Here is a 110,660-nt window from a genome sequence, read left to right as displayed (position 1 = left end):
AACATCACCCATCTGTCTCAGACAGGTTGACAACTTCCGAATTGCCGACGCGAATGACGAACTGTGTAGCCGATAGCAGACCGCTCACCTGCGCAGTTCGTACCGGACCTGAGGCCGGCCGGCGCGGCCGTACTCGGTGATGCGGGTCGCGGCTCCGTCGTCGGCGAGCCGTTCGAGGTAACGCCACGCCGTCACGCGTGAGACCCCCACGGCCGATCCGACTTCCGCAGCGGTTCGCGGCCCGTCGGCGTGATGAAGGAAATCGGTGATCTTCGACAGCGTGTCGGGGGAGATGCCCTTGGGTGTGGACGGACGGGAACTGCTCGTGCGCAGAGCCGACATGGCGCGATCGATATCGTGCTGGCCCGCCGCGGTCTCGGCGTCGCGCAACGCCGAGCGGTAGGCCACGTACTGTTCGAGCTTGTCCTGCAGTGCCGCGAAGGTGAACGGCTTGAGCAGATACAGCACCACACCCCGCGCGACCGCCGTCCGCACGACCTCCAGATCGCGGTTCGACGTGACGGCGATGATGTCGGGACTCGGACGACCGGCGCTCAGGCGTGCAGCCACTTCGAGGCCGCTCGTGTCGGGGAGCCCGATGTCGAGCAGCACCAGATCCACCGGTGTGCCCACCCGCGCAGCCGACGCGACCGCCCGCACGGCGTCGCTACCCGTGTGCGCGACACCTACCACCTCGAATCCGTCCACCCTCCCGACGTATTCGCGGTGGGCCTCGGCGATGAGCGGTTCGTCCTCGACGACGAGCACCCGGATCACGACCGGCTCTCCAAGGGGATCACGGCGACGATCATCGAACCCAGCGACGGTTCGGTGCGCAGAGTTCCCCCGTGACGCGCCACGACCTGGGCGACGAGTGCGAGTCCGAGGCCGCGCTGCTCGGACTTGGTGGAGTAGCCGCGCTGCATGGCCTGGGCCAGCACCTCCGGCGACATCCCCGGCCCGCTGTCGGCGACCTCGACGATCATCGACGAATCGTCCCGACGCACAGTCACCTCCACCCATGGGTCGTCCGACGCATGGGAGGCGTCGATGGCGTTGTCGATGAGATTCCCGACGAGGGTGACGATATCGCGCGCCGGGATGGACGGAACCGGGCCCAGTTCCGTGTCGTCGGTGACGGTCAGTTCCACACCTCGCTCGGCCGCCTCGTCGATCTTGCCGAGCAGCAACGCCGACAGCGCCGGCTCGTGGATGGCACTTGTCAACCTGTCGATCAGGTGCTGGGAGACCGCCAGTTCCTGCGTCGCGAACGCGACCGCGTCCTCCGTCCGGCCGAGTTCGACCATCGTGACGATGGTGTGCAGACGGTTCGCCGACTCGTGGGCCTGCGCCCGCAGCGACTCGGCGAATCCGCGGACCGAGTCGAGTTCACCGAGGACACCGCGCAACTCGGTGTGGTCGCGGAGGGTGACGACGGTGCCGATGCGGCGCTCGTTCCAGTTCACCGCGTCGCTGTTGACGACGAGGGTGCGGTCGCGCGTCAGGTGCACCTCGTCGCGTGCCTCGCCGGTGGTTGCGAGTTCGCGCAGTGTCTCGGGCAGGGCGTCGAAGGGGACCGGCCCGGTCGGGGGAAGGCCGAGCAGGCGGCGTGCCTCGTCGTTGACGACGTCGACCTGCGGTGAGGCGCCGGGTGCTCCACCGAACACCAGCAGCCCTTCACCGATCGAGTGCAGGACGGCGTCGTGGTGTTCGTACATGCGCCGCAGCTGGTCGGGATCGAGCCCGAGGGTCTGACGGCGCAGGCGCCGCGCGATCAGGTATCCGCCCGCCGCGGTGACCACGAGCCCGGCCGCCACCAGGCCGACGATGCCCGGAAGGCTCCGCACGAAGTTCTCGGCGATCCTCTCCCGTGTCACCCCGACCGACACGAATCCGACGAGCGTGCCGTCGTCGTAGACCGGCGCGATGGTGCGGATCGACGATCCGAGGCTGCCCGTGTACGTCTCGGTGAACGGCGTGCCCGAACGGGCCTCATCGGTGTGGCCCGTGTACGGCAACCCGATCTGCTCCGGCACCGGATGTGTCACGCGGATGCCCTCGGGGTCCACGACGACGACGAAGTCCACCCCTGTCGCCTCGCGGATCTGCTCGGCGCGGGGCTGGAGCGCTGCGGTCGGATCGGGGGAGAGCAACCCGTCCGCGACCTCCGGGAAGAGCGCGGCTGTCACTGCGATATCCGTCACGGTGCGGCGCGTGGCCTCGTCGGCGTCGCGGCGTTCGTCGACGACGATGAGCGCACCCGCCACGATCGCTATCACCGTGAACACCACCAGCTGGAGGATGAGCAGTTGGCCCGCCACGCTCATCGGCGGTCTCGCCTGGCGACGGTTCACCGTTCACCTCCCGTGAACACTATGTACACAAACTTCTCCCGCGGCGACCCGGCCACCACCATGTCCTTATGTGGACGTGATGCCGGTCACCACCCGGGCGCGGAGCGGCCCCTACCAGGGTCCCGTAGTACCCGACCGAACCACGGTCGATTCCCGAGTCCTCGCCGGTGCGTCACCGCATCCCGTTATCCGTGAACATCGCGCGACGAGCCCGCGCATGATCGAAGGGCACTCCATGAGCACCACAACCGTGCGGGGCGAGAAACGCCGCGACCGTACCCACTGGCTGTACATCGGCGTCATCATCGCCGTCGTCGCCGGTATCGCCGTCGGATGGCTGGCCCCCGAGACGGGCAAGTCGCTCGGTGTCCTCGGCACCATGTTCGTCGACCTGATCAAGATGATGATCAGCCCGGTGATCTTCTGCACCATCGTGCTCGGCATCGGGTCGGTCCGGGCAGCGGCGAGCGTCGGCCGGATCGGTGGACTCGCGCTGATCTACTTCGTGGGCATGTCGACCGTGGCCCTCGCAATCGGCCTGGGTGTGGGCAACCTGCTCGACCCGGGCTCGGGGCTCACCCTCGATCCGGCCAACGCCGGCTCGGGTGCCGAACTCGCCGAGAAGGCGCATGCCGCCGGTGGCACCGTCGACTTCATCGCGTCGATCATCCCCACCTCCCTGTTGTCCGCACTGACCGAGGGCAGCGTCCTGCAGACCCTGTTCGTGGCGCTGCTCGTCGGCTTCGCCATCCAGGGCATCGGCAAGTCGGGTGAACCGATCCTGCGGGGCATCGGCCACCTGCAGAAGCTGGTCTTCCGCATCCTGACGATGATCCTGTGGCTCGCCCCGATCGGTGCCTTCGGTGCCATCGCCAACGTCGTCGGCCAGACCGGTCTGAGCGCGGTCCTGCAGCTCGGTGTTCTGATGATCGCCTTCTACCTCACGTGCGTCGTGTTCGTCTTCGGTGTTCTCGGATCGTTGCTGCGAGCGGTCTCCGGTGTCTCGGTGTTCAAGCTCGTGAAGTACCTCGCCCGCGAGTACCTCCTCATCTTCGCGACGTCGTCGTCGGAGTCCGCGCTGCCGCGTCTGATCGCCAAGATGGAGCACCTCGGTGTCCAGCGCACCACCGTCGGCGTGGTCGTGCCCACCGGTTACTCGTTCAACCTGGACGGCACCGCGATCTACCTGACGATGGCCGCCCTGTTCGTGTCCGACGCGATGGGCAGTCCCCTGAACATGGGTGAGCAGATCTCGCTCCTGCTGTTCATGATCGTCGCCTCGAAGGGTGCGGCCGGGGTCACCGGTGCCGGTCTGGCCACTCTGGCCGGTGGGCTGCAGAGCCACCGTCCCGACCTGCTCGACGGTGTCGGCCTGATCGTCGGTGTCGACCGGTTCATGTCCGAGGCGCGTGCCGTCACCAACTTCTCCGGCAACGCCATCGCGACCCTGCTCATCGGCACGTGGACCAAGTCGGTGGACCGTGACCGCGTCGACGAGGTGCTCAGCGGACGGCTGCCGTTCGACGAAAGCATGATGGTCGACGATCACGAGCCCGCTCCCGAGCGCGAACCGGCGAACCTGGAGAAGGTGTCCGTCTGATCCGGCATCCGCTACGACAATGGCTGTCCGCTACGGAAATTTTCCGTAGCGGACAGCTATTTCTGTAGCGACTACGCGCCGGCGGCGTTATCACGACACCCGCCGGCTCGAGGACCTCGACGAGGAGAAGGTCCGGAAGTGGGTGAGACAGGCCGCCGCGCTGCCGGGGGAGAAGATGTAGCACGCCGATGTTCGGGGGAGTGATCGGGCACACGATAGTTTGGATGCATGACCACGCCTCTCCAGGACATCCCGATCAACACCCTCTCGGGTGAACCCACGAATCTCGGCTCGTACGAGGGCCACGCGGTACTCGTCGTGAACGTCGCGTCCAAGTGCGGCCTGACCCCGCAGTACACGGCACTCGAGAAGCTCGCGCAGGAATACCGCGACCGCGGACTGTTCGTCGTGGGCGTGCCGTGCAATCAGTTCATGGGTCAGGAGCCCGGAACGCCGGAGGAGATCCAGGAGTTCTGCTCCGCCACCTACGGCGTGACCTTCCCGCTGCTCGAGAAAATCGAGGTCAACGGCGAGAACCGGCATCCTCTCTACGCCGAGCTCACCAAGCACCCGGATGCCTCCGGCGAGGCCGGCGACATCCAGTGGAACTTCGAGAAGTTCCTCATCGCTCCCGACGGCACGGTCGCCGCGCGCTTCCGTCCCCGCACGGAACCGGATGCGCCCGAGATCCTCGACGCCCTCGAAGAGATCCTGCCGGCCTGACATGTTCGGCACAGAAGCGCGGGACGCGCTGTACGACATCATCCGCATGCGTCGCGACGTCCGTGCAGAATTCAGCGGGGAACGGCTCGACGAGGACACGCTGATGCGCATCCTGCGGGCCGCCCATCACGCACCCAGTGTCGGCAACACCCAGCCCTGGGACTTCGTCGTCGTACAGGACGAACAGCGGCTGAAGGAGTTCGCCGAGCACGTCGCCGGTTGCCGGCAGGCGTTCGCCGACTCGCTCCCCGAGGACCGGAAGAGCACCTTCGACCCCATCAAGATCGAAGGCATCGTCGAATCGGGGACCGGCGTCGTCGTCACCTACGACCCCGAACGCGGCGGCAAGCACATCCTCGGCCGTCACACCATCGACGAATCCGGCCTGTTCTCGGCCGTGCTGGCGATCCAGAACCTGTGGCTCGCCGCGACCGCCGAGGGTCTCGGCGTGGGATGGGTGTCGTTCTACGAGGAGGACTTCCTCGCCGACTTCGTCGGAGTGAGCGCACCCGTGCGTCCCATCGCGTGGCTGTGTGTCGGGCCGGTCACGCGGCTCCAGGAGATACCCGACCTCGAACGGTTCGGCTGGCGCAAGGGGCGCCAGCTCGAGGAGGCCGTGCACCGCGACAGGTTCGCGGCGCCGGGTGACCGGGAAGCCTGATCCGACGGGTGGCGACCGGTTCGTGAGTGCGCGAGCCGGCCGCCACCCGCTGTTTCACAGATCGGTCGCCACCTGCCTGTTTTCAGAGTTCGGTCGCGACCTTCCAGGCACTGTGGATGGCGCCCTCGATGTAGTCGACCCGACCCGCGTCCCCGACGACGCGGACATCGATGTCCGAGCCGGCCAGTTCGTCGGCGAGCGGTGCTGCCGCCGACACACCGGACGCGACCACGACCATGCGGGCGCGTACCGATTTCGTCTCGCCACCCACGGTGAACTCCACCGTCTTCGGGGTGATGCGCTGAACCGTCGCACCACGATGCACCTCGAGGCCGACCTCGCGCGCGTGCTTGACGGCGGTCCACCGGCGCGGCATCGCCATCGGCACCCCGAGCTGCTTCCCCTCGGCGAGCAGCGTCACCCGGCTTCCCCGCTCGGCCATGAACTCCGCGAGTTCGAGCCCGACGAGCGACCCGCCGATCACGACGACGTCCTTCGCCATCGGCAGGAAACGCAGGAACCACCGGCTCAGATCACGGATCCTCCGAGGGCTCGTGGTGATACCGGCGAGCCTGCCCACCCGGCCCATCACCCGCAGCACCGGGGACTGATCGGAGACGTCGCCCGCACCCGTCATGAGCACACGCATGCTGTCGCCGGTGTGCACGTGCGGCAAGTCCCCGCCCGGCACGGTGGGACGTTCCCGCACGGCGCCCGTCGCGACGACCACCACGTCCGGCTCCAGGGCGCGGATCGATGCGGAGGTGGCCTCGGCGCCGAGCCGCACGTCGATGCCGAGGCGGGTGACCTCGGCCGTCAGCCATTTCAGCAGCCGCTCGTTGTCGGGGGTGGTGAGGGTCGAGAACCACAGGGTCCCGCCCAGCCGGTCGGTCTTGTCCAGGACGGTGACGCGGTGCCCGCGCTCGGTGGCGACCCGCGCAGTCTCGAGGCCGCCCGGCCCGGCACCCACCACGACGACGTGCTTCGGCGCCGCAGTGCGGACGAACGGCACGAGTGTCTCGTTGCCCAGCGCCGGATTGACCGCACAGATGGGCGTGGCATCCCAGAAGTTCTCCTGCACGCACACATAGCAGTTGATGCACGGGCGGATCTGCTCGCTGCGGCCCTGCTCGAGCTTGGCGACGAGCGCGGGATCGGCCAGCAACTGACGTCCCATCGCGACGAAGTCGGTGACGCCCTCGGCGATCATTCGCTCGCTGACCTCCGGCAGCATGCGGCCGACGGTGATGACGGGGATCGACACCGCACGCTTGATGACCGCCGCGTTGTGGGTGTAGTAGCCGACCTTGTCCGGCAACGGGCCGTCGGTGAAATTCGCGAACGCGTTCAGCGCGGTGCCAGTGACGTGGAGTGCATCGGCACCGGCCTGCTCGAACAGCACTGCGGCAGCAGCGGATTCCTCGACGGTCAGGCCGTCCGTCTCACCGTATTCCTGCCCTGCCAGCCGCACGATGACGGCGAGGCGGTCGCCGATCTCGGCCTTGACCGCGCGGATCACCTCGCAGGTCAGCCGGGCCCGGTTCTCCAGCGACCCGCCGTATCCGTCGGTGCGCTGGTTCGTGTAGCGGCTGAGGAAGGCGCCGAGCACGTAGTTGTGGGCGGCGTGGATCTCGACGGCGTCCGCTCCGGCGGCGGCGACCCGGCCCGCGGCCTCGGCGAACATCCGGATCAACCATTCGATGTCGCTCTCGGAGGCCTCGTTGTAGGTGGCCTGCGCGCCACCCTGGATCGATGCCATGCGCTGCAGTTCCGCGGGCGTGCAGTCGGCCATGGCGCTCATGTCGCTCGGCGGCTTCGGGATGCTCGGCACGAGCTGCGGCCGGCCCTGCAGGGTGTCGATACGGGCGACCTTGCCGTGGTGCACCATCTGCACGCACAGTTTGCTGCCGGCCTCGTGGACGGCGTCGGTCAGTGCGCGGAGGCCGGGGATGAACCGGTCCTCGGACAGGCCGGGTTCCTTCGTGCTGGTGCATCCCGCCGGATAGGCGACCGCGCAGCATCCGGTGACGATCAGCCCGGTGCCTCCGGCCGCGCGGGCGACGAAATGATCGATGTCGCCCTGCTCGATCTCCCCGTCCTCGCAGAGGTTCATGTCCATGGCGGGCATCACCACGTGGTTGTCCAGGGTGATCGGCCCGATGGTGCCGGGGGAGAGAAGGCGCGTATAGGTCTGGTTCGGGACTGCCACGCCCGGACGGTATGCCCGGCTCCGTGTGGCCGTCGACACTGTCCCGATGAACGGGATGCGGATCGCCGGCCCGAGTCTTCATCCGGACTTCCCGGTCGGGCAGGACGCCGTTCACCCGAGTGCAGCAGGCTCGGGGGCATGAGCGGACGGATGATCGTGTCGGTGTCGGGGATCCGGGACGTCACGCGCGACCTCGTGGACGCCTTCGCCCGTGAGACGGACGCGCGTGGAGTGCCGTTGTCGCTGTTCGTCGCACCCCGCCTGAAAGACCACTACCGCCTCGTGCGGGATCCGGCGACGCAGGAGTGGCTGCTCGAGCGACGCGAGGGCGGCGACGCGATCGTGCTGCACGGTTACGACCAGGCGGCGACGAAGCGACGTCGCGCCGAGTTCGCGACGCTGCCCGAGCACGAAGCACGGTTGCGCCTGCTCGCCGCCGACCGTGTGCTCGAGGAGACCGGACTGCGCACCCGGCTGTTCGCACCACCGCGATGGCGCGCGTCGCCGGGCGCAGTGACAGCACTTCCGCAGGTCGGTTTCCGGATGATGGCGGACAACGCGGGGATCCACGATCTGGTGGCGGGCACCGTGACGAAGACGCGGCTGTACGCGCTCGGTGACGGTGCGGGGTCGGACGTGTGGCGCTGCCGCGCGATGGTGATGGGCGCGTCGCGGACGGCGTGGCGCGGGGAGCTGCTGCGTCTGGCGATCGCCGCTCCCCGGCTCGCCGAGTCCGGACCCCGGCAGGCGATCCTCGACGCCGTCGACCTCGCGCTGCACCACGGTGCCGAACCGACCGTCCACGCCTGGCGGCCGCGTCCGTCGAACAGCCGCGTGGCGTGATCCCGCCTGGCCCGCCGGTGCTCCCGGTCGCCGCATCCGCTCGGTAATGTTGGCGGCCATGGATGCTGACGTGATCGTGGTGGGGGCGGGACTCGCGGGGCTCGTGGCGGTCGGTGAACTGATCGACGCCGGTCGCAAGGTTCTGCTGGTCGATCAGGAGAACTCGAACAACATTGGTGGGCAGGCCTTCTGGTCGTTCGGTGGGTTGTTCTTCGTCGACAGTCCCGAACAGCGACGACTCGGGATCAAGGATTCCTACGAACTCGCCTTGCAGGACTGGATGGGGACCGCCGGCTTCGACCGCGAGATCGAGGACCGCTGGCCGCGGCGCTGGGCCCAGGCCTACGTCGAGTTCGCCGCGGGGGAGAAGCACGCCTGGCTCGAGCAGCGCGGGCTGAAGATCTTCCCGATGGTCAACTGGGCCGAACGCGGCGGATACGACGCTGCAGGGCACGGCAACTCGGTCCCGCGATTCCACATCACCTGGGGTACCGGTCCGGGCCTCGTCGAAATCTTCGAGCGCAAGCTCTGCGAAGGCGTCGAACGCGGTCTCGTCACGCTGAAGCACCGCCACCGGGTCGACGAACTCGTCGTCACCGACGGCGCCGCCACCGGTGTGCGCGGAGCGATCCTCGAGCCCACCGACGCGGCGCGCGGCGTGGCGTCCTCCCGCACCGTCGTCGGGGACTTCGAGTTCTCCGCCGGAGCCGTGATCGTCACCTCCGGCGGGATCGGCGGCAACTACGACCTCGTGAAGAAGAACTGGCCGAAGCGGATGGGGGAGCCGCCGAAGCATATGCTCAGCGGTGTGCCCGCGCACGTCGACGGCCGGATGCTCGAGATCACCGAGAAGGCCGGCGGGAACATCGTCAACCGCGACCGCATGTGGCACTACACCGAGGGCATCACCAACTACGACCCGGTGTGGCCCGATCACGGCATCCGCATCCTGCCCGGCCCGTCGTCGCTGTGGCTCGACGCCACCGGCAAGCGGTTGCCGGTGCCGTTGTTCCCCGGCTTCGACACGCTCGGCACCCTCGAGTACATCGTGAGCACGGGTTACGACCACACCTGGTTCGTGCTCGACCAGAAGATCATCGAGAAGGAGTTCGGGCTCTCTGGCTCCGAGCAGAATCCCGACCTCACCGGGCGCAGCCTCCGCCTGCTGCTGCAGCGGGTCAGGTCGGGTGCCCCCGGACCGGTCGAGGCCTTCAAGGAGCGCGGTGTCGACTTCGTCGTCCGCGACACGCTCGCCGATCTCGTGGCGGGCATGAACGAACTCACCCCCGAGGCGCCGCTCGACTACGAGCAGGTGCGTTCGGTGGTCGAGGCCCGGGACCGCGAGATGGACAACAAGTACACCAAAGACCTGCAGGTCGCGGCGGTGCGCTCGGCGCGGGCCTACGTACCCGACCGCGTCGTCCGCATCGCGGCGCCGCACCGGATCCTCGACCCCAAGGCCGGACCGCTCATCGCGGTCAAGTTGCACCTGCTCACCCGCAAGACGCTCGGCGGGCTCGAGACCGACCTGTCGTCGCGCGTCCTGCGGTCGGACGGGTCGGTCTTCGACGGCCTCTTCGCCGCCGGTGAGGTCGCCGGCTTCGGTGGTGGCGGCGTCCACGGCTACCGGTCGCTCGAGGGCACCTTCCTCGGCGGATGCATCTTCTCGGGCCGGGCGGCGGGTCGCGCCGCCGCCCGCTGAACCTCCCGTTGGCGTCGACTGGGACAGCAGAGCGCAAAACGGTCGTAGGAGCGCGAAACATCCCGCGCCGACGACCGTTTCGCGCTCCGCAGCGTCAGACCTCGACGCCGTCTTCGTGCGGCAGCACGCGGAATTCGGTGCCCTCCGGCGCCATCTCGCTGTACCGGCCGTAGAAGATGCCGCGACCGTTGTCGTTGACGATGCCCTGGTGGATCGGCACGGCGACCCGCGGATTCACCGCGCGCAGGTAGTCGATCGCCTCCCAGATCTTGAGCCACGGCGCGGTCGACGGCAGGGCCAGCACGTCGACGCGCTCGTGCGGGATGTACAGCGAGTCGCCGGGGTGCAGCAGCCGCGACGGATTCTCGTCGTCGCCCACGAGGAAGGCCGTGTTGTCGATGACGGGCATGTCGGGGTGGATCACCGCGTGCCGTCCGCCGGTGCCGCGTACGGTCAGCGAACCCACCGAGAAGGAGTCGCCGGGACGCACCGCGGTCCAGTCGCCGTCGAGCAGGTTCGCCGACTGCGGGTCGGAGAACAACTGCGCTCCGGGGTTGGCCTCGAGGAGCGCGGGCAGCCGGGTGGTATCGGCGTGGTCGGGATGCTGGTGGGTCACGAGGATCGCGTCGAGTCCGGTGATGCCCTCGAACCCGTGGGAGAAATTTCCGGGGTCGAAAAGGAGCTTCGCGCCGAGGTGTTCGACGAGGATGCAGGAATGGCCGAAATGGGTCAGTTGCATGTCGTCGAGTATGCCGTCGGGAGGAGCCCGATGACCGACTCACGGACAGGAACTCCGCTTCGGAATCTTCCTCACGCCGTCCGCTGCCGATCCGGTGGGCGTCGTCGACCTCGCCGTGGTGTCGGAGAGCGCCTGGACCGCATCGCATCCCCGGCGAAGCGGTCGACGCACTGATCGAGGCGATCGGGGTGATCCGTGCTCTGTGGTCGGACGAGAAGGGCGCGGCCGGGATCGACGGCACGTACTACCGGCTGACCGGCGCGAAGCGGGGCCCGTTCCCCGCGCACGCTCTCGGCATCTGGCTCGGCGCCTACGGCAAGCGGATGCTCGACGTCACCGGCCGCTTCGCCGGCGGATGGCTGCCGAGTTCGTTCGCCGCCGGGCCCGAGAAGCTGGGGGAGATGAGCGCTCGCGTCGACGAGGGCGCGCACCGTGCCGGGCGTGATCCCGCCGCGATCCGCCGGCTCTACAACATCTCCGGCACCTTCGCGGAGACCGCGGACGGGTCGCGGTCCGACCTCGAACGTTTCGCCGGTGAGGTCGCGCCCCGCGTGCGCGAACTCGTTGCTGCCGAGCGGCGTTGAACGGGGGTGACGGGTCTCGCACGAGGAGGACCTCGGCCGATGCCCTTCCCGGTGGCCACGGCCGGTAAACTGCTGGATGTCCGGTGTCCGTCCCCGGGCGCCAGCACTACTACCGAGGAGCAGCACGTGGCGCGTGTCGTCGTCGAAGTCATGCCCAAAGCCGAGATTCTCGACCCCCAGGGTCAGGCCATCACCGGGGCGCTGTCGCGGCTGGGCTTCGCGGGCGTGACCGACGTCCGTCAGGGTAAGCGTTTCGAGCTCGAAGTCGACGGCAGCGTCGGCGACGAGGAGCTCGAGAAGATCGCCGAGTCGTTGCTCGCCAACACGGTGATCGAGGACTGGGCCATCCGGCGGATCGACGGTGACGCATGAGCGCACGCATCGGAGTCATCACCTTCCCGGGCACGCTCGACGACGTCGACGCCTCCCGCGCGGTGAAGCTCGCCGGTGGTGAGGCCGTGAGCCTGTGGCACGGGGACGCCGATCTCAAGGGGGTCGACGCGGTGATCGTGCCCGGCGGCTTCTCCTACGGCGACTACCTGCGCTGCGGTGCCATCGCACGGTTCGCACCGGTGATGGGCAAGGTCGTCGAGGCCGCGCAGAAGGGCATGCCCGTCCTCGGCATCTGCAACGGCTTCCAGGTGCTGTGCGAGGCGGGTCTGCTGCCCGGCGCGCTCACCCGCAACGCCGGTCTGCACTTCGTCTGCCGCGACGAGTGGCTGAAGGTCGAGTCGAACACCACCGCGTGGACCTCGCGCTACGAGGCCGGCGCCGAGATCCTCATCCCGCTCAAGTCGGGTGAGGGCCGCTACCAGGCATCGGAGAAGGTGCTCGACGAGCTCGAGGGTGAAGGTCGCGTGGTGTTCCGCTTCGCGGGCGACAACCCGAACGGTTCGCAGCGCGGCATCGCCGGCATCTCGTCGGCGAACGGCCGGGTCGTCGGTCTCATGCCGCACCCCGAGCACGCCACCGAGGCGCTCACCGGCCCCAGCGATGACGGACTCGGCATGTTCTACAGCGTGCTGGACGCGGTCGTCAACGCGTGACCGCCTGACCGGAATTTTCCGGCGAAGCCCCCATCGACCCTCCCGGGTCGTGGGGGCGTCGCTCGTTCCGGCGGGCTCGAGGAATCCTTCGAACCGAAGTTCCGGAACAGGAGAGACGGAACGAGGGACCCCGCCACCGTCCCGATCGGCTGCGGAATCCCTCGTCCCTACAACCCGGAGCTCGACCCCCCGATCAAGTCCCGGGCGCGATGTCGTCGTCATCCCCCATGCGCGACATCGCGGATCAGTCTGCCGGAGCCGAATCGTCCTGTCCTGAGTAGGACTACCCAAATCGGGCCTGTCCGTCGACGGGCGTTGCGTGTCGGTCCCCGGCGGTACCGTCGCGCCATGACAGCGACCATTGCGATGATCACCTTCGACACGACCGATCCGGCTCCGATCGCGAGATGGTGGGCCGGGCGTACGGGCGGCCGCATCGAGCAGGAGAACGACGGCTGGTTCTTCATCGTCGCCCTGCCACAGGGCATCAGGCTGGGCTTCCAGAAGGTGTCCGATCCGACACCCGGGAAGAACCGCGTGCACCTCGATCTCGCCGCCCCCGACCTCGACGCCGAGGTCGAGCGCTTCGTGCAGGCCGGCGCGAAGGAGGTCCACCGCGAGGACATGGGCGACGACTTCCGCTGGGTGACGCTCGCCGACCCCGAGGGCAACCTGTTCTGCGTCGCCGAGGGGCACTGACACTCGGTACGAGGAGAGCGGGCCGGCGCTTTCGGTCGGCGCTCCCGCTGTCCGTGATGCGAAGATGCAGTCATGTCTTCCACGCGTGCCGATGCTCGGGGTCTCTGTAATTTCGTCGACCTGTCGCCGTCGCCGTTCCACGTCTGCGCCACCGTCGCCGCGGCGCTGACCGAGGCGGGCTTCGTCGAACTGCACGAGCAGCAGGCCTGGCCCTCCGAACCGGGACGCTTCTTCCTGATACGCGGCGGGTCGCTGATCGCATGGAGCACCGAGGGTGTCGCCGACGATCCGGCCGCACCCTTCCGCATCGTCGGCGGGCACACCGACAGCCCCAACCTGCGCGTCAAGCAGCATCCCGACCTCACATCGGCGGGCTGGCGGATGGTGGGACTCGAACCGTACGGCGGTGCGTGGCTCAACTCGTGGCTCGACCGCGACCTCGGCATCTCCGGCCGCTTCACCGTGCGCGCGGCGGAGACGACCGAGGACGTCCTCGTCCGAGTCGACGCGCCGGTCCTGCGTGTCCCGCAGCTCGCCATCCACCTGTCCGAGGACCGCAAGGGCGTCCAGCTCGATCCGCAGCGCCACGTCAACGGCGTCTGGGGAGTCGGCACCGAACCGCGCTCGTTCATCGCGTGGGTCGCCGAGCAGCACGGAATCGACCCGGGCGCGGTGCTCGGCTGGGAACTGATGACCCACGACCTCGCACCGAGCGCGGTCGTCGGGCCGGGCCGCGACCTGGTCAGCGCACCGCGTCTCGACAACCAGGGCACCTGCTACGCCGGACTGCACGCCCTTCTCGCCGCCGCGGAACACGTCGCAGCGCACGGTGGCCCGATGCCGCTCCTCGCCCTGTTCGACCATGAGGAGGTCGGCAGCATGTCCGACCGCGGCGCCTTCTCGGAACTGCTCGACACCGTCCTCGAACGGATCGTCCTGCTCCGGGGTGGCGGCCGGGAGGAGTTCCTCCGCGCCCGCGCCGGCTCGATCGTCGCGTCCGGCGACATGGCGCACGCCACGCACCCCAACTACCCCGAGCGGCACGAACCCGCCCACCGCATCGCGGTCAACGGCGGACCGGTCCTGAAGGTGAACCAGAACCTGCGCTACGCGAGCGACGCGACCGGCGCCGGAGCCTTCGTGCTGGCCTGCGAGCAGGCGGGGGTCCCGCTGCAGCGGTACGTGCACCGCGCCGACCTGCCGTGCGGCTCGACGATCGGCCCGATCACCGCGTCGAGGACCGGCATCACGACCGTCGACGTCGGCGCCCCGCAGCTCGCCATGCACTCGGCGCGCGAGTTCATGGGCGCGGACGACGTGGCGAGCTATGCGCAGGCCCTGACCGCTTTCCTGACCCCGGCATCGTGACCGCGTTCGCCCGCCCCGAAGCACCCGCCGGTGACACACTGAAGACGGTCGTGTCCGGTCGGAGAGAACGGGGGAATGCAGTGGACGTCCCGTCCTACCCCGATCATCTGCTGTCCCTCGACGAGTGGGCGGCCCTGCCCGAATCCGACGGGCACCATGTGGAGGTGTGCGAGGGCGTGCTCCTCGCCGCGCCCGCGCCGGGGGCGGCGCACGATCATGCCGCGGTGACCCTGGCGTTGCTCCTCGACGAGAAGCTGCCCGACGAATGGTGCGCGCTCGGAGGCGTCGAGGTGCTGGTCGCGGAGAAGCCGCTGACGGTGCGGTGCCCCGACGTGATCGTCGTGGGACGCTCCCTCGTCGACGCCGATCCCGATCGGGCGCCGATCTCCGAGGTGAAGCTGGTCGTGGAGGTCACCGTCGACGGCACGGCCCGCACCGACCGCGTCACGAAGTTCTCCGAATACGCGGAGGCCGGCGTCCCGCAGTACTGGATCGTCGATCTCGGCGGACCGCCGGTGATCGCGACCTTCACGCTCGTCGACGGGTGGTACCGATTCGACGGGGAGCACTCGGGCACCGTCACCCTCGATGCGCTGGGCACCGAGGTGGCCGTCACACCGTCGGGGTTCGTGCCCGCACCGGTGAACCCCGTCGCGCCTGCACAACGATAGACTGATCCGCGGCAGTTCCCGCCCGGCCTGCCGTTTTCGATCCCAGAGTGAAGGGACCCGACGCCCAGTGTCACCGCACGTGGATACCGTCTCCCACGCCGCCGAAACCCCCGACGCCGCTCAGCCCTATCGGGAGCTGGGTCTGAAGGAAGACGAGTACACCCGGATCAAGGAGATCCTGGGCCGTCGCCCCACCGACGCCGAACTCGCCATGTACTCGGTGATGTGGTCCGAGCACTGCTCGTACAAGTCGTCGAAGGTGCACCTGCGCTATTTCGGCGAGACCACCACCGACGAGATGCGTGAGTCGATGCTCGCGGGCATCGGTGAGAACGCCGGCGTCGTCGACATCGGCGACGGCTGGGCCGTCACCTTCAAGGTCGAGTCGCACAACCACCCGTCCTACATCGAGCCGTACCAGGGCGCCGCGACCGGCGTGGGCGGCATCGTCCGCGACATCATGGCCATGGGCGCCCGCCCGATCGCCGTGATGGACCAGCTCCGCTTCGGCGCCGCCGATCACCCCGACACCCGTCGCGTCGTCGACGGTGTCGTGCGCGGTGTCGGCGGCTACGGCAACTCCCTGGGCCTGCCCAACGTCGGTGGCGAGACCGTCTTCGACGCCTCCTACCAGGGCAACCCGCTCGTGAACGCGCTGTGCGCGGGTGCGATGCGCGTGGAGGACCTGCACCTCGCCCACGCTTCCGGCACGGGCAACAAGGTCATCCTGTTCGGCGCCCGCACCGGCCTCGACGGCATCGGCGGCGTATCCGTCCTCGCCTCCGAGACCTTCGACGACAGCGCCGGCGGCCGCCCCAAGAAGCTCCCGAGCGTGCAGGTGGGCGACCCCTTCACCGAGAAGGTGCTCATCGAGTGCTGCCTCGACCTCTACCGCGAGAAGCTCGTCGTCGGCATCCAGGACCTCGGCGGTGCCGGTCTGTCCTGCGCGACCTCCGAGCTCGCCGCCGCCGGCGACGGTGGCATGCACATCAACCTCGAGCGTGTCCCGACGCGCGCGAAGGGCATGACCCCGGCCGAGGTGCTGTCCTCGGAGTCGCAGGAACGCATGTGCGCGGTCGTCACGCCCGACAACGTCGATGCCTTCATGGACGTCTGCAAGAAGTGGGACGTCCTGGCCACCGTCATCGGTGAGGTCACCGACGGCGACCGCCTCGTCATCGACTGGCACGGCGAGACCGTCGTCGACGTGCCGCCGCGCACGGTCGCGCACGAGGGCCCGGTCTACGAGCGCCCCGTCGAGCGCCCGGCCTCGCAGGACGAGCTGATCGCGAACACCACCGCCGGCCTGAAGCGTCCGGAGACCGCCGACGAGCTGCGCGAGACGCTGCTGAAGATGCTCGCGTCGCCGGCGCTGTGCAGCCGCAAGTGGATCACCGAGCAGTACGACCGCTACGTGCGCGGCAACACGGTGCTCGCCGAGAACGCCGACGCCGGTGTGGTCCGTATCGACGAGGAGACCGGCCGCGGCATCGCGCTCGCGACCGACGCTTCGGGCCGCTACACGCAGCTCGATCCGTACACGGGCGCCCAGCTCGCCCTCGCCGAGGCCTACCGCAACGTCGCCGTCACCGGTTCGACGCCGAAGGCCGTCTCGAACTGCCTGAACTTCGGTTCGCCCGAGGACCCCGGCGTGATGTGGCAGTTCCAGCAGGCCGTGCGCGGCCTCGCGGACGGCTGCGCGAAGCTCGGCATCCCCGTCACCGGTGGCAACGTCAGCTTCTACAACCAGACCGGCGCCACCGCGATCCTGCCGACCCCGGTCGTCGCGGTGCTCGGTGTAATCGACGATGTGCACCGTCGCATCCCCACCGGCGTCGGCCTCGAGCCGGGCGAGACGCTGATCCTGCTCGGCGAGACCCGCGACGAGTTCGACGGCTCCATCTGGGCGCAGGTCGAACACGACCACCTCGGTGGTGTCCCGCCGAAGGTCGATCTCGACCGTGAGCGGCTGCTGTCGGAGATCCTCACCGCCGGTTCGCGCGACGGCCTGATCTCCGCCGCACACGACCTGTCCGAGGGTGGTCTCGCGCAGGCCGTCGTCGAGGCCGCACTCGCGGGCGAGACCGGCTGCCGCGTGCTGCTCCCCGAGGGCGCCGATCCGTTCGTGACGTTGTTCTCCGAATCTGCCGGCCGCGTGCTCGTGGCCGTGCCGCGCACCGAGGAATCGCGCTTCACGGGCATGTGCACCGCACGCAACATGCCGTGGGTGCGCATCGGCGTCGTCGACGAGGGATCCGACTCCGTCGAGATCCAGGGCCTGTTCTCGATCCCCATGACCGAGCTGCGCGAGGTGTGGGAAGGGACCCTGCCTGCCCTGTTCGGGTAACCGTGCCGGCCACCCAGGTCGATCGACTGGCGGCGTTCGAGGCCCGGCAGGGCCGGATCATCGCCGCGGTCACCGACTTCGGTGAGCGCCACCCCCTCACCGCGCGGGTGTGGGGGTGGCTCGGCCTGGACTTCACGGGCGTCGCCTTCGCCGCGCTGTTCTTCTGCTGGTCGCTGACGCCGTCGCTGCTTCCGCGCGACTGGCTCTTCCAGGGCCTGATCGGCGGCATCAACGCCACGATCGGGTACGGCGTCGGATGCGTCGTCGGCTGGCCCGTGGCCCGCTTCCTGCTCCCCGCGTGGCGATGGTGGCCGCCGCCGCTGCCTGTGCTGCGTGCCATCAAGGTCGCGGTTCCGGTCGCGGCCGTTCTCGCGTCGCTCGTCGCGCTCGTGCTCTCCGCCGGCGAGCAACGCCAGCTCGCCGCCCTGATGGGTGTCGAGGGCACCACGACCTCGGGATATCTGCGCACCATCGTGCTGAGCGTCGCGGTCGCTGCCGCCCTCATCGCTCTGTGGCGCGGGTTGCGCGACATCGTCCGCTGGGTGTCGATGCTGCTCATGCGCCGCACCCGGATGCCGCTCGGTCTCGCCCGCACGCTCGGCGTTCTCGTCGTCGTGCTGGCGACCTTCATGCTCATCGACGGCGTGCTCGTCCGAGGCTCCTACGCGATCGTCAATCAGGCGTTCGGCCTGGAGGACGACACCACTCGTCCCGGGGCGATCCAACCGGTCGACCCCGCAAAGTCCGGCAGTCCCGAGTCCCTCGCGGCCTGGGAGACGCTCGGATTCGAGGGTCGCAACTTCGTCTCGCGAGGACTCGACGCCGAGGAACTGACCGCCGTCAACGGCAGTCCCGCACCGGAACCGATCCGCGTGTACGTCGGTCTCGACACCGCACCCACCCCGGAAGAACGCATCGACCTCGTCCTCGCGGAACTCGAGCGGACCGGTGCCTTCGACCGCTCGACGCTCGTCCTGATCCCCACCACCGGCACCGGCTGGGTCAATCCCACCGCGGCCCGCGCGATGGAGCTCGTGCACAACGGCGACCTGGCGATGGTGGCCTGGCAGTACTCCTACCTCCCGAGCTGGATCTCCTTCCTCGCCGACCGTGAGAAGGCTGCGGCCGCAGGCAAGATGCTGATCGAGCGGGTACACGAACGCTGGTCGCAGCTGCCCGAGGACGACCGCCCCGATCTGTTCCTCTACGGCGAGAGCCTCGGCACGCAGTCGGGGGAGGGTGCCTTCGACAGCCTTGCCGAGATCCGTGCCCAGATGGACGGGGTGTTGTGGGTGGGCCCGCCCAACTCCAACCGTCTGTGGCGGCAGCTCGTCGAGCGCCGCGATCCCGGCACGACCGAGGTGCAACCGGTGTACGCGGACGGTCTCGTCGTGCGCTTCGCAGACAGCCGGGAGGCGATCCACGAGCCCGACACACCGTGGCTGTCGCCGCGCGTGCTCTACATCCAGCACGCCTCGGATCCCGTCGTCTGGTGGTCGCCGGACCTGTTGTTCTCCCGCCCCGACTGGCTGTCGGAGCCGCCCGGACGCGACCGGCTGCCGCAGATGCGGTGGTTCCCCTTCGTCACCTTCTGGCAGGTCTCCGCAGACCTCACCAACGCTGCCGGCGTCCCCGACGGACACGGCCACAACTACGGGTCGGCGGTGCTCGAGGGATGGATCGAGATCACCCAGCCCGAGGGCTGGACCGAGAACGACACCGAGCGGGTGCGCATCGCCCTCGAGGCGTTCGCGGAGGACGACGGGCCCGAGAAATGACATCGCGAGTCGCTGCAGTGACCGGCACCGCCGTGAGCTGCACCGCTGCGGGATGTGCCGCCGCGCTGGTCGCGTGGAACAACCTCGTCCTCCCGGCGATGGATCTCGGTCCGCGCGGCCGGGCCGCAGCGAACGCCGGATTCGGTGTCGCGCTCGCCGCGGCGACCCGCGCGGCCGGGGTCTCCGCAACCGAGCTCGGCTGGCGCGGGGCAGGGAAGGGCCTGCGGTGGGGGACCGCGTCGGTGGTCCTGCCCGTCGCGGCCTACACGGTGATGCTCGCCGTCTCACCCGTACGACGGCGGATGGCCGCCGGAGCGCGACGCGCCGACCACACCGAGTGGGTCTTCGTGCACATCCCCTTCGGGACGGTCCTGGCCGAGGAGCTGCTGTTCCGATCGGTTCTGTACGCCCTGACCCGCCGCGAGTCACGGAGGTGGCACCGGGTGCTGACCTCGGTAGCCTTCGGGCTCTGGCACGTCGCCCCCGCCCGGCACGCCGGGGACTCGGTGCCCGGAACCGTCGCGCTCACCGCCCTGAGCGGGGTGGTGTTCGACGAACTGCGACGACGGACCGGCAGCGTCGTCGCGCCGATGCTCCTGCACCTGGCGATCAACGCCGGCGGGGCCGTCGCCGTGGGCATCGCGACGAGGCTGCGTACTTCCGAGCGCGACGCGCGTCGCTAGGGTGTGCTGCCATGGCACCCCGGAGACCCGTCGACCCCGCCGAACTGCGCGCAGCTCTCGAACGGGTGGGTCCGTGGATGAGGGGGGAGAGCGACGAGAAACCGCCGCGCTCCGATCTCGCCGCCGCTGTGCGGCTCAGTGCCCGCAGCCTCGAGCAGATAGCCCCTGGGTCGAGTGTGGAGGTTAGGGTGCCGCCTTTCGTGGCCGTCCAGTGCATCGAAGGCCCGCGTCACACGCGGGGGACACCACCGAACGTCGTCGAGACCGATCCGCGGACGTGGCTGCGTCTGGTGGTCGGCAGCATCGATTTCGCCGGGGCCGTGGACTCGGGTGCGGTGGAGGCGTCGGGTGGGCGCGCAGCGGAGATCGGACGGCTGCTCCCGATCGCCCGACTCTGACGTTTGCCGGGGTTCACGCCGGGCGTCCGGGAAGAAGCACCCCGCGCTGCCCGTAGAATGGGGGGAGCCCCGCTTGTCCAGCCTCAGGGAGCACGTCCGTGACCAGTGCCGATCTGTCGGTCCACACACGTAATCTTCTCGCCTCCACCGAACCCGAGAACGAACCCCGCGAAGAGTGCGGAGTGTTCGGAGTGTGGGCTCCCGGCGAGGACGTGTCGAAGCTCACTTACTACGGTCTCTATGCGCTGCAGCACCGAGGGCAGGAAGCTGCGGGCATCGCCGTGGCCGACGGTTCGCAGGTGCTCGTGTTCAAGGATCTCGGTCTCGTCAGCCAGGTCTTCGACGAGCAGACGCTCGCCGCGATGACCGGCCACATCGCCATCGGCCACTGCCGTTATTCCACAACCGGGTCGACGACCTGGGAGAACGCGCAGCCGATCTTCCGCACCACCGCCGCCGGCTCGGGCGTCGCGCTCGGCCACAACGGCAACCTCGTCAACACCGCCGAACTCGCCGAACGCGGACGTCGTCTCGGCGTGCTCGATCCCACACGGCCCGGTGCGGCGAACTCCGACTCCGACACCGTCGGTGCGTTGCTCGCTCACGGCGCGAAGGACAGCACGATCGAAGAGGCCGCGATGAAGCTGCTCCCGCAGCTGCGCGGCGCGTTCTGCCTGACCTTCATGGACGAGCACACCCTCTACGCGGCCCGCGACCCCTGGGGTATCCGCCCGCTGTGCCTCGGACGCCTCGACCGCGGCTGGGTCGTCGCCAGCGAGACCGCCGCCCTCGACATCGTCGGTGCCTCCTTCGTTCGCGACATCGAGCCCGGCGAACTGCTCGCGATCGACGCGGACGGTGTGCGCTCGTCGCGCTTCGCGAACCCCGAACCCAAGGGCTGCGTCTTCGAGTACGTCTACCTCGCGCGCCCCGACTCGACCATCGCCGGTCGCTCCGTCCACGCGACCCGCGTGGAGATCGGCCGCCGGCTCGCGAAGGAACACCCGATCGACGGCGATCTGGTCATCCCGGTACCCGAGTCGGGCACCCCGGCCGCCGTCGGTTACGCGCAGGGCTCGGGGATCCCGTACGGCCAGGGCCTGATGAAGAACGCCTACGTCGGCCGCACCTTCATCCAGCCCAGCCAGACCATCCGCCAGCTCGGTATCCGGCTCAAGCTCAACCCGCTGCGCGAGGTGATCCGCGGTAAGCGCCTCGTCGTCGTCGACGACTCGATCGTGCGTGGCAACACCCAGCGCGCCCTGATCCGCATGCTGCGCGAGGCCGGTGCTCTCGAGATCCACGTGCGCATCGCCTCGCCGCCGGTCAAGTGGCCCTGCTTCTACGGCATCGACTTCGCGTCGCCGGCCGAGCTGATCGCCAACGGTGCAGGTACCCGCGACACCGTCGAGGAGGGGCACGACTACGACGAGATGGTCGAGATGGTGCGCAGGTCGATCGGTGCCGACTCGCTCGGCTACATCTCGATCGACGGCATGATCGGCGCCACCGAGCAGCCCGCATCCCGTTTGTGCGCTGCATGTTTCGACGGCCACTACCCGATCGCCCTCCCCAGCGAACATCAGGCGGGCAAGGACGTCCTCGCCGGCGTCGTCGACACCGATTCGGCCACCCCGACCGTGTTGGACAACGACAACGCGGACGTTCTCAGTCGGCCGTAGAAGCTGGTCGGGTACCGTAAGTGCCGCGGTCGGCACGGTTCGGCGTGCGTTTCGCATGCCCGGACGCAGGTGTGCCTGCCCGCATGTAGCCAGATATTTCACGACAAGACACAACTCGAGGCTGGAGCCGACAACTCATGACCGAGGACGCAACCCCCGGAGCTTCCTACGCCGCGGCGGGCGTGGACATCGAGGCCGGTGACCGAGCCGTCGAACTGTTCGCCCCGCACGCGAAGAGGGCCACCCGCCCGGAGGTCATGGGCGGCCTGGGTGGTTTCGCCGGTCTGTTCGCGCTCAAGGACGGATACAAGGAGCCGCTGCTCGCGGCGTCCACCGACGGTGTCGGCACCAAGCTCGCGGTGGCGCAGGCACTCGACAAGCACGACACGGTCGGTCTCGACCTCGTCGCCATGGTCGTCGACGACCTTGTGGTCTGCGGCGCCGAGCCGCTCTTCCTGCAGGACTACATCGCCGTCGGCCGCGTCGTGCCCGAGCGGGTCGCGGAGATCGTCGCCGGCATCGCCGAGGGCTGCGTCCAGGCCGGCTGCGCGCTGCTCGGTGGCGAGACCGCCGAGCACCCGGGCGTCATGGCGGCCGACGACTACGACCTGTCCGCGACCGGCGTGGGTGTCGTCGAGGCCCAGAAGCTGCTCGGACCCGACCGCGTGCGCCCCGGCGACGTCGTCATCGCGATGGGCGCCTCGGGTCTGCACTCGAACGGCTACTCGCTCGCCCGCAAGGTGCTGCTCGACATCGGCAAGATGAGCCTGACGGCGCACGTCGACGAGTTCGGTCGCACCCTCGGCGAGGAGCTGCTCGAGCCCACCCGTATCTACGCCAAGGACTGCCTCGCGCTCGCCGCCGAGACCGAGGTGCGTACCTTCTGCCACGTCACCGGTGGTGGTCTCGCCGCGAACCTCGCGCGCGTGATGCCCAAGGGGCTCGTCGCAGAGCTCGACCGCACCACCTGGAGCCCGGCTCCGGTCTTCGGCCTCATCGCGCAGCGCGGACGGGTCGAGCGGGTCGAGATGGAGAAGACCTTCAACATGGGCGTCGGCATGGTGGCCATCGTGGCCCCCGAGGACGTCGACCGGGCTCTGGCGGTGCTCACCGCCCGGCACATCGACTGCTGGACGCTCGGCACGGTCCGCAAGGCGCAGGACGGCGCCGACGAGCGCGCGGTGCTGCTCGGAGACCACCCGCGCTTCTGACGGGCGCGCGTCGCCCGACGCGAACACGACGAAAGGCCGGTTCCCCCAGGATGAATGGGGGAACCGGCCTTTCGGCTACTGCCGTGTTGTGAACTCGGAAGTCACAGGCTCGAAGGCTGCGGACGGTGACGAGCGCCGTCCGGCCTCGCGTCGAACGCCGACCACACCACCGACGGAGGGGGAGCCGAAAGTCGGCCTCCCCCTCCGTCAGAGAGTGATATCAGGTCAGCGACGCCAGTCGTCGTCGTAGTCGTCGTCCCAACCGGAACGTTGCTCGGCGAAGACTTCGTCCCGCTGCGAGTTGGTTGCTCCGCCAGACAGCTCTCGCTGGAGGCTCTCGAAGTCGGTGGACGGCGAGCTGTACTTGAGTTGCCGTGCAACCTTGGTCTGCTTTGCCTTAGCCCGGCCGCGGCCCATGGCCAACCCCCTCGCGCTTTGACGGGGCGGCCTGGGGAAAAGTGGCGGCCCCGGTGTGTTGAGTATTTTCCTGACGCCCACTTTAGCGTGGAAACTTCGGTTGCGCCTCCACACACCCGGCTGGGCCGGTGTCCGTTACGCCTCATAACGACCCGACCTGCATGAATGCTGTTGAAATGTGATAGAGATGCCCTTCAGAACACCCCCGGGACGGCCCGGACGGTGCCGACGCGCACGCCACCACCGAAGACCGGTGCCGACGAGAGCACCGCCAGCCGTTCGGAATCGAAGGTCGCGGCGTTCGTGGCGGCACCCGCTCCGAGGCGGTGGAGCAGGGCCGCGGTGAGCGGGAGGCGTGCCCGCTCGTGCCCGTCGTCGATCTTGAAGGCGAAGGATGTGCCGTCCGGCAGCGCGCCGGCGTGGATCCCGTCGGCGCCCGCCTTGCACAGCAGACCGCCCACCGCGCGCATGAGCTTCAGATCGTCCTTGCCGGTGCCGGAGATCAGGAACGGATGCTCGCGCACCGCGTCGGCGACGGCGCGCTCGGGCGTGCCGACCTCCGCCGTCGCGAGCCGCGAGTAGGCGCGGGCGAGATTGAACAGGGGGACGGGCACGATCGGCAGACCACAGCCGTCGATTCCGAGATCGGTGTCCTCGATGTCGCCGGTCAGTTCGAGGATCGTCTCGGTCACCAGCTGCTGCAGCGGGTGGCCGGCGTCGGTGTAGCCGTCGGTGTCCCAGCCGTTCGCCGCGCACGCCGCGAGCATCGCCGCGTGCTTGCCCGAGCAGTTCATGTAGATCGACCGCGGCGTGCGTCCGGCGGCGAGCACCTCGGCGCGGGTGAGTTCGTTGCCGGGCAGATCCGTCGGGCAGCGCAGGTCCTTCTCGGTGAAACCGGCACCGGACAGGATCCGCTCGACGGCCTCCACGTGGTCGGCCTCACCTTCGTGCGACGCCGTGGCGATCGCGAGTTCGGCGGAGTCGCGGGGGACGAAGCCGGCGCGCAGCAGCGCGACCGCCTGCATCGGCTTGTTCGACGACCGCGGATAGATCGGCGTGTGCACCTCGCCCAGCGAGACGAGGACCTCGCCGTCCGGGTCCAGAACGATCAGCGAGCCGCGGTGGATGCACTCCCGGAAGCCCGAGCGCACCACCTCGACCAGTTCGACGCTCAACGACTCTCTCCCTTCCGTGCCCGCCCCTCCTGTGGTCGTCCGGCGAGGCGGCGAGCCTTGTCGGCGACGCTGGGAGCGATGTCGGCCTGCTGCTCGAGCATCGCGGCGACCCGCTCGTGGCCCTGCCCGGTGAACAGATCGCGCACCGTGGCCGCGTGGGAGGGGACGTGCTCGACGACGATGCGGTCGCCCGCGGCCACCGGTCCCTCGGAGATCACCTTCAGGTACGCGCCGCAATCGCCGCGAGCGACGAACCGGGTGGCCCAGTCGACTTCCTCCGAACGGATCGCGAAGGTGCGGCAAGGGGTACGGGGGCCGGTCACCTCGAGGAGCAGACCGCCGTCGCCGACGCGCCACCGCTCGCCGATGACGGCGTCGGTGGGGGAGAACCCGGCGACGTGCAGATTCTCGCCGAACCAGCCGATGGGCAGTTCCCGGTCGAGTTCGGTGCCCCAGCGGCGCGACTCGTCCTGCGAGAAGGCGTAGACGGCCTTGTGGACGCCGCCGTGGTTGGCGGTGTCGCACTGGCGGTCGCCGGTCAAGCCGAGCTCGCCGACGTGCACCGGCCCGTCGACGGGACGCTTGTCGATCGCGGTGACGGGATTACGCCGCAGTCCGGTCTCGTGCAGCGTGTGCACGACGCAGACCGCTGCGACGGTCCCCGAGGTCGCCGGCCGCGTGCCGGCCGTCTCGGCGGTCACCGGCCGCGCAATCGGTCGACCGCCGCCCTTCCTGCCTGGATGCCGTCGTCGGGAGGGATGGAGTCGGGGTCGATGGACGCCGCGCACGGTCCTGCGACGAGGGCCGTGTCGGGCGTGATGGTGCGCTTGACGAGCGCGAGCGCGATCGGCCCGAGTTCGTGATGGTCGACGATCGTGCCGATGCGTCCGACCGCGCGACCTCCGGCGGTGATGTCGTCGCCCGTCTCGGGTCGTCCGTCGGCCGAGCCGTCGAGATGGAGAAGGACGAGATGTCGCGGGGGCTTGCCGAGGTTGTGGACCCGCGCGACGGTCTCCTGACCGCGGTAGCAGCCCTTGTCGAGGTGGACGGCGCCGTACTGCTCGGGTCCGCCGACCCAGCGGGCCTCGTGGGGGATGGTGCGCTCGTCGGTGTCGACACCGATCCGGGGACGGACCGCTTCGACGCGCAGGGCCTCGAACGCCCAGCTGCCGGCCGGACGCGCGCCGGCGTCCCGCAGGGCGGTGAAGATCGCGGTGAGCGACTCGCGTGGCACCAGGAGGTCGAAGGAGTGCTCGGTGGGCCACGGCATGCGGCGGACGAAGCCACCGGCGGGCAGGGCGACGGCGGCATAGGGTTCGGCCGGCAGCGCGTCGATCCCGAGCACGGCGAGCACGGCGGGGCTGCCGGCGTCCGGCCCGAGGAGGCTCAGGACCGCGAGTTCGTTGCCGTCGCGGGGTTCTGCCTTCGCCCAGAACACCATCTTCTTCAGGAAGGCCAGCAGGTCGGGTCCGCGGTCGGCTTCGGTGTCGATCCACGTCACGCCGTCGAGGTCGGTCTGCACGAAGTGGTGTTCGACGCGGCCGTTCGCGTCGAGGCTCAGGTTCTCGGCGGAGGTGCCGTTCGGGAGCGACGCGATGTGCTGGCTGGAAATGGTGTGCAGCCAGCTCAGGCGTTCGTCGCCCGGAACAGCGAGGACGAAGCGGGTGGAACGGTCGACCACGGCGGCGGACGTGGCGGCGGCACGTTGCTCGCCGAGCGGGTCGCCGTAATGCCAGGGAAGTCCGGCATCGGGCCCGCCGGAAGGCGAGGCGACTGCGCCGGGAAGTGCGAGAAGGGCGCTTTCGGACACGATCGGAGACTCGGTCACGACACCAGTCTATGGGGAACCGGCCGACAGGTCTGCCAGTGGCTAGGCTGAGCGCCATGGCTGAGCGGGTGCTGGTGACGCTGGACGGCGAGGTGAGGGATGCGGACGCACCCCTTCTGCACGCCGACGATTTCGGTGTTCTTCGTGGCGACGGGGTGTTCGAGACGTTGCTCGTGCGAGGCGGCCGGGCGCGTGCGCTCGAACTGCATCTCGCCCGGCTCGCGGCGTCCGCGGCCGCCGCACAGTTGCCCGAACCCGATCGCGACGACTGGCGGCTCGCCGTCGACGTGGCACTCGAACAGTGGGGCGCCGAGCAGGAGGGCGTGCTGCGCCTGGTCTACACGCGTGGTCGTGAGGGCGCCGACACGCCGACGGCCTTCCTGCTCGTGACGCCGGTGGCCGAGCGTGTCGGCATCGCACGGCGCGACGGCGTGTCCGTGGTGACCCTCGAACGGGGTTTTTCGACCGATCTGGCGCAGAAGGCGCCGTGGCAGCTCCTCGGTGCCAAGACGCTGTCGTACGCGACGAACATGGCGGCACTGCGTCACGCCGAGTCGGTCGGCGCCGACGACGTGATCTTCGTCAGTGCCGAGGGCTACGTGCTCGAGGGTCCGCGGTCGACGGTGCTCGTCGCGCGTGGCCGGACATTGCTCACTCCGCCGCCGGAGCAGGGGATCCTCCCCGGCACCACGCAGCAGGCACTGTTCGACCTGGCGGGGGAGCGGGACTTCACGGTCCGGTACGAGCCGCTGCGCCCGGCGGATCTCGTCGTCGCCGACGGTCTCTGGCTGATCTCCAGCGTGGCGCTCGCGGTGCGGGTGCACACCCTCAACGGGCACGCGCTGGTCTCGCGGGTCCAGGAGGGCGAGATCGAAGGCCTCGTCGACGAGGCGGTCGACGCCGCTTCGTGAGCGAATCGGTCGATGCAGCTTCCTGAGTGGCGGCGGGTGTGCCCCCGCGGGTGATCCGTATCCGATGTGACGTGAGTCCGATGTGTCGGGCGACACGAACCTGTCCCACTTCGCGCAATCGCTACTACATTCGGTAGTAGCAAGGCCGGAGCAGTACTACCGGCGTGTCTTCGCGAACGAGAACCGCAGCGTCGGCCCCGCTCTGGATCTCCGTATCGACCGGGCCTCACTCGGAGTGGCAATGGACGTCTTGGATCTGTCCCGGTGGCAGTTCGGGATCACGACGGTGTATCACTTCATCCTCGTGCCGTTGACGATCGGCCTCGCGCCGCTCGTCGCGATCATGCAGACGATGTGGGTGGTCACCGGCAAGGATCACTGGTACCGCCTCACGAAGTTCTTCGGGAAGATGTTCCTGATCAACTTCGCGCTCGGTGTCGCGACCGGCATCGTGCAGGAATTCCAATTCGGCATGAACTGGAGCGAGTACTCCCGCTTCGTCGGCGACGTCTTCGGCGCACCCCTCGCCCTCGAAGGTCTCGTCGCCTTCTTCATGGAGTCGACCTTCCTCGGCCTGTGGATCTTCGGCTGGACGCGCCTGCCGAAACTCGTGCACCTCGCGACCATCTGGCTCGTCGCGATCGGCGTGAACGCCTCTGCCTTCTTCATCATCGCGGCGAACTCGTTCATGCAGCATCCCGTCGGGGCCACCTACAACCCCGAGACCGGCCGCGCCGAGCTGACGAGCATCTGGGAACTGCTCACCAACAACACCGCGCTCGCAGCCTTCCCCCACGCGGTCGCCGGCGGATTCCTCACCGCCGCAACCTTCGTCGCCGGCATCGGTGGCTGGTGGATGGTCCGCAACATGCGACGCGCCGCCGAGATCCGCACCTCGGAACCCGAGGAGGCCCAGCGCCTCGAGAACGACGCCCGCAGACTGTTCCGCCCCGCGACCCGCCTCGGCCTGATGGTCATGATCATCTCGGGCATCGGGTTGTTCGTCACCGGTGACGTCCAGGCCAAGCTCATGTTCGAGCAGCAACCGATGAAGATGGCCTCGGCCGAGTCGCTGTGCCACACCGAGACCGACCCCAACTTCTCGATCCTCACGATCGGCACGCACAACGACTGCGACGGCGTGATCCACGTCCTCGACGTGCCCTACGTGCTGTCCTTCCTCGCGCAGGGCGAGTTCAGCGGCGTGACCCTCCAGGGCGTCGAGGACCTGCAGGCGCAGTACGAACAGCAATTCGGCCCCGGCAACTACAAGCCCAACCTGTTCGTCACCTACTGGTCGTTCCGCGCGATGATCGGCCTCGCCGCCGGTTCCGCGGCCCTGGCCCTGGCCGGGCTGTGGGTCACCCGCGGCGGCCGGGTGCCCGACCAGAGGTGGTTCTCGACGCTGTCGCTCGTCGCGATCCCCACGCCCTTCCTCGCCAACAGTGCGGGCTGGATCTTCACCGAGATGGGCCGGCAGCCCTGGGTGGTGCATCCGAATCCCACGGGCGTGGACATGATCCGGCTCACCGTCGACCAGGGTGTCTCCGATCATGCGGCAGGAACGGTGCTCACCTCGCTGATCGCCTTCACCCTCGTCTACGCAGCGCTCGGCGTGGTGTGGTTCTGGCTCATCCGCAAGTACGCGATGGAAGGCCCGCAGGAGCACGACGCGCAACCGCCGGGCTCCGACGACGACACCGACGACACGCAGCCGAAACAGCTGTCCTTCGCGTACTAGGAGTGGGCGGACATGGGACTTCAGGAAATCTGGTTCATTCTCATCGCAGTATTGTTCACCGGCTACTTCGTCCTCGAGGGGTTCGACTTCGGTGTGGGCATGCACTTCCCGGTGCTCGGCCGCGGTAGGACCGTCGAGGCGGACACCCGGCGCCGGGTGCTGCTCAACACGATCGGTCCGGTCTGGGACGGCAACGAGGTCTGGCTCATCACCGCGGGTGGTGCGCTGTTCGCGGCGTTCCCCGAGTGGTACGCGACCCTCTTCTCGGGCTTCTATCTCCCGCTGCTGCTGATCCTGCTCGCCCTGATCGTGAGGGTGTGCGCCATCGAGTGGCGCGGCAAGGTCGACGATCCGACCTGGCGTCGCCGCTGCGACTGGGGGATCATCTTCGGCTCGTGGGTGCCCGCCGTGCTGTGGGGTGTGGCGTTCGCGAACATCGTGCGCGGCGTGGCGATCGACGCCGACAAGCAGTACGTCGGCGGATTCTTCGACCTGCTGAACCCGTACGCCCTGCTCGGCGGTGCGACGACGGCGCTGGTCTTCGCGCTGCACGGCGCGGTGTTCATCGCGCTCAAGACCGAGGGACAGGTCCGGACGGATGCCGTGGCGATGTCGCGGAAGCTGGCCGTGCCCGCCGTCCTCGTGGCCGGTGCGTTCGTGGTGTGGACCCAACTCGCCTACGGCAAGGGCTGGACGATCGCGCTCGTCGCCGTGGCGGCGATCTCCCTGCTCGCGGTGGTCGCGCTGACCATCGTCGCGCGTGAGGGCTGGGCGTTCGTGTTCACCACCGTCGCGATCGCCGCGACCTCGGTGTTGCTGTTCGCGTCGCTGTTCCCGAACGTCATGCCGTCGACCCTCGACCCGTCCTGGTCGCTGACGATCGAGAACGCGTCGTCGAGCCCGTACACACTGAAGGTCATGACGTGGGCCGCAGCGTTCATGACCCCGGTCGTCCTCGCCTACCAGGGCTGGACGTACTGGGTGTTCCGTCAGCGTCTGTCGACCGACCACATCCCGCACTCGATCGGTCTGAAGATCGGCTCGAAGTGAGCATGANGACCGTGGTCACCTCGGTGGTCGATGTCGTGATGGTCGTCGTCACCGCACTCATGATCGGACGGGTCCTCGCGGGCGTCATCACCACCGACGCCCGGTCCGTCGGCGACTGGACGACCGAACTGGCGATCCTCGCGGTGGCGATCGTCGTGCGGGTCGCGGTGACGTGGCTGCAGTCGCGGTACGCGCACCGGTCCGCGACCCGCGTGGTCGCCGAACTCGAACACGAGGTCCTCGATTCCGCGGCGAATCTGCCCCCGCGCGAACTCGACCCGCGACGCGACGAGATCGCGGTGGTTCTCACCCGCGGACTCGACGGGCTGAAGGAATATCTCACCGGCTATCTGCCGGCGCTGCTGCTGGCCGTGATCCTCACCCCGGTGACGATCGTCGTGATCGCCCTGCACGACCTCACCTCGGCGGTCATCGTCGTGATCACGCTGCCGCTCATCCCGATCTTCATGATCCTCATCGGCCTGCTCACCAAAGGCAAGGCCGACCGCACCCTGCGCGCGATGACGACACTGTCGTCACAACTGCTCGACCTCCTCGCGGGTCTTCCCACACTGCGCGCCCTCGGTCGTGAGAAGGGGCCCGCCGATCGCGTGCGCGAACTCGGCGACGAGCATCGCGCGACTACGATGTCGGCCCTGCGCGTGGCCTTCCTGTCCGGCACGGTCCTCGAATTCCTCGCGACGCTGTCCGTCGCCCTCGTCGCCGTGAGCATCGGTATGCGCCTCGTCTACGGATCCATGCCCCTCGAAGCCGGCATCATCGCGTTGATCCTCGCGCCGGAGGCCTACCTCCCGCTGCGCACCGTCGGCAGCAAGTTCCACGCCGCCGAGGACGGGATGGCGGCGGCCGACAAGGCATTCGCCGTGCTCGACTCGGTGCCGGACGCCGCCTCCTCTCGCCGCGCCTCCTCTCGCCGCGCCTCCTCGCGTCGCACCTCCACGGACACGATCGGCACCGACCGGGTCGCGAACTGCGAGATCGTCTTCGACGGCGTCTCCGTGCCCGGCCGCGACGGTTGCGCCCCGCACCGGCTCGACGCGATCTGCCGTCCCGGCCGGATCACCGCGTTCACCGGCGCCAACGGGGCCGGCAAGTCCACCGCCCTCCTGGCGCTGCTCGGGCTCGCCGAGCCGAGCGAGGGGACCGTCACCGTCGACGGACGTCCCGTCGCGGGCGACGAGAACTGGTGGTCGCAGATGGCGTGGCTTCCGCAGCGGCCGGTGCTGCTGCCCGGCACGCTCGCCGACAATCTGCGACTCACCGGTGTCGACCCGGAGGCCACCGAACTCGACGACGTCTGCGCCGCCACCGGCTTCGACAGCGTGCTCGCCGAACTCCCGGACGGCTGGCGGACCGTCGTGGGGGCCGGCGGCACGGGCCTGTCGCTCGGCCAACGTCAGCGACTGGCGCTCACCCGCACCCTCGCCTCCCCGCGCCCGGTCCTGCTGCTCGACGAACCCACGGCCCACCTCGACGAGGACACCGAGGCCACCGTCCTGTCCACGCTGCGCGGGCTCGCCGCGGCCGGCCGCACCGTGGTGGTCGTGGCGCATCGCCCCACCCTGCTCGCCATCGCGGACGAGGTCGTCACCGTCCACGCAGCACCGACGGAGGTGTCCCGGTGAAGGATCTGCGCCGGGCGATGGCCCTGCTCGAGCTCGAGCCGCGCCGAGTGCTGCTCGCCGTCCTCGCCGGTGTCGCGACCCTCGGCAGTGCCCTGCTGCTCGCCGGTCTCTCGGCGTGGCTGATCGTGCGGGCATGGGAGATGCCGCCCGTCCTGGACCTGACCGTCGCGGTCGTCGCGGTGCGGGCGCTGGGAATCTCCCGCGGGTTGTTCCGCTACTTCGAACGACTCGCAACGCACGAGACCGCGCTGCGCGGCACCACCTCGGCCCGCGCGAATCTCTACCGGCGACTCGCGGACGGCGACCCGGCCGCCGCCCTGGGCGTGGGACGCGGCGACCTGCTCGCGCGCACCGGTGCCGACGTCGACGCTCTCGGCGACGTCGTGGTGCGCGCACTCGTGCCCATCGCGGTCGCCGCGGTGCTCTCCCTCGCGGCGGTCGTCACCGTCACCGTCATCGCTCCCGCCGCCGGCGTGGTGCTCGCAGTGGCGCTGCTCGTCGCCGGCGTGCTCGCGCCGTGGCTGTCGGCTCGCGCCGCCGCCCGCGCGGACGCGGATGCGAACGCCACGCGGACCCGCTTCACCGAGGACGCGGTCACGGTGCTGGACCACGCGGCGGAACTGCGGGTCGCGGGACGGCTCGACCCGCTCGCGCGACGGGCCCGCGCCGCGAACATCGCCTCCGTCCGGGCCACCGACCGCTCGGCGGTCCCCGCGGCGTTCGCCGACGCGGCCGCGCCCCTCGCGGTCGGCGTGAGTGTGCTCGGTGCCCTCCTCGTCGGTATCGCCGTCTTCGGCTCCGGTCCGGCGGCCATGAGCCCGACGACACTCGGCATCCTCGTCCTGCTGCCGCTGTCGGCGTTCGAGGCCACCGCCGTCCTCCCGGCAGCCGCGCAGACCCTCAACCGCGCACGCCTGGCGGCCGGTCGCATCACGGAGATGCTCGACCGTGCCGACAGGACGGTTCCGCGCGGCACCGAGCCGGCCGACGGACCCGGCCGGCTCCGTACGGTGGGCGTGCAAGGCGGATGGCCCGGCGGACCGTCCACCGAACCGGTCGACCTCGACCTGCGGCCGGGTGCTCGCGTCGCGATCGTGGGCGGCAGCGGCAGCGGCAAGACCACCGTGCTCATGACGCTCGCGGGTCTGCTCGCCCCACGCGGGGGTGAGGTGACACTCGACGGTGTCGACCTCGCGGACGTCGACCCCGCGGCCCTGCGCCGGAAGATCGGTTTCTTCGCGGAGGACGCCCACCTGTTCGACACGTCGATCCTCGAGAACCTGCGTGTCGCGCGGGGCGACGTGGACGAGGACGAGGCACTGGCCGCCCTTTGGGCCGTGGGGCTGGGGGAGTGGGTGGACGGACTGTCACAAGGCGTCCACACCGTCCTGGGAGCCGGGGCCCGCACCGTCTCCGGTGGGCAGCGCCGACGCCTCCTGCTGGCCCGGGCACTGCTGTCGCCCGCACAGGTCCTGCTGCTCGACGAACCCACGGAGCATCTCGACGACGAGAGCGCCGACCTGCTGCAGCGACTCCTCCTGGACCGCGACGCACACCTGGTCGGCCCCGAGCGCACCGTCGTGGTGGTCACCCACCGCCTGCCCGCGGATACCACCGCCGATCTGGTCGTTCGCGTCGAGAAAAATGCGTTGCCCGCCTCGTGAACGAAGCGTAGTTTCGCTGGTACACGAGGAAGGAGGTGGTCTGGAAGTGATTGATATTCGGACGCGTGAGGTGGCTACCCGCTAGCTGCTCGAGACGACGGAATTCACCGACCGCGCGCGGCTGGCGAATCCCAGGTAGTCACCCGGCCCCCGAGCTCCCGATCCGTCCGATCGGGACCGCCGACCCACGGAGCGATCCGTCCGGCGGTGCGGCTCGGGGGCTGTTCGCATTTCGGGCAAGATCGGCGTTTCGGGTGTTCAAGTTCGTCCGTTTTGGGTACACCGGTTTGGTGCCGATACTTCAAAAAGCTCACGATTCGTTAAGATTGCGCACGTCACCGGGGGTTTTCTTCTCTTCTGCGATCATCGCGCTGCTCTTCGTCGTACTCACGATCCTGTTCACCGACGGGGTCGATTCGATCTTCAGTACCGCGTCGAACTGGATCATGACGAACCTCGGATGGTTCTACGTCCTCGGCGTCACGACCTTCCTGCTCTTCCTCGTCGGAATCGCCTTCACTCATTACGGCCGGGTCCGGCTCGGCGGTGACGACGAGCGGCCCGAACACTCGACCCTGGCGTGGTTCGCCATGTTGTTCGCTGCCGGTATCGGCACGATCCTCATGTTCTGGGGTGTCGCCGAGCCGATCTCCCACTTCGCGAGCCCGCCCATGCAGGACGTCGAGCCGCAGTCGGTGGAGGCGGCGGAGGAGGCCATGGGCTTCGCGCTCTACCACTTCGGACTGCACACCTGGACGATCTTCGCCCTGCCCGGCCTGGGTTTCGGCTACTTCATCTACAAGCGGCACCTGCCGCCGCGCGTCAGCTCGATCTTCGCGCCCCTGCTCGGGGGCCGCATCTACGGCCCGATCGGCAAGACCATCGACGTCGTCGCGATCATCGGCACGGTCTTCGGTGTCGCGACCTCGGTCGGCCTGGGCACCCTGCAGATCAACGCCGGTCTCGCGCAGCTGTTCGACATCCAGGAATCCGGGGTCGTCCAGATCGCCCTCATCGCGATCGTGACGGTGATGGCCGGCATCTCGGTCGCCCTCGGTCTCGACAAGGGCATCAAACGCCTGTCGAACATCAACATCGGCATGGCCGTCATGCTGCTGGTCTTCGTGGTCGTCACCGGCCCGAGCCTGTTCCTGCTCAAGGGCATGATCGAGTCGGCCGGGATCTACGCCGAGGCGCTGCCGCGTCTGGCGTTCTGGAACGACACCTTCGCCGACTCCGGCTGGCAGAACACCTGGACGGTCTTCTACTGGGCGTGGACCATCACGTGGTCGCCCTTCGTCGGTATCTTCATCGCCCGCATCTCGCGAGGCCGGACCATCCGTGAGTTCGTCGGCGGTGTCCTCGGCCTGCCCGTGCTGTTCTCGGTGATCTGGTTCAGCATCTTCGGGATGGGCTCGTTCCACATCGAACTCGAGGGCGAGGGTGGACTCGTCGAACGTGTCGTGGACGCCGGCGACATCCCGGGTGCCCTGTTCGAGTTCCTCGGCAACTTCCCGCTCACCGGCCTGGTGTCCGGCATCGCGATCATCCTGGTGGTGATCTTCTTCGTCACCTCGGTGGACTCCACGTCGATGGTGCTCGACATGATGGCCTCCGGGCACGAGGAGAAGGCGCCCATCCACCAGCGCTTGTTCTGGGCGGTGCTCATGGGCCTGGTCGCAGCGACCATGCTCGTCGCGACCGGTAAGGACGGGCTCGACGCCCTGCAACAGGTCATCACCGTCGTGGGTCTGCCGTTCTTCGTGATGGGCTTCATCATGATGTACAGCCTGGTGCGCGGTATCCGCGAGGACCTGGGCGAGCGGCCGGAGCCGATCACCCGGCAGTGGCCCGAGGTGCGATCGGCCGAGGAACTCGAGGCTGCCCAGGAACTACCGGCACCCGAGGTCGTCATCCACACGAGGGCCATCCCCGACGAGTGCGAGGACGGCGAGAACGCAGCCGAGGATGCCGAGGACGCCGGAGTCCACCGGGTCCATGCCGGCGAACCCGAGGCGCTCGGTGCACGAGGCAACGGCGCGCATGCCGAGAACAAGGACTCCACCGGTACGACGGTCGTCGAGGAGAACCGATAAAAAAGCGGTCCGGGCCTGTTCCCTCATTGGGAACAGGCCCGGACCGTTCGGGTCGGAAGAAAGGGGCCCGATCAGCCGATATGGCGCGACAGGCGGGCGGACATCCGGGGCTTCAGCTCGCCGTCGGCGGTGACGCGCTCCTCGACGTAGGCGAGGTCGCCACCGTCGACGATGCCGTAGAGCCGCTTGGCGCCGCCGACGACCTCACCGGACTTGGTGCGGATCACGACGTCGGTCGCGAGTTCCCAGGAGGACTGGGTGAGCGCGGTGCCGTAGTACAGCTCGACGACGCCGGAGCTGTGCGTCAGCAGTAGTTCGAGCGTCTCGGGATCATCGCTGTCGGGCGCACCCGTTCCGGACACGCGCCAGAAACCGCTCTCGCGCCGATCCTCACCCACGTAGGCACCCGCGTCGTCGAGACGCCACGTGCGCGACTCCCATATCAGATACGGGCCGCCGTTGTGCGCGACGGTGATCTGCTGACCGAACGGATAGTCGCCGGTCTCGGGATCGTTGGCCTCGCCCTCACCGCGCCACACGCCGACCATCGGGAGGACGGCGAGCAGGGCAGGGCTCAGGTCGGGGCCGAGCCGCAGGTTCGCGGTGTCCTCGGCGCCCGGCAGCCCGGCCAGGACGGGGATGTTCAGCTCGGCGGTGACGCGAGCGCGCTCGGCGGCCCGGGCGATCGCCTCGTCGCCGCTACGCCGCGGGGCGTCCGATCCGTCGTTCGTCACGATCCGTCGGAGACCACGCGGTAGATGGTGTACAGCGCGAACCAGGTGATGAGGAGCGCCGCGGCGACCAGCAGGATTTCGAAGAAGATGACCACGCGGTCATTCTAGACAACCCCTTTTCCGGTACGACGAAGGGCTCCGCTCCTGGTGGAGCAGAGCCCTTCGACGAGGTGTTCCGGCCGGATTACTTCGCGACCGTCACGTCCACGTTGTGCACACCGGGAGCGGTGGGGCTCACGGTGGAAGTGCCGTTGCCGGAGCTGGACAGAGCGCGGATCTTCCAGTCGCCGGGGGCGGCGAAGAAACGGAAGTCGCCGGTCGCCGAGGCGACGACCTCGGCGGTGAACTCGTCGGTGCCGTCGAGCAGGCGCACGAACGCACCGCCCACGGGCTCGCCGTCGGCGTTCAGGACACGGCCGGTGATGACCGTCTCCTTCTCGGTGTCCACGCCGGCGGGCAGGGTCTGGGTTTGGACAGGGGCGCCGCACATGATCAGTTGACCTCCAGTTCGATGGGTGCACCGACGAGCGAGCCGTATTCGACCCAGCTGCCGTCGTAGTTCTTGACGTTCTTCTTGCCGAGGATCTCCTGGAGCACGAACCAGGTGTGGCTCGAGCGCTCACCGATACGGCAGTAGGCGATGGTCTCCTTGCTGTCGTCGAAGCCCTTCTCGGCGTACAGCTTCTCGAGGTCCTCGTCGGACTTGAAGGTGCCGTCCTCGTTGGCGGTGGTGCTCCACGGGATGTTGATGGCGCCGGGGACGTGGCCGCGCTGCTGCGCCTGCTCCTGCGGCAGGTGCGCCGGGGCGAGGATCTTGCCGGAGAACTCGTCGGGCGAACGCACGTCGACGATGTTCTTGGTGCCGATCGAGTCGATGACCTCGTCGCGGAAGGCGCGGATGGAGTAGTCGGGCTCGGCGGCCTTGTACTCGGTGGCCGGGCGGGTGACCTCGTCCTTCGACAGCGGACGGCCGTCGAGCTCCCACTTCTTGCGGCCGCCGTCGATGAGCTTGACGTCCTGGTGGCCGTAGAGCTTGAAGTACCAGTAGGCGTAGGCGGCGAACCAGTTGTTGTTGCCGCCGTAGAGCACGACCGTGTCGTCGTTGGCGATGCCCTTGCGTGAGAGGAGCTCGGAGAACTGCTCACGGTTCAGGAAGTCGCGACGGACGGCGTCCTGCAGGTCCTTGCGCCAGTCGAGCTTGACGGCACCTTCGACGTGGCCGCCGTCGTAGGCGGAGGTGTCCTCGTCGACCTCGACGAAGACGGTCTTCGGCGCAGTGAGGTTCTGCTCTGCCCAGTCGGCGGAGACCAGGACGTCGGAGCGAGCCATGGGTGTTCCTTTCGGTGAGGGAATCCTGGAGGTTTCCGTGACCGGAACCCGTGCGAGGGTCCGTGCCAGGGTGAGGTGTGGGATGTCGAGTTCGGTGACCGCCGGTCAGGCGGGCACGCGACGCATTCGAGCGACCAGCGGGTGGATCCGGCAGCCGAGACACACGCCGAAGGCGGCGTTGAGCAGCGCCGCGAACAGCGCGAAGCCTGCGGCCACCGAGCCCACGACGATGGCGCCGGCGAAGAACGCGACCGTTCCGACGAGGGCGAAGACGAATCCGACGAGCTGCGCGAACCGCAGCGGCTCCACCGGCTCGGTCTCGATCGGAGCACCGAGGCGGGGAGCGACGAGCCTCGCGAACAGCGCACCGTACGGGCTGCGTCGCGGGCCGAGTGCCGCTCCGAGAGCGAACACGATCGTCTGCAGGGCCAGGATCACGGCCGCTGCGACGGGAGAGAAGGTGGCGACGACCAGGGCGAGGACGAGGACGCCGGTGGTGATCCACGCCGCGAAACGCGGGCCACGGACGTCGACCTGCCTACCGGACGTGCGGGGAGTGGATACGGGCATGGGGAATCTCCTGCTGGATTCTGATTCGCTGGGCGGAGGGTATTCATACGACCGCGGGGCGACGCATCGGTTCGGCGGCATCGGTGCCGCAAGGATCGGGGCCAGCCCGTCGATGCGTTCAGCAGGGACAACAACAGCCACCGAGGCGGCACAGATCGACTGCGCGGCGTCGGGTGAGCATCAGCTCGTGGCGGTTCTGCACGCGAGGGAGTTTAACGCACGTCCCCTCGGGGGTGGACCCCCGGGATCACAACGACGACAGGGCTGTGCGCAGGTCGTCGACGGACGGAACGCCGGACGCGCGGAACCGTTCGCGCCCCTCGCCGTCGAAGACGAAGGTAGTGGGCAGCGACAGCACCCCGAGTTTCCGTGCCAGGACCGGATTTTCGTCGAGATCCAGCTCGACCTCGCGTGCCCGACCGGGATCGCGGTCGAGAACCTGCACGACGACCCGTCGCACGGCCGCGCACGGTCCGCACCACGGCGCGGAGAAATGCAGGATCACCGGTACGCCGTCACCGACACCCGCTGTGGCCAGCGCGGGATGGAGTTCGTGGGTGCCCGCCGAGGCGCCGGTGGTGCGGAGCTTGCCGGAACGGGTGCGCAGGGCCGTTCCCACCGCCAGTGTGGCGACTATCACGACCACGAGGACGATTACTGCGATCATGCGGGCGTCTGCACTTCCTGCAGATCGATGACGACGTCGCGGGCCTCGCCCTCGATGACGATCCGGGAGCCCCGCGCCTCGACGAAGGTGGGCCGCACGCCGAACGGCAGATTCTGCGGCTCGATCGTCGTCGTGAACAGTCCGAGCACCGCCGGCTTCAGGACGTCGGGAACCGAGAAGTCGGCGCGTCCCTCGGGGCCGAAGTAGAGATCCGACGCGACGATGTGGACGCGGTCGCCGTCGAGCACCAGATCGGCCTGGACACTCACCGTCGCATCCACCGGTCCGACCGGCACCGTCCCCGTGAGGACGACCCCGCCGGCGGTCGTCGGACCGGACCCGCCGGATCCGCCCGTCCCGTCGGACTTGCTCGCCGGGGGAGCGGAAACCTGCAGGTCGGGGATGCCGTAGAGCTGTCCGAGCTCGGTGGCGTCGAGCATGACGCGGCCGTACAGCAGGTCGACGGGCACCGACCGGATCGACCCGTCGAGCAGCTCACCGGCCTCGGCGTGCGCACCGATCAGATTGGCCTCGACCGTGATGTCCCCGAGCAGATCGGTGTGGACGTTGTCGGCCACGATCTCGACGTTCTCGTAGTGACCGTCGCGGGCCTGGATGAGGAAGGGGAAGCCGTGGATGGTCACCGCCGGATCGGATTCGAGAACGCCACCCTCCCGCAGCGCACGCGAGACGCGGTATTCCGACCACGCCGCCGCGCCGAAGTCGGCGAGGACTGCGAGTCCGAGCAGGACTACGAGACCGAAGATCAGTTTGCGCACGCCCACCATTGTGTCGGACGCGCCGTCGGTCGGGCCGCGCCCGTCCGTTCCGAGGCCGTCCACGGAATTCTCGTGCTTACATAGCGGTAACAATCGGGGCGTTAGTCTGTTGCACGACGTTTACGACACCTATCCGCGCTGGTCGCGCGAAGAACTGGAGGCCCGGTGGAGCTGCTCCTTCTGACCTCCGACCCGAATCCGGATGCGGTCCTGCCGTCCTTGGCGCTGCTCCCGCATTCGGTCAGGCCGGCTCCTACAGAAGTTTCGTCGCTGCTCGAGGCGGGTTCGGCGGATATCGCCATCGTCGATGCCCGCTCCGATCTCGCGGCCGCGCGAGGACTGTGCCGACTGCTCGGCAGCACCGGGTCGGCATTGCCCGTCGTCGCCGTGCTCACCGAAGGCGGACTCGTGGCCGTCAACCCCGAATGGGGACTCGACGACATCCTGCTGTCCAGCACCGGACCGGCCGAGCTCGACGCGCGCCTGCGCCTGCTCATGGGCCGCTCGGGTGTCGCGGTGGGACCGGAGAACACCGGCAAGATCACTCTCGGGGAACTCACGATCGACGAGGGCACCTACACCGCCCGCCTGCGCGGACGTCCCCTCGACCTCACCTACAAGGAGTTCGAACTCCTCAAGTACCTCGCCCAGCACGCGGGTCGGGTGTTCACCCGCGCCCAGCTGCTGCAGGAGGTCTGGGGTTACGACTTCTTCGGTGGTACCCGCACCGTCGACGTCCACGTCCGACGTCTGCGAGCGAAACTCGGCCCCGAGCACGAAGCGCTGATCGGAACGGTCCGCAACGTCGGCTACAAGGCGGTGCGTCCCTCCAACCGCGTGGGCAAGGGTGGCAATGCCACTCCCGATGTCGACGACGACGATGTGGACGACACGCTTCTCGACGACCCCCGTGCGGAGGAATCCGGCGCGGGTGACTCGGGCGCAGGGGAGTCCGGGGCACAATTCGTTCCGTGAGCACCGATACGGAATTCGTCGACCACCCGTCCACCGACCACGCCGAAGCCGTACGCGCCGTGGTGTCGCGGGCGACGCAGACCGACGGCACCGCGCCGATCTCCGAACAGGCGGTGCACTCCCTCGGACGGGAGGGCGCGGCCCGGCATCTCGTCGCGTTCGGAGAGGACGGTGAGGTCGCGGGCTACGCGAACGTCGTGCCTGCTCAGGACGGTCATCCGGCGATGGCAGAGGTGGTCGTCGACCCGCCGCAGCGCGGGCACGGACTCGGCCGCGAACTCGTCGACCGTGCACTCACCGAGGGCGGCGACGGCACCCGCGTGTGGGCACACGGCGACCTGCCCGCCGCGCAGGCGGTGGCGCGCCGTCTCGGTCTGACCGGTGTCCGCGAACTCCTGCAGTTGCGTCGATCCCTCGAGCAGGACGATCTTCCCGCCCTCGAGGTGCCCGACTCGGTGCTGCTGCGCACCTACGGCGGCCCGCAGGACGACGCCGAACTGCTCCGCGTCAACGCGGCGGCCTTCGAGTGGCATCCCGAGCAGGGGCGTTGGACGGCCGCCGACGTGGAGGAACGCCGACGCGAGTCGTGGTTCGATCCCGAAGGCCTGTTCCTCGCGTTCGATCCCGCCGAGCCCGACAAGCTGCTCGGATTCCACTGGACCAAGGTGCACCCGGCCACGGCGTCCGACCCGCAGCTCGGCGAGGTCTACGTCGTGGGTATCGACTCGTCCGCGCAGGGCAGAGGGCTCGGTCGCCTGCTCACCCTCGCGGGTCTGCACTATCTGCGCGATCGGGGTCTGCCCGGTGTCCTGCTCTACGTCGAGGGCGACAACACCGCGGCGTTGAACACCTACGGCAAACTCGGCTTCGAGCGGTTCCACGTGGACGTCGCCTACGCCCGGGCGTGACCCTCTCCGATCGGGTGGACGAACGGCGTGAAGGGTGGACTCTGCCACCCGACACGCCGATCGCGGTCAGGATTCGAGTGATGGTCGTAACACCATCGCCAGGTGTATCCGGCGTGTTCATCCGGCGTTAACCTTCGGTAGTCCGAGTGTCCACCGTCTCCTCCTAACTTCACTAGCGGGTCGAGTGCCGCAGACCCGGCGCCGGCGTCGCCCGCGCCTCGATGCCGCCGCCGCTCGGCGCCGCGGTCGTGTGAAGTTACTTCCGGAGGAGAACAGGTGAACCTCAAGCGCAATGGCGCCCTGCTCGGTGTTGTGGCCGCTGGAGCCCTCACGCTCGCCGCGTGCGGTACCGACAACAATGCCGGGTCGGTCGACGTCGATGCGTCCGCGTCCGCTGCAGCCTGCGACGGCAAGTCCAACCTCTCGGGTGCCGGCTCGTCGGCCCAGAAGAACGCGATGGACCAGTTCGTCTCCACCTACATCGCGGTGTGCTCCGAGAAGGGCACGAACGTCAACGTCGCGTACAACCCCACCGGTTCCGGTGACGGCCGCACGCAGTTCATCGCGAACCAGATCGATTTCGCCGGCTCGGACTCGGCCATCAAGGACGAGCAGGCGGCACAGGCCGCCGAGCGTTGCGCCGGCAATCCCGCATGGAACCTGCCGCTGGTCTTCGGCCCGGTCGCACTGGCCTACAACGTCGAGGGTGTCGACGAGCTCGTGCTGAACGCCGAGACGGCCGCGAAGATCTTCAACGGCTCGATCACCACGTGGAACGATCCGGCCATCGCCGCTCTCAACGAGGGCGCTGAGCTGCCCGACGCGAACATCACCCCGATCGTGCGCTCGGACTCGTCGGGTACCACCGACAACTTCCAGCAGTACCTCGAGACCGCGTCGAACGGCGCATGGACCTCCGGTGCCGGTTCGGACTTCACCGGCGGTGTCGGTGAGGGCGCGAAGGGTTCTGCGGGTGTCGCGCAGGCCGTCTCCGGCTCGCCGAACTCCATCACCTACGTCGAGAAGTCCTTCGCCGACCAGAACGGTTTGAGCATCGCGCAGATCGACAACGGCTCCGGACCCGTCGAACTGACCGAGGAGACCGCCGGCAAGGCCATCGAGGGCGCCGAGTTCGTCCCGGCCTCCGAGGGGGATCTCACGCTCGACCTGTCGTCGATCTTCGGCAGCTCCGAAGAGGGTGCCTACCCGCTGGTGCTGGCCACCTACGAGATCGTGTGCTCGGCCGGCTACGACGCCGACACCGCCGCGGCCGTCAAGTCGTTCCTGATCTCCGCCGCCAACGAGGGCCAGGAAGGCCTGTCCGAGCAGGGCTACGTCCCGCTGCCCGACGCCTTCAAGACCCGCCTCACCGAGTCGATCGACGCCATCGCCGCCGGATGACCCGCCGATCCCTCGGTCCGGTGAGTAACCGAGGGATCATCGACCCGCCCGTTCCTGAGGAATACGCTGAGAAGGATTGCGAGCGCACATGAGTGACGCGCACAACACGTCGGTCTCTATCGCGACCGATGAACCGACCCGCTCAGGAACGGGCGGTGCAACCGGCATCACGGAGGACACGATCAGCACCCCACCCCCATCCCCGGACAGGGCACGCAAGACAGTCGTGCGGCCGGGAGACAGAATCTTCGGCTCGCTCGCCTCCGGCTCCGCCGTCCTGATCTCCGTGATCATCGGCGCGATCGCAGTCTTCCTCGTCTGGCGTGCCGTCCCGGCGCTGCAGCGCAACCAGGTCAACTTCCTCACCAGCCGTGACTGGATCACGCAGGACATCACCGACATGGCGTTCGGTGTCCTCGACCTGTTCCAGGTGACGGTGCTCGTCTCCTTCTTCGCGCTGTTCCTCGCCATGCCGGTCGCGCTGGGCATCGCGATCTTCCTCACCTCGTACTGCCCCGACCGGCTCCGGAAACCGCTGGCGTATGTCATCGACCTGCTCGCCGCGGTCCCGTCGATCGTCTACGGCCTGTGGGGCATGCTCGTCCTCGCCCCGTTCCTGCGCCCCGTCGCGGAATGGCTCAATACCACCCTCGCCTGGTTCCCGCTCTTCGCCACCGGCAGCGGGTCCATCGTGGGCGGCGGAACGATCTTCACCGCCGGCATCGTCCTCGCCGTGATGATCCTGCCGACCATCGCCGCGGTGAGCCGCGAGGTGTTCGTGCAGACCCCGACGGCCCACATCGAGGGCGCGCTCGCACTCGGCGCGACCCGCTGGGAGGTCGTGCGGACCACCGTCATCCCGTTCGGCAAGTCCGGCTACATCAGCGGTTCGATGCTCGGTCTCGGCCGCGCGCTCGGCGAGACGATGGCGCTGTACCTCATCCTGCGCACCACCTCGCAGGCGTTCTCCTGGTCGCTGTTCGACGGCGGCGCGACCATCGCGTCCAAGATTGCGCTGGGATACGCCGAATTCAACAACGACATCCAGGCGGGCGCCTACATCGCCGCCGGTCTCGTGCTCTTCGTGCTCACCTTCGTGGTCAACGCCGCCGCGCGCATGATCGTCGCAGGAAAGAAGGACTGATCCATGTCGACCACCACCACGTCGACCACCGCGCTCTCCTCGCCGGTCAAGCCCCCGGCCTTCCAGCGGGTCAGCGGGCGTCGCCGCATCAAGGACACCGCAGCCACCGTGCTCGTCACGCTGTCGGTCGTCGTCGCGCTGATTCCCCTGGCCTGGGTGCTGTTCACCGTAGTCGCCAAGGGCCTGCCGGCCCTGACCTCGCCGACCTGGTTCACGCACTCGCTGAGCGGACTGACGTCCTCGTCGATGAGCGGCGGCATCTACCACGCCCTCGTCGGCACCCTCCTGCAGGGACTCGTCTGCGCGATCATCTCCATCCCGCTCGGCGTCTTCGTTGCGATCTACCTCGTCGAGTACGCCGGCCGGTCGCGGCTCGGCCGGATCACGACGTTCATGGTCGACATCCTCAGCGGTGTCCCATCGATCGTCGCGGCACTGTTCATCTACGCACTGTGGGTGTCGACCTTCGGGATGCCCAAGTCGGGCTTCGCGGTGTCGCTCGCGCTCGTTCTGCTCATGGTGCCGGTGGTCGTGCGCAGCACCGAGGAGATGCTGCGCATCGTCCCGCAGGACCTGCGCGAAGCGTCCTACGCCCTCGGTGTCCCCAAGTGGAAGACCATCGCGCGCATCGTGCTGCCCACCTCGCTCGCCGGCATCATCACCGGCATCATGCTCGCCCTGGCCCGCGTCATGGGCGAGACGGCGCCGCTGCTGATCCTCGTCGGCTACGCGCCCTTCATCAATCTCGACCTGTTCGGCGGTGAGCAAGGCACCCTCCCGGGCGTCATGGTCGCCGAGATGAACAACCCGACCGACGCCGGTTCGCAGCGCATCTGGGGCGCCGCGCTCACCCTGATCCTGGTCATCGCGGTCCTCAACATCGCGGCCAAGTTGATCAGCCGGTACTCGCAGGTCGGCAAGAAGTAACCCACAGACCTCTTCTCACATCGATACACCAGTAGGGAGCCGGTAATGGCTAAGCGTCTGGATCTCAAGGACGTCAACATCTACTACGGCAAGTTCCACGCCGTGGCCGACGTGACGCTGTCCGTGCCGCCGCGGAACGTCACCGCCTTCATCGGCCCGTCCGGTTGCGGCAAGTCCACCGTGCTCCGGTCGATCAACCGCATGCACGAGGTGACGCCCGGCGCCCGTGTCGAGGGATCCATCCTCCTCGACGGCGAGGACATCTACGATCAGAACGTCGACCCGGTCGGTGTGCGCAAGACGATCGGCATGGTCTTCCAGCGTCCCAACCCGTTCCCCACGATGTCGATCCGCGACAACGTCGTCGCCGGCCTCAAGCTGCAGGGTGTGCGCGACCGGAAGACCCTCGACGAGATCGCCGAGAAGTCGCTGCGCGGCGCCAACCTGTGGAACGAGGTCAAGGACCGTCTCGACAAGCCGGGCGGTGGCCTCTCCGGTGGTCAGCAGCAGCGTCTGTGCATCGCCCGCGCCATCGCGGTCCAGCCCGATGTGCTGCTCATGGACGAGCCGTGCTCGGCCCTCGACCCCATCTCGACGCTGGCCATCGAGGACCTGATCGGTGAGCTGAAGAAGGACTTCACCATCGTCATCGTCACGCACAACATGCAGCAGGCCGCGCGCGTGAGCGACCAGACGGCCTTCTTCAACCTCGAGGCGACCGGCCGCCCGGGTGGTCTGGTGGAGATCGACGACACCGAGAAGATCTTCTCGAACCCGAGCAAGAAGGCCACCGAGGACTACATCTCCGGCCGCTTCGGCTGAGCCGCCACTACCTACACGAGACCCCGACCGGATCCGTCCGGTCGGGGTCTCGTCGTTCGTGTGCTTACTGCACTCGACAGTCGTGGGCTCAGGGGTTCTGCGCTCGGTGGTGCTCCGGGTAGACGGTCAGACTGTCCACCTTCTCCACGAGCTGACGGATCTCCTCCTCGGTGGGGAGCTTGCCGGTCACGAGGAAGATGACGCGGCGGCCCACCTCGACGGCGTGATCGGCGAACCGCTCGTAGAAGCGGCCGAGCAGGGCGACGTCGACGGCGGCTGCGACGCCGTGCGCCCATTCGCGGTCCATGAGCACGGTGAAAAGGTGTCGGTGCAGATCGTCCATCGCCTCGTCCTCGTGGTGGAGGCGGGCGGCCCGGGCGGGATCACGGGTCTCGAGAATCTCCCGTGTGGCGGCACCGAGGGCGACCGCGATCCGTCCCATCTCGGCGAAGTAGCCCTTCACCTCGTCGGGGAGCACGTGCTTGGGATGACGTCGGCGGGTCGCCTTCGCGATGTGCAGTGCGAGCGCACCCATGCGGTCGATGTCGGCCACGATCTGGATGCCGCTGACGACGGCACGCAGATCGCCGGCGACCGGACCCTGCAGGGCGAGCAGCTGGAACGCCTTCTCCTCGCAGATCGTGACGAGTTCGGTGATCTTCTCGTGCTCGTCGATCACCTGCTCGGCGAGAGCGAGATCGGCTTCGAGAAGAGCTCTGGTGGACCGCTCCATCGCGGTCCCGGCGAGCCCGGCCATCTCCCCGAGGAGATCGCCGAGTTCGCCCATCTGTTCGTTGTAGACGACGCGCATAGTGGCACAGCCTACGACCTCGAGCGGTCCGAACGGCGAGCATCGGATGAACCAGAGGTGAACGTCGACGGCCGAACAGTGGTGTCTACGTGCACAGATCGTCGGCGGCGTTGGTGATCGCGAGATCGGCGGGGAGCTCGACCGACGACTCCGACCGGGTCCGGATCTGCATCGGGGCGAGCGGCGTGCCCGCGGGGGTGGGAGCGACGACGGTGCCGTCGAAGCTGGTACCCAGGACGATCTCCACGATGCTGCCCAGCTGGGCCGAGGGCGGAGCCTCCTGCAGCACCGCACCGGGGAAGGCCGAGGCCACCGTCGCAGCGTCGGTCTCCTGTCCTTCGCTGAAGCGGATCACGGTCTGCTTGCTCGTCCCGGAGGCATAGTTGCCGATCGAGTAGACCGGAAAGCCGTAGGCGGCGACCTCCTCGGCGGTGCCGGCCGCCAGCCCGGACAGACCCGACGCGTTCGAGACCTGCACCGACACCGTCGACGGATCGACAGCGAGCTGCGCGGGCAGCGGTTCGGCCGGGGGAGCGGACGCGACCTCCGTCGGGTCCTCCCCCCGCTTCTCACCCGGCAGAGGGAGATCGTCGATGATCGCGGTGAAGATCGCCTTGATGTCGTCCGTGCGCGGGATCTCGTTGCCCCAGTCGTTGGTACCGGCCGTGGGGATGGTCAGGAAGGACACCGCACCCGCCTCGACGTTCTGCATCGAACGCCCGAGTTTGACGAGCGACTCGGCGTTGACGTTCTCGACGAAGGTCGCGCGGGTGAAGGCGCTGATGAAGCCGTTGAGCTTCACGGGATCGAACAGCACCTTGTTCGACAACGTCGAGCGCAGCAGCGACGACAGGAACTTCTGCTGCCGGCTGATCCGGCCGTAGTCGCTGTTGCCCTCCTGGTCGATCTTGCGGGCGCGGACGTAGTCGAGTGCCCGCTTGCCGTCGAGTGTGTGGGTGCCGGGAGTCTCGATCAGGGGACCGAGTTCGTTGTCGTACAACGGTATGGAGGTGCACACCTCGACGCCGCCGATCTCGTCGACCATCGATTCGAAGCCGGCGAAGTCGATGCCCACGAAATGGCCGATCCTCAATCCGGACATCTTCTGGATCACCTTGACCAGGCACTTCGGTCCGCCGAGGGCGTAGGTCGCGTTGAGCTTGTCGCCTTCGGCGGCCGGATAGAGCTCGGAATCGTATTCGCCGGTCGTACTGTCCCATCCGCGACAGACCGGTCGATCGACGTCCAGATCGCGGGGGAACGACACCGCGACCACGCGGCTGCGATCGGCGGGGATGTTGACGAGGATGACGGTGTCGGCACGAGCGCCCTCGGCGTCGTCGGCCGTCCCGGCGCCGATCTCACCGCTCGCACCGGCGCGGGTGTCGGTGCCGATGATCAGATAGGTCTCGTCGCCGGTCTGACCGACCGGGTCGACGATGTCCTCCGACTCGGTGTCCAGCGCGGCGATCTGGGAGAAGCCGGCCTCCGTGGACCGGACGTATCCCCACACCGCACCGTTACAGAGGAGCGCGAGGACCGAGACGAACGCCACCGCCGCTCTCGCCGCGAACCTCAGACGCTTCCGCTTGCGCTGTTTGCTCTGCGCGAGCCGGCCGAGAGTCGCGTTGCCCACCGTGCGGGGCCGAGCGGAGCCGTGCGCCTTCTCGTCCGTCGTCCGGTCGTCGTTCTCGTTCTCGGCGGGCGACGCAGCGCCCTCGGGGGACACCGCATCGATCTTGACGGTCGGCTGTTCGTCCGCGATCGGCGGTTGCTGTCGAGGAGGCGTCTGCGGCGGTCTGACGGTCTGCGGCGACCCGGCGGGAGGCACCGGGCGCGAGTCCGCGGGAGGCACCGGGCGCGAGTCCGCGGGAGGCACTGCTCGAGGGGGCTGCGCCGAGGTCGGGGGAGTCGGTACCGGGGGCGGAACGGACGGGAGGCCCGCCATCCGATCGGGAGCCTGGATGTGCGGCGGGGCGGGCTTCTCCGGCGGCCGGGGCCGGGACGGTCCCGGGGGCACCCGGGGAGCACCGGGCTGCACCGGGGGGGCGACCGTGGTCGGCGGTCCCGAAGAAGCCGGCGGCACCGGAGGGCTGGGAGGTCCCGACGGAGTCGGCGGCGCAGCCGGAGGCGGCGTCCTGCGCGGGAGTTCCGCTCGACCGGCATCGTCCTCGGTCGCGACGTGCCGGGCGGATTCCGGGTCGCGGGGACGGGCCGGGGGCAACGACGAGGTGGACGTGTGCGGCGGATCGGCCGGGGGCGGATCCGACCGGGGGGACGGATCGGATCGTCGTCCCATCTTGTCGAGCAGTTCGGCGACCGTGAGCTGCTCCGGATCGTCCGAGTCCGCGGCCCGGCGGTTGCGTGCACTCTCGTGGCGACGCGAATCGGGATCGGTGTCGTCGGAGCGGTGCACCCCACCCGAGCGGCTGCGGCGGGACGAGCGGGATTCGCGGTAGCTGCTGTCGGCGATCGGCCGTTCCCAGGGAGCGCGAGGATCCGGGGATCCTGTCTCGTGCTCCTCGCCCACCGATACCTGCTCTTTCCGCGGTCGCACCGCCTCGGATCCGTCGTCGTCCACGTGATCGCTCACCGGCGACCGTCGCGAGGACTCCGCAATGATACTGATCGTCTGTTTCATGTGACGGTGACGCGGCTGTGTCGCACGACATCCACCGGTCGATCCGTCTATCGTCCGGGACTACATGCCGGGACGGGTTACCCGCCCGAGTGCATCATGTCGGCGCCCTCGGGCACGCAGGTGTCCTCGGGATCGTCGAGCCAGCCGTCGGGCAGAGCGACGCTGCTCGGGGAGCCCTGACGTCCCCGCGGGCCTTCGGCATCGGCGGGGAAGGGTACGTCGTGGTCGAGTTTGCCCAGCAGGTCGTCGAGTTCGGCGAGCGTCGACACGCGGGCGAGGCCGTTGCGGATCTCCGAACCCGCAGGGAAACCACGCAGATACCAGGCGATGTGCTTGCGCATGTCGCGCAGACCGCGATCCTCGCCGTGGTGATCGGCGAGCAGTTCGGCGTGCCGCCGCATGATCTGCGTCACCTCACCGAGATTCGGCGGGGTGGGGATCGGGCGACCGCCGAGCGCGGCGCTCAGTTCGGCGAACAACCACGGACGTCCGAGGCAACCGCGACCGACGACGACGCCGTCGCAACCGGTCTGCGCCATCATCTTCTCGGCGTCGGAGGCGTCGAAGATGTCGCCGTTGCCGAGCACGGGCACGTCGGTGACGTGCTCCTTCAGCCGCGCGATTTCGTCCCAGTCGGCCGCTCCGGAGTACCGCTGCGCAGCGGTCCGGGCGTGGAGGGCAACGGCCGCGGCACCCTCGGCGGCCGCGATGCGACCGGCGTCGAGATGTGTGTGGTGCTCGTCGTCGATCCCGATGCGGAACTTGACCGTGACCGGGATGTCGGTGCCCTCGGTCGCGCGGACGGCGGCCGCGACGATCTGCCCGAACAACCGGCGTTTGTAAGGGAGGGCCGACCCTCCGCCCTTGCGGGTCACCTTCGGGACCGGGCATCCGAAGTTCATGTCGATGTGGTCGGCGAGGTTCTCGTCGACGATCATCTTCGCCGCCGCGTAGGTCGTGCCGGGATCGACGGTGTAGAGCTGCAGCGACCGCGGCGTCTCGGTGGGGCCGAAGGTCGTCATGTGCATGGTGACCGGGTGCCGCTCGACGAGGGCGCGGGCGGTGACCATCTCGCAGACGTACAGGCCCGACGTGCTGCCGGCCCGTTCGAGTTCGAGTTCGCGGCACAGCGTGCGGAATGCGACATTCGTCACTCCCGCCATCGGCGCCAGCACGACCGGGCTGTTCAGTTCGAGCGGGCCGATACGGAGGGAAGACATGGGTACCTCTGGAAAACGTTGTGTGACAAAGAAATAGCGTGCCCGTCAGTGATGGGCCGCGGAAACGACTGTGCCCGGCACCGAAAACGGCACCGGGCTACAGGATAACCTCCGCCGGACTCGGGCGGCTGTGTGCATCCGGACTCGGGCGGCTGTGTGCATCCGGACTCAGGCGTGCGCGCCCACCTTCTCGCGCTTGGCAGCCTCGCGGGCGAGGGAGCGATCGCGCATCTCCTCGAACCGCCCCGCCTGACGTTCCAGTTCGTCGAGGAAGTTGCCGAGCTTGTCGAGATCCTGCTGCGCCTCGCTGCCGAGATCTCGCTCGAAGATCCTCCACTTGCGCAGCACCGGCATCACGACGTCGTCGAGGTGCTGACGCAGGTCGTAGATGCCGTGCTTGGCCATCAACACACCGTTGCGACGGAAGTTCGGCATGCCGGCACCCGGCATCTGGAAGTTCTCGAGCACCTCGACGATCGCGGCGAGCGTCTGGGCCGGAGCGATGTCGATCGCCGCGTCGCAGATGTTCCGGTAGAAGATCATGTGCAGGTTCTCGTCGGCGGCGATGCGCTGGAGCATCTTGTCGGCGATCGAGTCGTCGCAGGCACGACCGGTGTTGCGGTGCGACACGCGGGTCGCGAGCTCCTGGAAGGTCACGTAGGCGACGGAGTGGAGCATGCCAGTCGAGTTGGGGGACGCGAAGCCGTTCGTCATGTGCTCCATGCGGGCGTTCTCGAGTGCGACGGGATCGACACCGCGCGTGACGACCAGGTAGTCGCGCATGACGATGCCGTGGCGGTTCTCCTCCGCGGTCCACCGGCCGACCCAGGTGCCCCAGGCGCCGTCGCGCGAGAAGCTCTCGGCGATCTCCCGGTGGTAGGAGGGCAGGTTGTCCTCGGTGAGGAGGTTGGTGATCATGGCAGCCTTGGCGACCTCGTCGAGCTTCGACTGCTCGGGTTCCCAGTCGACACCGCCCATCGCGGCGAAGTTCCGGCCCTCGTCCCACGGCACGTAGTCGTGGGGGTGCCAGTCCTTCGCCATCGAGAGATGCCGGTTGAGGTTCGCCTCGGCCACAGGCTCCAACTCTCGCAGCAGCTCCAGTTGAGTCAGGACTCGCGTCATACTCTTCTACCCCTCACATCGTGTCCGTGTATTCCGCCGGCCTACGGAGGAGGGGAGCCCGGCCGTTCGTCGCCGCGGCACGCGGTGCACCGGTGGCCCCCCACATTCGCCCGGATCACGGTACAGGTCCGAGCGGCTCGAGGACAGTACCGTCCCGCTCGTGCCGTATCACACGGACGAGCGGAACGTGCGGTTCCGGAGGGTTTCAGCGCTTGCCTCCACCGAGAAGTCCCCCGAGGAGACCGCCGAGTCCACCACCCGAACTGCCGCCGAGCACGCTGCCGAGGACGTCGCCGATCCCACCGCCGGAGCCGACCGATCCACCACCGGCGTTCTTCAGCAGACCCCCGAGGAGATCGGCGAGACCTCCGCCCTGCGGAGCGCTCGCGGTGTTCGTTCCCGCACCGCCACCGATCTGCTTGGCGAGATAGGACAGCACGATGGGGGCGATGATCGGCAGGACCTTGGCGATCAGATCGTTCCCACCGGCGCCGTTCACGGAACCGAGGGTCGAGATCACCTGATCCTTCTTGTCGCCGAAGACATTGGAGACGATCCTGTCGCCGTCCTCGGTGTCGATCCCGTCGACGTCGACCTGACCTTCGGCCAGGTTCGACTCGGAGTGCTTGCCCAGCGCGGAGAGCAGCGAGGCCGCCCCGGTCGGATTCTGGGCGTTGGCGTCGAGACCACCGACGAGGGTGGGGAGTGCGGCGCGGACGGCCGTCTCCGCCGTCGCGTTGTCGACACCGAGTCGCTGCGCCACCTGGTCGACGGGAATGCGGGACATCAGATCGTCGAGACTTGCCATCGTTCCTGCCTTGGCTCGTGGGTGCCCCGAAGTGGCCACCCGGTGCCGAGAGGGTATCGGGACGAAGCCCGTTGCAGCGGGAGGCGTCAGTCGAGCGAGGCGGCGCTCGTCGGCGAACGGCGCAACGCGATCAGGCAACACAGCAGTGCGACGAGCGTGCCGCTGAGCAGGAGCACTGTCCCGTTCTGATTGGTCAGGGTCGTACTGCGGTTGAGTTCGACGTACTCGCCGTGGGTCTGGAACAGACGCGTCCAGAACACCGCGGCCGTCGCGACACCGATCAGCGTCCCGGCCCAGCCGACGGCCACCGAGTCGAACAGTGCGGCAGCGAGGAGCAGGATCGCGGCCACGACCAGCGGTACCGCGAGGGACTCGTACAGCGGTAGACCCGGGACCGCGACACCGGCGAGATCGCCCTCGGGGAAACCGTCGCGCAGCGCCGACAGGGGAATCTCGGTGGGTCGTATTCCGCCGACCACCGGCAACACCGACCCGATTCCCAGAGCGACGGCGGCCAGGAACAGGCCCAGGTCCACGAAACTGCGCATGTTCCTCCCCGGACGATGAACATTCGATTACCCCTGCGGCTCACCGTATACAAAGACGGGCAACCGCACCGGGTGAAATTCGCAGTGCGAAGAGACCTGCCCGAATGCACTGCTCCGAATGCGGTGGTCCGTAGGGTGAGATGCGCACGGCAGGTGCACATGGACCGATCGGCCAGGAAGGTTCGAAATGACGGACATGAATGTCGACGAGACCGGTTCGCGGAAAGGCTTGCCGCCGTGGGCGAAGAAGACCATCGCCGTGGTCGTGGCGCTGATCGTGCTCGTCATCGCCTACTACACCCTGGCGGCGTTCGTTCCTCGCTGGTGGGCGCAGCGGATCGCAAACCTCGCCGAGGGCGGCTTCGCGCGCGGAGTGCTGTGGGGTCTGCTCTTCGGCATCCTGTGCACGGCGATCCCCATCGCGCTGCTCGCGTGGATCTGGCAGGTCCGCAACTGGCGGTACAGCCGCGGGCTGCAGATCACCTTCGGCGTGCTCGCGCTGGTGGTCGCCCTGCCGAACCTCATGACCCTGGCGGTCGTGCTGGGTACGGGGAACGGTGCGCACGCGGGGGAGCGGATCCTCGACGTGGACGCGCCCGGCTTCCGCGGCGCCACGCTGATCGGCGCGATCGTCGGAGCTCTGTTCGCGGTGATCTTCGTCGTCGCGCTCACCCGCTACCGCAAGCGCGGACGTGATCTGAAGCAGGCCCGCACGGATCTCGAGCAGCGCCGGATCGAGCAGGAGCGCCTCGAGGCGCGCCGTGAGGCGGAGAAGGAACTCGGCCGGAACACCGACGACGTCCCGCCCGGCTCCCACCGTCTCTGACGAAGGACCCGGACTCCGACGAAGGACCGTGGGACGTTCCGGAACGACGAACGCCGGCGTCGTGTACGACGCCGGCGTTGCCGGTGCCCCCAGTAGGGCTCGAACCTACGACCTGCGGATTAAAAGTCCGTAGCTCTACCAACTGAGCTATAGGGGCATGGGCGCACAGTGTAACCACACCGCAGTGATCAGACCGCATGGTCCGGTGACCACATCACAGGGTGAGCCACGCTGCGCGATCGATGATATCGGACATCCGGCGGTGCGGACGCCACCCGTGACGAATGGAAAGAGGCTCGGGTGCCCACCCCCTGCTCCGCACCCGAGCCGGACAAAGCGTACCACTCGGTGTGTTCTGTGGAAACCCGGGTGTCGGGGGTGGAGTTTCACATTTCACCCGGTGGAACACGGCCTGGAAGCGGGGTTGTGAGGGGGCAGACTAGAGTTGTCTCGTGGGGGAACACAGGAACGTGGAAGGCCGAATTTCCCCATGCCTCGTCAACAGGAGCGTGCGCGTCGTACGCGGGCTGCGATCGTCCGATCGGCAGCCACCGAATTCGCGCGGCGAGGTTTCGCCGCAGCATCGATCAACGCCATCCTCGAGCAGTCGAACGCCACCAAGGGTGCGATGTACTTTCACTTCGCGTCCAAGGAGGATCTGGCCCGGGCGGTGCTCGACGAAGGACTCGAGCACTACCGTGCCATCGTCGGCAGGTGGATGGACGTCCCCGATCTCGACCCCTTCGAGCGGCTGCACGGTCTCGTCGGTGATCTCGGTGCGGCTCTGCACGACGACGTGGTCATCGCCGCGGAGTTCCGTCTGGTCACCGAACCCGAGTTCGCGGAGGAGGTCAGGCTGCGCGGCAGCGTCCTGTGGGGGCGGGCCGGCTACCAGCTGGCGCGCGAAGCGCAGGAGAAGGGCCTGTTCCGGCCCGATGTCGACCTCCAGCGTTTCGTCGAGGCCATCGCGTCGTCACTCGCCGGTCAACGCTATCTCGCCGACCTCACGTCGCCGGAGACCGACGTCCGCGCCCGTTTCGAGGCCTGCGTGGAGGTGCCGCTCGAGGCGATGGCATCGGAGCAGTGGCTCGCGCAGTGGCGGGAGAAGGGCTGGCCGAGCAGGCCCAACAACGACGAATCAGCCACTTGACCTGCTGATTTGTGATTCGCGAATGCCGTGGCATAAGCTGTCCAAGCTCCCAACGGAACGCCAAACCCGTTGAGGGTGCGGTTCGGAGAAATCCGATCGGGCCCCCTTCGTCTAGCGGCCTAGGACGCCGCCCTTTCAAGGCGGTAGCGCGGGTTCGAATCCCGTAGGGGGTACGCTTCGACCTCGTCGAAGTGTGCAGTATCTTGGTGTGAGAAGTGAATATATATGGCCCTGTGGCGCAGTTGGTTAGCGCGCCGCCCTGTCACGGCGGAGGTCGCGGGTTCGAGTCCCGTCAGGGTCGCTCCAGAGTTTCGATCGGCATTCGGTTCGGGTGCCGTCCGGCCAGGTAGCTCAGTTGGTACGAGCGTCCGCCTGAAAAGCGGAAGGTCGCCGGTTCGATCCCGGCCCTGGCCACCACGGTTGTCCGGCGAACAACCATCAATTTCATATCTTCGACCCACCGGTTGCGGTGGGTCGAGCTGTGGGAACTCCGGTTCCTCATGGCCCTGTGGCGCAGTTGGTTAGCGCGCCGCCCTGTCACGGCGGAGGTCGCGGGTTCGAGTCCCGTCAGGGTCGCTCCAGGCGAAGCCCCGGCATCACATCGATACCGGGGCTTCGTCGTCGTCACCTGTTCGCGGTCCGGTGTCTGCGTCGTGGTCCCACTCGTACCGCCGATCCGCACCGGGTGCGGTCCGGCTCGCTATCGTGAGGACACAAAACATGTTCTAGTGTGTGCCCTACACAACTAGTGGACATCTGTCCGAGTGACCTGGCCCTCCGAGCGAACCCCGAGGTGGAATGTGCGCGTAGCTCTGTTGTCGTACCGGAGCAAGCCGCATTGTGGGGGTCAGGGGGTCTACGTCCGCCATCTCAGTCGCGAACTCGTCGCCCAGGGGCACACCGTCGAGGTGTTCTCCGGGCAGCCGTACCCCGAGCTCGACCCCGGCGTGACGCTCACGAAGGTGCCCAGTCTCGATCTCTACCGCGACGACGATCCGTTCCGCACCCCGAAGCTGGGTGAATACCGCGACTGGATCGACGTCCTCGAGGTCGCCACCATGTGGACCGCCGGTTTCCCCGAACCACGCACCTTCGGTCTGCGCGCCGCACGACTGCTGCGCGACCGCCTCGGCGACTTCGACGTCGTGCACGACAACCAGTCGCTCGCGTCCGGCTTGCTGCGCATCGCCGAGGACCTTCCTCTCGTCGCGACGATCCACCATCCGATCACCCGCGACCGCGAACTCGATCTCGCCTCCGCGACCACCCTCAGCCGTAAGGTCACGCTCCGGCGCTGGTACGGATTCCTGCGCATGCAGGAGAAGGTGGCCCAGCAGATTCCCACGCTGCTCACGGTGTCGGAGAACTCGGCCGACGACATCCGCACCGCCTTCGGGATCGAATCCGAACGCATCCACACGATCCCGCTCGGCGTGAACACGGAGGTGTTCGCGCCGCGGAAGGACGAGCGAGTTCCCGGTCGGATCGTCTGCGTCGCGAGCGCCGACGCCCCGCTCAAGGGTGTTCCCACCCTGCTCGAGGCGGTCGCGAAGCTGCGCACCGAACGCGAGATCGAACTGGTCCTCGTCTCGAAGCTCGCCCCGGGCGGCGCCACCGAGAAGCTCATCGACGAACTCGCGATCGGCGACGTCGTGCGCACCGTCTCCGGGATCGACGACACCGAACTCGCCGACCTGCTCGCCTCCGCCGAGATCGCGGCGGTGCCGTCGCTGTACGAGGGATTCTCGCTGCCGGCCATCGAGGCGATGTCGTGCGGAACACCGCTCGTCGCGAGCCGCGCCGGGGCCATCCCCGAGGTCGTCGGGGACGCCGGTCGGCTGGTGCCTCCGGGCGACGCCGAACAGCTTGCAGCAGGGCTCGCGGGCCTGTTCGACGACCCGGCCGAGCGTCGGCGTCTCGGCACGAAGGGCCGCGAGCGTGTGCTCGAACGCTACAGCTGGGCGGCCGTGGCCGCGCAGACCGCCGCGATCTACGACAAGGCGATCGCCGCGCATCGAGAGGGGAAGAACGGATGCTGACCGTCGACTTCGACCGCCTGGGCGTCGTACCGGGGATACGCGCTCTCGACATCGGGGCCGGCGCGGGGCGCCACTCCTTCGAGCTGTACCGCCGCGGCGCGGATGTCGTCGCCTTCGACCAGAACGCCGACGACATGAAGGCCGTCGCCGACATGTTCGTCGCGATGGAACTCGAAGGCGAGGTCCCCGAGGGTGCGCTGGCCCGGGCCGAGGTCGGCGACGCGCTCGCGCTGCCGTACGACGACGCGACCTTCGATCTCGTGCTCATCTCCGAGGTGCTCGAGCACGTGCCGGAGGACGAGCGGGCCATCGCCGAACTCGTCCGGGTCCTCAAACCCGGTGGTGTCGCGGCCGTGACCGTGCCGCGCTGGCTGCCGGAAAAGATCTGCTGGGCCCTGTCGGACGCCTACCACGAGGTGGAGGGCGGGCACATCCGCATCTACAAGGCCGACGAACTCGCCGCGAAACTCGCCTCAGCCGGTCTGACGGTCTCGGGCACCGACCACGCCCACGCACTGCACGCACCGTACTGGTGGCTCAAGTGCGCCGTCGGCGTCGACAACGACGACAATCCGCTGACGAAGGCGTACCACCGGCTGCTGGTCTGGGATCTTATGAAGGCCCCGTGGATCACTCGCACGGCCGAGAAGATCCTCGATCCCGTCATCGGGAAGAGTGTCGTGTTCTACCTCGAGAAGCCGGGAAACGCCGGTGCGGCGCGGTGAATCCGCGCGCGTGACGGTGCCGTCGGTGCCGGGTGTGCTGTCGCCGGAACAGAGCCTGGCGACGGGCCGGGCCATCGCGCGGATGCAGGAGCCCTCGGGCGCCGTCCCGTGGTTCCCCGGTGGGCACATCGACCCGTGGGATCACATCGAATCCGCGATGGCGTTGACCGTCATCGGTTTACGCGAAGAGGCGGACGCCGCCTTCGAGTGGTCGCGGCGGACGCAGCGCGCCGACGGGTCGTGGCCCTTCCAGTTCCGGGGCGACATCGTCGAGAACCACGACACCGACAGCAATTTCACGGCCTACATCGCCGTTGGCGTATGGCACCACCATCTCGTGACGGGTGATCGCGGGTTCGTCGAGCACATGTGGCCGACGGTGCGGGCAGCGCTCGACCTCGTGGTCGACATGCAGTTGCCGGGCGGCCAGATCTCCTGGGCGCGAGGCGACGGCGGGATGTTCGACGAAGCGCTGCTCACAGGCTGTTCGAGTATCCACCAGAGCCTGTGGTGCGGTCTGCGGATCGCCGATCTGATCGGTGAGGCGCAACCCGAATGGGAGGTCGCGCTGATCCGTCTCGGCCACGCTCTGCGTCGGCATCCCGAGGCGTTCACGCCCAAGCCCGAGTACTCGATGGACTGGTACTACCCGATCCTCGGGGGAGCGGTGCGCGGCACCGATGCGCACGAACGGATCCGCGAACGCTGGTCGGATTTCGTCGTCGACGGTCTCGGGATCCGGTGCGTCGACCATCGTCCGTGGGTCACCGGAGCCGAGACGTGCGAACTGGTCCTGGCGCTCGACGCACTCGGCCACGCCGGGCGTGCCCGCGAATTGTTCGCGGCCATGCAGCATCTGCGCGACCCGGACGGTTCGTACTGGACCGGTCTGGTCTACGCCGACGGCAAGCGCTGGCCGGTGGAGGTCAGTTCCTGGACCAGCGCAGCGGTGATCCTCGCCGCCGACGCGCTCTCGCGCACGACGGGAGGAAACGCGATCTTCCGGGATGCGGCGGCACCCGCCGACCAGGTGGGCGCCGACCGCTGCACCGAGCGTTGCCCGGTGCTCGTCCGGTAGTTCAGCTGCCGGGCCGTGATCCGACCGTGCCGGCGGTGCGTTGGAGAACCCGCAGCGAGGACGTCACCGACTTCTCGACGAACTCCCCGCTCTCCAGTGCGAGACAGTAGATCTCGTACGGAGGCCGGCCGCCGTCCTTCGGGTCGGGGAAGACGTCGTGGATGATCAGGGCGCCGCCGATGCGCACCCATCTCGCCCAGCCGTCGTAGTCCGCCCGGGCCGCCTCGCTGCTGTGTCCGCCGTCGATGAACACGAACGAGGCGGGGGTGCGCCAGAACGACGCCACCACAGGAGAATTGCCGACCACCGCGACGACGTGCGATTCGAGGTCGCCGTCGGCGAGAGTGTGCCGCAGTGCGCCGACCGTGTCGAGGCGGCCGGTGTGCGGGTCGACCAGCGACGGATCGTGGTAATCCCAGCCGGGCTGATGCTCCTCCGAACCGTGGTGGTGGTCGACGGTGACGATGGTGCCGCCGGTCGCCTTGGCCGCAGCGCCGAGATACACGGTCGAGCGGCCGCAGTAGGTGCCGATCTCGACGCCGACGCCGTCACCGAGATACTGCACCGCAGCCTCGTGCAGTGCGGTTCCCTCGTCCTGGGGCATGAAACCCGGTGTCGCCTCAGCGAGTTCGATCGCCTCACGGGGCAGGGTGGTGCGGGACATCGGATGGATCTCCGTTCTTCTCGCGTGATGCGGTGTATCCCGAGCACCCTACCGACCGATCGCGGCGTCCGATGCTCTCGGACACGACGGTGAGACTGTCGAGATCGCGGATCGCGGCGCACGACCGCTCGACCATCACCGCGAACGTGCGGTCGCCGCGCTCGGTCCTCGTGGCGATCCGGCCCGTTCCGATCCGCTCGACCTGCACGTGCGTACCGTGCCACTGAGCACGGCCGAGAGTCGTTCGGGAGTCAGGTCGTCCACCGACAACTACAGATCGGTCATCGTGCGCTCCGGCCGGGGTTTGCGGGTAGAGGTGCGAAACGCTCGGGGTCGCGGGTCGTCCGCCACGCGGCGGCGACCGGGGCGAGCTCGGTGGGCTTGGCGCCGTTTCGGTGGGCGCCGCGTCGGTCGGTCCGGAATGAGCACGGACCTGCGCGTCGTCCCTGAAACGGTGCAGTACCTGAGGATCCCAGCTGTTCGCACGCACGAGCACGTCACCACAGCCCTGCAGGTAGGTCGCGAGCCGTCCGGTCAGCTTCCGCGAACGAAAGATCCTCGGGCGTCGACTCGTCGACGGTCGCGAGGACCGACCAGATGCGATCTGTCGACCGGGCTACGACGGGACACGCCGTGCCGCCGCCACCGGACTCGTTGTACGGGGGACTGACGGAGATCACCGCGAATCTCCCACCTCGGCGAGCCAATGCGCGGTGATCGCTGTTTCATAGGCCATGACCACGGCTGTGGTCAGTGGATGTTCGGTATCCCGCGGTCGGCACAACGATTGGGGTCTCGGTTCAAGAACCGATTCCATCCGTTCCACAGTTCGTCGATGAGCTCGAGGAGCCGTTCACGAGAAGGCGTGAACTGGGTACTGGTTGTCATGGGCGGTGATCCTAGGAATGTGAACCGTCAGGTTCTGTGGGAGGAGGTTCTGCCCTGACCGCATGTGGCAAGACGATTTGCCGGCTGATTCGATCAGTGTCAATATTGATGGGTGTCGATTCAAACTGATAGTGGTGACCTCTGCTGCGCACCACTGGTACGGGAACCTCTGACGGAGGACTGGGCTGCAGACCTGGCCCGGATGTTCAAGGCGATCGGAGACCCGGTACGCCTACGGCTGCTCAGCCTGATCGCCAGCCATGAGGGCGGCGAAAGCTGTGTCTGCGACATCAGCCCGGCCTTCGACCTGTCCCAGCCGACCATCTCGCATCACCTCAAGGTGCTGCGCGAGGCCGGCCTGCTCGACTGCGAACGCCGTGGCACCTGGGTGTACTACCGGGTGATCCCGTCAGCCCTGGCGCAGTTGTCGGCCGTGCTCTCCGCCGAGGTAGGGGTGTTGCCGGGTTCGGGCTGTGCCCCGGCCAGCGATGCCGTGGAGTCGGCCCGATGACCGCGACGAACACCGAACACCCGGCTGTCGTCGGGAAGATGTCAACCCTCGACCGGTATCTGGCCGTGTGGATCGGCGCCGCCATCGTGGTGGGTCTGTTGCTCGGCCGCCTGATCCCCGGACTGGGTGAAGCGTTGAGTTTCATCGAGATCGACGGCATCTCCCTGCCGATCGCCCTCGGTCTGCTGATCATGATGTACCCGGTGCTGGCGAAGGTGCGCTACGACCGCCTCGACACCGTCACCGGCGACCGCAAACTGCTGGTCTCGTCGCTGATCCTCAACTGGATCCTCGGACCCGCACTGATGTTCGCACTCGCCTGGCTGATGCTGCCGGATCTGCCCGAGTACCGCACCGGCCTGATCATCGTCGGTCTCGCCCGGTGCATCGCCATGGTCATCATCTGGAACGACCTCGCCTGCGGCGACCGGGAAGCCGCGGCGGTGCTGGTGGCGATCAACTCGGTGTTCCAGGTGATCATGTTCGCCGTGCTCGGCTGGTTCTACCTGTCGGTGCTCCCCGGCTGGCTCGGCCTCGAACAGGCCGCCCTGGACGTATCGCCATGGCAGATCGCCAAATCGGTGCTGATCTTCCTCGGCATTCCCCTGGTCGCAGGGTTCCTCACCCGACACTTCGGCGAGAAGGCCAAGGGCCGCACCTGGTACGAGGACACCTTCCTGCCGAAGATCGGACCGTGGGCCCTGTACGGGTTGCTGTTCACCATCGTGATCCTGTTCGCCTTGCAGGGCGAGCAGATCACCTCCCGCCCGCTGGACGTGGTGAGGATCGCGCTGCCGCTGCTGGCGTACTTCGCGATCATGTGGGTCGGCGGATACCTGTTCGGCGCCGCGATCGGCCTCGGCTACGAACGCACCACCACCCTCGCGTTCACCGCGGCGGGTAACAACTTCGAGCTCGCCATCGCCGTGGCGATCGGCACCTTCGGCGTGACCTCCGGGCAGGCCCTGGCCGGGGTGGTCGGACCGCTCATCGAGGTTCCCGTCCTGGTCGCCCTGGTCTACGTCTCCCTCGCCCTACGGAAGCGCTTCACCCGTCATGAGTCGGCGCAGGTGCCGGCGCCACGAAAGGTCTGATCCGTGAGCACACCGAGTGTGTTGTTCGTCTGTGTCCACAACGCCGGCCGCTCGCAGATGGCCGCCGGGTTCCTCACCGCTCTGGCCGGGGACCGGATCGAGGTGCGTTCGGCCGGCAGCGCCCCGGCCGAACAGGTGAACCCGGCCGCGGTCGCGGCGATGGCCGAGGTAGGCATCGACATCTCTACCGAGAACCCGAAGATCCTCACCACCGCGGCGGTGCAGGCATCGGATGTGGTCATCACGATGGGCTGCGGGGACACCTGCCCGGTCTTTCCCGGCACGTCCTACCGCGACTGGGTGCTCGACGACCCGGCCGGGCAGGGCCTCGAGGCGGTGCGTCCGATCCGCGATGAGATCCGCGCCAAGGTCGAAGCCCTCATCGCCGAGCTGACCGCCCCGCCCACCCCGCGCTGACCCGAGGCTCTCCGATGACGAACGTCGATGTCGTGGTGATCGGCGGTGGGCAGGCGGGTCTGGCTGCCGGCTACTACCTGCGCCGGGCCGGGCACCGCTTCGTGATCCTCGACGACCAGGAACGGCCAGGTGGGGCGTGGCCGCACATGTGGTCCTCGCTGCATCTGTTCTCCCCGGCGGAATTCGCATCCCTGCCCGGGTGGCCGATGCCCCGCTGGCCGGACGGATTCCCGCCGGCACGGCATGTCGTCGACTATCTCACCGCCTACGAAACCCGCTACGGCCTGCCGATCGAGCGGCCGGTGCGGGTGCAGGCGGTACGCCGCGACGGCCCTGATCTGCTGGTCGACACCGACCGCGGGCAGTGGCGGGCGCGGCGGGTGATCAGCGCCACCGGTACCTGGCAGCGACCGTTTCTGCCGAGCTATCCGGGCATAAATGTGTTCACCGGGCGGCAGTTGCACACCGTCGACTACCGTAGCGCGGCCGAGTTCACCGGCTCGGACGTCGTAGTGGTCGGGGGTGGCAACTCCGCGGCTCAACTCGTCGCCGAGATCTCCACCACCGCGAGAACCATCTGGGTCACCAACCGGCCCCCGCGGTTCCTGCCGGATGGCGTCGACGGCCGGGCCTTGTTCGAGCTCGCCTCCCGCCGTGCAGTGGCCCTGGCTGCCGGACGGACTGATCCCGGCGGCATCGCCGCCCTGGGGGACATCGTGATGGTCCCGGAGGTGCTTGCCGCCCGTGAGCGCGGCGTCTTGACCGCGCTGCCGATGTTCGATCGGCTCACCGTCGACGGCATCGCCTGGGGTGAGCGTCACCAGCGGGCTGATGTCGTGGTGTGGGCGACGGGATTTCGGCCCGCCCTCGCACACCTGCGCCCGTTGCGGCTGCGCGATCACACCGGCACGGTGCCGGTCGCCGGCACCCGCGCACTCAAGGAACCGCGCCTGCACCTGCTCGGCTACGGCGACTGGACCGGACCCGGTTCGGCCACCCTCCTCGGCGTCGGCCGCACCGCCAAGGCCGCTGTCGCCGACCTCGACCTCGACACCCGACCTGCGTGAAAGGACCTCGACCGTGAGCACACCCTCGGTGCTGTTCGTCTGTGTGAAGAACGGCGGAAAATCCCAGATGGCCGCCGGCCTGATGCGGGCCGCCGCCGGCGACACCGTCGCGGTGCACTCCGCCGGTACGAAGCCCGGCACCAGTATCAATGCCCTGGCGGCCGAAGTGCTCCTCGAAGTCGGTGTCGACATCGCGGGCGAGACTCCGACACTGGTCGACCCCCAGCTGGTTCGGGACGTCGATCTCGTGGTCACCCTCGGCCGCGAAGCCCGTCTCGATCCGGTGGCCGGGACACGGTTCGAGAACTGGGACACCGACGAGCCGTCCGAGCGCGGCATCGACGGCATCGAACGGATGCGGCTGGTCCGCGACGACATCGCCGCTCGTGTCACCGACCTTGCCGACCGGCTCCGTCGCTGAAGACACCGATGTCGGCCATCCGAATCCGGTGGCCGACATCGAGGGGTGTTGTTCAGCAGCAGGACGGTGCGGCTGGCGCCTCCTGCTTGTCCTCGGTCGGGGCGGCGGCGGTGCCGCAGCACACGCCGCCCTCGGTGGCGGCCGAATCGTCGAGGTGCTGTGGGCTCGAGCCGAAGGTCTCCGAATCGGCGAGGACGGTGTAGACCTCCCACTTCTCCCCGGCCGGCCCGGTGACCCACACCTTGTCCTGGGTAGCGAAGCAGCAGGTGGTGCCGATCTCCTCATCGGTGAACAGCCCTTCGCCGGTCAGGCGGGCAATCTCGGCATGGACCTTCTCGCTCGATTCCACCTCCACGCCCAGGTGGTTGATGGTGCCGCCCTTGCCGGGGTTCTCCAGCAGCACGAGCTTGAGCGGCGGCTCGGCGATCGCGAAGTTCGCGTAGCCCGGCTTGACCTTGGCCGGTTCGGTGCCGAACAGCTTCGAGTAGAAGGCGACCGCTTCTTGCAGGTCGTCGACGTTGAGGGCGAGTTGTGCGCGGGACATGACATCCTCCACTTGTGTGACATATGTCGAAACTCTGGACGGGTACAGGATGCGCCACCTTTTCGACATATGTCAAGTAAGTGGATAAGCTCGAACCATGCCGAAAGCTCTGCCTGTGATCGACGTCAGCGCCCCGATCTGCTGCGAACCGGTTTCGGCCGCGCCGATGAGCGACAACGCAGCTCTCGAACTCGCCCTGCGGCTGAAGGCGCTGGCGGACCCGGTCCGCATCAAGCTCATGTCGATCCTGCTCACCGCCGACGACGGCGAAGTGTGCACCTGCGATCTCGCCACCGGCGTCGATCTGACCGAATCCACCGTCAGTCACCACCTCGGGCAACTGCGCAAGGCCGGCATGGTCGTATCCGAACGCCGCGGGATGAACGTCTTCTGCCGCCCTCGCGCCGAGTCTCTCGAAGCCCTGCGGATGGTGCTGGACCCGAACTGTTGTCGCTGATCCCGACGTGGTGTCGATTACCTGCCATATGGCCCGGAAGGACGTACATCGAGCAGAAAATCGGGGGTTGGGCGCGCAGCGGCCTTGGTTGGGTCGCTGGTCCGGTGAAGACTGTGTGCAGGACGACGGCGTCGGCCACGCGTCCCGCCAGGTCGAGCGTGCGCTCGCCGAGCGCGACCATGAGGATCGGGATGCGGTCGACGCCCTCGGCGGTGCGTCGCAGATACGGGAAGTCGCCGGCCGGGCCGTGCCGGTCGACGACCGCGTCACCGCGCCACAGCGTCCGGAGCAGATCGACGGTGTCCTCGAGCCGCGCCGACGTCACGCGAGGCAGACCCATGAGATCGAACAGCACGTCGAAGCCGCGGCCGAACCCGAGGGCGTAGCGGCCGCGGCTCAACCGGTGCAGTGTGGTCGCCATCGTCGCTGTGACGAGGGGATGGCGGGTGTGCGGATTGGTCGCTGCGGTGCCGATCCCGAGCGTGCGGCTCGTCGCGGCGGCCGCACCGGCCAGCGCTGCCGCGTCCTTGGTGTCGAACCGTTCCGACAGGAAGACCGAGCCGAGACCGATGCGTTCGGCGACGGCGATCTCGTCGAGCAGCGCCCTCGGGTCGTCGGCGTGCCCGGCGAGGCCGTAGAACCCGAGTTCCGGACAGTCCGGCTCCGGTACGGATCCGCCGGGGATGCTCACGAGCGGGCCGCCGCCTTCCGTCGCTGCAGCACGCTGCCCACTGCGTTGTCGAGCTTCGAGCCCAGCGGCCAGCCCACGTAGTGACACAGGAACAGGGCGATCTCGCGGAGCTGCTGCTCGTCGAGTTCCTCGTTCTTCAGCGCCGCTTCGATCTGGATCTCGGCGATGTCCGGGGCGCCCTGCGCGGTGAGTGCCCCGAGCAGCAGCAGTCGCCGATCACGAATGGTCAGCCCGGGCCGGGTCCAGATGTTCGCGAACAGGTGGTCGGCGGTGACGGCGAAGTGCTCACCGGGACCGTCCTGCATCTCCCAGCCGTAGACCTTGGACATCATCTCCAGGCCGCGGCGGCGGGTCTCGTCGGTCATGCGTGCTCCTTCCGGGAACGGGTCCGTGCGATCTCTCCCGTGCCGACTCCGAGGCCGGGGCCGAGGTCGGACAGCGCCCGGGCTCCGAGCGGCAGATCGACTCCGAGGCGATCGCCGAGATCGAGTGCCAGCGCGAGATCCTTCTCACCCAGGGCGCGCACGCGCGAGAAGATCGGGAACCAGGAGTCGTCCTCCGCGAGAGGAGATGTGGTGTCGCGCCACATGATCGAACCGGCGCCGCCGGTGATCGCGTCGGTGTGCCGGACGACCTTGCCGAGCTCGGTGATGTCGATGCCCGCGGTCTCGGCGAGTCGTTGTGCCTCCGTCGCCGCGGTGAACGCGATGAAGTGGAGCAGGTTGCGGGCGAGCTTCATCCGGGTTCCCGCCCCGACGGGACCCGCGTGCACGACCAGCGACGCGAAGGTGCCGAACGGTTCCTCGATCTTGGCGAAGCCGTCGTCGGTCGCGCCGACCATCACGGCGAGAGTGCCGTTCTTCGCACCGCCGGCGCCGCCGCTGACCGGTGCATCGACGAAGTCGACTCCCTTCTCGGCACACTTCGCGGCGAGCTCGACGGCGGTGGTGTCGGAGATCGTCGAGTGCACCGCGACGACCGTGCCGGGCCGGGCCGTCGCGAGCAGTCCGTTCGGACCGGTGACGACGTCGCGGACCTGGGCGTCGTCGAGGACGGTCACGCACACGAGGTCGCAGTCGGCGGCCAGCTCCGCCGGGCTCGACGCCGCCGCGGCGCCCTTGTCGGTGAACGGGCTCATCGCCTCGGGCACCACGTCGAGCACGGTGAGGCCTCCGGGTCGGGTGAGCAACCGCTCGGCCATCGGTGCCCCCATGTTGCCCAGCCCGATGTAACCGACCCGGCCGATCATGGAGTCGGTCACGAGCGGATCACCTGCCCGCCGTCGACGTTGAAGATCTGCCCTGTGACCCAGGCGGCCTCGTCGGAGAGCAGGAACAGGCACATGCCGACGAGATCGTCGGGAGTGCCCATGCGCTTGAGCGGCAACTGCTTCACCATGTCGGCGACCATATTCGCGGGGGTGGTGGTGCGGGTCGCCTCGGTGTCGATGGGGCCGGGGGCGATCGCATTGATGCGGATGTTCGACCCGCCGAGCTCGACGGCGAGTTGCTGTGTGAGACCGTTGATCCCGACCTTCGCGAGCCCGTAGAAACCCGAGTACAGCCAGGCCGCCGTCGACGACTGGTTGACGATCGACCCGCCGTTCTTCGTCATGTGCGGCCACACCGCGCGGGTGACGTTGAGGGCGCCGTCGAGGTTCACGCTCATGAACTTCTTGTAGTAGTCCCACGGAACCGTCAGCAGCAGATCGAGTTTCATGCCGCCGTAGATGGCGGCATTGTTGATCACGTGGTCGATGCTGCCGTAGGTCTCGACGGTCGACGCGGCGAGTGCCTCGGCGGAGGCGGGGTCGGAGACGTCGACCGAGGTGAAGCTCGCGATGCCGCCGTCGGCGACGATCTGTTTGGCGACCTGTTCGCCGAGTTCGGCATCGATATCGGCGACCACCACGTTCGCGCCCTCGGCGGCGAGCGCACGCGCGTACGCCTCGCCGATCCCCTGGGCAGCGCCGGTGACGATCGCGGTGCGACCGGTGAAACGTGCCATCGGAAAAGTCCTTTCGGAAGTTCGGGTCAGCTCGCGGGTTCGGCGACGAGCTTGGTCTCCAGGTACTCCTCGAAACCGGCCACACCCATCTCGCGGCCGATCCCGGACTGCTTGTAGCCCCCGAACGGGGCGTCGGCGGCGTACCAGATGCCGCCGTTGACGCCCAGCGTGCCGGTCCGTACACCTGCGACGACCCGCGCGATGCGGTCCGGATCGGTGCCGTACACCGAACCCGAGAGGCCGTAGGGGGAGTCGTTGGCGATGCGGATCGCGTCGTCGTCGCCGTCGTGAGGGATGATCACGAGCACCGGGCCGAAGATCTCCTCCCGCGCTGTACGCGCGGAGTTGTCGAGGCCGGCGATGAGGGTGGGTTCGACGAAGAATCCCCGCTCGTGTTCGGCGGGACGTCCGCCGCCGGTGACGATCGTGCCGCCTTCCTCGACGGCGAGGCGGATGAAGCCCTCCACCCGCTGTCGCTGCTTCTCGGAGATGAGCGGCCCGCACACCGTGCCGGGATCGCGCGGGTCGCCGGGCCGGATGCCGCTCATGGACTTCGCGGTCAGGGCCACCGCTTCGTCGTACCGTTCGCGGGGAACGAGCAGACGCGTGGTGATCGCGCAGCCCTGGCCGGCATGCGTGCACACGGTGAAGGCCGCCATCGAGCAGGCGCCGCGCAGGTCGGCGTCGTCGAGGACGATGAACGCCGACTTGCCGCCGAGTTCGAGGAAGACCTTCTTGAGGTTCTCTGAGGCCGCGCGCATCACGGCCCGGCCGGTCGCGGTGGAACCGGTGAACGAGATCAGGTCGACGCGCGGATCCTCGCTCAGCTGTGCGCCGAGCCTGTGGTCGCTCGAGGTGACGATGTTCAGCACTCCCGGCGGGATGTCGGTCTCCTCGGCCGCGATCCGCCCGACCAGGGCCGCACACCACGGGGTGTCTGGGGCGGGCTTGAGCACCACGGTGTTCCCGGCGGCGAGAGCGGGCCCGAGCTTGGCGAAGTTGATCTGGTGCGGGAAGTTCCACGGCGTGATCGCGCCGACGACCCCGACCGCTTCCTTGAGCAGATAGCGGTGGGTGGGGATACCCATGGGGGAGGCGTTGCCGAGATCCTGCGTCCACGCGTAACTTTCGGCGAGGTCGGCGAAGTAGAGCAGATCGTCGATGGGGCCTTCGAGATGCGCGGCGCTCGTGAGGAATCGGGGAGCGCCGACCTCGGCGATGGTGATCTCCCGCAGTTCCTCGATGTGCTCGCGCAGAGCGTCGCGCAACTGACGGAGGCAGCGGGCCCGGAAGGCGTGGTCGCGTGACCAGTCGGTGTCGTCGAAGGCGCGACGCGCGGCCGCGATCGCGGCGTCCATGTCGGTGGCGGTGCCCTCGGCCGCGTGGCCGAGCAGTTCTTCGGTGCTCGGATCGGTGATCGCGAAGGTGCCTCCGCTGCCGGGTACGAGCTTGCCGTCGATCAGAAGGGTGGAGCTGTCGGTGGGGCGAAGTGTCATCAGACGTTCCCTCGGTTCTGGACAGGTGTCTGGACTATAGTTCGGCGACGCGATCGAATGCAACGGTTCGTCCGAAACGGACGAAACCGGTGTCGTGTGCGAGGAATTCGACGAATCTCGCACACAACACCGGTCTCGACGAGGGTCCGGTGGTCTCCGGTCAGAACACGCGCAGTCCGAGGTGTCGCCGCGTGCGCAGATCGAGCAGATATGCCTTCCACAGCAACGGCCACACCCACGGCGTGACGCGGTGCAGGCGCCGGACCGCCACGAGATAGCGGTCGAAACGCCGCTGGTCGTCGGCGGTCCACGGGTAGTGCATGAGGTCGCGGAACTCCGGCGGCAGCGCACCGCGCGTGATCAGTTCGAACGACCTGCCGAGCACCCGGTGGATCCCGCGGCCCAGTCGTCCGAGACGCACCTCGAGGAACGCGAGATTGCAGAGTTCGGTGAGGTACTCGCGCACCTGCTCGTTCATGGAGATGTCGGTGACGCCGGCCTTCCACAGTTCCTCGTACTCCTCGCGGGTCGTGGGCCACGACTCCGGTCGGACGTTCAGTGTCGTCGCGAGGGTTGCGCCGTCGCGAAGGATGCGGGCGTACTGCTCCTCGGTGAGCGGGCCGTACAGGAATTCGTGCTGGTCGATGAAGTACTCGAGCAGGCAGACCGCGACCCACAACTGCAGGGCGGGGGAGTTGGCGCTGTAGCGGACCTCCGCGCCGGGTGGCGACGTGACCCGCGCGTGGATCTTCCGCACCGACTCGCGGACGAAATCGCGGTCGGCGTCGTTACCGAACACCGCGACCGCCAGATAGGTGCCGGTCGTGCGGGCCCGCTTGACCGGATGGAGATCGGCGCGGCCGGTATCGACCGTGCTGTCGACGACGCCCTGGCCGACGCCGGGATGGGCGAGCTGCATGATGACGTTGGCGGCGTTGATCGTGCCACCGAGCGGTGAGACGAGATCGCCGAGAGTGTCGATCGTCCGCATGACCCCTCCATCTGAAGACGGACGTGTTCAGTTGATGCGTGCCACTCTAGCGTGTCTTCGTGGGGTCGAGGGAGGCGCCGGCCAGAACTCCGCGCACGACCGCTTCGTAGATGCGGTCGAGATCGAGCTCGTCGCCCAGGAAGCCGCTGCTCTGGAGAACCGCGAAACCGTGCAGGGCGGCGAACATGCCGACCGCGGCCTCGAGCGTCTCCTCCTCCGGAACGCCGCAGGATGCGAGCATCGTTCGCAGAGCGACGTTGGCGTCCAGTGCGGCGGCGAGCAGACCGTCGCGATCGACCGGTGCAGTGGTCAATGCTTCGTAGCGGCGGGGATGTTCGACGGCCCAGATGTGGTGGGCGTCGATCAGCGCGCGCAACCCGTCGACGCCGCTGCGGCCCATCGCGACCTCCCGCAGATGCGCTCCGAGATCGCTCATCGCGCGGATCTGCACGGTCGCCCGCACATCGTCGAGATTGCGGACGTGGTTGTACAGCGAGGCCGTGACGATTCCCAAGCGCGACGAGAGGGTGCTCATCGTGAGCTGTTCCCATCCCAGCTCGTCGACGATCCCGAGCGCGGCTGCGACGACCTTGTCGCGGGTCAGTGTCCGCCGACGCACGGGTCGGGAGTTGTCGTCTGCCATGAAAGCAGTCTAAGGGGCTTCCATTCCAAACGAAGGTGAGTAGTTTGTAAACGAATACCATTCGTACAATCCCACGAGAGCGGCTTCATGACGACTTCACCCACAGATCTCAAGAACCCCGACGTCTTCGCCCAGGGGGTCCCGCACGGCTACTTCTCCGAACTCCGGCGCACCTGTCCGGTCCACCGCCAACCCGAGGAGGGCGGCGCAGGCTTCTGGGCCGTCACCCGGCACGCCGACGTCATCGCGGTCTCCCGCGACAGCACGACTTTCTCCTCGGCCCTCGGGACCACCCAGATCGACGATTTCGACGAGGAGACACGCCTGAAACAGGCGTCCATGCTGCTCAACCTCGATCCGCCGGAGCACACCCGCCTTCGGCAACTCGTGAGCCGTGGCTTCACCCCGCGCATGGTGAAGACGCTCGAGGAGCGTATCCGGCGGACGTGCGAACGCACCGTCGACGCCGCGATCGAGGCCGCACGCGACGGCACGGTGATCGACTTCGTCCCGGCGATCTCGGCTCCACTGCCGCTGGAGGTGATCGCAGCGCTGCTCGGCGCACCGGCCGAGGACGTCAGCAAGCTCTACGACTGGTCGAACCGCATGATCGGCTGGGACGACCCCGAATACGGCACCACCCAGGAGGACGGCGAGCTCGCCGCCGCCGAGATCTTCCTGTACGCCAACGAGATTGCCGCGCAACGACGCATCGAACCGCGCGACGACATCGTCTCGAAGCTGGGGTGTCCCGACGAGAACGGCGACACGCTCTCCGAGATGGAGTTCGACATGTTCTTCGTCCTGCTCGTCATCGCGGGCAACGAGACGACGCGCAACGCGATCTCGGGCGGGATGCAGGCCTTCGTCGATCATCCCGAACAATGGCGCCGGCTGCAGGACGATCCCGGTCTGATCGACAGCGCCGTGGAGGAGATCCTGCGCTGGGTCACGCCCGTGGTCGGCTTCCGCCGCACGCCCACCTGTCCGGCCGCGATCGGCGACCAGCAGGTCGAACGGGGCGACAAGGTGATCGTCTACTACCCGAGCGCGAACCGCGACGAGGAGGTCTTCGACGACGCGCACGTCTTCGACATCGGGCGCGAGCACAATCCGCACGTCGCCTTCGGTGGGACGGGTGTGCACTTCTGCCTCGGGGCACATCTGGCGCGACTCGAACTGCGGATCATGTTCGAGACCCTCGCCGCCCGGATCGACCGGGTCGAGCCGGCGGGTGAACCGCGGCGGTTGCGATCGAATTTCATCAACGGCATCAAGTCCATGCCCGTCCGTATCCACCCCCGAGAGCGCTGAATTCGCCGAATGAACGCGCTGCGGGCATTGCCGACCCCCTCCAACCGTAGTAATGTCCAGACACGTGTCCAGAAACGTGAATCTCGAATCGACCCGTCGCCGCCTGACCGAGAAGCAGGCCGACACGGTTGCGAGGCTCACGCAGGCCGCGGTCGAGGTGCTCCGCGAGGAGGGATTCACGGGGTTGACGGTGCGTATGGTCGCCGCCCGCGCCGGTGTCGCCCCGGCCACCGCCTACACCTACTTCTCGTCGAAGGAACACCTCGTCGCCGAGGTGTTCTGGCGTCGCTTGGCCAACGCTCCCACGGCCGACGCCGAGAGCACGAGCCGTGCCGATCGGGTGGTCGCGGTGCTGCGGGGAATCGCGCTGTTGCTGGCCGACGAACCCGAACTCGCCGCCGCCGTCACCAGTGCACTGCTCGGTCACGACCCCGATGTCGAACACCTGCGTGCGCGCATCGGACTCGACATCCGTCACCGGATCTCGGCAGCGCTCGGCGCCGACTCCGATCCCGACGAACTCGAAGCACTCGAACTGCTCTACGCCGGCGCGCTGGTCCGGGCCGGCATGGGCTACGGCACCTACGAGAAACTCGCCGACAGGCTGGAGACATCCGCCCGACTTCTATTGGAGTGAGCCATGATCCAGGCATCCCCGGGCTCCGCGTCGCACGCAGGGCCCGCTTCGCCCGATCCACCGACGCTCGGCCCCGTGATCTTCAACCCGTACGACTACGCCTTCCACGAAGATCCGTATCCCACCTACCGCCGCCTCCGTGAAGAGGCGCCGGTCTACCACAACCCCGACCTCGAGTTCTGGGCCCTGTCCCGTCACGCCGACGTCGTCGCGGCCTTCCGCGACAACACGCGACTCTCGAGTGCGAACGGTGTCTCGCTCGATCCGTCCGCCTACGGGCCCAACGCCCACAAGGTGATGTCCTTCCTCGCGATGGACGACCCGCGCCACATGCGCATGCGCCGGCTCGTCTCCAAGGGATTCACTCCGCGGCGCGTCGCCGACCTCGAGGAACGCATCCTCGAACTGACCCTGCGCTATCTCGAACCCGCTGCAGAAGCAGGGGAATTCGACTGGATCTCGGAGTTCGCAGGCAAGCTGCCCATGGACGTGATCTCCGAACTCATGGGCGTGCCCGAATCCGACCGCAGCGAGATCCGCCGTCTCGCCGACCTCGTCGTCCACCGCGAGGAGGGCGTGCTCGACGTGCCGGTCGCCGCGATGGAGGCATCGCTGCACCTCGTCGGCTACTACGCCGACATGCTCGCCGAACGCCGGAAGAAGGAGACCTCCGACCTCACGTCGGCGTTGCTGGCAGCCGAGATCGACGGCGACCGGCTCACCGACGACGAGATCATCGGGTTCATGTTCCTCATGGTGGTCGCGGGCAACGAGACCACCACGAAACTCCTCGGTAACGCCCTCTACTGGGGCGCGCACAACAAATCCGAGGTGGCGCAGGTCCTCCGCGATCCGGCTCGCGCACCGCAGTGGGTGGAGGAGACCCTCCGCTACGACACCTCGAGCCAGATCGTCGCCCGCACCGCCGTCGCCGATATCGAACTGCACGACGCCACCATCCGGTCCGGCGACAAGGTGCTGCTGCTCATCGGATCCGCCAACCGCGATTCCGACGTATTCGACACCGCCGACGACTTCCGCATCGGACGCGACAGCTCCCAGAAGATCGCCAGTTTCGGTGGGGGAGTGCATTTCTGCCTCGGTGCACATCTGGCCCGCCTCGAGGCGAACATCGCGCTCGAACAGTTCGCCCGGCGCGTCGCCGACTACGAGATCGACGAGGACCGCTGCGAACGTGTCCATTCCACCAACGTCCGAGGCTTCGCGGCCCTTCCTGTAGAGGTCACCGAACGACATGCCTAGATTCGAACCCCATCCCGAACGCCGTCCCGCGCTGGTCGCCGGAGCCTCCTCCGGAATCGGTACCGCCACCGCCTACGCGCTCGCCGAGGCCGGGCACCCCGTCGCGCTCGGGGCGCGCCGCGTGGAGGAGTGCGCGGCGATCGCGGAGAAGATCCGCGGTGAGGGCGGCGAGGCCTTCGCCCACTTCCTCGACGTGTCGTCCACCGAATCCGTCGACGAGTTCGTCACCGCAGCGGAAGAGGCTCTCGGCGCCGCGGAGATCGTCGTCTCGGGAGCGGGCGACATGGATTTCGCGCTGCCCCACGAGATGGACCCCGACCGGTTCGCCTTCCAGGTCAACGTGCACCTGATGGGCACCCAACGCCTGGCCCATCGCGTGCTCCCCGGCATGATCGAACGCAAGCGCGGCGACTTCGTCGTGATCGGATCCGACTGTGCCGTGCTTCCCCGGCCCTGGATGGGTGCCTACAACGCCGCCAAGACCGGCCTCGAAGCGCTCGTCCGCGAGATGCGGATGGAACTCGAGGGTACGGGTGTCCGCGCGTCGGTCGTGCGCCCCGGACCGACGCAGACCGGTGCCGGCATGACCGCGCCGGCGGAGGTGCTCGAACCGATGCTCGAAGACTGGGGCACATGGGGTTTCGCCCGACACCCCTACTTCCTTCGCGCATCCGACATCGCCGCGGCCGCGCTCTCGGTCGTCTCGGCCCCCCGCGGCGCCCACATCGTGCTCATCGAGGTTCAACCCGAAGCACCCCTGCGGAAGGACAATTCATGACCACACTCGTCGAGCCCCGGCGTGTGTCCGGCGGCGAACACGAACACGGCCACCTCGAGGAACTGCGCACCGATCCCATTGCGCTCATGCGCCGGGTGCGCGAGGAGTGCGGCGACGTCGGGGTCTTCCAGCTCGCCGACAAGAAGGTCGTACTCCTCTCCGGTGCGGAGGCCAACGAGTTCTTCTTCCGTGCCGCGGACGAGGATCTCGATCAGCAGGCCGCCTATCCGTTCATGAAGCCGGTCTTCGGTGAGGGTGTCGTCTTCGACGCCAGCCCCGAACGCCGCAAGGAGATGCTGCACAATTCGGCGCTGCGCGGCGAACAGATGCGCGGTCACGCGGCGACCATCGACCGCGAAGTGCAGGACATGGTCGCCCGGTGGGGCGACGAAGGCGAGATCGACCTGCTCGAATTCTTCGCCGAGCTGACCATCTACACGTCGTCGGCCTGCCTGATCGGCAAGAAGTTCCGCGACCAGCTCGACGGACGGTTCGCCCACCTCTACCACGACCTCGAGAAGGGCACCGACGCACTGGCCTTCGTCGATCCCTACGCGCCGATCGAGAGTTTCCGGCGACGCGACGAGGCCCGCCGCGGGCTTGTGGAGCTCGTGCAGGAGATCATGGACGGACGCATCGCGAACCCGCCGCAGGGCAAGGAGGACCGCGACATGCTCGACGTCCTCGTCTCGATCAAGGACGAGGACGGCAAGGAGCGGTTCAGTGCCGACGAGATCACCGGCATCTTCATCTCGATGATGTTCGCCGGCCACCACACCACCTCCGGCACGGCGGCCTGGGCGCTCATCGAACTGCTGCGCAACCCCGAGTGCATGCAGCAGGTCACGGCAGAACTCGACGTCCTGTACTCCGACGGCGAGAGCGTGAGCTTCCATGCACTGCGGCAGATCCCGGTACTCGAGGCGGTGCTCAAGGAGACGCTGCGCCTGCACCCGCCGCTGATCCTGCTTCTTCGGGTCGCGCGCGACGACTTCGAGGTCGCCGGATACCGGATCTCGGAGGGCGATCTCGTGGGTGCGACACCGGCGATCTCCAACCGGATCCCGGAGGACTTCCCGGATCCCGACGCCTTCGATCCCGGCCGCTACATCGACCCCAACCAGGAGGACATCGTCAACCGGTGGACCTGGATCCCGTTCGGGGCGGGCCGGCACCGCTGTGTGGGAGCGGCGTTCGCGCTCATGCAGCTGAAGGCGATATTCTCGGTTCTGCTGCGCGACTTCGAGTTCGAACTGTCCCAGCCGCCCGAGACCTACCGCAACGATCACTCGAAGATGGTGGTCCAGCTCGAACAGCCGTGTGCTGTGCGGTACCGGCGTCGCACCCGCGCGGCGGCCGGCACCGGCACGGCAACGCAGGAGTGAGGTTCGGATGAGGATCGAAGCAGATCTCGATCTGTGTCAAGGACACGCGATGTGCTCGATGGAAGCCCCGGACGCCTTCACGGTCGCCAAACGGGGTGAGGTGGAGATCCTCCTCGACCCCGTGCCGGAGGAGATGCACGCCGACGTACGAGCAGCTGTGAAGTACTGCCCCACCCAAGCCCTTCGCATCGTCGAAGACTGAGGACCAGGAGACAGGATGGCCACATTCGATCGTGCCGAGCTCGACGAGATGATCACCCGCTGGGTCGACGCCAACAAACGCGCCGAGGCCGAAGGCGACTGGAAGCCTTTGGCCGACCTGTACACCGAGGACGCCACCTACGGCTGGAACTACGGTCCGAAGGACGAGTTCATGGCCGTGGGCCGCGAGGAGATCCGCGACCTCGCATTGGGCCAGGAGATGGACGGGCTCGAAGGCTGGCAGTATCCCTACCAGCAGTTCGTCGTCGACGAACGCTCCGGCGACGTGATCGGGTTCTGGAAGCAGATCGCCGACGCGACCCGCGAGAACGGCGAGCACTACTCCGTGCACGGCATCGGCGGGAGCTGGTTCCGGTACGGCGGCAACTTCCAGTGGTCGTGGCAGCGCGACTTCTTCGACTTCGGCAACGTCTCGCACCTGTTCCTCGAGATGATCACGGCGGATGCGCTGTCCGACGGCATGCAGAAGCGGATCGAGCGATCGACGGGGAAGAAGCGTCTTCCCGGCTGGTACCGGGTCGGCGAGTCGCCGGTTCCGTTGTGGTGACCGGCGTGGACACCGGCGGATCGTTCGCCGCGCTCTCCCGCACCGACCTCGCCGCGCTCGTCCCCGAACTGTTGCTGTGCGGTCAGCTCATCGACCGTTCGGGGATGGCGCATCTGATCTCGGCGTTCGGTCGGGAGGGCATGGCGGAGGTGGCCATCGAGGAATGGCAGGCGTCGTCGCCGTGGTACACGCGCCGCATGCAGCGTGCCCTGAAGTTCGAGGGCGACGACGTCGTCACCATCTTCAAGGGCATGCAACTCGATATCGGGGCGCCCCCGCAGTTCATGGACTTCCGCTATCGCGTCGACGACCGCGACCACGGCGAGTTCTCGCTCGACCATTGCGGGGCGCTGATGGACGTCGAGCCCCTCGGCGACGCCTACGTGACCGCGATGTGCCACGACATCGAGGACCCGACCTTCGACGCCACCGCGCTCGCCACCAATCCGCACGCCCGGGTCCGGCCGATCCATCGGCCGCCCCGCGCGCCGGCCGATCGGCACCCGCACTGCGCGTGGACGGTCACCATCGACCCCTCGTACGAACCACCGGCTGTCGCACCTCACACCGAAGCGCTCGGCCGGTCCGCGGCCGTGGCACTCGAGCTGAGCCCGATCGACCGCGACGGCGAAGGGAGACACGACTATTCGGGTCCCCTCCTCGCAGACCTCCGGTTCGACGAGTTCTCGAAGTCGGCCCTGGTACGCATCGCCGAGGAGGTGTGCCTGCAGCATCACCTGCTCGCTCTGGGCTTCCTCATGAGTGTGCGCAAGCGAACCGACGAGCAGTCCGCGATCGAGCTGACCCGCAAGCAGCTCACGGGTATCGCCGGCATCACGTCCGAGCGCATCCGTACCGCGCTGGGATTGCCGCGCTCGTTCGCCGGCCTGTCCGCGGTGCTCGACGTACACCCGATGCTGGCACCGGACCGGTATGTCGATCGGGTGATCTGTTTCGACGACGACGCGCTGGGTCTCCGGATCAACCGGCGAGGTGGCGCCTTCGACGACGGGTCCTGGCCCACTTTGATCGACCCCGACCACCTCGGTCCGCTCGACGCTCTGGTGCGCGGTGTGGACCCGCACTTCACCACCCGCCTGGTCTCCGCGACCGAAGAGGCTCTCGTCGTCGAGGTGTTCCGTGCCGAATCCCCGGCGAACGAGTGCGACGAGGTCGCCATCACGCGCTTCAGCACGGGTTCGTCCTTCGTCTTCGAAGATCGGGGAATCCCACTCCCGCTCACGGTTGTCTGACCACGCTCCAGGAGAGCCCTTCGTGAATATTGCGCTGTCCCGCCGTACCTTCCTGCGGGGAACCGTCGTCGGCGGTGCGGCCGTTGCCGCGTTGTCGTTGTCCCCGATCCCACGCGCACGCGCCGAGGTCACCGAGGAGCGCCATCGGGCGGTCGTCGTGGGCAGCGGATTCGGCGGTGCGATCACCGCGTTGCATCTCGGCCGGGCCGGTGTGCAGACCCTGGTCCTCGAACGGGGCATCCGCTGGCCCACGGGACCGAATGCCGAGACGTTCCCTCACATGCTGCAACCGGACCGGCGGATGTCGTGGTTGTCGTCCGCCCCGGTGATGACCGGTACTCCGCCGATCCCGACCGAACCGTTCACCGGGCTCATCGAACGGGTTCCGGGGAACGGCATGGACGTCATGTGCGGCGCGGGGGTCGGCGGGAGTTCGCTGGCCTATCACGGCATGACCGTGCAGCCCGACGGGCAGCGATTCTCCGATTCGGTGTCCTCGCGTATCGACTACGACCTGCTGGCCTCCGACCACTACCGGCGGGTGGCGCGGATGCTGCAGGTCGCGACCATCCCGGACGATCTGCTCGACCACGATCGGTACCGGTCCTCACGACAGTTCCTGGACCGTGCAGGCTCGGAGGGCTACGACACGTTCAGGGTGCCGATGTGCATCGACTGGGACTTCGCGCGACGGGAGCTGACCGGGGAACTGAAACCGTCCTACACGACGGGCGACGTCATCTACGGAGTCAACAACGGCGGTAAGTTCTCGGTCGACGTCACCTATCTCGCCGAAGCTGAACGCACGGGGCACGTCACGGTCGAGCCGCTGCATCGGGTCGGCGACATCGAGCGCGCTCCGGACGGCACCTGGATCGTGCACGTCGACCGGATCCACACGGATGGGAAGGTTCTCGAACGCAAGCGGATCCTCGCACAGTCGCTGTTCCTCGGTGCCGGATCGGCCGGCACGACCCGTCTCCTCGTGAAGGCGAAGGCGAAGGGGTTCGTCCCCGATCTTCCCGACGGCGTCGGAACGGGATGGGGCAACAACGGCGACCGAGTGTTCGCCGTGACGAGTCCGCTCGTCAGCCCCGGCGACCATCAGGGCGGCCCCGCCTGTGTGGGTATGCGCGACTACACCGATCCCGCCGGACCGTTGATGATCGTCACCGGCCCGGTGCCGTTCCCCGACGATGTGGGAACGACCACGATGATCGGTCTGGGGATCGTCGACGGCCGAGGAGTCTGGCACTACGACGCCGGCCGCGACGATGCGGTCCTGAACTGGGATCAGGCCTACGACCGGGAACTCACCCGCGCGATCGAGGCCCGCATCCGGCGGATCGCGGGACCGGCCTCGATCGTCATCGACGTCAACGCCGTCGACATCAACACCTTCCATCCGCTCGGGGGTGCGCCGTTCGGGGCGGTGTGCGACGACGCCGGTCGCGTGCACGGCCAGCCCGGCCTGTATGTGGTGGACGGCGCGAAGATCTCGGGATCGACCGGGGCGTGCAATCCGTCGATGACGATCGCGGCACTCGCCGAGTACGGCGCCGATCGGATCGTCTCACGCGACCTGGATCGCGTGTTCTGACCTGACGGGTGGTTCCGGTGGCTCGGCCGCCGGAACCACCCGTTCGGTCTCAGCCCTTCGCGGCCGACAGACCGGCGCGGCGACCGAAGAAGCTTCCGTCTCCCAGCGACGTGCCGCTCGCATAACCCCACGCGCACACGCCCGACGTGCAGCGACCGGCGGCGAACAGGCCGGGGATCGGATCGCCGGACACGTGCAGCACTTCCGAGTTCACCGACGTGCGCAGACCGCCGAGCGTGAAACCTGCTGTGCAGTTACGGAGATCGAGCGCGGCGATCGGGCTGCCGATGGGCTTGACCCACTCGCTCTTCTTGCCCAGCACCGGATCGCTGCCGTTCTCCGCGTGCCTGTTGTAGACCTCGACGGTCGCCTGCAACGTCCCGGCAGGCAGTTCCATGTCGGATTCGAGTTCGGCGACGGTCTCCGCGACCCACTTCGGACGGAACCGGAAGAAGGGCGTCGAACTCGTTGCCGCACAACCCTCCTCGTACGCCTGTTCGTCGATGATCAGATAGGCCTGGTTGTCGTTCTTCAGCAGCGTGAGCTGACCGATACGGCCCGGATAGGTGTCCTCGGGGACGTACCGCTGACCGCGGCCGTTGACGAGGATGCCGCGGGCCATCAACTGCGGGTCGCCGAAGAAGGCGACCTCGGTGGCGTCCATGTGCGCGAGATCGGCGCCGAGCGCCTGCGCCATGCGGATCGCACGGCCGTCGTGCTCCTCGATCGCCGCACCCGGGCGACCGCTGAGCTGCGGCGCGTACGACTCGACCATCTCCTGGTTGTACGCGAAACTGCCGGTCGCGAGGACGACGCCGCGGCGGGCCCGGATGTGGACGTCCTTGCCGTACTGCTTGGCCGTCAGGCCAACGACGCGTCCGTCGCCGTCGACGATCAACCGCTGCACCCGCACGTCGTATTCGGCACGCACACCGAGGCTTTCGGCGACCTGGGAGAGCGGCTGCATGAGCATGTACCCGCCACCCTTCTCGCCGGTCCGCTTGTCGGTCATCTGCGGAACGTGGCCGCGCGGGGCGGGCGTCGCGATCTCGTTGAAGGGCGCGGAGTTCTCGCCGCCGGAGTACATCAGGCCGTCGTCACCGGGGATCTCCCACCCGGGTTCGCCCCAGAAGCTCTCCTTGAACACCACGCCGTTGTCCACGAGCCACTCGTAGTGTTCGACGCTGTCCTCGCAGTACTCGATGATCTTCGCTTCGTCGGCGCCCGGCCCGAGCGCGGCGAGCATGAACGCCTTCATGTTCTCGGGCGTGTCGTCGAATCCGAGGGCCTTCTGCAGCGGGGTGCCGCCGCCGAGGTAGACGATGCCGCCCGACAGTGAGGCCGCACCGCCCCAACCGCCGGTCCGCTCGAGCACGAGCACGTCGGCACCCGCGCGGGCGGCCTCGATGGACGCCGAGACACCGGCGATGCCGTAACCGGCGACGACGACGTCGGCTTCGTGGTCCCAGGTGGAGACGCTGCCGGCGGGAAGGGGGTGGAGATCGGTGCTCATCGGGGTCCGTTCGGGGTCGGTGATCAGTGGTCGAGTTTCGAGGCGAGTCGGCCGATGTACGCGACGACGTCGTCCTGGGCGCGGTCGGGCAGACCGAAGATCACCTCGGTGACCCCGGCGTCCTCCCAGATCTTCAGTTGTTCGGCGTCGTGACGGCCTGCCAGAGCGAGGATCTCGGGAGTTCCGGCACGACCGGCGTCGGCCCAGGCCTTGTGGAGACGGGCGACGTTGTCGACGACGTTGTTCTCCGTGGGGGTGGTGATCCAGCCGTCGGCGTGGCGGACGATCCAGTCGAAGTTGCGGTCGGTGGAACCGGCGCCGAGGAAGATCGGGGGCCGTGGTTGCTGCACGGGTTTCGGCCACGCCCAGCTCGGCCCGAATGCGACGAAGTCTCCCTCGTAGGAGGCTTCTTCCTCGGTCCACAGCGCCTGCATCGCTTCGAGATACTGGCGCATGGCGGTGCGCTTCTTCTTCGGCGGTACGCCGTGGTCGGCGAGTTCTTCTGCGTTCCAACCGAATCCGACACCGAAGTTCACCCGGCCGCCGGAGAGGTGATCGAGGCTCGCGATGGTCTTGGCGAGCGTGATGGGGTCGTGCTCGAGGGGCAGTGCGACGGAGGTGCCCAGTTTGATCGTCGACGTCACCGCGGCTGCGAGCCCCAGCGCCACCCACGGATCGAGGGTGCGCATGTAACGGTCGTCGGGAAGGGTCTCGTTGCCCGTTCCCGGATGCGCGGATTCGCGGCGGATCGGGATGTGGGTGTGTTCGGGCACGTAGAAACTGTCGAAACCGCGACTCTCCGCGGTCGAGGCAGCGACTTCGGGCCGGATTCCCCGGTCGCTCGTGAACAGGGTGATTCCGTGGCGCACAACAGCCCCTCTCCAGACGGTGACGGAGAAAATGTAACGCGTTCTACATCCGGAGGGAAGAGATTTCCGGACACCTGTCCGGTTGCGGCCGGTCGGCCGTACGAAAAGGCAGTCGTCCCACGCTGAACTATCCTCGAAACGGGCATGAACGGAAGGTGGCGTGATGACGGAGCAGTCGACGACGGAGACCGCGGGCGAGGAGTCGGCGTCGACGCAGACCTCGCGGCCGGCCCTCGGGTCCACCCGGTCGCCCGGTGCGGGCCTGCGACCGGCACAGCGGGCGCGGTACATGCGGATCATCGCCTCCGCCGAGGAGCTCGCCTCCGAGGGTGGATACGACGCCGTGCAGATGCGGGCGGTCGCAGACCGATCCGGTGTCGCTCTCGGCACGGTCTACCGCTACTTCCCCTCGAAGAACCACCTGCTCGTCGTGGCGCTCGTACTCGAATTCGAGACCGCCGCCGAAGCCGTGACCACCGTGGAGATCCCTGGCGACAGTGCCGCCGAGCGCCTGATGGGCGTCCTGCGCGGAGTGATGCCGCGTCTGTCCGAGAACCCGCTGCGCTACGACGCGCTCATCCGGGCGGCGATGTTCGCCGACGCGTCCTCGGCGCCCGAACTCGACCGTCTCGGTGAGGTGCTCACCCGACTGTTCGCGCAGGCGGCAGGCATCGACATCGTCACCGAAGAGGTGCTCAACGCCGTGCGGATCATCGCCGACGTGTGGATGTCGGCGCTGGTCGCCTGGGTGGCGGGCCGGCAGTCGGTCGACGATGTGCTCGCGCACATGGACACCGCCGTCACGCTCGTGTTCGACCGGCTGAACCGACTGCAGCGGGCGAGCTGACGCCCACCCGCTGCAGTTCTGGGCTCCGCTCGGGAGCTCTGGTTCGATCAGGCCGGCACGTCCACGATGCCGATCGTGGGCAGGAAGAAGCACTGCGTGTCGCCGTTGCGCACGTTGCCGAAGACGGCCGAGAGCACGGTGCCCGACCCCGTCTCGACCGGCGCGACCCGCACGCCACCCAGCGGCAGGGTGTCGGCGATGAAGGTCGTGATGGCCTGCTCGACGATGCCGCGGGCCTGGACGGGAAGGCCGGCCGGAATGGCTCCCGCCGCGGTCTCCTCCGGCGTGCCCATCGGGACGAAGCCACCCTGGAAGGTGTTGACGTTGAACCACGCGAGCTGGATGCCCGAGGTGTCGGCGTCCTCCTCGAGGCCGACGGGGACGAACGCGAAGAGCGTCTCACCGGGCGAGACGACGTTCAGGGTGCCCGGCAGCGGCGACAGGCTGCGGTTCGGCCATGGCCCGGGCAGAGCACCCGCAACGGCGGGCACGGTGCCCAGCGGCAGGTCGCCGTCGGCCGTGCAGAACGGTGCGCCGGTGGGGTAGAGGAACGGTTCGACGCCGAGGCGACGCAGGAACTCCATGCCGTCCTCGTAGGCGCCGAGCGGTGTCGCTTCGGCCGCGTCGACAGCGCTTCCGCGTGCGTTCGCGATCGCTTCGGCGGCAGCGAGAGTCGTGGGATCGACGCCGGGCAGCGCGCGGAGAGCCTCGAGCGAGCTCACGAGCGGGCTCGTGGCGGGCGCTTCCGCCGGTGCTGCCGGGTCCGTGGGTGCGGGTTCGGCGCCGGCGATGGTGGGAAGCGCCAGACCTGCGGCGACGGTCAGGGCTGCGGCGGCCGAGATGCGACGCATCCGATTGCGGTGTCTGCGGCTCATATGGGGTTCTCCTCCTGTGGGTCGTGACACCCGGACGGGCTTTACCTAACTCTAAACTAGAGGTTTAGAGTATGACGGCTCCAGGAGACCACAAGGGCGGCGCTCCGGCCAGAGCGCCGCCCCGTGGTGTTACCGAACCGACACCCATGTGAGTCGGTGGTGCGGATGATCAGTCCGGATCGTCCGGATGCTTACGCAGATGCAGGATGCTCAGCAGGAGACCGCCCCACAGCGTGACGAGGGCGAGAATCATCATGGCGACGGCCGCTGTGCTCATCGGGTACCTCCTGTGGACGAGTCGGGTCCGGGTAAGGGAGCACCGGACGAAGCAGGCGCCTGGGCGGATGCGGGCGGACGGTTCTCGTCCAGCTCGTATTCCTCGTCGATTCCCCTGCGCCAGGGGATGAACGTCAGGAGGACGGCGAGGATGATCACGCCGGCCTGCACGCTCCAGCCGAAGGCCGTGACCAGGCTGTCGGGAAGACCGCCGTAGCCGTCGCGGACACGGTCGCGGATCTCGCTGAACAGCATGTAGCCGAGGACGAGCGGGGTGATGATGCCCGTGAACACCATCCAGCCCGTGCCGACCTTGAACGACGACACCGAGTTGAGGTGGTCGCGGAGTTCGGGCAGACGACGATAGATCCACGCGACCACCACGAGCGCCACGAAGGCGACACCCACGATGCCGAACTGGTTCGCGAAGCGGTCCACCACGTCGAGAGTGTTCAGGCCGGTGGTGGTGGGGAAGAGCAGCAGCGACACGATTGCCGACACACCACCGATGGCGAGTACCGCCGGCACCCGGCCGAGGCCCGTCTTGTCCTGGAAGGCCGAGACGGTCACCTGGATGATGCTGATCATCGACGTGAACCCGGCGAAGACCAGCGAACCGAAGAACAGCACACCGAAGAGCGGGCCGCCGGGCATCTCCGAGACGATCGTGGGGAAAGCGATGAAGGCGAGGCCGATACCGCCCGCGACCACCTCACCGACCTCGACACCCTGCGCCTGGGCCATGAAGCCGAGAGCGGAGAAGACGCCGATGCCGGCGAGCACCTCGAAGCTCGAGTTCGAGAACCCGACCACGAGACCCGAACCGGTGAGGTTCGTCTTGCGCTTCAGGTACGACGCGTAGGTCACCATGATGCCGAAGGCGACGGACAGCGAGAAGAAGATCTGCGCGTACGCCGCGATCCACACCCCGGTGTCGGTCAGCGCCGACCAGTTCGGGGTGAAGAACGCATCGAGACCGGCGGTCGCGCCGTCGAGGGTCAGCGACCGGACGACGAGCGCACCGAACAGCAGGACCAGCAACGGCACGAAGAACCGATTGGCGTTGCCGATACCGCGCTGGACGCCGAGAGCGAGCACCGCGAGCGTCGCGATCCAGACCAGCAGCAGCGTCCACGCGACGCCCGGCACGAAGCTCAGGCCGAAGGTCGCATCGGTGTCCTGGTTCAGGAACGAACTCATGAAGAAGCCTTCGGGGTCGTCGCCCCAGGCCTCGGTGATCGAGAAGAAGGTGTACCGCGCGGCCCAGGCCACGATCACCGCGTAGTACACGCCGATGACGAAGCACACCAGCACCTGCCACCAGCCGATGAATTCGGCGCCGCGGCGCAGTCTGCGGAAGGCCAGCGGCGGCGATCCGCGGAACTTGTGCCCGATCGCGTAGTCGACCAGGAGAAGGGGGATACCCGCGGTCAGCAGCGCGACCAGATACGGGATCAGGAATGCGCCACCACCGTTCTCGTAAGCGATGTACGGGAAGCGCCAGATGTTGCCGAGTCCGACCGCCGAGCCGATTGCGGCCATGATGAACACCGACCGGCCCGACCAGACTTCCCGTTTACGTGTGACCTCGTGCTGTGCCACGAACCTCGTCCCTCCATTCATCCGGATGGAGGACAACGCTAGCGCCCCGACCGGCGCGCGGGCGATCTTTTCGGGTCGGCGCCTTCAGTCGTCGTCCCAGAGCCGCAGGTCCGGGGGAGTTTCGTCCTCGTCCCCCTCCTCGCCGACGTTCCGGTAGCGGAATGCGAAGACGATCCAGCCGACCGCGGCGACGAGCACGAAACTGATCAACCGGTAGACGACCACCGCCGACAGGGCCTGCGCGCCGGTCATGCCGGAGGCGGTGAGCGCCGGCACGAGCACGGCGTCCATGACACCCAGACCGGCGGGGAGCAGCGGGATGGCACGGCTGGTGGCGGTTCCGGCCGCGTAGGCGACCGCGATACCGGCCAGGCTCGGCGCGCCACCGACCGCGTATGCGGCGAACGCCAGGCACGCACCGTCGCATACCCAGTTGCTCAGCGACCAGCCGAACGCGCGGGCCGCATGAGGACGATCGAGTTGCACCGCGCTCAGCTGGCCGACGATCTTCCGCCACGCTCGCGCACCCGCCTGCTCCGGCTTCTTCCGCAACCGGTTCAGGCTCCGCAGGGCGATCAGGCCGATCGATTCGAACGAACCAGGATTGCCGGCCGCGTACTGGATGAGCACGACCAGCAGCAGCAGACCGCCGAGCGAGAAGATCAGCGAGAACGGGTTGTTGCTGGCGCCGACGAGCAGAGCGCCGACGATGCCGAGCAGTGCGAGTCCGGCGGCCTGGAGGAGCCCGGCCATGACCAGCTGCCAGGTCGCCACCACCGGGGGTGCGCCCCAGCGCCGCATCTGTCGGTAGGTGAAGGTCGTCCCGACCACCGGTCCGCCCGGCAGGGTGACGCTCATGGAGTTCGCCGCGAGGGCCACCGAAAGCGATTGCCATTGCGAGACCTTCACACCCGCCGCGGACAGTAGCGCCCGCTGCACCCGTGCGAAGGTCGACATCTCCGCCATCGAGGCGAACACCGCTGCCGCGACCCAACCCCAGTGAAGATGCCCGAGGCCGCGGACGCTGTCGGACAGTTCCGGCCACACGAGCACGATCTCGACGGTGAGCACCACGACGAGCAGAGCACCGACGATCCACTTGAGATACCGGCGTCGCTTCGGGGTGAGCGGCCCGCTCTCACCGTGCGGGCTCTCGTCGGCTCCGTCGTCCGGCTCCTCGGGTGTCACGGTCTCGTTCGTCATCTAGTCAGTGGGCCAGCTCGACAGCGTGCGGCGGTAGAGGTCCTCGACTTCGGCGATGTGCTCACCGAGGTCCTCCCGCGACCAGCCGCTCACGTCGATCGGTTCGAGCACCGCCACATCGACGGTGCCCGACCGCAGCAGGGTCGAGTGCTTCCACAGGATCTCGCCGGCGTTGCGGATCACGACCGGCACGATCGGGACACCGGCCTGCATCGCGATGTGGAAGGCGCCCTTCTTGAACCTGCCGATCGCCGGGGTCAGCGAGCGTGTGCCCTCGGGGGCGATGACGATCGACGTCCCCTCGCGGAGGGTGTCGACGACGGGTCCGAGCGCCGCAACCGCCCGCTCGGTGTTCGTGCGGTCGACAAAGGTGGCGCCGACGAACCGCAGAAGCGGCCCGAACAACGGGTCGTTGGCCATCTCCTTCTTCGTCACGCCCGTGAAGTCCTGCCTCAGGACCTTGGCCAGCACCACCGGGTCGAGCTGACTCTGGTGGTTGAAGATGAACACCGCCGGCCGGGCGGCCCACGCATTCGCTTCCCCGACGATGCGTACGTTCACTCCGGCGAGGGCCAGGGAGACCTCGGTGCCGATGCTGATGATCGAGTCCAGCGCGGTCTTGCGGCTGCGGTTGATCAGACCGAGACCGAGACCCGTCCACACCGAGCCGAACATCCCGCCGTAGGCGGCGGCGGTGCGGACGAGTTCGCGGGCGCCCGGCGTACCGCGCGGCCGGAACCGCATGATCGGCCAGTCGCGTTCGATGGCGAATCGGGTGAGAGTGCGATCGGGGTTCGTGGCCGTGGGGTTGCCGGCGACGGCCAGGAACTCCACGTCCTCACCACCGTTGGAATAGGTGTAGCTGGCCTCGGCGTCGATGCCGTGTGTCTCGACGAAATTGCGTGCCGCCTCCGCTTTGCCGCTGCGCCACAACGATTTCCCGTCGACCCGTCCGGTGAGCACACCGTTCTCGACCTCGAGTGGGGTGAACAGGATGTGCTCGACGCCCAGCGCGTCCCCGGCGGCCTGGATCTGGTAGCGGGACGCCGACGAGGCGATCACCACCGTGTGGCCCGCGTTCTGGTGCGCGCCGATGAGTTGCCACGCCTCCGGATAGAGGTGTCCGGCGATCGTCGTCATGAACAGCCGGCGGCCGATCTCGTAGAGCTCGTCCTCGGTGTGACCGCGCCACGCCTTGAAGGCGATCGCGACGAAGCGTTCGAAGTCCTCCTCGGTCTCCGTCCCGCGGATCCCGTTGATCATCGTCGCGGCCAGTTCGGATGCGGAGACCTTCCCGGCGAGCACCCGGTCGCGGAAGAAGTGGACACCGGAGAAGCCGTGCACGATGGTGCCGTCGAAATCGAAGAAGGCCGCCACCTCGGGTCCCTGCGGACCCGTACGCACCCGTTCGAGGGCCTGCTCGAGGTTCACCGTTCCACCTTTCTGTTCGACACGTCGAGCGACTCGGCCAGCGCGACCCGCTGGGCCAACTCGGACAGCTCCGCTGCGAATGCCTTCCTGCGCTCGCGGACGGTCTCGGGGTCCTCGTCGTGGTCGAGCAATCCTCGATTGCGCGCCAGGTCGAGCGCGGACGCGAACAACTCCGACGACACCGATTCCGGCCCGTACAGGCGGCGCTGCAGCAGCATCTGCCGGCCCACCGCCACACACTCGGACAGGAAGGCGGCGCGGTCGACCTCGAGCTCCGGATCCCGGACGGCGAGGCGCTCGGCGACGACGAGCTGCGCGTCGAAGAACGACCGCAGCGTGCGGTGCGACATGAAGAAGCCGGTCTCGACGAGACCGGTCAGCGCTTCGTCCTTCGTCGGCAGCGTGTCGCCCCAGGACGGGACGAGCAAGGCGAGCTCGTCGCGCATCTGGGTCTCGTAGGTGTCTCGGTCGGGGAAGAAGAACTCGAACTTCAGCAGGTCGCGCAGGTTCTTCGCCTCCTCCCACGCCACCCGGACAGGATCGTCACCGAGATTGGCGTGCGCGTAGAGGATGGCCAGCTCCATGATCGACCGGTTGACGAACCAGTGCACGCCGCTGTTGCGGTAGAACGCCGCGACGAGATGCTGACCCGGCTGGATCGAGTAGACCGGTTCCTCCCCGCCGGCGTAGGTGGTGACCACCCCCGCGTGGGTGAGCGACGAGAGCACGTCCTCGAGCCCACCTTCGACGTCGAGGATGTGGAGCCCGCCCTGCGGGACACCGCGGCGATCGAGATAACGGCGGACAGGTGCGATCACGGCCCGCACCTCCTCGAGCGTCAGCGAGCGGTCGCGCACACCGAGCAGGGCCAGGGTGACCAGGCAGTTCACCGTCACCGGAGTGTTGCAGTTGATGCCGACCGCGACTTCGAAGGCGACCTTCTGCAGCGCCTTGCGGCGCAGCACCCGTATCTCCTCGGAATCCGTCGGCGCCGCGGACGGGTCGGCTGCCGGCGCCGGTGCGGTCAGGTCCGGATCCCCACCGGCGACCAGCAGTTCGCGCATCGACACGGGATCGCCGAACCGCACGTACACGTTCCCGGCCCGCTTGCGCTGATTGCGGGCGTAGCGCACCAGCCACCCCAGGCCTTCGGTTTTCTTCGTCGCGCCGGTCTGTTCGGCGGCGACCGCCGCGACCTCGGCGAGTCCCTCGTAGGTGATCGAGACCGGCACCAGCATCGCGTCCTCGACGCGTCCGCCGCGGATCGCGTTGGCGACGTAGCTGAGCAATCCGTAGCGCGGGGCCCGGAGCTTGCCGGTGCGGGTCCGGCCGCCCTCGAAGTACCACTCGAGGTTGAACCGCTTGCTCAGCAGGAACGCGAAGTACTCCTCGAGCGCGGCCTTGTAGACGTCGTCGTCTGCGAAGCTGCGCCGGATGAACACCGTGCCGGTGCGGCGGGCGACGGGACCGATCGGCCAGAAGGTGAGGTTGGCCCCGCCCATGATGTGGTTGCCGGGAAAATCGTTCGCCGCCAGGATGTCGCCCAGCACGAAGGCATCGGCGTAGGACCGGTGCGAGGGGAGGAAGACCAGGGCGTACCGGCGGTTGGACTCGCGCAGTGCGCGCAGACCGGCCTCGTCGGCGTGCACGGTCCATGCCGACGCGTGCAACGGCCGCATCGCCTGCGTGAACAGGTCGGTGACCAATCGTGACTGCACGGCCACGAGTTCGTCGAGGGAACTGCGCGCCCGCGACTCGACCTCGGCGCGCGAGAGGCCGTGCTCGGCGGCGATCTCGTCGAGACGGCGCCGGAAGATCGGCGAGTCCATGATCTGGGCGGCGACGAGCCGCGGGACCTTGTAGCGGTCGCCGATCACCGCTCGCTCCGCGCGTTCGAGCGCGACGACGGCGCGACGGGTCACGTACCGCGCGAGTGCCCCGTCGTCACCGTCACCGCCCTCCGCCCTGAGCGCGTCCCGCAGTTCGGACAGGCGGGCCGGTTTCGCGACGACGATCCGGTAGCGGTCGGCACCCTTGCGCACGAGCCATTTCTGCAGCAGCAGATTCGGATTGCGTGGGTTCGTGAGGGCGAGGACGTCGGCGAACCGGATACGCCGCGCACCGTCGCGCTCCGCCGGGAGCCACACGATCCGCAAGGGCAGGATCAGCGGATCGTCGGTGCGGGTCACGAGCTCCTCGGTGAGCACCCGTGAGTCGAGGTCGAGCGACTCGGGGCGGGTCGGCGTGCGGTACTCGGCGGGAAGCTCGTCCGAGCGCAGCCAATCCTCGATCATCGTTCGTTCGAGAGCCGTCGTGTACGCGAGGACCGCCACCGTGGGTCCGTCGTCCGCCCGCACGGTGTCGTCTCCTCGTACCCGGCTCTGTTGATCGTTTCTCATCTCACCCCGTCCAGAAGTCACCTCGGTGTGAAAGCTACCTGTCGCGGCCGGTTCGTTCGGGCGATCCGGAGGAGAACACACACTGTGCGGATGCACCGGTGGGCGCTGTGCAGATGCACCGGGGGAGTGTCTGAACGACAATATGGTGGACGAGAGGACTCGGTGGGAGCCGCCGACGACAGGGAGGGCGCAGTGACCACAGGTGCCGGACCGGAGGGTGTCGGCTACGCGGGGGTGAGGGAGACGCATTCGTCGGTGGTCTTCTTCGTCGGCGAGCGCGTGCACAAACTGAAGAAGCCGCTCGACCTGGGCTTCCTCGACAACCGCACGCGTGAGGCCCGTGAACGGATCTGCCACCGGGAGGTGGAGCTCAACCGGCGTCTCGCACCGGACGTCTATCTGGGCGTCGCGGACGTCCACGGCCCGGACGGACAGTTGTGCGAGCACCTCGTCGAAATGGTGCGGCTGCCCGACGACCGGCGCCTGGCCGCCGCGGTCCGCCGAGGTGAGGACGTGTCGGTGGTGATCGACGAGGTGGCACAGCAGGTCGCCGCACTGCACGCCTCCTCGCCGCACGGTCCCGAGATCGACCGGTGTGCCTCCGCGGATTTCGTCGCCGAGCTGTGGGATCTCAGTCTCGACCATCTCGGCCGGCTGGAGGTAGGGGCGGATCGTGCCGGGGCGTTGACGCGGATCCGGGAGTCCGTGCACCGTTACCTCGCCGGCCGGGCGGTGCTGTTCGACGAACGCATCGCGGCGGGCCGGGCCGTGGACGGACACGGCGACCTGCTCGCCGACGACATCTTCTGTCTCGACGACGGTCCGCGCATCATCGACTGCCTCGAGTTCGACGACGAGTTGCGCTACGGCGACGCAGTACTCGATCTCGCCTTCCTCGCAATGGATCTCGAACGTCTCGGTGCCGAACCCGCAGCACGGCGGTTGCTCGAGCAATATGGTGAGGTCTCGGGCGATCACCCGCCCTCCTCTCTCGTGCACCACTACATCGCCTATCGAGCGTTGGTGCGCGCGAAGGTGACCGCCCTACGCTACGAGCAGGGTGATGCAGCGGCGCGGGAAACGGCGACCGGTCTCGTCGAGTTGCTCGAGGGACATCTCGACCGGGGACGCGTGCGCATGGTGCTCGTCGGTGGTGTCTCCGCGACCGGCAAGACGACACTGTCGCGCACGGTCGGTGCGTATCTCGGAGCGGACGTAGTGCGCAGCGACATCGTCCGCAAGGAGTTGGCGGGTCTGCAACCCACCGACCGCATCGGCGACGGTACGGATGCCGGTCTGTACGCACCGACGCATTCGGAGGCGACCTACCGCGAACTGCTGCGCCGTGCCGAGACCGCTCTGGCCCGGGGACGATCCGTCGTGCTGGACGCGACCTGGTTGTCGTCCGGGCAGCGCGACGCGGCCCGCAAGGTCGCGGACGGTGCTTCCGTGGATGTGATCGAGATCGAGTGCCGTGCAGACAAGGGAATCCTGTTGCAACGGATGGCATCCCGAGCCGAGCGCGGCGACGATGCCTCCGATGCGACCCCTGCCGTGCTCGAACAGCAACTCCGCCGGCGGGATCCGTGGCCGGAGGCAGCGGCGATCGATACGGGTGTCGAGACCGTCGACGCGGCGCGACTGGAGAGCATGCTCGGTCCAGCGCCCTGGTGATCGCGCCCCGAGAACAGTGAACGGGGATCGCTTCGTCGAAGCGATCCCCGTCGGACCGGAACGATCGGTTCTAGACCTTGCGGGCGATGAGCACCGAGCACGGAGCCTTGTGCAGCAGGTTCTGGCTCGTGGATCCGAGCAGGGCGGCGCGGAACTGGCCACGTCCGTGGCTTCCGACTGCGACGAGTTGGGCGTCGTCGAGGTGCGCGAGCAGGACCTTCGAGGCCGGGCCCCGGTCGATCACACGCTCGACGGTGACCTCGGGGTGGCGATCACTCCAGCCGGCCAGCGTCTCGGCGAGAACCGCGGTCTCCGAGGTCTCCACGGCATCCCAATCGACCAGCGCAGCCGTGGCGCCGACACCGAGTGCGGCGTCACCGAGCCAGGAGTGCACTGCCCGCAGCGGAACCCCGAGGGCCGACGCGAGATAGAACGCGTGAGTGACTGCGGCAGAGGACAATTCGCTACCGTCCACACCGACGACGATCGGCCGGGAATCGGGCAGCGGAGAATCGGTGTTGCCGCGCCACACGACCGCCGGGCAGGGCGCATGGTTCGCGACGCGCAGAACGGTGGAGCCGAGGAGGAAGTTCTCCAGCGCACCCGCGCCGGTGGCGCCCATGACGACCAGGCGTGCGTCCTCGGCGGCCTCGAGCAGCGACTTGGCTGCGGGACCGGGACCGATGAAGCTGCTGATCTCGAGCTCGGGGTGATCTGCGCGGACTCGCTCGGCGGCGTCGGCGAGGAGCTTCTTGCCGTCCTCCTCGAGCTGCTGGATCATCTGCGACTGCACGAGCACTGCGGCCTCGCTGTAGAAGATGCCCTCCGGGGGCATCGAGTGCACGAGGTGGAGGGGTGCTCCGATGCGCGACGCGACGGCACCGGCCCACCGCGCTGCCGCTACAGCCGTTTCGGAGCCGTCGACGCCTGCGACGACTGCCTTGCGGGTGCTCGGTGTGCTCATGGATGTCTCCTTCTCGTTGCGACGCGCGGCTTCCCGCGCGCAGGTCGGCCCGAGGCCACGTTACCGCCACGACGCGGCCGTGACCCGGTGTCGACGATCTTCATGATCCCCGATCGGGGAGGCCCCGGCCAGAGCCTTCCGGCCTCGATCAGGTCCACAATCGGCGAGCGGCGCGGTATGCCTTCCGCCATCCGCTGTCCAGATGTGCGGCCTGCGCGTCGCCGATCTCGGTCTCGATCCGGAACAGGATCCCGAGCCCGAAACTGGTCTCGGCGGTGTGGCCCTGCTCGGAGAGCATGTCCAGGAGGTGTTCCCGCGCCACGACGGAGTCCTGGAATTCACCGAGCAGATCCTGGAAGTCGTCGAATCGGTCGAGGATCCGCCCGGAACGCTTCGGATGCAGCGGCGCGATCACCTCGATGGCATACCGCATCCGTTTGGCGCCCTTGCGTGCCCGGTGCATCAGCGCGTCGCGCTCCGCCGGGTTCTCGGCGTCGCCGACCCTGTCGACGCGGCGCGAGACCTTTTTCGACAGCGCTGCGACCGCGCGCAACAGTTCCTTCCGTGCCACTNCCCCCGCCGCTTCTGTGGCGGGCGCTATGTCGGTGATCGCCGCGTCGAGGCGGGTGAGCAGCCCGACGTACCGGTCCGAGTCCAGTGTGTCGACTGCTTCGAGGCGGGCGGCCTCCGACCGTGCCGAGAAGTACTCGTCGATACGGGCTCTCGTCGCTTCCCGGTGCGATTCGACCGGGATGTCGGCCACGCGATCCGTGAGCCGTTCCCATTGGACCTCGAGATCACGTGACGGGCTGAGACGTCTTCCGAGCCAACGGAGTTCGTCGACGAGATCGGGATCCACGACGATCTCGTCGGAATAGGTCTGCAGTGCGCTGCGCAGACGCCGCGCGGCCTTGCGCATGCTGTGCACCGCGTCGCGTGCGTCGCGGCGGACGGCGATGTCGGACAAACCCAGGGTGTGCAGTTCGCTCGAGAGATAGTCGCGTACCGGGATCAGGCCCTTCGCGATCGGCGGGCGGGCGGGGAGCAGGTCGCCGAGCACGCGGTGGAGCTTCGACGGGCTCTCCGAACGGGTGATCCCGACGGCCGCGAAGCGTTCCTCGAGTGCTGTGAGGAATCGGCCGATCGTCTTGTCGCCGAGGGTGGAATTCCACTCGACCTCGATCTCCTTCCAGCGGATCTCGGATCCGTCGGCGCTGCGCACGGCGTCGACGTCGTCGACCACCACCTCCGCGACGAAGCCGCCGTCGGACGACCGGAGCCGGTGCCGATGTCGTCGGGTCACGAGCAGAGCGGCCAGGCTCAACGGGGCGCCACGGCGGATGCCGCGCAACAGGGATCCGAGGTCTGCGGGAACGTCCTCGGCCGAGTCGTCGCCGAGGGGGAAGTGCAGTTCGGTGCGGGTGTCGACACCGGAGGGCAGTTTGAGATGCCATCCCGCGTCGTCGCCGCCCTCGCGCCTGCGGAGCGTGATCTTCGAGCGCAGCAGGCACAGGTCGGCGGTGTCGTAGTACTGGGCCGACAATTCGAACCGGTCGACGTCGATCGCATCGACGGACGGCAGTCCCGTCAGGTCCGGAAGCGGCCGGTCGCCGGTGGCGGAGTACTTGCGTTCCGCCTCCTCCGCGACGGTCGCCGACGATGTGCTGGGCATCCATCTGCTCCTCTCGGTGCGCGTTGCCTCCACCTTGCCACGCGGTCCGATATGAGGGGATTCGTCCGACTGTGATCTGCCGATACCGGGCAAAGAGCACTTCGGCCCTGGTCAAGGCCCGGTTTCGGGGTGATCATGGTTCGACGCGGGTCCGGAGGTAGTGATGAAGGTTCTTGTTTCGGTGGCCAGTCGGCACGGTTCGACCGCGGAGATCGCGACTGCGCTGGCCGCGTCGATGCGCCACCACGGCGCGCAGGTCGACGTGAACGCGCCCGAGCACGTCGACGAGGTCGACGCGTACGACGTCGTGGTGCTCGGCAGCGCCGTCTACCGCAGTCGCTGGCTGCGCAGCGCGCGGGAGTTCTCCGACCGGCACGCGGCCGAACTGCGCGAACGCGACGTCTACCTGTTCTCGTCGGGTCCCGTCGCCTCGGGCGGGAGGTCGGTGAACACGTGCTACGACGCGTGCGCCGTCGCCGAACGCATCGAGGCCGTCGAACATCGCACCTTCCCGGGGAAGCTGGATCCGGCGGTGCTCGGCACCGGCGAACGGATGGTCGTCAGGATGGTCGGCGCCCCTTCCGGTGACTTCCGGGACTGGGACGCGATCGGTGCTTGGGGTGCGCGCATCGTGGCGCGCACGACCGCGCGGGAGCGCGACCTCGACGGCATCGGTTCGGCTCCCGCGCGACGTGGGGCGCGCCGCTAGGCGGATATTCCACCCGGGTGATCGGCCCGAGTCCCGAGCCGGTCGATCAGCCCGAGCTGCCCTGGTAGTGCGTGCTCAGTTCGGCTGCGCGGTCCCAGATCGACCAGTCGACCGGGCGTTCCTCCAATTGGGCCTCGACCACCTCGAACCCGGCGTGCCAGGCGGCGCCGTGTGCGAGGGCGTCCTCCTCGTCGTCGGTGGTGTGGGTGAGGGTGAGCCAGCACCCGCCGGAGCCGTCCGGAGTGAGTTCCCAGTGCAGAACGTCGGTGTCCCAGAGGTATTCCAGGATCCGTGCGGGCCGCACCGTGAGGACACTGCCCATGCTGGTGTGCCCTTCGGGCAGGCCGAAACGGCGGGTCTGTTCCTGCGTCGAGCGGAATTCGAGTGTGGCGCCGGGTGTGAGCGCGAACTCGACGTCGGCAGGGAACCAGGCGCGGAGATGTTGCGGATCGGTCAGGACCCGCCACACCTTCTCCGGCGGGTGGGGGAACGAGCGTTCGAACCGCAGGGCCACCCGCCCGTCATAGGTACGCGAGATGCTGCCGATTTCCATGGAAACCTCCAAGACGAGAACTCGCCGGTCAGCGGGGTCCTGGTGTGCTGTTACTCCATGCTGCCAGGTTTCGTCGGCTTACGAAGCGGGTCGGCCGACCTGTGATCGGATCGTGGAACGACAAGGATCTGGCCAGAAGCTGCAGCGGATTCGAATAATCCTGTGGCTCGAGCTCGTACACCTCCGGATAGAGGTTGTCGCCGAGAATGGGGATTCCGAGCGAGTTCATGTGTACCCGGAGTTGATGCGTCCGGCCGGTCTCGGGACGCAGACGGTAACGCGCACGGTCGTCGGCCGTGTCCACCAATTCGATCGAGGTCACGGCGTTGACGGGACCGTCGACCTCGCGGGCCTGCAGCACGCCGCGCTCCTTGACGATGCGGCTGCGGACCTCGCGAGGGAAGTCGAGGCGCGGCGCGGCCGGGGCGATCGCCTCGTACTCCTTCTCGACGAGACGCCGGTCGAACAGCGTCTGGTACGCGCGTCGCGCCTCGCGCCGGACGGTGAACACCAGGACGCCCGCCGTGAGCCGATCGAGCCGATGAACGGGGGACAGTTCGGGCAGGTCCAGATCCTTGCGCAACCGGACCACGGTCTCCGTCACCCAGGAACCACGCGGGGTGGTCGCCAGGAAGTGCGGCTTGTCCACGACGAGTAGGTTCTCGTCACGGTGGAGGACGTCGATCTCGAAGGGGACGCGCGGTTCGGCGGGCGGATCACGGTAGAGATACACGAATTCGCGTGGGACGTACGGGGTCGAAAATGTGACCGCTGTGCCGTCCTGTACGACCACTTCGCCGGATTCGATCTTCTCCGCGATGCGCGCCGCATCGTTCGGGAAGCGTGTGAGCAGGAACTCCGCTATGGTCTCCCAGCTGGGATTTTCCGGCAGTCGCAGGCGGGTGGGGTTCAGGCCGTCGCGAACGGGGAGGGGAGCTTCGGGCACGGGTCGGAGGTTAGCGGTGCGCCCGGAATGCGAGCGCCGAAGGCCCGACGATAACGCTGCCGGACTTTCCACGATAACGATTGTGTGCAAGCCTGCTTAAGGTTTCTGCACCGTCGATACCCTGGGACGGAAGTGAAGAATGTTACTGGAGTGCAAGGGGAGCATGTTGTGACGATGTCGGCGAAAACCGGAACACGTCGGCGGGGGGGACGCGCTCTCGTGCGGCTGCTGGTGGCGGCACTGGTCCTTCCGCTGGCGCTCGCGTTCAGTGGGCTCGGCGCCGGCACGGCTGCGGCCGATCCGTACGATCGCTTCCACGAGGACATGGTCGCCGCCCCGGGTGGGGTCGGGGCGATCAAGGTACGCATCTGGCGGGCGAACAACGGCAGCAACAAAGCCGTCTATCTGCTCGACGGTCTGCGCGCCACCGACGATGTGAGCGGCTGGGAACACGAGACAAACGCGGCGTGGCTCGCCGATCACGGCGTCAACGTGATCATGCCGGTGGGCGGACAGTCGAGCTTCTACGCCGACTGGTACGCGCCGAGCAATTTCAACGGCCAGCCCTACACCTACAAGTGGGAGTCCTTCCTCACCCAGAACCTCCCCGACCATCTCGCGAACGTCTACGGCATCGACCGCAACAACAACGCGGTGGTCGGCCTGTCGATGGGCGGTAACGCGGCGCTGATCCTGGCCGCCTACCACCGCGACCAGTTCAAGTTCGCCGGCTCCCTCTCGGGTTACCTCAACCTCTCGGCCCCCGGTATGCGCGAGGCCATCCGTCTCGCCATGCTCGACGCCGGCGGATACAACGCCGACGCGATGTGGGGACCGCCCTGGGACTCGGCGTGGCTGCGTCACGACCCGTTCGTCGCGGCGCCGCAGATGCGCGGACTGCCGATGTGGGTCTCCGCGGCGAGCGGTCTGCCCGGCCAGTACGACCGGCCGAACTCGCTCGTGGGCAGCTTCAACACGACCAACGCCATGGGTCTCGAAGCGCTCGCCCGCACGCAGAACCGCGCCTTCCAGGTGCGCCTGCTGACCCTGGGTATCGATACCGCACACTTCTCGTTCCCGATCGTCGGTACCCATTCGTGGGGTTACTGGCAGGACGAGCTGTGGGCGATGCTCCCGATGCTCAAGTCCTCGATTGGCGCCTGACGCCACCACATCGCTGGTCGGCCGCACCGTCGTCGTGACGGGGGCCACCAGCGGTGTGGGCGAAGCGACGGCCCGCGCCCTCGGGGCTGCCGGCGCCACCGTCGTCCTCGCCGGTCGCAACGTCGACCGGGGCAAGCGCATCGCCGACGAGATCGGCCCCCGGGCCGAGATGATGTCGCTCGATCTCGCCGACCTCTCGACGATCCGTGCCTTCGCAGACGCCTTCGCCGATCGCCGGATCGATGTCCTGGTCAACAACGCCGGGGTCATGGCGGTGCCGCTGGGTCGCACCGCCGACGGGTTCGAGATGCAGATCGGAACGAACCATCTCGGACACTTCGCCCTGACCGGACTGCTGTTGCCGCGTATCACCGGCCGCATCGTCACGGTGTCGAGCGCCGCCCACCTGATAGGCCGGATCGATCTCGACGACCTCAACTGGGAGCGCCGCCCGTACAACCGCGCCGCGGGGTACGCACAGTCGAAGCTCGCGAACCTGTTGTTCGCGCTCGAGCTCGAACGACGCCTCGCCGCCGCCCGCTCACCGCTGCGCGCCGTCGCGGCCCATCCGGGCTACGCGGCCACCGAGGTGGGCAGCCACACGGGGACGTGGTTCGACCGGTTGTTCGGTTTCGGCAAGACGATCCTGCAGCGCACCCCGGATCAGGGAGCCGAATCGGTCGTGCTCGCCGCTTCCGATCCGGGCATCGCGGGCGGCTACATCGGTCCGCGTCTCCTGCTCTACGGAGCGCCCGGTGTCGCCACCGTGGGGCGTCGGGCCCGCGACCGCGAGACCGCGACGCGGCTGTGGGAATTGTCGGAGAAGCTCACCGGAGTGCACTTCGAGATCGGCTGATAGCGTCGTCGCCCGCACCCCGTGACCGCCGCCCGACGGGCGCCCCGCGGTCACGGGATGCGGCGCATCGGCACGTGGTCGATCCCCGCCTCGAGGTAGTTCGCTCCGGTGCGCACGAACCCGAATCGCGCGTACCAGTGCTCCAGGTACGCCTGCGCCGAGATGTCGACCACCCCCGGGCAGGTCCCGAGCGCCGCCTCGATCAGCTCCGCGGCGAGGCCGCGCCCGCGTGCGTGCCGGGCGGTGGCGACACGGCCGATGTGGGCGACGTCCCCGTCGTCGTGGAGCACGCGCAGCGTCGCGAGGACCTCGTCACCCTCCCGCGTCCAGAACAGTTCGGTGGTCGGGTCGAGATCGCGGCCGTCGAGTTCAGGTTCGCTGGTGATGCCCTGCTCGAAGACGAACACATCGGTCCGCAGAGCGACGATCCGATACAGACTCTCGGGGTCGGTCTTCCTCAACGGGGCATGGTGGATGGACAGCACGTCCCGATCGTAGGGGGCGGGCTTCACCCGGCTGTGACGGTGGGGCGGGGCTTCACCCGCCCGTCGTGAACCCGTCGAGCAGTCCCGCATAGCGCTTCGGCGGGGGCGTCGCGAACTCTCCTCGCTTGCCGGTCGCCAGGCCCATCGTGAACAGCGACGGCACGGTCAGCGTCGCGGCCGCGACACCATCGACCACCGGCACCCCGATCTCCGCGGAGATGTGGGCGCACAGGTCGGCCATCCCGGCGCAGCCGAGCACAATGGTGTCGGAACCGTCCTCGCTCAGGGCGTCGAGGCACGCCTCGGTGACGATCCTGCGTGCGTCGGGATCGCTGTCGAGGGCCAGCACCGGCAGGTCGCACGCGTGCACGCCCCGGCACGCGTCGCGCATACGTAGCGGTGCGCGAGGTCCCACGCGCGTCCGGTCGTGCGAGCCAGCGTCGTGACGACGGAGAAGCCGCGCCCCAGGACCGCGGCGGCGCGCATGGCGGCCTCGGCGATGCCGACGACGGGCCCACCGGCGAGCTCGCGCGCCGCGTCCAGTCCGGGATCGCCGAAGCACGCGATGACATAGCCGTCGACGCTGTCGCGTTCGCCCTTCTCGATCTCGGTGAGGATGCCCGGCACGGCGAGCGCCTCGTCGTAGTGGCTCTCGATCGAGGGTGGGCCCATCGTGGCGGTCATCGACCACGTGGTGTTCGGGTTGACGACCTTGATGAACATGGAGGATCAGACTGCTTCCTGTGCGACCCGGTCGGGGAGACGGACTGCGAGGCGGGTGCGGGTCGCGAGCAGGTGGTAGACGACGAAACCGAGACCGCAGCCGATGAACCAGCTGTACTGGGCGGCGGTTCCCATGCCGGGCGCATCGTTGAACAGCACAGGGATCATCGCTACCACGGCGCCGACGACGGTCGCGATCACCGCGGCCGGGTTGTAGCCCTTGCGGTAGAAGTACGCGCCCTTCTCCGACATCGTGAACAGGTCGTCGACGATCACCTTCTGCTTGCGCACGAGGTAGTAGTCGGCGATGAGGATGCCGAACAGCGGACCGATGAACGCGCCCAGGGTTTCCAGGGTGTAGTGGATGACCTCGGGGTTGTCGTACAGATTCCACGGGGTGATCAGTTCGCCGTAGACGGGCAGCGTGAGCGACGCGGTGATCACCACGAGCAGCGAGAAGACCAGGAAGTTCACCGGCAGACCGAGGAAGTTGCCCTTCTTGACGGCGGCGTAGGACATCCCGTACCGGGAGAAGTCGCCGAAGTTGAGCATCGGGCCGGAGAAGTACGAGACCACCAAGACGATCGCGCCGAGCATGACCGGCACCGACGCCCATCCGGTGTGCGTGACCTCACCGAGGGTCAGATCGATTGCGCTCCAACCGGCCTGGGAGATCAGATAACCGCACAGCAGGAGCATCACGACGTAGGCGGCCGGCCCGCAGAAGTCGATGAACCGCCGGATCGACTCCATGCCGCGCCAGAACACGCAGGCCTGCAGCACCCAGAGCGTCAGGAAGCTGGCCCATCCGAGTGCGGACAGGCCGGCGAACCCGTAGTCCTCGACCACCGCATAGGGTGCGAGCGAAGGGAACAGCTTGATCAGCACCACGTCGAGTGCCGCCGAGGCGAGGAAGGTCTGGATCCCGTACCACGCCACCGCGATCAGACCGCGGATGATCGCGGGGATGTTCGCACCGAGGACGCCGAAGACGCTGCGGCAGATCACCGGAGAGGGCGCACCCGTGACCTGGCTGGGCTAGTGCGTTCCGGCGGTCTCGGGGGGCCGACACCTTGGCGACGAGATTGCAGAAGAAGTAGACGATCGTGATGCCCACGAGCAGGGCCACGAGGACCTGCCAGCTGGACAGACCGAGAGCGAACAGGCTTCCGGCGGTGACGTACCCGCCCACGCTGTGGACGTCGGACATCCAGAACGCGAAGATGTTGTACGAACCCCACCGCTGGTTCTTCAGCGGAGCGAGGTCGTCGTTGGTCAACCGCGGGTCGTATCCGGTCGCGGGCGGCGGGGCTGCGGCGGGGACGTTGCCGGCGCTCGGTGTCAGCACTTCGGTCATGCCTGCTCCTGTGCGAGGGGGAGCCGCCCGTGTCCCGGTGCGAGCCCGGTGGGCGGAGTCGAATCGATCGACGGAACATCAACGGCGGTGGTGAATTCCGATGTGCAGACCGCAATGGAGCGATATTGCCGGAGAGTTACCCGGCTCTCGCGGTGATAGCCACGCGAGTCGCCTTCCTGCACAGCGCATTCGAGAAGACGGTGCGACTCTTCGACGCGCCGGTCGTCCTCCTCGGTGGCGTTGCGCACGGCCGCGGCGAGCGACGCCGATTCGAGAGTCTCACGGACGAGGTACATCTCGCGCAGCTCCGCGATCGTCAGCTGGGCGACGATGTATCCGTGGTTCTGCCGGTGGGTCACGAGACCTTCGCCGATGAGGGTCTCGAGTGCTTCCCGGACCGGGATGCGACTCACCCCGAACAGCTCCGTGACCTCCCCGACGGGGATCGGTGTGCCCGGGGGTGCGGCTCCGGAGAGTAAGGCGCGGCGCAGCTCCTCGAGGATCACGTCCTGCGGGCGGCCCGGTACGTCGACGCGGAGCTCGTCCAGCAACGCGGATCTACGGCGTGGTGCCACGACCGGGTCCTCCTTCGTCCCCGGAATGCGAGTGCTCGACTCCGCGAAGGTAGTCCCGTCGTGTTACGTCCTCGTCTCCGCCGTGTGACGGGGATGCGCCCTCATGCGCCGCCGCGCGGAGGGAAGGTCGGCAGCGTCGGCATCGGCCGCGGCGTGGTGGGCGTCCCCGTGGTGGGGCGAGGCGTCCCGGTGTTCGGCGTGTCGCTCTCCTCGGTGTCCCGGCGCGGGCGGTCCTCGTCCGGCNGGCCCGCCGCGCCTGGTGAAGCCACCGGCGGTCGACGTCGCCGTGGTGGCGGAAGCGGCGGTGGATTCCGCAGCGGGCTCGGCGGTCGCTGCCGAGGTGGGGGTCACCACCGGTGCCTCGAACTCGGGTTCCCCCGTCGTCGTCTCCGCGGGCTCGGTGGGCGTGGTCTCGGTCGTCGCTGCGGTCGTGCTCGTCGCCACCGGCGACCCGATGTCGAGCGTCGGCTCGGCCGCAGGACGCAGGACCTGCCGCTCGACGGGCTCGGCCTGCGGGAACACGAACAACGCACCGACGCCCAGCACCGCGAACACCGCCACCGACGCCGCGATGACGGGAACGGTGCGCTTCGCCCGACGATCGCGACGGGGGAAGCCCTCCCGGTCCAGCGGTTCGAGCCGGCGCCCGAGATCGAGCAGTTCCGCCTCCGAGGGCTGCACCGTGAGCAGCCGTCCACGCAGGTGCGCGGGCAGAGGGGTGAAGGGGAGAAGCGAGAACGTTCCGAGCGCATTCGGCACGCGGGGCACCGCACGGTCGACGAAGTCCTGCGCATGGGCGAGGACACGTCCGTCGCCGGCGGAACCGAGCAACGCCTCGATCTCGTGGGACGAGAAGTGATGCCGGACCGTGAGGTCGACGACCTCACGCGCGGTGCCGTCGAGCAGGTGGACCGCCTCACGGACGTCGAGCACGTCGGAAGCGGCCTGATAGGCGGGGTCGGCCGCGGGGAGATATTCGAGGGCGGAGCCGGTGCGCTCGAGCACGCGGATGCATTCGGCACGGACCACGGCGTAGAGCCAGGCCCGCAGGAGACTCTCGTCGCGCAGCGACCGGATCCGCGCGGTCGCCGTCCAGACCGCGTCGTACACCACGTCCGAGGCCGATGACACGGCGACGAAGCCGCACGCGTACGCGTACAGGCCGGGGGCGAAACGGTCGAAGACCGCTGCCGTGGCGTCCGGCTCCCCGTTCCGCAACGCTGCGGCGAGTTCGCGGTCCGGACGTCCGGGGTGGTGCCCCATCGATGGAACCTCCCTGTCGTGCATGCGCCCCCGCGCGCCTGCGGTCGTGAGTTCCGGGGAAGTCTACGAGCAGGTGCGCCCCACGGCGAGGATGCGATCCATCGGGACCGTCGACGCCGGAAACGGGAGTGTCGCCACGCGGCGCGCGTCCGTAGGGTGGCGGGCATGGGGTGGACCACGAACGATATTCCGGATCTGTCGGGACGCACGATGATCGTGACGGGGGCCAACAGCGGACTCGGTGCAGAGACCGCCCGGGCGCTGGCGCACGCCGGTGCCGAGGTGGTGCTCGCGTGCCGCGATGTCGCCAAGGGTGAGTCGGTCGCGGCCGATCTCGGCGACCGCGCCACCGTGCGCCGTCTGGACCTGGCGGATCTCTCGTCGATCCGTGCGTTCGCCGACGAGGTGCGTGCCGAGCACGAGCGTATCGACGTCCTGGTCAACAACGCCGGCGTCATGGCGGTACCGCTGCGGCGGACGGCCGACGGTTTCGAGATGCAGATCGGTACCAATCACTTCGGCCACTTCGCGCTCACCGGGTTGCTGCTCGACCGCATCACCGACCGGGTGGTGACGGTCAGCAGCACGATGCACCGCATCGGCAGCATCGATCTCGACGACATCGATTGGGAACGTCGCCGCTACGAGCGGTGGCTCGCCTACGGGCAGTCGAAGCTCGCGAACCTGTTGTTCGCGTACGAACTGCAGCGACGCCTGACCGCAGCCGGATCGAGCGTGAGTTCGCTTGCCGCGCATCCGGGTTATTCGTCGACGAATCTGCAGTACCGCAGCGAGTCCTGGCACGGGAAGATCGTCGAACTCGTCACCCCGATCATCGGGCAGTCCCCGCAGCAGGGTGCGCTCCCGACGCTCTACGCGGCGACCTCACCGAATGCGGAGCCGGGTGGCTACTACGGGCCGGATTCCTTCTTCGAGATGCGCGGCCGGCCGAAGCGGGTGCAGTCCACCTCGCGGTCACGCGACGAGATCCTGGCGCGGAGGTTGTGGGAACTGTCGGAGCGGGTGTGCTCCGTCGAGTACTCGATGCCCTAGATCTTTCGATATCGTAGATCCTGCAGTTCTCAGGTCAGGGTGAACGAGACCGGCGGCAGATCGTCGCGTCGGCACAGTCCGGTCTGATCCACGAGGTCGAGGGTGCGCAGATAACGCCGGACCAGATCGCCTGCCGAGAGCCCCGCATCCGATGCGGTGCGCAGGGCGGCGGCGAGTCCGTCCCCGCGTGCCCAGCGGTGGATCGCGGCGACGGCGATCGGATCCGGATCCGGCCCCACTTCCAGGCCGAGACGCTCTTCGCGTCCGGCGAGTTCGCTCCACAGCCGTGAGGTGGCGCGCAGCGCCTCGTCGATCGCCGGGGTGGTGCGTCCCGGGACTCCGACGGTGCGGCGCCGGGTCTCGCCCAGAGCGCTCGAGGCGACGGCGGCGAGCTCGGCCGGTGTCAGCCCCGACCACGCGCCCGTCCGCACGCATTCGGCGACGAGAAGGTCGTTCGCGCAGTAGATCCGGCCCAGACGACGACCGTCGTCGGTGACGTAGGCCGACCCGCCCATCGGGTCGCGGAGCAGATAACCCCGCTCCTCGAGCAGATCCAGTGTGCGATCGAAGGTCTCGACGAGGCGTCCGGTGACCGTGTCGATCTGCGACCGCATCCGTTCGGTGTCGCCGTGCACCGCGGCGCGTCGCGCAGAGAGGGCGAGGAGGCGCTCCCTATCGCCGCGTCGATGCGCAGGATGCGACCGCACCGCCCGTGCCAGCGACGTTACCAGCTCGGCCGAACCGGAGCGTCGTGCCTCGGCGAGCCGGTCGCACAAGTGCCGGTACTCGGTGAAGCCCTCGGCGTCCCCGAGTTCGGTGTCGAGATCACGCAGCGCCGTCGTGTTCGCGCGGACGGCGTCGGTGAGCGCCGCGACGGATCGTTCGGCCTGGAACTGGGCGAACGAGCGTCGCAGGAACTCGCGGGAGCCGGGGATGCCGCGACCGGCGACCAGGTTGACCGCGGTGTTGTAGCCGACGCGCAGCGAACTGTGGAGCGGGTACGAGCGTGCGCCGGCGAGGCCGGCGACGGTCGCGGGGGCGGCCTCGGGACTCCACAGCACGACGGCGTGGCCTTCGACATCGATGCCGCGCCGACCGGCGCGACCGGTGAGCTGGGTGTACTCGCCGGGGGAGAGGCGCACCGGTCCGTCGGCGGTGGGTTTGACGAGGCGTTCGAGGACGACGGTGCGCGCCGGCATGTTCACCCCCACGGCGAGGGTCTCAGTGGCGAACACGACCCGCACGAGACCGCGGGCGAACAACTCCTCGACGGTGTGACGGAAGGCCGGGATCAGACCGGCGTGGTGCGCGGCGAAACCGCGTTCGAGTCCTTCGAGCCACTCGGCGTGACCGACGGCGTCGAGATCTGCGGGCGGCAGCGCTGCGGTGTGCCGGTCGGCGACCGCGCGGATCTCGGCGACGTCGGCCGCCTCGGTGAGCCGAACCGACGATTCGAGGCATTCGGCGACGGCGCCGTCGCACCCGTTGCGGCTGAACCGGAACCAGATGGCCGGCAACAGTTGTTCGGCCTCGAGCCGGGCGACGACCTCGGGCAGGTCGGCACCGGCCGGTCCGGGTGCTCCGCGCGCACGTCGCCGTCGTCGTCCACGGCCGGTCGCGGGGCCGGGCGCGGCCTCGACGAGCTGGCGGTGGGCGATGTACCGCTCGAGGGTCTCGTCGACGGTGCCGGACGGGGACAACAGGTCGAACAGCCGCCCGCCGGCGAGCATGTGCTGGGTGAGCGGGACGGGCCGGGTCTCCTCGACGACGACCGCGAGGTCGCCACGGACGCCGCGCAGCCAGCCGCCGAACTCCTCGGCGTTGCTCACCGTGGCCGACAGGCTGGTCAGCCGCACGTCACCGGGAAGGGAGAGGATCGCTTCCTCCCACACCGCACCGCGCTCGCGGTCGGCGAGATAGTGCACCTCGTCCATGACGACGTGGGTGAGTCCGTGCAGGAGCGGGGAGCCGCCGTGCAGCATGCTGCGCAGCACTTCGGTGGTCATGACGACCACGGGCGCGTGCGGGTCCAGCGAGATGTCGCCGGTGAGCAGACCGACGCGGTCGTCGCCGAAGCGACGCGACAGGTCGAGGTACTTCTGGTTGCTCAGCGCCTTGATGGGGGTGGTGTAGAAGCAGCGTCCGCCCGCTGCGAGCGCGAGACGGGCGGCGAATTCACCGACGACGGTCTTGCCCGCCCCGGTGGGGGCGCACACCAGGACGTCGCGGTCGTCCTCGAGGGCTCGGCAGGCCTCGACCTGGAAGTCGTCGAGGGGGAAATCGAGTTCGGTCGCGAACAGCGCGAGCTGCGACCGGTCCTGCGTGCGCACGTGTCCACGCTACGGGTCGGCGCGGACATGTGCGCAGCGCAGGGTGACTCAGTCCTCCGTCACCTTCGAGGGTGACTCAGTCCTCCGTCACCTCGAGGGTGACGTCGATGTTGCCGCGGGTCGCGTTGGAGTACGGGCACACCTGATGGGCCTTCTCGGTGAGCTCGAGCGCCTGCTCGCGGGGGAGGTTCGGAAGAGTCACCTCGAGGGTGACGGCGAGACCGAATCCGCCGCCGTCGGTCGGGCCGATGCCGACGCGGGCGCCGACCGCGGAGTCGCTGACGTCCGCCTTCTCCTGTCGGGCGATCATCTGCAGTGCCGAGTGGAAGCACGCGGCGTACCCGGCGGCGAAGAGTTGTTCGGGGTTGGTGCCCTTGCCGCTGCCGCCCATCTCGGTGGGGATGGACAGGTCGAGGTCGAGCTTGCCGTCGCTGGTGCGGGCGTGGCCGTCGCGGCCTGCTCCGGTGGCGAGTGCTTCGGCGGTGTAGATGATGTTCACGATGTCCTGCCTTTCTTCGAGAGTGCGCCGGGTGCTTCCTGCAACGCGGCGGTCAGGCGGTGGAGCGTCTCGCGCAGCGCGACCAGTTCGTCGACGTCGAACCGGCTGTCCCGCGTCACGCAGCCGGGGATGTCCGTGGCCTCTGTCCGGAGTGCATCTCCCGCTTCGGTGAGGTGGACGACGACACGACGTTCGTCGGTCTGCTGCCGGCGTCGTTCGACGTATCCGGCGGCCTCGAGCCGTTTGAGCAGGGGGGAGAGTGTGCCTGTGTCGAGATCGAGCGAGTCGCACAGATCCTGCACGCCTCGCGCATCGCGTTCCCACAGCGCCAGGAGCACCAGGTACTGCGGGTAGGTGATGCCCAGCCGATCGAGATGTGGCCGATATGCGGCCGTGATGGTGCGGGAGGCGCGGTAGAGCGCGAAGCACACCTGCTGGTCGAGTTCGAGTGGAGACGGCACGGGAATGAATGTAGCGCCCCGTTTTGTTGTACACAACATTAATGGCCACAACTCGATACGTGTTCCGGATCACTTCCATGTGGGAATTGAGAGCGCTCTGGGCACGTTAGTTGAGTGAGAATGGCTCAAGTTCGACAGAAAGGCTTCGGAATGCCGGCATTCTTCGGGCCTGGTGACCCCGGCCGAATCGACATCACTCGTTTCATGAGCCGCGGTACCCAGGACCTCCTCGCCCACGCAGCGCGCTACGCCACCGACCGTGGTGACGCGGAACTCGACGTGCTGCACCTCCTCCGCGCGATGGCGGAGCAGGATCCGTCCCGCACGGTCATGACGCGCGCCGGAGCCGACCCCGCCGACGTCGCTGCCGCCGTCGACCAGCGGCTGCCGCAGAGCCGCCCCGGTGAGGCCGTCTCCGCACCCGCACTGACCGGTGCCGTGAAGACCGCACTCCTCGAAGCGCACCAGCTCTCGCGTGCGCTCGGCTCCACCTACATCGACCCCGAGCACCTGTTCTTCACGCTCGCGGCCGACCAGACCCGCGCTCCCGGACGCCTGCTGGCGTCCCTGGGCGTGACCCCGCAGGCGTTGCAGACCGCACTGCAGCCCACCCCCGCAGCTCCCGCCGCGGAGGAGACCCCGACGCCGACGCTCGACAAATTCGGCGTCGACCTCACCGAGCGGGCGCGCGGCGGCGGCATCGACCCCGTCATCGGCCGTACCGACGAGATCGAGCAGACGATCGAGATCCTCGCGCGACGCACCAAGAACAACCCGGTGCTCGTCGGTGAGGCCGGCGTCGGCAAGACCGCCATCGTCGAAGGACTCGCCCAGCGCATCGTCGACGGGGACGTCCCGGACATCCTGCAGGACAAGCGGATCGTCCAGCTCGACCTGACGGCGATGGTCGCCGGAACCCGATACCGGGGCGACTTCGAGGAACGTCTCACCACAGCGCTCGACGAGATCACCGCCCAGCAGGGCAAGATCATCGTCTTCATCGACGAGATCCACACCGTCGTCGGCGCAGGCGCCGGCAACGAGGGCGCGATGGACGCGGCGAACATCCTCAAGCCGAAGCTCGCCCGCGGTGAACTGCATGTCGTCGGTGCGACCACCCTCGACGAGTACCGCAAGCACATCGAGAAGGATCCGGCGCTCGAACGCCGTTTCCAGCCCGTCACGGTCGACGAGCCAGCACGCGACGACGCCGTCGCGATCCTGAAGGGTCTCGCCGATCGGTACGCCGAGTTCCACAAGGTCCGGTACACCGACGAAGCGCTCGAAGCGGCCGTCGACCTGTCGATGCGGTACCTGCCCGACCGGCACCTGCCGGACAAGGCGATCGACCTCGTCGACCAGGCCGGTGCACGACTGCGCCTGCGGGTGCCGCGCACCGACGTGACCGAACTGCGTTCGAGGCTGGACGAACTCGAAGCGGAGAAGGATCGCGCCGTCGAGGCCGAACAGTACGAGGATGCCTCGCGCATCCGCGACGAGATCCTTCGCGTCCAGGCTCGGATCGACGGTGGCGACAGCGAGGGCAACGGAGAGGGAACTCCGACCGTCGACCCGGAGCTGATCGCCGAGATCGTCTCGCGGGCCACCGGAGTCCCCGCATCGCGGATGACCCGCGCCGAGAAGGAGAGGCTGCGCACTCTCGAGGACGAGCTGCACAAGCGCGTCGTCGGACAGGACGAAGCCGTCCACGCCGTGGCACGTGCCGTGCGGCGCAGCCGCTCCGGCATGAGCGACCCGCGTCGTCCGGTGGGCAGCTTCCTGTTCCTCGGTCCCACCGGCGTCGGCAAGACCGAGCTCGCGAAGGCCCTCGCCGAGGTGCTCTTCGGTGACGAGCGCACCATGCTGCGCATCGATATGAGCGAGTTCGGCGAACGCCACACCGTGAGCCGTCTCGTCGGCGCCCCTCCCGGTTACGTCGGTTACGGCGAGGCCGGACAGCTCACCGAACAGGTGCGTCGCCACCCCTACTCGGTGGTGCTGCTCGACGAGATCGAGAAGGCGCACCCGGACGTGTTCAACACACTGCTGCAGGTCCTCGACGACGGTCGCCTCACCGACGGTGAGGGACGCACGGTGGACTTCACCAATACCGTCGTCATCATGACCAGCAACCTCGGTTCGGACATCATCTCGAGCCGCGGAGGCGCGCTCGGCTTCACCACCGGTGACGCCGAGGCGGCCGAGAAGCCGCTGCGTGACCGGGTCATGGGACGGCTGCGCGAATCGATGCGGCCGGAGTTCCTCAACCGCATCGACGAGATCGTGATGTTCCGCAAGCTCGACGACGACCAGCTGCACCGGATCACCGAGCTGCTGCTCGACGACAGCCGGAAGCGGCTGCAGAGCAGGGGGATCGACCTCGAGTTCACCGCCGACGCGGTGGCGTGGATCGCCCGCAAC

At 68.2% G+C, this 110,660-nt stretch carries 102 protein-coding genes, 5 tRNA genes and 5 pseudogenes (1 of these 112 cut by a window edge); 60 read left to right on the top strand and 52 right to left on the bottom strand.

The window, feature by feature from the left end:
* Positions 1–84: 84 nt before the first annotated feature.
* Positions 85–777, bottom strand: coding sequence for a response regulator (locus QR64_RS24470; RefSeq protein ID WP_006551834.1), 693 nt, complete (start codon positions 775–777; stop codon positions 85–87).
* Complete coding sequence (locus QR64_RS24465; protein ID WP_006551833.1) at positions 774–2,327, bottom strand: sensor histidine kinase; 1,554 nt, start codon at positions 2,325–2,327, stop codon at positions 774–776. The genes QR64_RS24470 and QR64_RS24465 overlap by 4 nt, the downstream gene beginning before the upstream one ends.
* Before the next feature lie 262 nt (positions 2,328–2,589).
* Here QR64_RS24465 and QR64_RS24460 point away from each other — a divergent pair, with 262 nt between their 5' ends.
* The 3 genes from QR64_RS24460 to bluB all read left to right on the top strand — a co-directional run bounded on the left by QR64_RS24460 (position 2,590) and on the right by bluB (position 5,338).
* The gene (locus tag QR64_RS24460) at positions 2,590–3,954 is read left to right on the top strand and encodes a cation:dicarboxylate symporter family transporter (protein WP_039587678.1); all 1,365 of its coding nucleotides are present in this window, start codon (positions 2,590–2,592) and stop codon (positions 3,952–3,954) included.
* A gap of 228 nt (positions 3,955–4,182) precedes the next feature.
* Positions 4,183–4,677 carry a glutathione peroxidase gene (locus QR64_RS24455; protein ID WP_019290035.1) on the top strand — a complete coding sequence of 165 codons (495 nt, stop codon included), beginning with the start codon at positions 4,183–4,185 and terminating at the stop codon, positions 4,675–4,677.
* Position 4,678: 1 nt separating this feature from the next.
* Positions 4,679–5,338 carry a 5,6-dimethylbenzimidazole synthase gene (gene bluB, locus QR64_RS24450; RefSeq protein WP_019290034.1) on the top strand — a complete coding sequence of 220 codons (660 nt, stop codon included), beginning with the start codon at positions 4,679–4,681 and terminating at the stop codon, positions 5,336–5,338.
* Positions 5,339–5,420: 82 nt separating this feature from the next.
* Here bluB and QR64_RS24445 read toward each other — a convergent pair whose 3' ends face one another.
* Positions 5,421–7,547, bottom strand: coding sequence for an FAD-dependent oxidoreductase (locus tag QR64_RS24445; RefSeq protein WP_039587677.1), 2,127 nt, complete (start codon positions 7,545–7,547; stop codon positions 5,421–5,423).
* 138 nt (positions 7,548–7,685) lie between these two features.
* On the opposite strand from QR64_RS24445, the gene QR64_RS24440 reads away from it, so the two are divergent.
* Positions 7,686–8,390 carry a DUF2334 domain-containing protein gene (locus QR64_RS24440; RefSeq protein WP_039587676.1) on the top strand — a complete coding sequence of 235 codons (705 nt, stop codon included), beginning with the start codon at positions 7,686–7,688 and terminating at the stop codon, positions 8,388–8,390.
* Between the two features lie 58 nt (positions 8,391–8,448).
* A complete protein-coding gene (locus QR64_RS24435; protein ID WP_033096836.1) occupies positions 8,449–10,092 on the top strand; it encodes an FAD-binding dehydrogenase in 1,644 nt (547 codons plus the stop codon).
* A gap of 94 nt (positions 10,093–10,186) precedes the next feature.
* Here QR64_RS24435 and QR64_RS24430 read toward each other — a convergent pair whose 3' ends face one another.
* On the bottom strand, positions 10,187–10,831 hold the full coding sequence (locus QR64_RS24430) for an MBL fold metallo-hydrolase (RefSeq protein WP_006551826.1): 645 nt from the start codon (positions 10,829–10,831) through the stop codon (positions 10,187–10,189).
* 188 nt (positions 10,832–11,019) lie between these two features.
* On the opposite strand from QR64_RS24430, the gene QR64_RS24425 reads away from it, so the two are divergent.
* The 12 genes from QR64_RS24425 to purM all read left to right on the top strand — a co-directional run bounded on the left by QR64_RS24425 (position 11,020) and on the right by purM (position 23,298).
* The gene (locus QR64_RS24425) at positions 11,020–11,415 is read left to right on the top strand and encodes an LLM class flavin-dependent oxidoreductase (protein WP_006551825.1); all 396 of its coding nucleotides are present in this window, start codon (positions 11,020–11,022) and stop codon (positions 11,413–11,415) included.
* 126 nt (positions 11,416–11,541) lie between these two features.
* Positions 11,542–11,787 carry a phosphoribosylformylglycinamidine synthase subunit PurS gene (gene purS / locus QR64_RS24420; RefSeq protein WP_006551824.1) on the top strand — a complete coding sequence of 82 codons (246 nt, stop codon included), beginning with the start codon at positions 11,542–11,544 and terminating at the stop codon, positions 11,785–11,787.
* Complete coding sequence (gene purQ, locus QR64_RS24415) at positions 11,784–12,461, top strand: phosphoribosylformylglycinamidine synthase subunit PurQ (protein WP_006551823.1); 678 nt, start codon at positions 11,784–11,786, stop codon at positions 12,459–12,461. Before purS ends, purQ begins: the two co-directional genes overlap by 4 nt.
* Positions 12,462–12,809: 348 nt before the next feature.
* On the top strand, positions 12,810–13,160 hold the full coding sequence (locus QR64_RS24410; protein WP_033096835.1) for a VOC family protein: 351 nt from the start codon (positions 12,810–12,812) through the stop codon (positions 13,158–13,160).
* Positions 13,161–13,232: 72 nt separating this feature from the next.
* Positions 13,233–14,528, top strand: a complete 1,296-nt coding sequence (locus QR64_RS24405; RefSeq protein WP_006551821.1) for a M18 family aminopeptidase — start codon at positions 13,233–13,235, stop codon at positions 14,526–14,528.
* A complete protein-coding gene (locus QR64_RS24400) occupies positions 14,525–15,199 on the top strand; it encodes a Uma2 family endonuclease (protein WP_231781116.1) in 675 nt (224 codons plus the stop codon). The genes QR64_RS24405 and QR64_RS24400 overlap by 4 nt, the downstream gene beginning before the upstream one ends.
* Positions 15,200–15,266: 67 nt before the next feature.
* On the top strand, positions 15,267–17,546 hold the full coding sequence (purL, locus tag QR64_RS24395) for a phosphoribosylformylglycinamidine synthase subunit PurL (RefSeq protein ID WP_024103009.1): 2,280 nt from the start codon (positions 15,267–15,269) through the stop codon (positions 17,544–17,546).
* A gap of 2 nt (positions 17,547–17,548) precedes the next feature.
* Positions 17,549–19,324: an alpha/beta hydrolase gene (locus tag QR64_RS24390; RefSeq protein ID WP_006551818.1), complete on the top strand. Its 1,776-nt coding sequence runs from the start codon at positions 17,549–17,551 to the stop codon at positions 19,322–19,324.
* On the top strand, positions 19,321–20,007 hold the full coding sequence (locus QR64_RS24385; RefSeq protein ID WP_052227414.1) for a CPBP family intramembrane glutamic endopeptidase: 687 nt from the start codon (positions 19,321–19,323) through the stop codon (positions 20,005–20,007). Before QR64_RS24390 ends, QR64_RS24385 begins: the two co-directional genes overlap by 4 nt.
* An 11-nt stretch (positions 20,008–20,018) precedes the next feature.
* Positions 20,019–20,405, top strand: coding sequence for a sterol carrier family protein (locus QR64_RS24380; protein WP_024103011.1), 387 nt, complete (start codon positions 20,019–20,021; stop codon positions 20,403–20,405).
* 98 nt (positions 20,406–20,503) lie between these two features.
* Positions 20,504–22,087 carry an amidophosphoribosyltransferase gene (gene purF / locus QR64_RS24375; RefSeq protein ID WP_006551815.1) on the top strand — a complete coding sequence of 528 codons (1,584 nt, stop codon included), beginning with the start codon at positions 20,504–20,506 and terminating at the stop codon, positions 22,085–22,087.
* A 137-nt stretch (positions 22,088–22,224) separates the two neighbouring features.
* Positions 22,225–23,298, top strand: a complete 1,074-nt coding sequence (gene purM, locus QR64_RS24370; RefSeq protein WP_006551814.1) for a phosphoribosylformylglycinamidine cyclo-ligase — start codon at positions 22,225–22,227, stop codon at positions 23,296–23,298.
* Between the two features lie 225 nt (positions 23,299–23,523).
* Here the strand turns inward: purM and QR64_RS24365 are convergent, their stop codons facing one another.
* The 4 genes from QR64_RS24365 to QR64_RS24350 form a co-directional block, all read right to left on the bottom strand.
* Positions 23,524–23,715, bottom strand: a complete 192-nt coding sequence (locus QR64_RS24365; RefSeq protein ID WP_006551813.1) for a DUF3073 domain-containing protein — start codon at positions 23,713–23,715, stop codon at positions 23,524–23,526.
* Positions 23,716–23,909: 194 nt separating this feature from the next.
* Positions 23,910–24,890 carry an asparaginase gene (locus QR64_RS24360; protein WP_033096833.1) on the bottom strand — a complete coding sequence of 327 codons (981 nt, stop codon included), beginning with the start codon at positions 24,888–24,890 and terminating at the stop codon, positions 23,910–23,912.
* The gene (locus tag QR64_RS24355) at positions 24,887–25,591 is read right to left on the bottom strand and encodes an MOSC domain-containing protein (protein WP_033096832.1); all 705 of its coding nucleotides are present in this window, start codon (positions 25,589–25,591) and stop codon (positions 24,887–24,889) included. The genes QR64_RS24360 and QR64_RS24355 overlap by 4 nt, the downstream gene beginning before the upstream one ends.
* Complete coding sequence (locus QR64_RS24350; RefSeq protein ID WP_006551810.1) at positions 25,588–26,718, bottom strand: YgfZ/GcvT domain-containing protein; 1,131 nt, start codon at positions 26,716–26,718, stop codon at positions 25,588–25,590. The genes QR64_RS24355 and QR64_RS24350 overlap by 4 nt, the downstream gene beginning before the upstream one ends.
* A gap of 56 nt (positions 26,719–26,774) precedes the next feature.
* Between QR64_RS24350 and QR64_RS24345 the strand changes: the two genes are divergently transcribed.
* From QR64_RS24345 to QR64_RS24320, 6 genes are all read left to right on the top strand, one after another.
* Positions 26,775–27,629: an aminodeoxychorismate lyase gene (locus QR64_RS24345; RefSeq protein WP_024103013.1), complete on the top strand. Its 855-nt coding sequence runs from the start codon at positions 26,775–26,777 to the stop codon at positions 27,627–27,629.
* Positions 27,630–27,870: 241 nt separating this feature from the next.
* Positions 27,871–29,370 carry a cytochrome ubiquinol oxidase subunit I gene (locus QR64_RS24340; protein ID WP_039587673.1) on the top strand — a complete coding sequence of 500 codons (1,500 nt, stop codon included), beginning with the start codon at positions 27,871–27,873 and terminating at the stop codon, positions 29,368–29,370.
* A 12-nt stretch (positions 29,371–29,382) separates the two neighbouring features.
* The gene (gene cydB, locus QR64_RS24335) at positions 29,383–30,420 is read left to right on the top strand and encodes a cytochrome d ubiquinol oxidase subunit II (protein ID WP_006551807.1); all 1,038 of its coding nucleotides are present in this window, start codon (positions 29,383–29,385) and stop codon (positions 30,418–30,420) included.
* 7 nt (positions 30,421–30,427) lie between these two features.
* Positions 30,428–32,066: thiol reductant ABC exporter subunit CydD (gene cydD / locus QR64_RS24330; protein WP_235367324.1), on the top strand; the 1,639-nt coding region annotated here is incomplete at its 5' end.
* Positions 32,067–32,083: 17 nt separating this feature from the next.
* The gene (gene cydC / locus QR64_RS24325) at positions 32,084–33,730 is read left to right on the top strand and encodes a thiol reductant ABC exporter subunit CydC (protein ID WP_200886537.1); all 1,647 of its coding nucleotides are present in this window, start codon (positions 32,084–32,086) and stop codon (positions 33,728–33,730) included.
* A 296-nt stretch (positions 33,731–34,026) separates the two neighbouring features.
* Entirely contained in the window at positions 34,027–35,826 is a 1,800-nt protein-coding gene (locus QR64_RS24320; protein WP_052227420.1) for a BCCT family transporter, read from the top strand.
* Between the two features lie 71 nt (positions 35,827–35,897).
* On the opposite strand, the gene QR64_RS24315 is transcribed toward QR64_RS24320, so the two are convergent.
* The 7 genes from QR64_RS24315 to QR64_RS24285 form a co-directional block, all read right to left on the bottom strand.
* Complete coding sequence (locus QR64_RS24315; protein ID WP_039587665.1) at positions 35,898–36,560, bottom strand: FABP family protein; 663 nt, start codon at positions 36,558–36,560, stop codon at positions 35,898–35,900.
* Positions 36,561–36,744: 184 nt separating this feature from the next.
* Positions 36,745–37,050 carry a DUF1416 domain-containing protein gene (locus QR64_RS24305; protein WP_006551801.1) on the bottom strand — a complete coding sequence of 102 codons (306 nt, stop codon included), beginning with the start codon at positions 37,048–37,050 and terminating at the stop codon, positions 36,745–36,747.
* A gap of 2 nt (positions 37,051–37,052) precedes the next feature.
* Positions 37,053–37,889, bottom strand: a complete 837-nt coding sequence (locus QR64_RS24300) for a sulfurtransferase (RefSeq protein ID WP_006551800.1) — start codon at positions 37,887–37,889, stop codon at positions 37,053–37,055.
* A 105-nt stretch (positions 37,890–37,994) separates the two neighbouring features.
* Positions 37,995–38,459, bottom strand: a complete 465-nt coding sequence (locus tag QR64_RS24295; RefSeq protein WP_006551799.1) for a DUF4395 domain-containing protein — start codon at positions 38,457–38,459, stop codon at positions 37,995–37,997.
* Positions 38,460–38,577: 118 nt separating this feature from the next.
* Positions 38,578–38,661, bottom strand: a complete 84-nt coding sequence (locus QR64_RS28965) for a putative leader peptide (RefSeq protein WP_363887211.1) — start codon at positions 38,659–38,661, stop codon at positions 38,578–38,580.
* A 45-nt stretch (positions 38,662–38,706) separates the two neighbouring features.
* Complete coding sequence (locus QR64_RS24290; RefSeq protein ID WP_039587664.1) at positions 38,707–39,126, bottom strand: thioredoxin family protein; 420 nt, start codon at positions 39,124–39,126, stop codon at positions 38,707–38,709.
* The gene (locus QR64_RS24285; protein ID WP_084222403.1) at positions 39,123–39,905 is read right to left on the bottom strand and encodes an LmeA family phospholipid-binding protein; all 783 of its coding nucleotides are present in this window, start codon (positions 39,903–39,905) and stop codon (positions 39,123–39,125) included. The genes QR64_RS24290 and QR64_RS24285 overlap by 4 nt, the downstream gene beginning before the upstream one ends.
* Positions 39,906–40,070: 165 nt before the next feature.
* On the opposite strand from QR64_RS24285, the gene QR64_RS24280 reads away from it, so the two are divergent.
* The 6 genes from QR64_RS24280 (at position 40,071) to pstB (ending at position 46,082) form a co-directional block, all read left to right on the top strand.
* The gene (locus QR64_RS24280) at positions 40,071–40,880 is read left to right on the top strand and encodes a winged-helix domain-containing protein (RefSeq protein WP_024103019.1); all 810 of its coding nucleotides are present in this window, start codon (positions 40,071–40,073) and stop codon (positions 40,878–40,880) included.
* Positions 40,877–41,788 carry a mycothiol synthase gene (gene mshD, locus QR64_RS24275; RefSeq protein WP_019290021.1) on the top strand — a complete coding sequence of 304 codons (912 nt, stop codon included), beginning with the start codon at positions 40,877–40,879 and terminating at the stop codon, positions 41,786–41,788. Before QR64_RS24280 ends, mshD begins: the two co-directional genes overlap by 4 nt.
* Before the next feature lie 276 nt (positions 41,789–42,064).
* Positions 42,065–43,189 carry a phosphate ABC transporter substrate-binding protein PstS gene (gene pstS / locus QR64_RS24270; protein WP_006551794.1) on the top strand — a complete coding sequence of 375 codons (1,125 nt, stop codon included), beginning with the start codon at positions 42,065–42,067 and terminating at the stop codon, positions 43,187–43,189.
* An 88-nt stretch (positions 43,190–43,277) separates the two neighbouring features.
* The gene (gene pstC, locus QR64_RS24265) at positions 43,278–44,333 is read left to right on the top strand and encodes a phosphate ABC transporter permease subunit PstC (protein ID WP_006551793.1); all 1,056 of its coding nucleotides are present in this window, start codon (positions 43,278–43,280) and stop codon (positions 44,331–44,333) included.
* Positions 44,334–44,336: 3 nt separating this feature from the next.
* Complete coding sequence (gene pstA, locus QR64_RS24260) at positions 44,337–45,260, top strand: phosphate ABC transporter permease PstA (RefSeq protein WP_039587662.1); 924 nt, start codon at positions 44,337–44,339, stop codon at positions 45,258–45,260.
* Between the two features lie 45 nt (positions 45,261–45,305).
* Positions 45,306–46,082 (top strand): phosphate ABC transporter ATP-binding protein PstB, encoded by a 777-nt coding sequence (pstB, locus tag QR64_RS24255; RefSeq protein ID WP_006551791.1) that lies wholly within the window; start codon positions 45,306–45,308, stop codon positions 46,080–46,082.
* Positions 46,083–46,170: 88 nt separating this feature from the next.
* Here pstB and phoU read toward each other — a convergent pair whose 3' ends face one another.
* The 6 genes from phoU to QR64_RS24225 form a co-directional block, all read right to left on the bottom strand.
* Entirely contained in the window at positions 46,171–46,893 is a 723-nt protein-coding gene (gene phoU / locus QR64_RS24250; RefSeq protein ID WP_006551790.1) for a phosphate signaling complex protein PhoU, read from the bottom strand.
* An 85-nt stretch (positions 46,894–46,978) separates the two neighbouring features.
* On the bottom strand, positions 46,979–48,841 hold the full coding sequence (locus tag QR64_RS24245; RefSeq protein ID WP_235367326.1) for an LCP family protein: 1,863 nt from the start codon (positions 48,839–48,841) through the stop codon (positions 46,979–46,981).
* Positions 48,842–49,611: 770 nt separating this feature from the next.
* On the bottom strand, positions 49,612–50,754 hold the full coding sequence (dusB, locus tag QR64_RS24240) for a tRNA dihydrouridine synthase DusB (protein WP_024103024.1): 1,143 nt from the start codon (positions 50,752–50,754) through the stop codon (positions 49,612–49,614).
* A gap of 168 nt (positions 50,755–50,922) precedes the next feature.
* The gene (locus QR64_RS24235) at positions 50,923–51,876 is read right to left on the bottom strand and encodes an acyl-ACP desaturase (RefSeq protein ID WP_024103025.1); all 954 of its coding nucleotides are present in this window, start codon (positions 51,874–51,876) and stop codon (positions 50,923–50,925) included.
* Between the two features lie 205 nt (positions 51,877–52,081).
* On the bottom strand, positions 52,082–52,684 hold the full coding sequence (locus QR64_RS24230) for a DUF937 domain-containing protein (protein WP_019290016.1): 603 nt from the start codon (positions 52,682–52,684) through the stop codon (positions 52,082–52,084).
* A gap of 86 nt (positions 52,685–52,770) precedes the next feature.
* Positions 52,771–53,232 (bottom strand): hypothetical protein, encoded by a 462-nt coding sequence (locus QR64_RS24225; protein WP_006551784.1) that lies wholly within the window; start codon positions 53,230–53,232, stop codon positions 52,771–52,773.
* A 187-nt stretch (positions 53,233–53,419) separates the two neighbouring features.
* Here QR64_RS24225 and QR64_RS24220 point away from each other — a divergent pair, with 187 nt between their 5' ends.
* Entirely contained in the window at positions 53,420–54,058 is a 639-nt protein-coding gene (locus tag QR64_RS24220) for a hypothetical protein (RefSeq protein ID WP_024103026.1), read from the top strand.
* 84 nt (positions 54,059–54,142) lie between these two features.
* On the opposite strand, the gene QR64_RS24215 is transcribed toward QR64_RS24220, so the two are convergent.
* Positions 54,143–54,215, bottom strand: a tRNA-Lys gene (locus tag QR64_RS24215).
* A 333-nt stretch (positions 54,216–54,548) separates the two neighbouring features.
* On the opposite strand from QR64_RS24215, the gene QR64_RS24210 reads away from it, so the two are divergent.
* The 8 genes from QR64_RS24210 (at position 54,549) to QR64_RS24175 (ending at position 59,050) form a co-directional block, all read left to right on the top strand.
* Entirely contained in the window at positions 54,549–55,208 is a 660-nt protein-coding gene (locus QR64_RS24210; RefSeq protein ID WP_006551782.1) for a TetR/AcrR family transcriptional regulator, read from the top strand.
* 100 nt (positions 55,209–55,308) lie between these two features.
* Positions 55,309–55,381 (top strand) — tRNA-Glu (locus tag QR64_RS24205).
* A gap of 54 nt (positions 55,382–55,435) precedes the next feature.
* A tRNA-Asp gene (locus QR64_RS24200) sits at positions 55,436–55,509 on the top strand.
* 39 nt (positions 55,510–55,548) lie between these two features.
* Positions 55,549–55,625 (top strand) — tRNA-Phe (locus tag QR64_RS24195).
* An 85-nt stretch (positions 55,626–55,710) separates the two neighbouring features.
* Positions 55,711–55,784: transfer RNA gene (locus QR64_RS24190), tRNA-Asp, on the top strand.
* A gap of 224 nt (positions 55,785–56,008) precedes the next feature.
* Positions 56,009–57,247, top strand: coding sequence for a glycosyltransferase family 4 protein (locus QR64_RS24185; protein ID WP_024103027.1), 1,239 nt, complete (start codon positions 56,009–56,011; stop codon positions 57,245–57,247).
* Positions 57,241–57,972: a class I SAM-dependent methyltransferase gene (locus tag QR64_RS24180; protein WP_024103028.1), complete on the top strand. Its 732-nt coding sequence runs from the start codon at positions 57,241–57,243 to the stop codon at positions 57,970–57,972. The genes QR64_RS24185 and QR64_RS24180 overlap by 7 nt, the downstream gene beginning before the upstream one ends.
* The gene (locus QR64_RS24175; protein WP_033096822.1) at positions 57,959–59,050 is read left to right on the top strand and encodes a prenyltransferase; all 1,092 of its coding nucleotides are present in this window, start codon (positions 57,959–57,961) and stop codon (positions 59,048–59,050) included. The genes QR64_RS24180 and QR64_RS24175 overlap by 14 nt, the downstream gene beginning before the upstream one ends.
* Position 59,051: 1 nt before the next feature.
* Here QR64_RS24175 and QR64_RS24170 read toward each other — a convergent pair whose 3' ends face one another.
* The gene (locus QR64_RS24170) at positions 59,052–59,714 is read right to left on the bottom strand and encodes a class I SAM-dependent methyltransferase (RefSeq protein ID WP_006551778.1); all 663 of its coding nucleotides are present in this window, start codon (positions 59,712–59,714) and stop codon (positions 59,052–59,054) included.
* Entirely contained in the window at positions 59,689–59,922 is a 234-nt protein-coding gene (locus QR64_RS24165) for a hypothetical protein (RefSeq protein WP_006551777.1), read from the bottom strand. The genes QR64_RS24170 and QR64_RS24165 overlap by 26 nt, the downstream gene beginning before the upstream one ends.
* A 792-nt stretch (positions 59,923–60,714) precedes the next feature.
* Between QR64_RS24165 and QR64_RS24155 the strand changes: the two genes are divergently transcribed.
* From QR64_RS24155 to QR64_RS24135, 5 genes are read left to right on the top strand one after another with little or no spacing between them, the layout of a single operon-like run.
* A complete protein-coding gene (locus QR64_RS24155; protein WP_033096821.1) occupies positions 60,715–61,113 on the top strand; it encodes an ArsR/SmtB family transcription factor in 399 nt (132 codons plus the stop codon).
* The gene (gene arsB / locus QR64_RS24150; protein WP_019290010.1) at positions 61,110–62,207 is read left to right on the top strand and encodes an ACR3 family arsenite efflux transporter; all 1,098 of its coding nucleotides are present in this window, start codon (positions 61,110–61,112) and stop codon (positions 62,205–62,207) included. Before QR64_RS24155 ends, arsB begins: the two co-directional genes overlap by 4 nt.
* Before the next feature lie 57 nt (positions 62,208–62,264).
* Positions 62,265–62,624: an arsenate reductase ArsC gene (locus QR64_RS24145; RefSeq protein WP_050993518.1), complete on the top strand. Its 360-nt coding sequence runs from the start codon at positions 62,265–62,267 to the stop codon at positions 62,622–62,624.
* A 14-nt stretch (positions 62,625–62,638) separates the two neighbouring features.
* Entirely contained in the window at positions 62,639–63,691 is a 1,053-nt protein-coding gene (locus tag QR64_RS24140; protein ID WP_039587660.1) for an ArsO family NAD(P)H-dependent flavin-containing monooxygenase, read from the top strand.
* A gap of 13 nt (positions 63,692–63,704) precedes the next feature.
* On the top strand, positions 63,705–64,112 hold the full coding sequence (locus QR64_RS24135) for a low molecular weight phosphatase family protein (protein WP_033096819.1): 408 nt from the start codon (positions 63,705–63,707) through the stop codon (positions 64,110–64,112).
* A gap of 52 nt (positions 64,113–64,164) precedes the next feature.
* Here the strand turns inward: QR64_RS24135 and QR64_RS24130 are convergent, their stop codons facing one another.
* Positions 64,165–64,656, bottom strand: coding sequence for an ArsI/CadI family heavy metal resistance metalloenzyme (locus QR64_RS24130; RefSeq protein WP_033096961.1), 492 nt, complete (start codon positions 64,654–64,656; stop codon positions 64,165–64,167).
* A gap of 97 nt (positions 64,657–64,753) precedes the next feature.
* On the opposite strand from QR64_RS24130, the gene QR64_RS26295 reads away from it, so the two are divergent.
* Entirely contained in the window at positions 64,754–65,113 is a 360-nt protein-coding gene (locus QR64_RS26295; protein WP_084222401.1) for an Rv2640c family ArsR-like transcriptional regulator, read from the top strand.
* A 118-nt stretch (positions 65,114–65,231) separates the two neighbouring features.
* Here QR64_RS26295 and QR64_RS24120 read toward each other — a convergent pair.
* The 7 genes and pseudogenes from QR64_RS24120 to QR64_RS24090 form a co-directional block, all read right to left on the bottom strand.
* Positions 65,232–65,804, bottom strand: a pseudogene (locus QR64_RS24120) (LLM class flavin-dependent oxidoreductase); the annotation flags it as partial.
* Positions 65,801–66,169, bottom strand: a complete 369-nt coding sequence (locus QR64_RS24115) for a carboxymuconolactone decarboxylase family protein (RefSeq protein WP_006551766.1) — start codon at positions 66,167–66,169, stop codon at positions 65,801–65,803. The gene QR64_RS24115 and the pseudogene QR64_RS24120, both read right to left, overlap by 4 nt.
* Positions 66,166–67,065: an NAD(P)-dependent oxidoreductase gene (locus QR64_RS24110; protein WP_039587655.1), complete on the bottom strand. Its 900-nt coding sequence runs from the start codon at positions 67,063–67,065 to the stop codon at positions 66,166–66,168. Before QR64_RS24110 ends, QR64_RS24115 begins: the two co-directional genes overlap by 4 nt.
* A complete protein-coding gene (locus QR64_RS24105; RefSeq protein ID WP_039587653.1) occupies positions 67,062–67,811 on the bottom strand; it encodes an SDR family oxidoreductase in 750 nt (249 codons plus the stop codon). The genes QR64_RS24110 and QR64_RS24105 overlap by 4 nt, the downstream gene beginning before the upstream one ends.
* A gap of 26 nt (positions 67,812–67,837) precedes the next feature.
* Positions 67,838–69,307: an aldehyde dehydrogenase gene (locus tag QR64_RS24100; protein ID WP_039587650.1), complete on the bottom strand. Its 1,470-nt coding sequence runs from the start codon at positions 69,305–69,307 to the stop codon at positions 67,838–67,840.
* A gap of 160 nt (positions 69,308–69,467) precedes the next feature.
* Positions 69,468–70,298, bottom strand: coding sequence for an oxygenase MpaB family protein (locus QR64_RS24095; RefSeq protein WP_019290003.1), 831 nt, complete (start codon positions 70,296–70,298; stop codon positions 69,468–69,470).
* 46 nt (positions 70,299–70,344) lie between these two features.
* Entirely contained in the window at positions 70,345–70,941 is a 597-nt protein-coding gene (locus tag QR64_RS24090) for a TetR/AcrR family transcriptional regulator (protein WP_019290002.1), read from the bottom strand.
* Between the two features lie 87 nt (positions 70,942–71,028).
* Here QR64_RS24090 and QR64_RS24085 point away from each other — a divergent pair, with 87 nt between their 5' ends.
* The 9 genes from QR64_RS24085 to QR64_RS24045 all read left to right on the top strand — a co-directional run bounded on the left by QR64_RS24085 (position 71,029) and on the right by QR64_RS24045 (position 79,940).
* Positions 71,029–72,255, top strand: a complete 1,227-nt coding sequence (locus QR64_RS24085) for a cytochrome P450 (RefSeq protein WP_039587648.1) — start codon at positions 71,029–71,031, stop codon at positions 72,253–72,255.
* 76 nt (positions 72,256–72,331) lie between these two features.
* On the top strand, positions 72,332–72,892 hold the full coding sequence (locus QR64_RS24080) for a TetR/AcrR family transcriptional regulator (protein ID WP_016693012.1): 561 nt from the start codon (positions 72,332–72,334) through the stop codon (positions 72,890–72,892).
* 75 nt (positions 72,893–72,967) lie between these two features.
* Positions 72,968–74,155, top strand: coding sequence for a cytochrome P450 (locus QR64_RS24075; protein WP_006551758.1), 1,188 nt, complete (start codon positions 72,968–72,970; stop codon positions 74,153–74,155).
* Complete coding sequence (locus QR64_RS24070) at positions 74,148–74,933, top strand: SDR family oxidoreductase (protein ID WP_039587646.1); 786 nt, start codon at positions 74,148–74,150, stop codon at positions 74,931–74,933. Before QR64_RS24075 ends, QR64_RS24070 begins: the two co-directional genes overlap by 8 nt.
* Positions 74,930–76,318, top strand: coding sequence for a cytochrome P450 (locus tag QR64_RS24065; protein WP_006551756.1), 1,389 nt, complete (start codon positions 74,930–74,932; stop codon positions 76,316–76,318). The genes QR64_RS24070 and QR64_RS24065 overlap by 4 nt, the downstream gene beginning before the upstream one ends.
* A 7-nt stretch (positions 76,319–76,325) precedes the next feature.
* Positions 76,326–76,520 carry a ferredoxin gene (locus QR64_RS24060; RefSeq protein ID WP_006551755.1) on the top strand — a complete coding sequence of 65 codons (195 nt, stop codon included), beginning with the start codon at positions 76,326–76,328 and terminating at the stop codon, positions 76,518–76,520.
* 15 nt (positions 76,521–76,535) lie between these two features.
* On the top strand, positions 76,536–77,087 hold the full coding sequence (locus tag QR64_RS24055) for a nuclear transport factor 2 family protein (RefSeq protein WP_006551754.1): 552 nt from the start codon (positions 76,536–76,538) through the stop codon (positions 77,085–77,087).
* Positions 77,081–78,340: a hypothetical protein gene (locus QR64_RS24050; RefSeq protein WP_039587645.1), complete on the top strand. Its 1,260-nt coding sequence runs from the start codon at positions 77,081–77,083 to the stop codon at positions 78,338–78,340. Before QR64_RS24055 ends, QR64_RS24050 begins: the two co-directional genes overlap by 7 nt.
* Before the next feature lie 22 nt (positions 78,341–78,362).
* The gene (locus QR64_RS24045; RefSeq protein ID WP_006551752.1) at positions 78,363–79,940 is read left to right on the top strand and encodes a GMC oxidoreductase; all 1,578 of its coding nucleotides are present in this window, start codon (positions 78,363–78,365) and stop codon (positions 79,938–79,940) included.
* Between the two features lie 49 nt (positions 79,941–79,989).
* Here the strand turns inward: QR64_RS24045 and QR64_RS24040 are convergent, their stop codons facing one another.
* Both QR64_RS24040 and QR64_RS24035 read right to left on the bottom strand, forming a co-directional pair.
* Positions 79,990–81,453, bottom strand: coding sequence for an FAD-dependent oxidoreductase (locus tag QR64_RS24040; RefSeq protein ID WP_039587644.1), 1,464 nt, complete (start codon positions 81,451–81,453; stop codon positions 79,990–79,992).
* 23 nt (positions 81,454–81,476) lie between these two features.
* Complete coding sequence (locus QR64_RS24035; RefSeq protein WP_024103036.1) at positions 81,477–82,322, bottom strand: LLM class F420-dependent oxidoreductase; 846 nt, start codon at positions 82,320–82,322, stop codon at positions 81,477–81,479.
* A 163-nt stretch (positions 82,323–82,485) separates the two neighbouring features.
* On the opposite strand from QR64_RS24035, the gene QR64_RS24030 reads away from it, so the two are divergent.
* Positions 82,486–83,169, top strand: coding sequence for a TetR family transcriptional regulator (locus tag QR64_RS24030; RefSeq protein WP_006551749.1), 684 nt, complete (start codon positions 82,486–82,488; stop codon positions 83,167–83,169).
* 47 nt (positions 83,170–83,216) lie between these two features.
* Here the strand turns inward: QR64_RS24030 and QR64_RS24025 are convergent, their stop codons facing one another.
* The 6 genes from QR64_RS24025 to QR64_RS24005 form a co-directional block, all read right to left on the bottom strand.
* On the bottom strand, positions 83,217–84,044 hold the full coding sequence (locus QR64_RS24025; RefSeq protein WP_037217111.1) for a hypothetical protein: 828 nt from the start codon (positions 84,042–84,044) through the stop codon (positions 83,217–83,219).
* Positions 84,045–84,213: 169 nt separating this feature from the next.
* Complete coding sequence (locus tag QR64_RS26290) at positions 84,214–84,321, bottom strand: methionine/alanine import family NSS transporter small subunit (RefSeq protein ID WP_006551747.1); 108 nt, start codon at positions 84,319–84,321, stop codon at positions 84,214–84,216.
* On the bottom strand, positions 84,318–85,922 hold the full coding sequence (locus QR64_RS24020; RefSeq protein WP_019289992.1) for a sodium-dependent transporter: 1,605 nt from the start codon (positions 85,920–85,922) through the stop codon (positions 84,318–84,320). The genes QR64_RS26290 and QR64_RS24020 overlap by 4 nt, the downstream gene beginning before the upstream one ends.
* A gap of 84 nt (positions 85,923–86,006) precedes the next feature.
* On the bottom strand, positions 86,007–87,125 hold the full coding sequence (locus QR64_RS24015; protein ID WP_006551745.1) for a YbhN family protein: 1,119 nt from the start codon (positions 87,123–87,125) through the stop codon (positions 86,007–86,009).
* Positions 87,126–88,556 carry an HAD-IB family hydrolase gene (locus tag QR64_RS24010; protein ID WP_033096812.1) on the bottom strand — a complete coding sequence of 477 codons (1,431 nt, stop codon included), beginning with the start codon at positions 88,554–88,556 and terminating at the stop codon, positions 87,126–87,128.
* Positions 88,553–90,955, bottom strand: coding sequence for a glycerol-3-phosphate 1-O-acyltransferase (locus tag QR64_RS24005; RefSeq protein WP_052227413.1), 2,403 nt, complete (start codon positions 90,953–90,955; stop codon positions 88,553–88,555). The genes QR64_RS24010 and QR64_RS24005 overlap by 4 nt, the downstream gene beginning before the upstream one ends.
* Before the next feature lie 162 nt (positions 90,956–91,117).
* On the opposite strand from QR64_RS24005, the gene QR64_RS24000 reads away from it, so the two are divergent.
* Positions 91,118–92,629: an AAA family ATPase gene (locus QR64_RS24000; protein ID WP_039587643.1), complete on the top strand. Its 1,512-nt coding sequence runs from the start codon at positions 91,118–91,120 to the stop codon at positions 92,627–92,629.
* Between the two features lie 70 nt (positions 92,630–92,699).
* Here the strand turns inward: QR64_RS24000 and QR64_RS23995 are convergent, their stop codons facing one another.
* From QR64_RS23995 to QR64_RS23990, 3 genes and pseudogenes are all read right to left on the bottom strand, one after another.
* Positions 92,700–93,593, bottom strand: coding sequence for a universal stress protein (locus QR64_RS23995; protein WP_039587641.1), 894 nt, complete (start codon positions 93,591–93,593; stop codon positions 92,700–92,702).
* A gap of 148 nt (positions 93,594–93,741) precedes the next feature.
* Positions 93,742–94,165, bottom strand: a pseudogene (locus tag QR64_RS28505) (CHAD domain-containing protein); the annotation flags it as partial.
* Between the two features lies 1 nt (position 94,166).
* The coding region (locus QR64_RS23990) for a CYTH and CHAD domain-containing protein (RefSeq protein ID WP_235367321.1) at positions 94,167–95,265 on the bottom strand (1,099 nt) is incomplete at its 3' end.
* A gap of 163 nt (positions 95,266–95,428) precedes the next feature.
* Here QR64_RS23990 and QR64_RS23985 point away from each other — a divergent pair.
* Entirely contained in the window at positions 95,429–95,974 is a 546-nt protein-coding gene (locus tag QR64_RS23985; RefSeq protein WP_037217072.1) for a flavodoxin domain-containing protein, read from the top strand.
* Between the two features lie 46 nt (positions 95,975–96,020).
* Here the strand turns inward: QR64_RS23985 and QR64_RS23980 are convergent, their stop codons facing one another.
* Both QR64_RS23980 and QR64_RS23975 read right to left on the bottom strand, forming a co-directional pair.
* On the bottom strand, positions 96,021–96,527 hold the full coding sequence (locus QR64_RS23980) for an SRPBCC family protein (RefSeq protein WP_006551738.1): 507 nt from the start codon (positions 96,525–96,527) through the stop codon (positions 96,021–96,023).
* Between the two features lie 28 nt (positions 96,528–96,555).
* Positions 96,556–97,473 carry a pseudouridine synthase gene (locus tag QR64_RS23975; protein ID WP_039587638.1) on the bottom strand — a complete coding sequence of 306 codons (918 nt, stop codon included), beginning with the start codon at positions 97,471–97,473 and terminating at the stop codon, positions 96,556–96,558.
* A gap of 174 nt (positions 97,474–97,647) precedes the next feature.
* Here QR64_RS23975 and QR64_RS23970 point away from each other — a divergent pair, with 174 nt between their 5' ends.
* Together QR64_RS23970 and QR64_RS23965 are read left to right on the top strand one after the other, a co-directional pair.
* Positions 97,648–98,637: an alpha/beta hydrolase gene (locus QR64_RS23970; protein WP_051121583.1), complete on the top strand. Its 990-nt coding sequence runs from the start codon at positions 97,648–97,650 to the stop codon at positions 98,635–98,637.
* On the top strand, positions 98,627–99,493 hold the full coding sequence (locus tag QR64_RS23965) for an oxidoreductase (protein ID WP_039587635.1): 867 nt from the start codon (positions 98,627–98,629) through the stop codon (positions 99,491–99,493). The genes QR64_RS23970 and QR64_RS23965 overlap by 11 nt, the downstream gene beginning before the upstream one ends.
* A 50-nt stretch (positions 99,494–99,543) precedes the next feature.
* On the opposite strand, the gene QR64_RS23960 is transcribed toward QR64_RS23965, so the two are convergent.
* The 4 genes and pseudogenes from QR64_RS23960 to QR64_RS23945 all read right to left on the bottom strand — a co-directional run.
* Positions 99,544–99,978, bottom strand: a complete 435-nt coding sequence (locus QR64_RS23960) for a GNAT family N-acetyltransferase (RefSeq protein ID WP_039587719.1) — start codon at positions 99,976–99,978, stop codon at positions 99,544–99,546.
* A gap of 52 nt (positions 99,979–100,030) precedes the next feature.
* Positions 100,031–100,701: pseudogene (locus QR64_RS23955) on the bottom strand (aspartate/glutamate racemase family protein).
* A 6-nt stretch (positions 100,702–100,707) separates the two neighbouring features.
* A pseudogene (locus tag QR64_RS23950) lies at positions 100,708–102,058 on the bottom strand (NCS1 family nucleobase:cation symporter-1).
* A gap of 140 nt (positions 102,059–102,198) precedes the next feature.
* Positions 102,199–102,633, bottom strand: a pseudogene (locus QR64_RS23945) (GntR family transcriptional regulator); the annotation flags it as partial.
* 1,428 nt (positions 102,634–104,061) lie between these two features.
* On the opposite strand from QR64_RS23945, the gene QR64_RS23935 reads away from it, so the two are divergent.
* The gene (locus tag QR64_RS23935; protein ID WP_024103050.1) at positions 104,062–104,949 is read left to right on the top strand and encodes an oxidoreductase; all 888 of its coding nucleotides are present in this window, start codon (positions 104,062–104,064) and stop codon (positions 104,947–104,949) included.
* A 29-nt stretch (positions 104,950–104,978) separates the two neighbouring features.
* On the opposite strand, the gene QR64_RS23930 is transcribed toward QR64_RS23935, so the two are convergent.
* From QR64_RS23930 to QR64_RS23920, 3 genes are all read right to left on the bottom strand, one after another.
* The gene (locus QR64_RS23930) at positions 104,979–107,279 is read right to left on the bottom strand and encodes a DEAD/DEAH box helicase (RefSeq protein ID WP_039587634.1); all 2,301 of its coding nucleotides are present in this window, start codon (positions 107,277–107,279) and stop codon (positions 104,979–104,981) included.
* 76 nt (positions 107,280–107,355) lie between these two features.
* Positions 107,356–107,778 (bottom strand): organic hydroperoxide resistance protein, encoded by a 423-nt coding sequence (locus QR64_RS23925; protein ID WP_006551727.1) that lies wholly within the window; start codon positions 107,776–107,778, stop codon positions 107,356–107,358.
* A complete protein-coding gene (locus QR64_RS23920) occupies positions 107,775–108,239 on the bottom strand; it encodes a MarR family winged helix-turn-helix transcriptional regulator (RefSeq protein WP_006551726.1) in 465 nt (154 codons plus the stop codon). Before QR64_RS23920 ends, QR64_RS23925 begins: the two co-directional genes overlap by 4 nt.
* A 150-nt stretch (positions 108,240–108,389) precedes the next feature.
* On the opposite strand from QR64_RS23920, the gene QR64_RS23915 reads away from it, so the two are divergent.
* On the top strand, positions 108,390–110,660 hold the 5' portion of the coding sequence (locus tag QR64_RS23915; protein ID WP_039587633.1) for an ATP-dependent Clp protease ATP-binding subunit. The gene runs 159 nt beyond the window's last position; the window shows 2,271 of its 2,430 coding nt (coding positions 1–2,271); it begins with the start codon at positions 108,390–108,392; its stop codon lies beyond the right edge, outside the window.

This window comes from Rhodococcus sp. Chr-9 (assembly GCF_000801125.1).
Taxonomy (GTDB): domain Bacteria; phylum Actinomycetota; class Actinomycetes; order Mycobacteriales; family Mycobacteriaceae; genus Rhodococcus; species Rhodococcus pyridinivorans.
The sequence above is the reverse complement of the archived record's forward strand: the minus strand, read 5'-3'. Positions and strand labels throughout refer to the sequence as shown.

Excerpts from the sequence above, each read along its gene's own strand:
- QR64_RS24465 (WP_006551833.1), bottom strand. The coding sequence starts at position 2,327 with ATGAGCGTGGCGGGCCAACTGCTCATCCTCCAGCTGGTGGTGTTCACG.
- QR64_RS24460 (WP_039587678.1), top strand. The coding sequence starts at position 2,590 with ATGAGCACCACAACCGTGCGGGGCGAGAAACGCCGCGACCGTACCCAC.
- QR64_RS24455 (WP_019290035.1), top strand. The coding sequence starts at position 4,183 with ATGACCACGCCTCTCCAGGACATCCCGATCAACACCCTCTCGGGTGAA.
- bluB (WP_019290034.1), top strand. The coding sequence starts at position 4,679 with ATGTTCGGCACAGAAGCGCGGGACGCGCTGTACGACATCATCCGCATG.
- QR64_RS24440 (WP_039587676.1), top strand. The coding sequence starts at position 7,686 with ATGAGCGGACGGATGATCGTGTCGGTGTCGGGGATCCGGGACGTCACG.
- QR64_RS24435 (WP_033096836.1), top strand. The coding sequence starts at position 8,449 with ATGGATGCTGACGTGATCGTGGTGGGGGCGGGACTCGCGGGGCTCGTG.
- QR64_RS24430 (WP_006551826.1), bottom strand. The coding sequence starts at position 10,831 with ATGCAACTGACCCATTTCGGCCATTCCTGCATCCTCGTCGAACACCTC.
- purQ (WP_006551823.1), top strand. The coding sequence starts at position 11,784 with ATGAGCGCACGCATCGGAGTCATCACCTTCCCGGGCACGCTCGACGAC.
- QR64_RS24410 (WP_033096835.1), top strand. The coding sequence starts at position 12,810 with ATGACAGCGACCATTGCGATGATCACCTTCGACACGACCGATCCGGCT.
- QR64_RS24405 (WP_006551821.1), top strand. The coding sequence starts at position 13,233 with ATGTCTTCCACGCGTGCCGATGCTCGGGGTCTCTGTAATTTCGTCGAC.
- QR64_RS24385 (WP_052227414.1), top strand. The coding sequence starts at position 19,321 with ATGACATCGCGAGTCGCTGCAGTGACCGGCACCGCCGTGAGCTGCACC.
- QR64_RS24380 (WP_024103011.1), top strand. The coding sequence starts at position 20,019 with ATGGCACCCCGGAGACCCGTCGACCCCGCCGAACTGCGCGCAGCTCTC.
- purM (WP_006551814.1), top strand. The coding sequence starts at position 22,225 with ATGACCGAGGACGCAACCCCCGGAGCTTCCTACGCCGCGGCGGGCGTG.
- QR64_RS24365 (WP_006551813.1), bottom strand. The coding sequence starts at position 23,715 with ATGGGCCGCGGCCGGGCTAAGGCAAAGCAGACCAAGGTTGCACGGCAA.
- QR64_RS24345 (WP_024103013.1), top strand. The coding sequence starts at position 26,775 with ATGGCTGAGCGGGTGCTGGTGACGCTGGACGGCGAGGTGAGGGATGCG.
- QR64_RS24340 (WP_039587673.1), top strand. The coding sequence starts at position 27,871 with ATGGACGTCTTGGATCTGTCCCGGTGGCAGTTCGGGATCACGACGGTG.
- cydB (WP_006551807.1), top strand. The coding sequence starts at position 29,383 with ATGGGACTTCAGGAAATCTGGTTCATTCTCATCGCAGTATTGTTCACC.
- cydC (WP_200886537.1), top strand. The coding sequence starts at position 32,084 with ATGGCCCTGCTCGAGCTCGAGCCGCGCCGAGTGCTGCTCGCCGTCCTC.
- QR64_RS24305 (WP_006551801.1), bottom strand. The coding sequence starts at position 37,050 with ATGTGCGGCGCCCCTGTCCAAACCCAGACCCTGCCCGCCGGCGTGGAC.
- QR64_RS24300 (WP_006551800.1), bottom strand. The coding sequence starts at position 37,889 with ATGGCTCGCTCCGACGTCCTGGTCTCCGCCGACTGGGCAGAGCAGAAC.
- QR64_RS24295 (WP_006551799.1), bottom strand. The coding sequence starts at position 38,459 with ATGCCCGTATCCACTCCCCGCACGTCCGGTAGGCAGGTCGACGTCCGT.
- QR64_RS24290 (WP_039587664.1), bottom strand. The coding sequence starts at position 39,126 with ATGATCGCAGTAATCGTCCTCGTGGTCGTGATAGTCGCCACACTGGCG.
- pstC (WP_006551793.1), top strand. The coding sequence starts at position 43,278 with ATGAGTGACGCGCACAACACGTCGGTCTCTATCGCGACCGATGAACCG.
- pstA (WP_039587662.1), top strand. The coding sequence starts at position 44,337 with ATGTCGACCACCACCACGTCGACCACCGCGCTCTCCTCGCCGGTCAAG.
- pstB (WP_006551791.1), top strand. The coding sequence starts at position 45,306 with ATGGCTAAGCGTCTGGATCTCAAGGACGTCAACATCTACTACGGCAAG.
- phoU (WP_006551790.1), bottom strand. The coding sequence starts at position 46,893 with ATGCGCGTCGTCTACAACGAACAGATGGGCGAACTCGGCGATCTCCTC.
- QR64_RS24245 (WP_235367326.1), bottom strand. The coding sequence starts at position 48,841 with ATGGCGGGCCTCCCGTCCGTTCCGCCCCCGGTACCGACTCCCCCGACC.
- dusB (WP_024103024.1), bottom strand. The coding sequence starts at position 50,754 with ATGTCTTCCCTCCGTATCGGCCCGCTCGAACTGAACAGCCCGGTCGTG.
- QR64_RS24235 (WP_024103025.1), bottom strand. The coding sequence starts at position 51,876 with ATGACGCGAGTCCTGACTCAACTGGAGCTGCTGCGAGAGTTGGAGCCT.
- QR64_RS24230 (WP_019290016.1), bottom strand. The coding sequence starts at position 52,684 with ATGGCAAGTCTCGACGATCTGATGTCCCGCATTCCCGTCGACCAGGTG.
- QR64_RS24225 (WP_006551784.1), bottom strand. The coding sequence starts at position 53,232 with ATGCGCAGTTTCGTGGACCTGGGCCTGTTCCTGGCCGCCGTCGCTCTG.
- QR64_RS24220 (WP_024103026.1), top strand. The coding sequence starts at position 53,420 with ATGACGGACATGAATGTCGACGAGACCGGTTCGCGGAAAGGCTTGCCG.
- QR64_RS24210 (WP_006551782.1), top strand. The coding sequence starts at position 54,549 with ATGCCTCGTCAACAGGAGCGTGCGCGTCGTACGCGGGCTGCGATCGTC.
- QR64_RS24180 (WP_024103028.1), top strand. The coding sequence starts at position 57,241 with ATGCTGACCGTCGACTTCGACCGCCTGGGCGTCGTACCGGGGATACGC.
- QR64_RS24170 (WP_006551778.1), bottom strand. The coding sequence starts at position 59,714 with ATGTCCCGCACCACCCTGCCCCGTGAGGCGATCGAACTCGCTGAGGCG.
- arsB (WP_019290010.1), top strand. The coding sequence starts at position 61,110 with ATGACCGCGACGAACACCGAACACCCGGCTGTCGTCGGGAAGATGTCA.
- QR64_RS24145 (WP_050993518.1), top strand. The coding sequence starts at position 62,265 with ATGGCCGCCGGGTTCCTCACCGCTCTGGCCGGGGACCGGATCGAGGTG.
- QR64_RS24140 (WP_039587660.1), top strand. The coding sequence starts at position 62,639 with ATGACGAACGTCGATGTCGTGGTGATCGGCGGTGGGCAGGCGGGTCTG.
- QR64_RS24130 (WP_033096961.1), bottom strand. The coding sequence starts at position 64,656 with ATGTCCCGCGCACAACTCGCCCTCAACGTCGACGACCTGCAAGAAGCG.
- QR64_RS26295 (WP_084222401.1), top strand. The coding sequence starts at position 64,754 with ATGCCGAAAGCTCTGCCTGTGATCGACGTCAGCGCCCCGATCTGCTGC.
- QR64_RS24115 (WP_006551766.1), bottom strand. The coding sequence starts at position 66,169 with ATGACCGACGAGACCCGCCGCCGCGGCCTGGAGATGATGTCCAAGGTC.
- QR64_RS24105 (WP_039587653.1), bottom strand. The coding sequence starts at position 67,811 with ATGGCACGTTTCACCGGTCGCACCGCGATCGTCACCGGCGCTGCCCAG.
- QR64_RS24100 (WP_039587650.1), bottom strand. The coding sequence starts at position 69,307 with ATGACACTTCGCCCCACCGACAGCTCCACCCTTCTGATCGACGGCAAG.
- QR64_RS24095 (WP_019290003.1), bottom strand. The coding sequence starts at position 70,298 with ATGCGGACGATCGACACTCTCGGCGATCTCGTCTCACCGCTCGGTGGC.
- QR64_RS24090 (WP_019290002.1), bottom strand. The coding sequence starts at position 70,941 with ATGGCAGACGACAACTCCCGACCCGTGCGTCGGCGGACACTGACCCGC.
- QR64_RS24085 (WP_039587648.1), top strand. The coding sequence starts at position 71,029 with ATGACGACTTCACCCACAGATCTCAAGAACCCCGACGTCTTCGCCCAG.
- QR64_RS24070 (WP_039587646.1), top strand. The coding sequence starts at position 74,148 with ATGCCTAGATTCGAACCCCATCCCGAACGCCGTCCCGCGCTGGTCGCC.
- QR64_RS24065 (WP_006551756.1), top strand. The coding sequence starts at position 74,930 with ATGACCACACTCGTCGAGCCCCGGCGTGTGTCCGGCGGCGAACACGAA.
- QR64_RS24060 (WP_006551755.1), top strand. The coding sequence starts at position 76,326 with ATGAGGATCGAAGCAGATCTCGATCTGTGTCAAGGACACGCGATGTGC.
- QR64_RS24055 (WP_006551754.1), top strand. The coding sequence starts at position 76,536 with ATGGCCACATTCGATCGTGCCGAGCTCGACGAGATGATCACCCGCTGG.
- QR64_RS24040 (WP_039587644.1), bottom strand. The coding sequence starts at position 81,453 with ATGAGCACCGATCTCCACCCCCTTCCCGCCGGCAGCGTCTCCACCTGG.
- QR64_RS24030 (WP_006551749.1), top strand. The coding sequence starts at position 82,486 with ATGACGGAGCAGTCGACGACGGAGACCGCGGGCGAGGAGTCGGCGTCG.
- QR64_RS24025 (WP_037217111.1), bottom strand. The coding sequence starts at position 84,044 with ATGAGCCGCAGACACCGCAATCGGATGCGTCGCATCTCGGCCGCCGCA.
- QR64_RS26290 (WP_006551747.1), bottom strand. The coding sequence starts at position 84,321 with ATGAGCACAGCGGCCGTCGCCATGATGATTCTCGCCCTCGTCACGCTG.
- QR64_RS24015 (WP_006551745.1), bottom strand. The coding sequence starts at position 87,125 with ATGACGAACGAGACCGTGACACCCGAGGAGCCGGACGACGGAGCCGAC.
- QR64_RS24005 (WP_052227413.1), bottom strand. The coding sequence starts at position 90,955 with ATGAGAAACGATCAACAGAGCCGGGTACGAGGAGACGACACCGTGCGG.
- QR64_RS23995 (WP_039587641.1), bottom strand. The coding sequence starts at position 93,593 with ATGAGCACACCGAGCACCCGCAAGGCAGTCGTCGCAGGCGTCGACGGC.
- QR64_RS23985 (WP_037217072.1), top strand. The coding sequence starts at position 95,429 with ATGAAGGTTCTTGTTTCGGTGGCCAGTCGGCACGGTTCGACCGCGGAG.
- QR64_RS23980 (WP_006551738.1), bottom strand. The coding sequence starts at position 96,527 with ATGGAAATCGGCAGCATCTCGCGTACCTATGACGGGCGGGTGGCCCTG.
- QR64_RS23970 (WP_051121583.1), top strand. The coding sequence starts at position 97,648 with ATGTCGGCGAAAACCGGAACACGTCGGCGGGGGGGACGCGCTCTCGTG.
- QR64_RS23935 (WP_024103050.1), top strand. The coding sequence starts at position 104,062 with ATGGGGTGGACCACGAACGATATTCCGGATCTGTCGGGACGCACGATG.